Here is a 112,643-nt window from a genome sequence, read left to right as displayed (position 1 = left end):
CATTCCCGAGATCCGGGCCGAGCGACGGATGATGCTGGCCGGGTATGTGTTCAGTGCCTTCCGCATGAACAACCTGATCGACGGCATTGTGGGCCTGATTTCCCCGTTTCTGGACGTTCGCATCTACGATGCCGGTGTGGTCGCCCGGCAAAACCTGATGTACGGCTCCAACCTGGGCTCACTCGACAACGAGTTCAGCTTCGAGATGAGCCAGACAATCAGCCACGGGGGGCGGGAGTGGCTGTTGCAGACCCGTTCCACCCCCGCATTCGATTTCCTCGCCTCGGATCCTCGGCCGCCCATTGTGCTGGGGAGTGGGCTGGTGATCAGTGTTCTTCTGTGCCTGTTCGTGCTGGCGCTCATTCGTTCACGGCTGATGGCGCAGGTGAGCGCCGGGCGGTACCGGGCCATCACCGAAGGCGCCGCCAATGTCACCCTGGTGATGGACCGGGATGGGCAGCCCCTCTACGCCAGCCCGTCCAGTCTCGACATTCTCGGTTTCGAGCCGGACGAGGTGCAGGCGCTGGACTTCGAGCAGTTGGTTCACGGAGACGACTGGTCGCAGCTGCAGAAGGGTTTCGATGAATCCCTGGCCGCCCCTGGCAAGCAGATGCCGGTGACTCGCACCCGGATAAGGGACGCGGAAGGGCATTGGCGGGATATGGAAGGCACCTTCACTGCCATGCTCTCGGTGCCCGGGGTAAACGGTGTGGTGCTGAGCTTGCGTGATCTCACCCAGCTCAAGGCGGCCCAGTCCGAGCTGCATCGCCTGGCCTTCTATGATCCCCTGACCGGGCTGGCCAACCGGCAGCTGTTCCGCGACCGTCTGGAGCATGTGGTCAGTCGCTGCCGGCGCAGCGGCGAGCCCGCGGCGCTGATGTTCCTGGATCTGGATGGTTTCAAGCGTATCAACGACACCCTCGGCCATGACGCCGGCGATGAGCTTCTGAAGCAGGTGGCCCAGTGGCTCGTTGGTTGTGTCAGGGAAGAGGACTCCGTGGCCCGCCTCGGCGGTGACGAGTTCGTGGTGCTGCTGTCCCGCATCAGCGGCTCTGACGCCGCCGGCAAAGTCGCCGAAAGTATTCTGCGCAGCCTGTGCCAACGGATCCGGCTGAACGATCACGAGGTTGGCATCACCGTCAGTATCGGCATCACCATGCTCCCCCACGACAGTGAAGATGCCGGCACCCTGATGAAGTTCGCCGACCTGGCGATGTATCGGGCAAAGGAGTTGGGACGCAATACCTTCCAGTTCTTCACGCCGGCCATGAATATCAAGGCAGCCCGCCGCCTTTTGCAGCAGGAGGAGCTTGCCAGCGCCCTCGACGGCGAGCGCTTCGTGCTTCATTACCAGCCCAAGGTGGATCTGGTGACCGAGCGTGTAATCGGGGTTGAAGCGTTCCTGCGCTGGCATCATCCGGAGAAGGGGCTGGTGTCGGCCCAACAGTTCATCGGCCTGGCCGAGGAAACCGGCCTGATAGTCCGGCTGGGTGAGCTGGCGCTGCGCCAGGCCTGCATCCAGGTGCAGGCGCTGGAGCGCGCGGGTTTCGAGTCCCTCAGGATGGCGGTGAATCTGTCGGTTCGTCAGCTCACCGATACCGGTTTCCTCGACATGATCCGGCAGGTGATCACTGAAACCGGGGTGGCCCCGGAGCGCCTGGAACTGGAGATGCCGGCCGAGCTGCTGAACGAAGACCCCCGGATGCTTCGGGAACTGCTGGTGTCCCTGCACGACTTGGGGGTGTGCCTGATTCTCGACGATTTTGGTACCGGTTCCTGTTCCCTGGTGGCGCTGCAACAGTTGCCCCTGGATGTGATCAAGATTGATCATCGGTTTATTCGCGATATTCCCTACAACGTCAGTGCCACCGACGTTGCCTCGGCGGTCATCGCCCTGGCCCGCAAGCTCCACCTCACCGTTGTCGCCGAGGGCGTGGAAACGCCGCAGCAGTTGAGCTTCCTCAAAACCCATGGTTGCGCCCAGTGCCAGGGCAATCTGTTCAGCTATCCGCTGGATGAAGATGCCCTCATTGGCTTCCTGATTCGCCAGTACGAGCGGCCGCTCATTTCCTGATCATGGCAATGGCGGCCGGTAACCGGTAAAATCACGCCGTCCCCGGACCGCGGTCGCGGCCCCTCCGGGCTCAATCCTTCGTCTTTTTATGAGTATTCATCGTCTGTGACTGAACTGAGCCGAATCCGTAACTTTTCCATCATTGCCCACATTGACCACGGTAAATCCACACTGGCAGACCGTTTTATCCAGGTCTGTGGCGGCCTGACCGACCGTGAAATGGCCGAGCAGGTGCTGGACTCCATGGATCTTGAGCGGGAGCGCGGGATTACCATCAAGGCCCAGAGTGTCACGTTGAACTACAAGGCCCGAGATGGCCAGGTCTATAAGCTGAACTTCATCGACACCCCGGGACACGTGGACTTCTCCTACGAGGTGTCCCGCTCCCTGTACGCCTGCGAGGGCGCGCTGCTGGTGGTGGATGCCGGTCAGGGCGTTGAAGCCCAGTCGGTGGCCAACTGCTACACGGCGATTGAACAGGGCCTGGAAGTGGTGCCGGTACTGAACAAGATGGACCTGCCCCAGGCCGAGCCGGAGCGCGTGGCCGCGGAGATTGAGGACATTATTGGCATTGAGGCGGGTGACGCGGTGCGCTGCAGTGCCAAGAGCGGCATGGGCGTTGAGGACGTGCTGGAGGACCTGATCCGGAAGATCCCGCCGCCCAAGGGCGATCGCAGTGCTCCGCTGCAGGCGCTGATCATTGATTCCTGGTTCGATAACTACCTGGGGGTAGTGTCTCTGGTTAGGGTTACTGAGGGCTCTCTGAAAAAAGGCGACAAGATTGTCATTAAATCCACCGGCAAGGCCTGGAACGCTGACAAGGTAGGTATCTTCAATCCCAAACCCACCGACACCGATGTCCTCGAAGCTGGCGATGTTGGGTTTGTGGTAGCCGGCATCAAGGACATCCACGGAGCGCCGGTGGGCGATACCATCGTGCACCAGAAATTTGCCGAACAGACGCCCATGCTGCCGGGTTTCAAGAAGGTCAAGCCACAGGTCTACGCCGGCCTGTTCCCGGTCAGTGCTGACGATTACAACGACTTCCGGGACGCCCTGGAAAAGCTGACACTCAACGACGCGTCCCTGTTCTTCGAGCCGGAAAACTCCGATGCCCTCGGATTTGGTTTTCGCTGCGGCTTCCTGGGCATGCTGCACATGGAAATCATCCAGGAGCGGCTGGAGCGGGAATACGACATTGATCTGATCACCACGGCACCGACGGTGATCTATGAGGTGGTTACCAGGCAGGGTGAGACACTGTCGGTGGACAACCCCTCACGGCTTCCCGATATTGGTTCCATTGAGGAAATGCGCGAGCCGATCGTGGAAGCCAACATCCTGGTGCCCCAGGAGCATATCGGGAACGTGATTGCCCTGTGCGAGGAGAAACGGGGCATCCAGAAGAACATGCACTTCATGTCGACCCAGGTCCAGCTCACCTACGAGCTGCCCATGGCCGAGGTGGTGATGGATTTCTTCGACCGGATCAAGTCGGCCAGTCGGGGTTTTGCCTCGCTCGATTACCACTTTACCCGGTTCCAGACCGCCAATCTGGTGCGGTTGGACGTGCTCATAAACGGCGAGCGGGTAGATGCCCTGGCGCTGATCGTCCACAAGGAACAGGCCCACCACAAGGGGCGTCAGCTGATCGAAAAAATGAAGGAGTTGATCCCCCGGCAGATGTTCGACATTGCGATCCAGGCTGCCATCGGCAACCAGGTGGTATCGCGGGTGACCGTCAAGGCGCTGCGCAAGAACGTGACCGCAAAGTGTTACGGCGGCGATGTCAGCCGCAAGAAGAAACTGCTGCAGAAGCAGAAAGAAGGTAAAAAGCGTATGAAGCAGCTGGGTAACGTTGAGGTGCCTCAGGAAGCGTTTCTTGCCGTATTGAAAGTAGACAAATAAAAGGCTTCCTCGATGGATATCGATTTTCCCCTGGTTCTGGTGGTACTGACCTTTGCAACGGGTCTGATCTGGCTGGCGGACAAGCTGTTTCTGCGTGAACGTCGGATGGCGGCCTACCGCGCCAGTGGTGGCACTGCCGTGGATGCGGGCGAAGGCGCGGAATCCGAGGAGCCCAGGGAACCCTATCTGGTGGATCTCAGCCGGTCATTCTTTCCGGTGCTGGCCATTGTTCTGGTATTGCGATCGTTCCTGGTGGAGCCCTTCCAGATTCCCTCCGGCTCCATGTTGCCGACCCTGGAGGTAGGCGACTTCATCCTGGTGAACAAATACGCCTACGGCCTGAGACTGCCGGTGGTGGGCACCAAGGTGGTTGAAGTTGGCGACCCACAGCGTGGCGACGTCATGGTGTTCAAGTTTCCGGAAGACGGCGAGACCAACTACATCAAGCGGGTCATCGGCCTGCCCGGTGACCGGATCCGCTACCGTGACAAAAAGTTGTATATCAACGGCGAGCTTGTGGAAACCCGGTTCATTGCCCGGTTGCCACCGGTGGAATTGCGCCGGGAAGACCTGGGCCGGGTGGAGCACGATATCTTCCTCACCCTCGGGCAGCCCGGTGGCAGTGGCGAGGGCGAGTGGGTCGTGCCCGAGAACCACTATTTCGTAATGGGTGATAACCGCGACAACAGTAACGACAGCCGCTACTGGGGCACCGTCCCGGACGAGATGGTTGTCGGCAAGGCGTTTGCTATCTGGATGCACTGGAAATCCCTTACCAGTCTGCCATCCTTTGATCGTGTGGGCGGAATCGAGTAACTCGGACTATTCGGAGCGCAGTTGTAATGAAGAAAAACAATCTTTCCGGCCTCGGCCGTCAGCGCGGTGCGTCGGCCCTGACCATGATGGTCATGGTGCTGTTTTTTGGCGGTCTGCTGACCCTGGTGATCAAGCTCGGCCCTGCCTACCTCGATGACATCACCATTCAGGAGGCGCTGGAAAGCCTCGATGGCACAGAGGGGCTCTCGCAGATGGGACCTGCCCAGGTACGCACCCTGATCAACAAACGCCTGAGCGTGAATAACGTGCGTGGCTTTGATGCCAAGAATATCTCCGTTGAGAAAAACGGTGAGTTTGTGGTGATCAAGGTGGACTATGAGGTGCGCAATAACCTGTTCAGCAACGTGGACACGGTGGTCCACTTCAAGCACGAATACGAGATGAAGGGCAAGTGAGTTCGCAACCGGATCTGGATCAGTTACAGCGCCGCATTGGCTATCAGTTCAAATCGCCGGAGCGGCTGCTGCTGGCGCTTACCCATCGCAGTTACGGCAACCAGAACAACGAGCGCCTGGAGTTCCTGGGCGATTCCATCGTAAACATGGTGATTGCCGAGTACCTCTTCCTGCACTTTGAAAAAGCCCGAGAGGGACAACTGAGCCGCCTGCGCGCCCGAATGGTGAAGGGGGTGACACTGGCGGAGATCGGGCGGGAGTTTCAGCTCGGCAATTACCTGCGACTGGGCTCCGGTGAGCTGAAGAGCGGCGGGTATCGCCGGGAATCCATACTGGCCGACGCCGTGGAATCCATCATCGGGGCCATCTACCTGGACAGCGACTTCCATACCTGCCGGGCGCAGGTGTTGCGCTGGTTCGAGCACCGCCTGGAGAAGCTGGATCTGCAGGATACCCAGAAAGACCCGAAAACCCGGCTGCAGGAATACCTTCAGTCCCGACAGTTTCCTCTGCCGCGCTACGATGTGATTTCCGTGGATGGCGAGGCCCACAACCAGACCTTTCACGTGTCCTGTGCGCTCCCGTCCCTGGATCGGAAAACCACCGGCACCGGCAGCAGTCGCCGCGTCGCTGAGCAGCAGGCAGCCCGAAACGCCCTGAAAGAACTGGGCGTGGAGAATCAGTAATGAACGATATCACCCGTCCGGAGAATCCAGACAGCCGCTGCGGTTTTGTGGCCATCGTGGGCCGCCCCAACGTGGGCAAGTCCACGCTGCTGAATCACATTCTCGGTCAGAAGCTCAGCATCACCTCCCGCAAGCCCCAGACCACGCGCCACCAGGTGCTCGGCATCAAGACCGTCGGACCGGTACAGGCCATCTATGTGGACACGCCGGGCATGCACGAGGAGGAGCCACGGGCCCTGAACCGTTATATGAATAAAGCCGCTACCTCGGCATTGATTGATGTGGACGTGGTGGTGTTCGTGGTGGATCAACTGGCCTGGACCACCGCCGATGAACTGGTGCTGGAGAAACTCAGCCGTCTGACCTGCCCGGTGATCCTGGCGGTCAACAAGGTCGACAAGATTGAAAAGCGGGAAAGCCTGCTGCCGCACCTGGACATGCTTTCGAGGAAGCGTGACTTTGCCGAGATCATCCCGCTATCGGCATTGAAAGAGACTAATCTCGAACCGCTGGAAGAAGCGGTGGGCCGCTATCTGCCCGAGAGCATCCACTTCTACCCGGACGATCAGATCACCGATCGAAGCGAACGTTTTCTGGCCTCGGAGATCGTGCGCGAGAAGATCACCCGCCAGTTGGGGGCCGAGTTGCCCTATTCAGTGGCCGTGGAGATCGAGGAATTCAAGCGCCAGGGCAAGACCCTGCACATCTCCGCGCTGATTCTGGTGGAGCGGGAAGGACAGAAGAAAATCATCATCGGTGACAAGGGCGAGCGTATGCGTCGTATTGGCCAGGAGGCGAGGACCGATATGGAGCGGCTGTTTGACAGCAAGGTCATGCTCCGGCTCTGGGTCAAGGTCAAGCGCGGCTGGGCCGACAGTGACCGGGCCCTCAAGAGCCTGGGCATGAACGACCTCTGAGTCGCTGATGGCGCGGATGAAGGAGCCGCCGTCCCAGGAGCCCGCCTATGTTCTGCATCGCCGTCCATGGCGTGAAACCAGTCTGCTGGTGGACGTGTTTACCCTCAACCATGGCCGGATGACGGTGATTGCCCGTGGTGCCAGCAGCGCGAAAAGCCCCCTGAAAGCCCAGTTGCAGCCTTTCCAGCCCCTGATGCTGGACTGGGCCGGTCGGGGCGATCTGAAAACCCTGACCCAGGTGGATGTTCGTCATGGGCCGACGCTGATCCGAACCGTCGCCCTGTACAGTGGCCTCTACCTGAACGAGCTGCTCCAGCGGGTGCTCCCCGTCGCCGATCCGCATCCGACCCTGTTTGCCGCCTACATCGAGGCACTTGAGCAGTTGTCCCAATCCACTGACGTGGAGCCGGTGCTCCGGCATTTCGAACGGGCCTTTGCCAGCGCCCTGGGCTATGACTTTGCCTGGGATCTGGCCACGGATACCGGTCGGCCCGTCGAGCCCGGCGGCCAGTACTGTTATGATCCGGAGCAGGGCATTCTCGCGAACCCTGCACCCGGTGTGCGCCTGCAGAACCTTTCCGGGCAGATGCTCCTGGACCTGGCCGGCGGAGATTTTCAGTCTGACCCCTGCAGACGCACGGCGAAGCGGGTTATGCGTGTTTTGGTGGACTATCTTCTACAGGGGCGGCCCCTTAACAGTCGCAGCCTGTTCATGCACCTTCGGGGAGAATCTGATGAATCCTAGAGTACTGCTTGGCGTCAATATCGATCACGTGGCCACCCTCCGTCAGGCCCGCGGGACCCGGTATCCGGATCCGGTGCAGGCAGCCCTGCTGGCTGAGGAAGCCGGCGCGGATGGCATTACGATCCACCCGAGAGAAGACCGCCGGCATATTCAGGATCGGGACGTCCTGCTGCTCAAGGAAGTGCTGCAGACCAAGATGAATCTGGAGATGGCTGTGACCGATGCCATGCTCGCTTTTGCAGAACAGGTGCGCCCGGAATGCGTATGTCTGGTGCCGGAAAAACGCGAGGAGCTGACCACCGAGGGTGGTCTGGATGTGGACGGCCAGGAATCCCGGGTGGCCAAGGCGTGTGAGCGTCTGGGACGCATTGGCGCCGAGGTGTCCCTGTTTATCGATCCGGACCCGCTGCAGATTGATGCTGCTGTGCGCTGCGGTGCCCCAGTGGTGGAGTTGCACACCGGCGAATACGCCGAGGCTGAAACTCCGGAAGCCGTGGACGCCGCCTTCCGGACCATTGCCGAGGCAGTGGCCTATGCCCGCAAGAAGGGGTTGGTGGTCAACGCCGGCCACGGTTTGCATTACCACAACACCGAACGGGTGGCCGCCATTGCCGGCATCAATGAACTCAATATCGGCCATGCCATCGTTGCCCGGGCGGTATTCACCGGGCTCAAGGATGCGGTCAGGGACATGAAGGCGATCTTGGATCAGGCCCGTAACAGGGCCTGACCGCGCCCGGGGAGGGTCAGCTGGTCTCGGCTGCCTGATGACGCTCGCGGAACAGTTGTTGCCAGTCGGTCTGGTCGCTCCAGATCTGCAGCCGTTCCATGGCGGATAGCAGCTGGTCCTTCTGGTGCTCGAGATCCGCAGCGGAACACTTGATGGCCGTTTCCAGCCGATTGGCCGAGGCCCGCAACTCCGGCACACCGCAGTAACGGGTAGCGCCATGAAGCTTGTGCACGCACTCGAGTAGTTCGTCCATCCGTTCAGCGCTCCATAATTCCGGAATCCGCTCCCGGTCGACGTGCACCTGCTCCAGCAGCATGCTGAACAGTTCCTCGGCCAGATCGGCCTTGCCCGCAGCCAGCTGGATGCTCTCGTCAACACTGACGCAATCCTGCTGAAGCTTTCGCGTGGATGGGCGCAAGGCCCGACGGGTGTCGCGAATTTCCGGTACCTGAATCCGGCCCGTGGTAGCGGCGCCGGGACATACGTAACCGGTGTACTCGTGAATGATGTCGTTCAACTGGCCGCTGCTAATGGGTTTGGCCATATAGCCGTCAAACCCTTGCCGGGTGAGCCGGTCCTGTTCTTCGGCCAGTGCGTGGGCGGTCAACGCGATAATCGGCGTGCGGTGATTGCCGGTGTCCATCTCGCGAAGTCGGGCGGTGGTTTCAACCCCGTCCATACCTGGCATCTGCAAATCCATGAACACCAGATCAAACGGTTTCTGTCGTGCCTTGCTGAGCGCCTCGAACCCACTCGACGCGCCCTCTGCCTCAAGCTGGCAGTCGGTAAGAAGGGTCATTACAAGCTTCAGGTTAGCTTCGTTGTCGTCGACGGCCAGAACCCGTGGCACCGGGCTGCCGGTCAGGCGTTTGCCTGGTACTTCCCGTTCCTCGGGTAGTCGCCCTCCCGTGTTGATGCCGTGCACCAGTAGCAGCAGCTCGTCGTACAGCGCGCCGCGACATACCGGCTTGGTGAGATGCCCACTGGCCAGCCCGGACAGCGGTGTGTCGTGGGTTTCCAGTGTCGGTGTCAGCAGCAGGGTACGGCAGTCTCGCTCGATTTCCAGGGTGCGCACCAGCCCACAGTATTGGCTTGAGTTCAGCAGGTGGCGGGTGATACCGATGATGGCCAGCGCATAGCCGGTCTGACTTTTCTGGGCTTCCTCTATCTGTTCCTGCAGCGCACCCGGTGAGGCTACGCGGTCCACCACCATGCCCCAGTCACGGAGCAGATGTTCCACCGCCAGCCCGGTGGTTTTCTGTTGTTCGAGGTAGATCACCCGTTCGCCCCGCAAGGCGTCTCTGGGGGCAACCGCCTCGCCCGTGCTGGTAAGCTCGGAAGTGAGTGTGAACCAGAACGTGGAGCCCTTGCCAAGTTCGCTTTCCAGACCGATCTTGCCCCCCATCTCTTCCACCAGGCGCTTGGAAATGGCCAGACCAAGACCGGTGCCACCGTATTGTCGGGCCGTGGACGCATCGGCCTGGCTGAAGGCGTTGAACAGCGACTGCTGCTGTGCCCTGGACAGACCGACGCCAGAATCCGAGATGCTCAATCGCAGAGTGACCTGGTTGGACTCGGTATCTTCTTCCTCCAGGCTGGCCCTCAGCACCACTTCGCCTGTCTGGGTGAACTTGATGGCGTTGTTGACCAGGTTGGTGATCACCTGTTTTACCCGAAGCGGGTCGCCCATGATGTTGTCTGGCACATCGTTGTAGACCAGCGGTACGAGATCCAGATTCTTGCTGTGGGCCGCCGGGGCCAGCATCACCATCACCTCCTCGACAATGTCCCGGAGCTGGAAGGGCACCCGATCGAGAATCAGCTTGCCCGCCTCGATCTTCGAGAAGTCGAGAATATCGTTGATGATGGTGAGCAGAATCTCCGACGATTTGCGGATGGTGCTCAGGTGGTCCCGCTGCTGCCGGGGCAGGGGGCTTTTGAGCAACAGCTCGGTGAACCCGATGATACCGTTCAGCGGGGTGCGGATTTCGTGGGACATGTTGGCCAGGAATTCGGATTTGATGCGGCTGGCCTCCAGCGCTTCCTTTCTGGCAAAGTCCAGCTCGATGTTCTGGATCTCGATGGTTTCCAGGGTTTCCCGGAGGTCCTCGGTGGCCTGATCGATGTTCTGCTGCATCTCGGCCTGGGCTTTGCTCAGCTCCTCGGCCATGGCATTGAGGCCGGATTCCAGCTGCTCGAATTCCGGGCCGGCCCCTGTGTAAACCCGGGTGTCCAGTTTACCTTCCTTGAACTTCGCCACTGCCGCGTTCAGTTCGAACACCGGGTTGGTGAACGCACGGCTCAGCCGCAGGGCGATCACCAGGCTGATGAGAACGCCGGCGAGCACCAGCAGCAGTGAGATCAGCAGGGCTTTGTAGGTTTCCTTTTCGGTCCGGATGTGGGACATCTCCACCACCACCCAGCCCAGGGGTTCGCGCAGGCCGGACATGGACTGGCGAGCATCCGGATCCAGCATGTTCTCAATCATCAGATCCTGGAGGAATACCGGCGTGACAAAACGGGTGCTGTCCTGGCGGGAAACCCGTGTGGCCTGTTCCGCGTTCAGTTCACTTGCCTGGATCGTGTCCGAACTGCCCGGGCCGGTGTGCAGCAGGCGCGAGCCATCGCTGCCAAAGAAGGTTATGGAGCGGACATCCTGTTCCTCGAGCAGGGCGTTGGAAAGGCTGCTTAGCAGACTCCGGTTGGCGGTGAACAGGCCGTATTCGGAGCCGGCCGCCAGTTGCCGGGAGAGAGATTCGCCCCGATCCCTGAGCAGGCTCTCGATGTTGTTGACCCAGCTGTAGGTAAAGAAAAGTCCCAGCATCAGCGTGGTCAGCAGGGTGGGAACCAGAGTTACCACCAGAACTTTCTTGCGAATGCCCCAACGTCGCATACGGTGTTCCTGAGTCAATACTTTGCCCCGCAACCGGTGCGGAGTACGTCCCTGTGAAGAATAGTTGATCCGGAGGCGGATAACTGTGGTATCAGTCCCGGCTGCGCCAGATAATGCCGGCGGTTATAGCCGTCGGTCATGGATATAGCGAGAAGCTGTATTGGGAGACCGGCGTCATTACGCGTATCATGCGAAGCCAAAAGTGTACCACAGGGTAATCCTATGCATTTTCCCACCATTGAAGATTTTGTTGGCCATACCCCTCTGGTTCGCCTGCAGCGTCTCCCGGGTGATACCAGCAATGTGATTCTGGCCAAGCTGGAGGGCAATAACCCGGCCGGCTCGGTGAAGGATCGGCCGGCCATCAGCATGATCCAGGAGGCCGAGCGCCGGGGTGAGATCAAGCCCGGCGACACTCTGATTGAAGCGACCAGCGGCAATACCGGTATCGCCCTGGCCATGGCTGCGGCGATCAAGGGTTACAGGATGGTTCTGATCATGCCCGCCAACATGAGCGAGGAGCGCCGGGCGTCCATGCGGGCCTACGGTGCGGAGATTGTCACGGTTACCAAAGAAGAGGGCATGGAGACAGCCCGTGACCTGGCCCTCAAAATGGAAGCCGAAGGTAAGGGCAAGGTACTCGACCAGTTCAGCAACCAGGACAACCCCCTGGCCCACTACCGCACAACGGGCCCGGAGATCTGGGAGCAGACCGGCGGCCGGGTCACCCATTTCGTCAGCTCCATGGGAACCACAGGCACCATCATGGGAGTGTCCAGGTACCTGAAGGAGCGCAATCCTGATATCCGGATTATCGGGCTGCAACCAAAGGAGGGCGCCTCCATCCCCGGCATCCGGCGCTGGCCCGAAGCCTACCTGCCGAAAATCTACGACGCTACCCGGGTCGATCAGGTGCTGGATATCGGCCAGGAAGAGGCTGAGAACACCATGCGCGCCCTGGCCTCTGAAGAGGGAATCTTCTGCGGCGTGTCTTCCGGCGGTTCCATTGCGGCCGCGCTGAAGCTTTCACAGCAGGTTGAAAACGCCATTATCGTGGCCATTATCTGTGACCGTGGCGACCGGTACCTGTCCACCGGCGTGTTCCCCGGCGCCTGAATTCTTTTCAAGAGAACCCAGTATGAGCAGACGACGCAGGAAGGTTCTTCCCAAAGAGCCCGTGCGCTGTGAGATTGAAACCCTGAGCCATGATGGCCGAGGTATCGCCCGCCAGGATGGCAAGACCCAGTTCGTTGACGGTGCCCTCCCCGGGGAAACTGTGATCGCGAAAGTGGTCTCCAGCCGCAGCAAATTTGACGAGCTGCGCACCCTGGAGGTGCTGGAGCCGGCCGCAGATCGCCAGACTCCGCCCTGTGAGTTCGCCGACCTGTGCGGTGGCTGCAGCCTGCAGCACATGAGTGGCGATGCCCAGATCCGGTTCAAGGAAAATACCCTGCGTGAGCATTTTGCCCATTTCGGGGGCATTGAGCCGGAGCAGTGGATTGAGCCGCTGCGTTCGGAAAACAGCCTTGGCTATCGCCGCAAGGCGCGTCTGGGTGTCCGCTACGTCAAGGCCCGTGAATCCGTGCTGGTGGGGTTCCGGGAAAAGCGCAACAGCTTCCTGACCGATATCGACCGCTGCGTGGTCCTGGATCCCCGGATCGGTGAGCGCATCCTGCCACTGCGCAATCTGCTTCATGACCTGGAGGCCTTCAGCCGAATCGCCCAGGTGGAAGTGGCCTGTGGTGACGATGTGGCGGTGATGGTGTTCCGTAATATGGACGAGCTGTCCGCGAGCGATCGCGAGAAGCTGATTGCCTTCGGTCAGGCCCATCAATTGCATATTTACCTGCAGCCGAAGGGCCCTGACACCGTCCACCGGATCTGGCCGGAGTCTGCCGGCCCGCAGGACGAGCGGCTGAGCTACCGGCTGGAGGAGTTCGACCTGACCCTCGCGTTTCATCCCATGGACTTTACCCAGGTCAATGCAGGCATCAACCGGGCCATGGTACACCGGGCTGTGGAATGGCTGGATGTGCAGCCTGATGACCGCGTGCTCGACCTGTTTTGCGGGCTGGGCAATTTCACACTGCCGCTGGCTCGCAAGGGTGGCCAGGTCGTAGGCGTTGAGGGTGACGAGACCATGGTGGTCCGGGGCCGTGAGAACGCGGAACTGAACGGTCTGGAGAATGTCACCTTCCACGGCGCTGACCTGCATGGGGATTTTACCGGGCAGAGCTGGGCGAGGGAGGGATTCGACAAGATCCTGATTGACCCCCCTCGTTCCGGCGCCGAGGACATCTGTAAATACCTGACCGCTTTCGGAGCCAGGCGGATTGTCTACGTTTCCTGCAATCCGGCAACCCTGGCCCGGGACGCTGGGGTTATGGTGCGCAACGGCTACCGGCTGAAACGGGCCGGTGTGATGGATATGTTCCCGCACACCACCCATGTGGAATCGATTGCACTGTTTGAGCGCGACGCTGTCTGACGGGCTTGCTGAGAGGATAACGGCCAGTCAGGGATGGCTGAGCAAATCATCAGGAACAACAAGACTGATATGGTAAAAGTTCGAGAAGACTACGCGATGACCGGCGATGGTCAGGTGGACATCGAGGGCTGGGTAAACCAGATTGCCTCTCAGACTCACCTGGACAACCCGGACCAGTTCCGGCGCGCCTGCGAGAAAGCCGCCGAAATTGACCTGCAGGCATTTCGGGAGGACCGCCTCTGGGCGCCAGGGTCCAGCAGCTTCCGCATTGGCATTGAAATGGCCCAGGTGCTGGCCGAGCTGCACCTTGATCAGGCCAGCCTGGTGGCTGCCATCCTTTACCGCGCCGTACGGGAAGAGCGGGTGTCCCTGGAGGAGATACGCAAGGCGTTCGGTGACGAGGTGGCCGGCCTGATCAACGGCGTTCAGCAGATGGCGGCGATCTCCTCCATCCACCATCCTCTCAAGGGCAACGTATTAGGGCAGAGCGAGGGCCAGCTGGACAACGTCCGCAAGATGCTCGTGACCATGATCGACGACGTCCGGGTTGCCCTGATCAAGCTTGCCGAACGTACCTGCGCCATCCGGGCGGTGAAAAATGCCCCTGAAGAAAAACGCATGCGCGTGGCCCGGGAAGTCTTCGACATCTATGCGCCACTGGCGCATCGCCTGGGCATCGGCCACATCAAGTGGGAACTGGAGGATCTCTCGTTCCGTTACCTGCACGACTCGGCCTACAAGAAGATTGCCAAGCTGCTTGATGAGAAGCGTCTTGACCGGGACAGCTACATCAAGCGCGTCATCGAGACCCTGCAGACTGAACTGAAGGCCTATGGCATTGAAAGTGAGCTTACCGGCCGGGCCAAACATATATACAGCATCTGGCGGAAGATGCGGCGCAAGGGCATCGACTTCTCCCAGGTATACGATGTGCGTGCCGTCCGCATTCTGGTACCGGAAGTGCGCGACTGCTACGCGGCCCTGGGTATCGTGCATACGCTCTGGCGTCATATCCCCAACGAGTTTGACGACTACATCGCCAACCCCAAGGAGAACGGTTACCAGTCCCTGCACACTGCCGTGATCGGGCCTGAGGGCAAGGTGATGGAGGTCCAGATCCGTACCCACAAGATGCACGAGGAAGCAGAGTTGGGGGTGTGTGCGCACTGGCTCTACAAGGGCACGGACAAGGGCAACAAGTCCACCGGTTACGACGCCAAGATCAATTGGCTGCGCCAGGTTCTGGAGTGGCAGGAAGAACTGGGGGATCTGTCCGGGCTGGCGGACCATCTCAAATCCGACGTGGCCTCCGACAGGGTCTATGTGTTCACCCCCGAGGGTCACGTGGTGGACCTGCCCCAGGGTGCCACCCCGGTGGATTTCGCCTACCGGGTACACACCGAAATTGGTCACGCCTGCCGTGGCGCGAGGGTGAACAGTCGCATCGTGCCGCTGACCTATCCCCTGAAAACCGGCGACCAGGTGTTCATCCTGACCTCCAACAACCCGGCGCCCAGCCGCGACTGGCTGAACCCGAGCCTGGGCTACATCCAGACCTCCCGGGCCCGGGCCAAGGTGACCCACTGGTTCAAACAACAGGATCGTGGCCGCAATATCTCTGACGGCCGGGCCATTCTGGAAGACGAGTTCAAGCGCCTGTCACTGTATGACGTGGATCTGGGCGAGCTGGCGGAGAAGGTGAACTATCACGGCGCCGAGGACATGTTTGCCGCGATTGGCGCCGGTGATCTTCGCCCCACCCACGTGGCCAATGTGGCCCAGCAGATGCTGGAGCCCAAGTCCGAGCAGTTGGATCTCAAGCTGACGACGGCGCGGCGTAAACCATACGATACCGAATCGGATATCCAGATTGTCGGTGTCGGCAAACTGAAAACCCAGGTGGCCAAGTGCTGCAAACCCCTGCCCGGTGATGCCATCGGTGGTTACATCACAGTGGGACGGGGAGTGACGGTGCACCGCCAGGACTGTCTCACTTTCCTGAATCTGCGCGAGTTCGAGCCCAATCGGATCATCGAGGTGAGCTGGGGTGGTCGGCCGGCTGCGGTCTATCCGGTGGATATCGAGATAGAAGCCTACGACCGGTCCGGCCTGCTGCGGGACATTACCCAGGTACTGTCGTCCTCCAAGAGTGACGTGCTGGCGTTGAATACCCTCAGCAACAAGGATGAGAACACCGCCACCATGACGGTCACCGTGGAGATTTCCAGTCTGGAACAACTGGCTCGGCTGCTGGCGCAGATCCGCAACCTGCCCAACATTATCGACGTAAGGCGAAAGCGGGGATGAGATACACCATCGAGGACCTGAAAACGCTGATGGCGCGCCTCCGGGATCCGGAGACCGGGTGCCCCTGGGACACCAAACAGTCCTATCGGACCATCATGCCTCATACGCTGGAGGAAGCCTACGAAGTGGCGGACGCCATTGAGCGGGAGGACTATCCGCACCTGAAGGACGAGCTGGGGGATCTGCTGTTCCAGGTGATTTTCTATGCCCAGCTGGGTCGTGAAGATGGCCACTTCGATTTCGATGGTGTGGTGGATCATCTGGTGCGCAAGCTGGTACGCCGGCACCCCCACGTTTTTCCAGAGGGAACCCTGGACAGTCGGATCGACCCGGATAACCGGCCCGATGAGGCCTGGATCAAGGAAAGCTGGGAAAGGATCAAGGCGGAGGAACGGGCCATGAAGCCGGCTCCGGATGCCGAAGCGGCTGCCAGTCGGCTGGATGGCATTGCCCGAACCCTGCCGGCCATGGCCCGGGCCGAGAAGCTCCAGAAGCGGGCTGCTCGCCACGGCTTTGACTGGCCCGAGATTGGCCCCGTGTTCGACAAGCTGCACGAGGAAATCGACGAGCTCAAGGAAGCGTGGCAGGCGGCGCAGGCCGGAAGCGGCGATCCGGATGCCGTTGAAGACGAATTGGGTGACCTGCTGTTTGTTTGCGTCAATCTGGCACGGTTCATGAAGGTGAATCCTGAGCAGGCCCTGAATCGCACCAATCACAAGTTCGATGCCCGCTTCCGGGCCATTGAACGTGTGCTGGAGCAGGAGGGGCGTGACATGGACGAAGAATCGCTCGAGGCGCTGGATGCCGTCTGGCAGGCGGTCAAGGGTGTCGAGCGGGAGGGCGGGGGCCGCCCGTGACGGGGGTCCGGTAAGTACAATCCGTTACCAATTTCCTTGCCCCCGAACCGACGGCTTCGTCTACACTTCCGGAAACGGATGCACAGATGCAGTGCGCCGTACGCCAGCGAAAAGATGCAGGAGTGAAGGCACCATGAAGATCAAAGATCTGGTCAACTACTGGGACAAGCATGCACGCGGTCGGCTTACCCGAGACGCCTATTTCATGGCGTTGTCTGACCAGCATCACAAACGTCTGGAAAAGCTTGCGGCACTCTACCCGATGAAATCGCCGCAGGATCTGATGCGCGACCTTATCTCTGCCGCACTGGATGAAATGGAAACCAGCTTTCCCTACGTTCAGGGCACCAAAGTGGTGGCCTACGACGAAGACGGATTCGAGATCTATGAGGACCAGGGGCTGACACCGAAGTTTGTCAGCCTGAGCCAGAAGCACATCCAGCGGCTCAAGGCCCGGCAGTTGGAGTCGGTGGCCTGACGGGCAGGGGGCTGCCCGTCACCGCTTACTTGTCTTTCCCTTCCAGTTTGTCCTTCAGCGGGCTCTGGCGAACGAGATCGTCCAGGGCCGCGCCAATCATATCGTTCAGAATGTCGCTTTCGCTGCGGTCGGGGTAGAGTTCGGCCAGCGCGGCAACCCGAGCGGCGTCCTCCAGAGGCAGGCGGAGATTGTAGTCGTGGGTGCGCTCCACAGGCTCTTTTTGCTTTTCCCAGTGCTTGGGCAGATCGGTTACCTTCATGTTGGCTCCTTACGGCTACTCGCGGCTACAGGCTTGAATCGCCAATAGACTTTCTCGTCGTTTCCTTAGTATCGTAAGTTTACTTTGCCTCCGTCAATTCAAAAGGACGTCAATGTGACTGAGCTACACCCCGATCTGCGAGAGAATGTCCGAATGCTGGGCGAGTTGCTCGGCCAGAGCATCCGCCGGTACCCCGGCCAGGACTGTTACGAACTGATCGAGGAGATCCGGGCCGCCGCCAAGGCAGACCGGCGCCAGGAGAGCGGCTCCGGTCAGCGGCTGGTCAATCTTCTGGGCAAGCTCAGCGACGACGAACTTCTCCCGGTTACCCGGGCCTTCAACCAGTTCCTGAACCTGGCCAACCTGGCTGAGCAATACCACGGCATCCGTCGCAAGCGCGGTCACCAGTCCGATCTGATGGTGGAATCCCTCAGTGAGGTGTTCGGCCGCCTGAAACACGGCGGTATCAGTGCCGAGGAGCTGCACCAACGGGTGTCCGATTTACGGATCGAGTTTGTCCTGACTGCGCACCCCACCGAAGTGGCCCGCCGAACCTTGATCATGAAGTACGACGAGATGTCCGATTGCCTGGCCAGGCTGGACCATGAGGATTTGATGCCGGCGGAGCGGGACGAGGTGGTCGACCGACTGGCCCAACTGGTCACCGAGGCCTGGCACACCGACGAGATCCGGCACGAACGGCCAACGGCGGTGGATGAAGCCAAATGGGGCTTTGCGGTGATTGAAAACAGCCTCTGGCAGGCCCTACCCCAGTTTCTGCGCAGTCTGGATCTCTCCCTTGAGGAAGCTACCGGCAGTGGGTTGCCCCTGGGGGTATCGCCCATCCGTATTGCCTCCTGGATGGGGGGCGACCGGGATGGTAACCCCAATGTGACCCATCAGGTGACCGAACGGGTGTTTCTGCTCGGCCGCTGGATGGCGGCGGACCTGTACCTGCGGGATATTCAGGCCCTGCGGGCTGAGCTTTCCATGTGGCAGGCCAGCGATGAACTCAGGGCGGTCGTTGGCGATGCCCGGGAGCCTTATCGCCAGGTGCTGGCGGACCTCCGCGAACGCCTGATGCGCACCCGGGACTGGGCTGAAGCCAGTGTCAATGGCGAATCCGCCGACGCCTCCGGCATTCTGTTCGAGAACGAGGACTTCACCGGTCCTCTGGAGCTCTGCTACCGCTCCCTCGTTGAGTGCGGCCTGGAGACCATTGCCAACGGTCCACTTCTGGACACCATTCGCCGGGCCCACACTTTCGGTCTGCCGCTGATACGCCTGGATATCCGTCAGGAGGCCTCCAGGCACGCGGAAGCAGTGGCGGAAATGGTGGATTACCTTGGGCTCGGGGATTACCTGTCCTGGTCGGAGGCGGAGCGCCAGGCCTTCCTGGTGAAGGAGCTTCAGGGTCGGCGGCCGCTTGTGCCGCGTAACTGGGAGCCTTCTGATCCGGTTCGGGAAGTACTGGCCACCTGCGAAGTGGTCGCCCGTCAGACCCCCGAAGCACTTGGCTCCTACGTGATCTCCATGGCCAGCAAGCCATCCGACGTGCTCAGCGTGATCCTGCTGCTGCGCGAATCGGGCATGAAATTTCCTATGCGGGTGGTGCCCCTGTTTGAAACCCTGGATGACCTGCGCGGTGCGCCGGACAGCATGGCCGCCCTGTACGAGGTTGAATGGTACCGGGAGTACTGCCAGGGGCGGCAGGAAGTGATGATTGGCTATTCGGATTCCTCCAAGGACGCCGGCCAGTTGATGGCCGCCTGGGCCCAGTATCAGGCTCAGGAACAACTGACCCGGGTGGCCAACGAATATGGCGTGCACCTGACCCTGTTCCACGGCCGCGGCGGTACCGTGGGTCGCGGAGGCGGTCCCGCCAACCGCGCCATCCTGTCCCAGCCGCCGGGGTCTGTGAACGGCAGTTTCCGGATCACCGAGCAGGGCGAGATGATCCGGTTCAAATTCGGTCTGCCCAGGCTGGCGGTCCAGAGTCTCACCCTCTACACCACGGCGGTTATTGAAGCCACCCTGGCGCCACCTCCGAAACCCGAGGACAACTGGCGGGAAACCATGGACTGGCTCACCGAGCGGTCCCTGAAAGCCTACCGGGATGTGGTTCGTGAAAATCCGGATTTCGTGCCCTATTTCCGGCAGGTAACACCGGAGCAGGCCCTGGGCAAACTGGCTCTGGGCAGCCGCCCGGCGCGCCGCAAGGCTGCCGGCGGCGTAGAGAGCCTGCGCGCGATCCCCTGGATCTTCGCCTGGACCCAGATGCGCCTGATGCTGCCCAGCTGGCTGGGTAGTGATGTGGCGCTGGAAGAAGCGGCGAGGGACAACCGGCTGCCGGTGCTGCGGCAAATGATGCAGGGCTGGCCGTTTTTCCGCACCTATGTCGATATGCTGGAAATGGTTCTGGCCAAGGCCGACCTGCGGATTGCCAGCTACTATGAACAGACACTGCTGGATGATGACCGGCTCAAGTCACTTGGTGAGAGCCTGAGGGTTCGCCTGCAGGGCTGCATTCAGCGGTTGCTGGAACTCAAGGAGCAGACCGAGCTGCTTGAGGATGAGCCTGTGTTCGCTCATTCCATGAAAGTGCGTAACCCCTACACGGACCCACTTCATTATCTGCAGGCGGAGCTGCTCCGCCGGGATCGCGATAGCGAGGGTAAAGGTGAGGTGCCCGAGCTGGTTGAGCGGGCCCTGAAGGTGACCATGGCCGGTATTGCCGCAGGCATGCGCAACACTGGCTGAGTATTGACAGCAGGGGCCGGAGGAACCGGCCATTGACCATTTTTGACAGGAGCAGGGTGTGGCACTGGCAGCGCGTTTGGATCATTTCTTTGCCCGAAAAGGGCTCAATTACCGGGAGCTGCCGATCGATCAGGTCACCAGCCTCGACGCTGCTGTTATTGCCTCCGGGCTGAGCCAGAAGCAGATCATCCGGGCAACCCTGCTGATCGACATCAGCGGCGTGGTGATGGCCGTGCACCGATTCGACAGTTCCCTGGATCCCGATGCGGTTCAGCAGCTGACCGGCCGACGCCTGCAACCCCTGACCGCCCGCCAGACCATGCGCCTGTTCGGGGACTGCGACCCGGGTTTCACGCCGCCGATCGGGCAGGCCTACGACCTGGCGGTTATTGTTGATGAAGATGTCATGCAGGCGGAAAACGTGGTGTTCACCGGGGGTACAGACCATTCCCTGGTGGAAATGACGGGCCGTGATTTCCGGCTGGCGCTGGCCGGCGCCAGGGAAGGCCACCTGGTTATTCGGGGCCCGGGCAATGGCGCCCGGGAAGCACTGACTCTGGAAGAGGTGGCCGACAAGCTACAACGGCTGTATCGCTTGCCCCCCATGCCGGCACTGGCCCTTCGTATCCTGAGGCTAACCGCCAATACCGATGCCACCGCGCGGGAGCTGGCCGAGCTGATCGAGTTCGACCCGAGCCTGACCGCCCAGATCATGCGCTACGCCCGCTCCGCGCTGTTCAACTATCCTGGCCAGATTCACTCGGTACAGGAAGCCGTTACCCGGGTTCTCGGATTTGACCGGGTGGCCCATATTGCCCTGGGTATTGCCTCCGTGCGCGCCTTCGATGTGCCCCGCAAGGGCATGTTGGGCATGGACAGTTTCTGGCGCCATTCCCTGTATTGTGCGTTCCTGTGCCAGAGTATTGCGCCGCGCTGTGGCGCCGACAAGGGGCTTGCCTACCTGTGTGGTCTGTTGCACAACTTCGGGTTGTTGCTGGTTGGCCACCTGTTCCCCGCCGAGTTCGACGAGCTCAATCAGCTCCGGGAGGCCAATCCGGAGGCCAGCATGCACTCTCTGGAGCAACAGGTGTTCGGTGCGGGTAACGGCCAGGAAATCCTGTCGGTGGGGCACGGAGCCATCGGCGGCATCCTGCACCGTCTCTGGCAGCTTCCCGATCCGGTGGTCAAGGCCGCGGGTGTCCACCAGCAGCCCGGCTATCACGGCGAGCACGAGCACTACGTGGTGATGGTGCAACTTGCCAACGCCCTGCTCAAGGAGCGTGGCATCGGTGACGAGTTCAATCCGGATGATGTTCCCTCCATGCTGGAGCAGCTGGGTCTCGCGCCGGAAATCATCGGTGATCTGACCGCAGATATGGACCGCGTGGCGCCCGACCTGGACGCACTGGCCAACTCCCTGTCATCCTGACGATCAGCGCTGATGCGCCTCCCAATGCGTCCTTTCGGTGCATGATACGGAGGTCGACTTTCTCTGTGGTGGCTGAGTTCGTATAATGCGCCTTCGCCGGTCCCGGCTGACACCTGTTCCGGGCAGGAGAGGCTGTCGCAAAGGCAGAGATTTTTGCCACAGCTTTTCAAACGATAATGACTACAACGGGAGCACAGCGTTATGCGAATCATCATGTTAGGCGCGCCGGGCGCAGGCAAGGGGACCCAGGCCCAGTTCATCACTGAACGGTTTGGCATTCCCCAGATCTCCACGGGAGACATGCTGAGGGCTGCAGTGAAGGCCGAGTCCGAGCTGGGCAAACAGGTGAAGGAAGTCATGGCGACCGGGGGACTGGTCTCTGACGACATCATCATTGCGCTGATTGAGGAGCGTATCCAGCAGCCGGATTGCAAAAACGGCTTTCTGCTGGATGGATTTCCCCGCACCATTCCCCAGGCCGAAGCCCTGAAAGAGCAAGGTATCGCCATTGATTACGTGGTTGAGATTGCCGTGGACGACGAGGAGATTGTCAGCCGTCTGTCCGGCCGTCGCGTGCATGAGGCCAGTGGTCGTATCTATCACGTGAAATACGATCCGCCGAAGGTTGAAGGCAAGGATGACGAAACCGGAGACCCGCTGGTTCAGCGGGAGGACGACAAGGAAGAGACCGTTCGTCGGCGTCTGAAGATCTACCACGACCAGACGGCTCCACTGGTTGGTTATTACCAGGATTGGGCCGCCAAGGACCCCTCCGCAGCGCCCAAATATGTCCGGGTAGAGGGCGTGGGTAGCCTGGAAAGCATTCGCGACCAGATCCTGTCTGAGCTCAAGTAATCCGACGTCGTCCTGACCTGAGGCTTTCACACCCGTGAAACTGCTGGCACTGGATACCTCCTCAGAGGGCTGCTCTGCGGCCCTTCTGACGGACGGTGAACTTTCCGAACGCTTCGAATTGGCGCCCAGGGGGCATACCCGCCTGTTGATGCCCATGGTGCGCGAACTGCTCGCGGAACGTGGCCTGGTGCCCGCCGATCTCGACGCCCTGGCGTTTGCCCGGGGCCCAGGTTCGTTCACCGGTGTTAGGATCGCCACGGGCGTTGTCCAGGGCCTGGCCTGGGGGCTGGAAATACCGGTGGTGCCGGTTTCCTCCCTGAGAGCAGTTGCCTTTGGAGCCATTGACACTTTCAACCTGGCGGACGGCCAGGGCATTGCCGTTGCCTTCGACGCCCGCATGGGTGAAGTCTACTGGGGCTGCTTTGCCGCCAGTGGCGGGTTGCCGGAACCCCTGCGGGATGAGCAGGTGTGCCCGCCCGACAGTGTGCTCCTGCCCGATGGTCACGACCCCTGGTTCGGAGTGGGTCCGGGCTGGCAGTACCGCTCGCAGATGCCCTCGGCGGTGTCTGACCGCGTTGCCACCGTAGACGAGACGCTGCTGCTTCGCGCCAGTTGGGTGGCAAGGCTGGCAGAGGTAGACCTGGCCCGGGGACAGTCCGTTCCGGCGGAGCAGGCACAGCCGGTTTACATCCGCGATGAGGTGACCTGGAAGAAACTTCCCGGTCGTTGACTTTCGCTGTTTGTTATCGGGATTCTGTGCAGAATTTGAGCAGCTGACTTTTTTTCCGCCGCAGAATCTTCCATACTTTGTCTCTGCATACAATCTCCATCCGGCCAGCGGTATCTGAACATGATTGGCGGCATTAATCCGGGCAACACCCTTGGTTTCCAGACTGGTAACAACAGTCCCCTGCGGGAACGCACTGACGTGGCCCGGGCGCCGGCGGCTGCTCCCGAGAAAGCGCCGGATCCAGCTCGCCGCGACCTGGCGGATCAGTCACAGGCTCCCACCCGTGAGCGCAGTGTTACCGAAAGCCTGGAGCGTCGGGTAGAAGCCCGGCGTGCCTCTGAGGATGCCCGCCTTGAGCGTTTTCGGGCCGATGAGGTTTCCCTGCCGGCGGCGCGGGCACTGTCAACCTTTGCTTCTGTTGCCGCGGCCGGCCAGGACGCCGGCGCAGATGTCGCCGGTATCGATATCCTGGTTTGATGTCTGTATCCGACGACCCGGTTCTTCCTTCCTGGCGAGACAGCATTGCCGTTGCCCGCAGCCCTCTCGGTGACAGTCAGCAGGCTGCGGCCCTGGCGCATTCCCTTGAACTGACGGATCTGGGCGTGGTTGCTCCAAAAGCCGTGCGTGACTTTCCCCTTTTGCTGTTTCTCGATGATCAGGGGCTTGGCCTTCAGATGACCGGCAAGGGTGCTCCCGGGCCGGTGCGCGCAGAGTTTGTCAGCGGCAAGATGGGTTATCGGCGCGAGCATGGTGGCGGCACCGGACAGCTTGTGGCAAAGGCGGTGGGGCTACAGAAAACCCGGGCCTGCCTGCATGTGGTTGATGCCACGGCCGGGCTGGGGCAGGACGCCTTCGTGCTGGCCAGCCTGGGCTGTCGGGTAACGCTGTTTGAGCGCCATCCGGTCATTCATGCCCTGCTGGCCGACGGTCTGGCGCGCGCTGCCCTGAACGTCGAATGCCGCGATATCATTGACCGTATGGAACTGCGCGGAGGCAGCAGCATCTCCTGGCTGGAACAGGCAGGCGGCGAGTTGGCGGACGTGGTCTACCTGGACCCGATGTTCCCGCACCGGGACAAATCCGCGCTGGTGAAAAAGGAAATGCAGGTATTTCGCCTACTGGTGGGTGACGACGACGATTCCGAACGGCTGCTTGCCGCGGCCCTGGCGCATGCGCGCTACCGGATCGTGGTAAAGCGACCCAGGAAGGCATCGGCCATTGCCGGCCCCGATCCCTCGACCCGGGTGGAGGGCAAGAGCAGTCGGTACGACGTCTATGCCCTCAGGGCCTTGCCCAGCCAATAGGTGGCAACCCGGGTCTGGAAGCGACCTCAGGCGCCCATCATGGTGACCTGCTGGATGGCCTGCCGTTTTTCCACGCTCAGCACCAGGCGGGCATCATCCGCCACTTCGTCCAGGCCCTCCCCATAACAGAGCAGACCGTCTTCATCGGTGGTGATAACGCCGTTGTTCTGCATGTTGGCAATAAAGTTGCGGAACAGGCTCTTGTCGAAGAACTCTGGCGCATTCAGGCCGAAAAGGATCGACATCCGTTCGGCCAGCAGGGTGCTCTGCTCTTCCAGCTCCGTCGCGCTGATCTTGCCAGAGCCGTATTTACGCAAGATGCCAAGGGCGATGTGATAGCGCTCCACTGTCTGGATAATAAAGCGTGACAGTACCCGAAGACGCAGCATTGGCTCGGTGCCTTCCTCAGGGCGCCCAATCCGGTTATCGGCCAGCGGTATCAGCAGTCCCTGCTCAATCAACACGTCAATCCACTGGTTGATAACGGTTTCTGCCTCCTCGGGCTGGTACTTCAGGAACAGCTCCGACTGCAGGTAGGGGTAGGCCACGCTGGCCAGGAAAACAATCTTGTCCCGGGCCAGGGAGTCCTTGTTCTCGAACAGACTGGCGACCAGGGAGGGCAGGGCAAACAGGTGCTGGATGTTGTTGCGGTAGTAGGTCATCAGAATGGCGTTGCTGCCCTCAAGGGCAATGATGTCGCCCAGCTTCTGGGGCTGGCGGGTAACCAGGCCCATGCCCTCGCAGTAGGCGACCCAGTCCTTGCCGCTGCCCTCCGGCAGGGTAACGGTCTCGGCATAGGGGAACGCTTTGAGCAGCGCGGCGTACTGGTCCATCAGCCGGATCAGCTGGCTCTCGTCCATGGCAAGACGCTCGGTGCCCAGCAGCACCGTTGCCGTCATGCCTATGGGGTTCACGGCAACCGAGGCGTTGATGTTCGAGGCCACCCGGAACGCCAGTTCCGAGACCGCCTGGTTCAGCCAGGCCGGCCGGTACTCGGAATCGTAGGCCTCGTCGCGCCAGCTGTCGTGGACATCATCGAGCACCTCGGCCAGGGGAATGGCTTCACCGAAATTCACCGCCACGCGGCCGAAGGAGTTACTGAGTTTGCGGACGGTCTTGGCGAGGCCGAAGATACTCTCCTTCTGTTTTTTCTTGCCGCGCAGCTCGCCGAGGTAAGAGCGACCTTCCATAACCTTCTCGTAGCCGATATAGACAGGCACGAATACGATCGGTTTGCGGTGATCCCGCAGAAAGCTGCGCACGGTCATGGCCAGCATCCCTGGGCGAGGTTGCAGCATGCGGCCGGTGCGACTGCGGCCACCTTCAACAAAATACTCCACGGAATAGCCGCGCGAGAACATCACGTGCATGTATTCGTTGAAAACCGTGGCATACAGGGGGTTGTCCTTGAAGCTCCGGCGCATGAAGAAAGCACCGCCACGGCGGAGGATCGGCCCCACGATGGGCATGTTGAGATTGATGCCCGCAGCGATATGGGGTGGCATCAGGCCGTTCTTGTAAAGCACGTAGGACAGCAGCAGATAATCGATGTGTGACCGGTGGCAGGGCACGTAGACCACGGCGTTGTCCTGGGCGACTTCCTTCACGACCCGGATGTTGTTGACGGCGATGCCGTTGTAGATGCGGTTCCACAGCCAGGCCAGCACCACCTCCAGAAAGCGGATGGTGACAATGGACATGCTGGCAGCAATCTCGTCGGCGTACTTGTAGGCCTTGGCCCGCACCTTTTCCGGCGGGATGTCATCTTTGGCCGACGTTTCCCGGATCGCTTCCTTGACGGCCTGGGTTCGCACCAGTCCGGCAACGAGGGTGCGGCGATGGGAAAGGTCCGGCCCCAACACCGCCTGGCGCACCCGGCGGAAGTGGGTTCGGAGGATTCGGGCGAGCTTGCGGTTGGCCCGCTCCTCGTTGTGGCGGTACTCGTCGATGACCTGCTTCAGGGACAGCGGCTGATTGAACTGCACGTAAGTATTACGACCGTGCACCATGATGATCAGGAATTTCTGCAGGCGGCCAGCGATGGACCAGGTGTCCGAGAGCAGCAGCTTAACGAGGGACTTTTCCTTGTCGGGCGAACGTCCCCAGAACAACGATACCGGCACGATCTGGACGTCCTGATCGGGGTGTTCCAGGCCATAGTGCACCAGAGCCCGGAACTCGTTGGTGGGTGCCGGAGCCTGACGGCCCCGGAAAAAGCCACCGATCCGGCGATACAGGAAGAAAAACGAATGGGACGGCCCGTTCTTCACCGGCAGTGCTTCGGTCGCCCCGGGCAGTCCGGCGCGGATGACTTCCTGTTCCAGTACGAGGCGGCTGGACAGCGAGCTGTACTGCAGCACGTAGCAGACCGGCTTGTCAGGATCCAGGGCGAGGGCCTCAACGCTGTTGCCGCTGACATCGGTCCTGACCCAGATAAACAGGATCTTTCGAAAAAGGGCCAGGATCAGGCTGCGAATGCCCTGGTAAAGACGCATAAAGTGCAACTCCGTTATAGAAACAGGAGCCAAGTTTACTTGGTTGAGTACGGGGCGGAAAGTCGCGCCTGCGTTCTTGGCCGGCATGGCAATGTGGTACATTTCAGCATGATCAATCAATCGCCCAGGCGCGCAAACAGATGGTGGTCTCGATGAGTCAGTGGAAACCCGGTTGGACAACGGCGCAGCCCGCCGGGGGCGACCTGGTCCTGGCGCTTCACGGTCAGGGAATTGTGAAGCCGGCGTCGGGCTGGTTGCACGAGGTGAACGGCGGTCTGTTTTTGCAGGGCATGCCGGAAGCCGTGTCGCTCGGAAGTCTGGGCGAGTGCGGCGTGTTCGTTACCGAAGTGCCGGAAGACGCTGCTGCCGGGCGGGAGGTGATTCCGCTACGCGACGCCTTGCTGATGATGGAGGATGCCCCCGCGGCAATGCTCAGCACGGGATTCCAGGTATGGCAATGGTGGCGGGATCACCGGTACTGCGGCCGATGCGGTGAGCAGACCGGGTTTCACGCTGTGGAGCGCGCCAAATGGTGTGATGCCTGTGGCATACCCTGGTACCCGCGGCTTGCGCCCTGTGTGATTGTTGTTATCCGCAGGGGCGATCGCCTTCTGCTGGCAAAATCGTCAAGGGTCAAGCGGCATTTCTACAGCCTGATTGCCGGGTTCGTGGAACCGGGTGAAAGCCTGGAGGAAGCGGTAAAGCGGGAAGTAAAGGAAGAGACTGGTCTGGACGTCAACAACATTCGTTACCACGCGTCCGAACCCTGGCCGTTTCCCCATCAGCTGATGGTGGGTTTCTTTGCCGACTACGCGGGTGGCGAGCTGGTGCTGCAGGAGGACGAACTGGCGGATGCGGACTGGTTCCTGCCTGGCGACACACCCCCAGTGCCGCCGCAAACCACCATTTCCGGCCGGCTTATCCGGGCCATGGAGAAAGAGATCGCCCAGGGAGGCCTTCCGCTTTGAAGACAACGCGCGGCCCCAGGATTCTGGTATTCGACTCCGGCGTGGGTGGCCTCAGCGTCGCCGACTGCATTCATCGGCAACTGCCGGGGCTGGATCTGGTGTACCTGGCCGATAACGCCGGTTTTCCCTACGGCGACAAGCCGGAGGCCGAGGTTGTCGAGCGCTGCACCCGCCTGATTGCGAGCGCACTCGGGGTTTACGCCCCCGATGTGATTGTGGTGGCCTGTAACACGGCCAGTACCGTGGTGTTGCCTCACCTGCGCGCGATGACCGGCGTTCCGGTAGTGGGCGTGGTGCCGGCCATCAAGCCGGCGGCCGCAAAAACCGTCAATCGCAGAATCGGGCTCCTGGCAACACCCGCCACGGTGCGTCGGCCCTACATTGATCGTTTGATCCAGGAATTTGCCAGCGACTGTGTCGTCGAGCGTATTGGTCACCCGGGGCTGGTGAGTTGGGCTGAGAGGCTGGTTTCCGGACACGCGGTTCCGGAAGAAGAGCTTTCCGAAGCCATGGCCCCTTTCCGGTCCGCGGCCGTGGACACGGTGGTGCTGGGCTGCACCCACTACCCGCTGTTGCTCGAGAGCCTGCGTAAAAGTTTGCCCGAGGTGCGCTTCTGGGTGGACTCCGGGGAGGCCATTGCCCGGCGTGTGGCCTGGCTGCTGGACGAGGCGGGGTTGGCGGTTCCTGCCCCGGACATCCTCCAGAAGGATTCTTTGGCTGGCGGGAAAGCGGCCGTGCTGTCAGCCCTGTTTTCCGGTGCCGCGCCGGAAGATATTGCCTCGTTCATGGCCGGGCTGGGCCTGTCGCCTGCGCAGGTCGCCGGTAACTGGCCGGCGGCATCTGGAGTCAGAGCAAGCGGGTCAGCTTGAACATGGCCAGGAACTCAACCACCGGCAGCGCCCGGCGGTGGCAGCAATAGGTTTTGAAATTCTCTCCGCGGAAGCGCGACTTGGTGAACTCCAGTCCCTTGAAGTTATACAGGAAGTTGCCTTTCTCATAGACTCCGTGCATCAGTCGCTTCAGAAGCCGGCTTTCCTGGTGCTCGGTAGCGGGATCCAGTGACAGCGGAATAAGGCCGAGGTCGAGGAAGGGCACCCCTTCGGACTTGAAGACATCCATGGCATGGGCCATGAGAGTGTAGAAAATACCCTGGCGAAAGTCGGCGTTGGCCCGGGAGATGTTCGGCACGTAGCTGATGATCTCGTTGTTCCGGTAGATCGGGTCAAAGTAGATGAAGCCGACGGCCTTGCCATCCTGGTACGCGTAGAAGTGCCGCTCATTTTCCCGATAGTCCATCTCCATGGGGCGGATCAGGAACCGGATTTCGTTGCTCTTGCACTTGCGGGTACGGATCCAGGCTTCGGAAATTTCCCGGGTATGGTCGTCGCTGAAACGCTCCTTGACCACAATTCCGTTTTTCTCGGCCTGGTTCAGGGCGGTCCGCAACACCTGCTTTTTCTTGCCGCTCAGGGACCAGCGGGCCAGGTCAATGCGTGACTCGCAGCCAAACTGGGTGCCGTAAAGGCCGAATCTCAGGTGCAGAAAGTCCACCACGGCCTTGGAAACCTGTATGTAGCAAGCGTTGGGGAACCGCTGGTGAAAGCTTTCCAGAAGGCTGCCGAAGTCTTCCGGCGCGCACACCGGATCGGACAGCACGAAGGTGCCGCCCCACTTGCGCATGTAGGCAATGTAGCCGACGCCCGGTACATCGAAATATTGCATGCCCGGCTGCAGGGTGGAGAAGGATTGGGAATGGATGCCGTATTTTTTCAGGTAGCCGACACGTTCACTGAAGGTGAATGAACCGCTTTCCAGTGCGCCGATCCTGTCCAGGGCAAGTATCTGATCCGTCATGTCTCTGCTCCCCGTGTCTTGTTATTGGTGGTTACGTGCCGGCGCTCAGGCCTGCTTGCGCCCGAGAATGGACCAGTAGCAGTTCATGTTCAGAAGTTTGAAATGCTTCTTGTCGGTAACCTGCAGGCCCAGTCGCTGCATGTGTTCGGGGTAGTTGTAGATCTTGTGAAAGGCGTTGTTGGCGAACAGCCAGAAGATGAAGACGGCCATGTACCAGTAGAGTTTCTTGAACAGACGCGAGAGGACGTTGCCGGTGGGATAGCAGAAATCGCCCACCACGACCCGAGCGTCGGCCTTGCCGAGGCGGATCAGGTGTTCAAGCACGCGCACCATCATGTCCTCGTCAAACACGTTCAGGAAGAAATTGGCCACCACCATGTCGTATTGCTCGAACTCTTCCACCGTCATGATGTCGCTGTGAATGCGGCGGATGGTCAGCTCGGGCGCTTCTTTTTCCTGAGCCTGGGCGAACTTGCGCAACATGGTTTCCGAGAGGTCCACCACGGTAACGTCGGCGCCGAGTTCGGCGGCGCGGATGGCATCACGGCCATGACCCACGCCGGCAAACAGGATGCGATCGCCGGGGCGGACCGTTTCCACGTCGAGCATGGCGGTTTTGCACCGGTGGATGTTCTTGCCGCTGTAGAGGTTGCTGAGGAAATCGTAAACCGGACCAATGTACTTGTACTTGTCGCGCATGATGACGGCTGCCTGTTCTTGTTCCCTGGATGCCACCACCTTTGTTGTCGTTCTCGGCCCGAGCGAGGGCAGGCCGTATCGGTGGTTGGCGCCTTGTGAAAATGAGCTTAGAGAACAGGGTGGGAGAAAGATGTGCAGCACTGCGCATTTCCGGATACATAAAGTAACGCGTTGCAATACTTTGCTAACCAGATCGCGCTTTTATATCGGAGTGTCCGACAATGGATAATTGGTATTCAGAAGGATGCGGCGCGGGCTTTGGTAACTCCCAGGCTTCGGGACACTTCAGCCGCTGGCCGCGCGGGGCCGTAGAAGAAGCCCTGCACCTGGTGGCAGCCCAGACTTCTCAGATACTCCAGTTGCTCGTCAGTCTCCACGCCTTCGGCGACAATTTCCAGCTTCAGGCCATGGGCCATGGCCACGATGGCGTTCACAATGCAGGCGCCGTCTTCACCGCTGCGGATGGCCTTGACGAATGACTGGTCCACTTTCAGCGTGTGGATGGGCAGTCTGTGGAGGTAATTCAGGGAGGAGTAGCCGGTGCCAAAATCATCAATGGCGATCCGGACGCCGAACGACGCCAGTTCCCGCAGTTTCTGACTGATCTGCTCGAGATCGTTCATGATCACATTCTCGGTGATCTCGATCTCCAGATTGCCGGGCGGGAAATCGTGGGCCTTGACCTGCTGCATGAGGGTTTCGACAAAGCGGGGATGCTCCACCTGGATCGGTGACAGGTTGACCGCCAGTCGGAGGTCCGGATGCCCAGAGCGTATCCAGTGGCCAACATCCTGGCACGCCTGGTCGAGCACACGCTCGCTCAGTTGCCCGATCAGCTTGGTTTCTTCCGCCAAGGGCAGGAAATCCCTCGGGTAGAGTAGCCCCCGCTCAGGATGCTGCCATCGCACCAGTGCTTCCAGGCCAACCACCCGGTTGGTGCGGGAACACACCTGGGGCTGATAGAACACGCGCAGCTCGTTCCGTTCCAGTGCCTGACGCAGGTCCCGTTCCAGGTTCAGCCGGTTGGCGGTGTCGATGCTCATACTTTGCGAGTAGAAACGATAACCGTCCTTGCCCTTGGCCTTCACGTGGTACATCGCAATATCGGCGTTCTGGATCAGTTGATCCATGCTTTCGCCGGCTTCCGGGAAAATGGTGATGCCGATACTGACGCCCACGAACACCTCGTGATCGCCCAGCTGGAAGGGCGCGCGGAGGGCGTCAATGAGTTTCTTGGCAATCTGTCTGGCGTCTTCGTGATTGTGGATGGACGGAAGCAGCAGGGTGAACTCATCACCGCCAAAGCGGGAGAGGGTATCGCCCTTGCGCAGACACTTTTCCAGCCGGTGCGTAACCGCCTGCAGCAACCGGTCACCCATGGCGTGCCCCAGGGTGTCGTTGATTACCTTGAACCGGTCGAGGTCCAGGAACATCACCGCCAGCTTCTGGCCGCCCCGTTTGGCATGGGTGATGGCCAGTTCCAGACGGTCCTTGAACAGGGCGCGGTTGGGTAAGCGGGTCAGCAGGTCGTGGTACGCCTGGAAATTGATGAAGGCTTCTGCCTCCTTTCTTTCCGTCACGTCACGGGCGGTTCCATAGTAACGGGCTCCATTGCCGTTACCGCCGCCCTGTGTCACACCGGAATGGGGCCAGGTCTGTGGATCAATGGGGAAAGCGGTGATTTCAAAGTGGCGTGTTGCCCGCCGGCTGCCCCGGGTTTTCAGGCGCAGTTCCAGGGTTCTCGGGTTGTCAGCGGTGATGTTCGGACCTTTAAGGGCCAGGGTTCCCCGGGTGACGTCACGATCGTCGAGAATGTGCCTGAAATGCTGCCCGCACAGCTCCTCCGGTCGGTAGCCCAGCAGGCTCTCCACCTTGCTGTTCACAAAACAGAAGCGCCCTTCCTGATCCAGCATGAACACGATATCGGGCGAGCTGTTGACGATGTACCGGTGCAGGGCCTCGGATTTCTCCAGGCGCATTTGAATGTGCTGGTGGGCTTCCAGAAGCGTCTTCTTGCCGATGACGCTTTCCACGGTGGCGAGCAGCTCTTCCGGGTCGAAGGGTTTGCGGATGTAATCGAGGGCGCCACGTCGGAGCGCGCGGCTGACGGAACTGAACGAGCTTTCTCCGCTGACCACAATAATCCCGCAGTCCGGCTGGCTTTCGGCAAGACGCGCCATCACGTCGAACCCGTTTACCTCCGGCATTCGAAGGTCCAGAAGCGCCAGATCAAAGGCCTGCTGGCTGATCAGGTCACAGGCTTTTTGCCCGCCGTGGGCTTCGAAGACATCGTAACCCCGGCTACGTAGCAGCGCGGCCAGCGTATTGAGCAGACGGGGTTCATCATCTGCCACCAGAATCCGTGCCGTTAACCCGTGACTGAAAGGCTGATCAGAGTGTTCAGGTGCCATCGGTCTGTGTCCATTGTTTCTGCGTCAGTCGTTCTCGTTCTTTTTGTGGCTGGCCGCCGGCAGCAAAATCCTGAAGGTGGTGCCCTCCTGCCCCGTGCGACAAGCGATGATGCCCTCCATGTCATCAACCAGCTGCTTCACAATACTCAGGCCCAAACCGCTGTGGCCCTCTCCTTTGGTGGTGCTTACCGGCGCGAACAGCTTGTCCCGGATCTCATCGGGTATCCCTGCGCCGGTATCTGAAATTTCGAGCTCGACCCAGGTTCGCTGATTCTGCCATACCGGGGAAGCTGTCTGCAGGGTAACGGTGCCGCCGGTCTCCGGCAGGCTTTCGGCGGCGTTGCGTACCAGATTGATCACCACCTGGCGTACGCCGGTGGGCCCGGCCGCCACCAGAGTGGGGCTGGCGCATAGCTTCAGGGCCAGTTGCCGGTTGCCCTCGCTGAACACACTATCTTCAAGGATCCGGGCCAGGCTTTCCAGTTCTGTGTTCAGTTCCACCCCGCCGCCGCCGTCACCAAGGGTGTCCGCGTGGCTCATCTGGAGCAGCAGGTTGCCCGCCCGGTCCAGTTCGTCCCGTATCACATCCAGCTCCTGCTGCACGTCGGCGTCGTCCATGCGGCTGCGCAGTTGATAGATGTACTGGCGAATGATAGTCAGCGGATTGCTGACTTCGTGAACCTGTCGGCGTAAACGTTCCCGGGCCATGTCCTGGTCCAGCTTTCTGGCATCCAGTCCACCCGCACCTGTATTCATGGGCCGGTTGGCAAGCACCGACGCAAGTTCGCTGGTGAAAATATGTGCCAGCTCGCGGGTGTTCTCGAGCGCGTCGTTGTCCGTGCCGAGCGCAAAGACCCCAGGGCAGTGCTCGCCGCTCTGAACCGGTATGGCCAGCAGGGAGGGAGTGTGAAGTAGTGACAGCAGCTGTCTGTCGAGCACTGTCGGGGCGCGGTCGCCAAGACCCACCGGCAGGCCTGAGATAAACGCCTCGGTGAGCACGCTGCCGCCGGCCTTGGCGGTAACCGCCAGTTCCGGTACCTCGCCGATGGTTCCGGAGAGGAGCACAAGGTTGTCGCCCGTGTGTCCGAAGCACAGGGCGGGGAGGCCGGTGACCAGGGTCAGGCTGTTGACGGTCTCGGCCAGGATATCATCCACCTCCCCGTTGATATCGGCCAGACCGATGGCCTGGCTGGCCATCGCCTGGCGCAGGATGGTCTGTTTGAGTTGGCGGGACGCACTTTCACCACAGTAGTCCTCATCCAGTGGAATCCCGAGCGAGGCCGCCATGCCTGACACCTCGTTACTGATTCGTCGGTTGATTTCCCGGGTAAGTTCTTCGTTCAGACCAAAAACGGTACCGGCCGCGGCAATACCCGCGGCATCCGAGAGTGCGAGTCGCGTTGCCAGGCTGATCAATTTCACCAGGTGGCCGGCGTCTCGCAGTTCCGTCGGCAAGGCCTGCTGATACCGCATGGCATCGGCGGCCATGGGCCCCAGTCCCCATGCGGTGACCAGGTCCGCGGCAATTTCCGCCTGGCGGTCAAGATAGTGTTGCTTCGCCTCGGCCGCTGGCGTTTTAATAGCAATCAATTCACCAATGTTGTGCAACATGCCCAGCATGAAGGCCTCGTCCGGCTCCCGGTACCGGGTGAGGGTGGCGAGGGCTCGAGCGGTCAACGCGGTGGTCAGTGAGTGACGCCAGAAATCCCTTAGCTGCTGCCACTCGTCACCGCCGAGCTCGAACAGAAGCTGGCGCAGCGCAGCGGTGAGCACCAGGGTGTGGAATCGGTGGGTACCGAGGCGCAACAGGGCCTGGTCCACCGAGCGGATCGGGGTTGATGGTCCGTACAGGGCTGAATTGGCAAGGGCCAGTATGCGGGCGACCAGGGCGGTGTCGGCTGAGACAATCTCGCTGATGGTCCTGTAGCTTTCGTCCTGATGACATGCATCGAGCGCCCGCAAGGTGACTTCCGGGAGGCTCGGTAGCTGTAGATCAGGCGCAATGTGCATAGGCTTACCTGCCGTGCAATGAAACAGTCTATATATGACGGAGTGTTCATTCTTATTGTCGAAAAGAGCTTAGACAATAATCCGTCGTTATTAAATACTTATTGCTCTTTTTTTAAGCAATATATTATCTAATCCGTGATATGTGTAGAATTTTTACAGATTAGACGATCCAGACCGTAAAATCAGGGACTCCGATTACCGGTGATGAACGCCAGAGAGCCTTCCAAGCATAATCCAAACCAGCCCCGGACGATCGCTGTCACCGGGGGTAAAGGTGGGGTGGGCAAAACGTCGGTGGCCCTGAACCTGGCGTTGACCCTGGCGCGGCAGGACAAGCGAGTACTGCTGCTTGATGGCGATACCGATCTGGCGAACGTGAGCATCATGGTGGGCTTGTACCCGCGCAGGACACTCGCCAATGTTATGGCCGGGGAGTGTCGCCTGGAAGACATCATTCTCGAATCCGACTACGGCCTTCACATCGTGCCTGGCGCCTCCGGGGTTCAGGACTGTATGGATATGGGGCAGGCCGAGAGTCTGCGCATACTCCGGGCGCTGAACAACCTCGAGAGCCGGTACGACTACGTGATCACCGACACCGCCGCCGGCCTCCAGGCTGCCGGCCTGCACATGATCGCCGCCGCTGAGCTGGCTTGTGTGGTTGTTACTCCCGATCCGGCGTCGCTCACGGATGCGTTTTCGCTGATCAAGGTGTTGCGGCGCCGGGGCTACACCCGGGTTCCCAGTATCCTGGTAAACATGGCCCAGGGCGCAAGCCAGGCCAGGTCGGTGTTCCAGCGCCTGGATTCCGCGGCGCAACGTCATCTGGGCATTTCCCTGCATTACATGGGCGGTATCTGGCGGGATGAGACTCTCCGCCAGTCCGTCCTCAACCAGAAGCCTGTGGCCCTGCTCCCGGTATCCGACCCTTCGTGCCGCCAGTTCCACACTCTCGCCGATATGCTGGATGTCCGATTGTCGCAATTACCCCCTCGCAAGGCGGGTTTTGCTGCCTACTGGCACCGGGTTTCCCGCCGGGATGCCCCGAAACCGGATGGCCAGCATGCGCAATCGAATGGTGAGCAGCCGGAAACCCGGCCGGTGCCCCGGAAAGAGGGTGTTCTCCAGTCGGTCGGTGAGCTGGAGGCGGTGTTCCGTCAGGGTGAGGTGGAGCCGTTGCTGCGTTATGAGGCGTTTACCCGTCTGTTTGCACTGTTGGGAAGCACGCTCGACAGCGATGCGGTGGAGATCATCCAGACCGGTCTTGGTTCGATGAACTGGGAAAACCTGGATATGGAACGCCGGAAACATCTGGCGGCCCATCTCCGGAATCTTGCGGACCAGGTGTTTCCTACAGCAGCACGAATTGCCCCGGAAAACCTGCGCGCTCCCGCGCAGAGCGAGCCAGTCTATGACCGAATCAGTTTTGGCGAGCAGGACCGCCTGGTGCGGGTCCTGCGGGAGCAGCCCGCCGATATCTCCCTTGATCAGCTACTGCGTTCCCTGTCTGGCAACAGCCGCGACGGGTCCTGACCCTGCCGCCGCATCTGACACTATTTTTGTCATTTTATTAGCACTTTTTGTAGCGTAACTTTGCTCTGTGTCACCGCCCTGTCACGAGAGTTGTGCAAGGATTGACCATATTTCGTGATCGTGGCCCGTAATATGCAACGGGTCTGTTGCAGTCGGTTCACCTATTTTTCACAGCCGGCAGGCCCTCGCCGGTGTAGCACAGTCATTGAGAAGGAGTTCTCCCATGGCAAAACAGCCGTTGAATCCCAACGCGTCTTCAAGAGTCCTCGAGCAGCTCCGGGGAAAGCATGTTCTGATCACCGGTACCACAGGATTCCTGGGGAAGGTAGTTCTGGAGAAGCTGATTCGGGCTGTTCCGGATATTGGTGGCATTCACCTGCTGATCCGAGGCAACAAGCGCCACCCCGACGCCCGCGAGCGATTCTTCGAGGAAATTGCCACCTCGTCGGTATTCGACCGCCTTCGCCAGGACGACCCTGACGGCTTCGAAACCTTCATTGATGAGCGCGTGTTCTGTGTGACGGGCGAGGTTACCGAACCACTGTTCGGTCTGCCTGCTGAGCGTTTCCGCAAGCTCGCAGCGAGCCTGGATATGGTGATCAACTCCGCGGCCAGCGTGAATTTCCGCGAAGAGCTGGACAAGGCCCTTGCCATCAACACCCGGTGCCTTGATAACGTTGCCGAACTGGCACGCCAGAATGCGTCCCTGGCTGTGCTCCAGGTCTCCACCTGTTACGTCAACGGGATGAATTCCGGCCAGATTACCGAATCGGTGATCAAACCCGCCGGCGAGGCCATTCCCCGGAGCACCGATGGATACTATGAAATTGACGAGCTGGTGCGACTACTGGACGACAAGATAGCGGATGTCCGCTCGCGCTATTCGGGTAAGCAGCTAGAGAAAAAGCTGGTGGACCTGGGTATTCGCGAGGCCAACCGTTATGGCTGGAGCGACACCTACACCTTCACCAAATGGCTCGGTGAGCAGCTGTTACTGAAGGCGCTCTCTGGCCGGGCGTTGACCATTGTACGTCCGTCCATTATCGAAAGTGCTCTGGAGGAGCCGGCGCCGGGCTGGATCGAGGGCGTGAAGGTGGCTGATGCGATCATCCTGGCCTACGCCCGGGAAAAGGTCACCCTGTTCCCGGGCAAGCGCTCGGGCACCATCGATGTGATTCCTGTGGATCTGGTGGCGAACGCCATTATCCTGGCAGCGGCCGAAGCCCTCGCCGAAGCGCCGAGGCACAGGATCTATCAGTGCTGCAGCGGCAGTTCCAATCCGGTGACGCTGGGTCAGTTCATTGACCACCTGATGGCCGAGTCGAAAGCCAACTATGCCGCCTACGACCAGCTCTTCTACCGTCAGCCGACCAAGCCCTTCATGGCGGTAAACCGCCGGCTGTTCGATGCGGTGGTGGGTGGCGTGCGCCTGCCCCTGACGCTGACCGGCAAGGTGCTGCGTATGCTCGGGCACGATCGAGAACTGAAGATCCTGCGCAACCTGGATACCACTCGCTCTCTGGCGACCATCTTCGGGTTCTACACCGCGCCGGACTATATCTTCCGCAACGATGAGCTGTTAGCTCTGGCGGCCCGCATGGGCGAGCTGGATACGATGCTGTTCCCGGTTGATGCCCGCCAGATCGATTGGGCAACCTACCTCCGCAAGATCCACCTTGCCGGTCTCAACCGGTACGCCCTGAAAGAGCGCAAGGTATACAGCCTGCGTTCGGCCAAGGCCCGGAAGAAGGCAGCCTGATGGCCTTGCCCCGGCCTCGGGTCTTCCCCGGGGTCGGGTCTGCTTGCTCCCTGTTATTGCTCCTGCCTCTCTCCATACCGCCCGCTCGGGTTTGCCATTCGTGGTGTTACAACTATCCTTAATAAAGCTTCTCGTTCGATGCACGATACCGCTGTTTTCGTGCGCTTTACCGACAGGATCTGTCTAAAAGTTGAGGCGGATTAGGACGTTAGTCTAATTCATTGTGTAGCGGTTCACATGGTGAACTACCTCTATCCGTCTTTAGGGCCGGAGAGGCCCGATTGCTCTGAATTCCAGAACCGATAATGACAACAGTCTCTAGACTAAGGGGGAGCACAATGACTGAGAAGCACCTGTATCCGGTGAGCCCGGAAGTGGCCAAGCAGGCCCTTCTGAACCGTGAACAATACGAGAAGATGTACCGCCAGTCGGTCGAAGACCCGGATGCCTTCTGGGCCGAACACGGCAAGCGGATCGACTGGATCAAGCCCTTCACCAAGGTCAAGAACACGACCTACGACTACAACAACCTGTCCATCAAGTGGTTTGAGGACGGCCAGCTGAACGCAGCCGCCAACTGCCTGGACCGCCACCTGGAAAAGCGCGGTGACCAGACCGCCATCATCTTTGAAGGCGATGACCCAGCCGATTCCCACCATGTGACCTACCGCGAGCTACACGAGGAAACCAGCAAGTTCGCCAACGTGCTCAAGGATCTGGGCGTCAAGAAAGGCGATGTGGTAACCATCTACATGCCGATGATCGTCGAGACCGCCGTGGCCATGCTGGCCTGTGCCCGTATCGGCGCCATTCACTCGGTGGTGTTCGGTGGCTTCTCGCCAGAAGCTCTGGGTGCGCGGATTGTGAACGGCAAGTCCCGCTTTGTGGTAACGGCCGATGAGGGCGTGCGCGGCGGGCGGAAGATCCCGCTCAAGAAGAACGTGGATGCGGCCCTGAAGAATGAAAACACCGCCAACGTCGAGAAAGTGGTGGTGGTGACCCGCACCGGCAACTCCGAGGTGCCCTGGAACGACGCTCGCGATGCCCGGTATGAAGACCTGATGAAGTCGGCCTCCGCCGACTGCCCGCCGGAGCCCATGAACGCCGAAGACCCGCTGTTCATGCTGTACACCTCCGGCTCTACGGGTGCCCCTAAGGGTGTGTTGCACACCACAGGTGGCTACATGGTCTATGCCTCTATGACTCACCAGTACGTGTTCGATTACCACGACGGCGATGTCTACTGGTGTACCGCAGACTTTGGCTGGGTTACCGGTCACAGCTACATCCTGTACGGCCCGCTGGCCAACGGCGCCATTACGGTTCTGTTCGAGGGTGTGCCCAACTATCCGGACACTTCCCGTATGGGGCAGGTGGTCGACAAGCACAAGGTCAACATCCTGTATACCGCACCGACCGCCATCCGCGCTCTCATGGCTGAAGGCGAGTCCTGCATGAACGGCACCACCCGCGAGAGCCTGAAGCTGCTGGGTTCCGTTGGCGAGCCGATCAACCCCGAGGCCTGGGAGTGGTACTACCGTGTCATCGGCAACAGCAAGTGCCCGATCGTGGATACCTGGTGGCAGACCGAAACCGGCGGCATCCTGATTTCTCCGCTGCCTGGCGCCATTGATCTCAAGCCTGGTTCTGCCACTGTGCCGTTCTTTGGTGTTCAGCCTGCGTTGGTAGACAACGACGGCAACATTCTGGAAGGCAAGACCGAGGGTAACCTGGTGATCCTGGACAGCTGGCCTGGCCAGATGCGCACCATTTACGGCGATCACGAGCGTTTCGCCCAGACCTACTTCAGCACCTACAAGGGTATGTACTTCACCGGTGACGGTGCCCGTCGCGACGAGGACGGTTACTATTGGATCACTGGCCGGGTGGACGATGTCCTGAACGTGTCCGGCCACCGCCTGGGCACGGCCGAAGTGGAAAGTGCCCTGGTTGCCCACGACAAGGTCGCCGAGGCTGCCGTGGTTGGCTACCCCCACGAGATCAAGGGGCAGGGCATCTACGTCTATGTCACCCTGGTGCACGGCGAGGAGCCCACCGACGAGCTCAAGAAGGAGCTGGTTCAGTGGGTGCGCAAGGAGATCGGCCCGATTGCCTCTCCGGATGTGATCCAGTGGGCGCCGGGACTGCCAAAAACCCGTTCGGGCAAGATTATGCGTCGGATTTTGCGTAAGATTGCTTCCAACGAACACGACCAGTTGGGCGATACCTCCACCCTGGCCGATCCGGGTGTGGTGGATGACCTGATCAGCGGTCGTGCGAACCAGTAACGCCTGAGTGTTACCAGGCCTTGTACCTGTAAGGAACCTTTGAATGGCACAAACAATTATCGTCGCTGATGATCACCCGCTGTTCCGTGCAGCATTGAAGCAGGCGGTCAGTCAGGCGGTGCCGGATGCCGAGACGGTGGAAGTCGACAGCATCAAGGCATTGCAGGCGGCGGTAGAGTCGCATCCGGATGCGGATCTGGTCCTGCTGGATCTCAATATGCCGGGTGCCCACGGCTTTTCGGGGCTCGTGTTCATGCGCGGGCAGTACCCGGGGCTGCCGGTGGTGGTTGTGTCAGGATCCGAGGAATTACAGGTGATGCGTCGCTCGATCGACTACGGCGCCTCCGGCTTCATCCCGAAGTCGGCGCCGTTGCCTACCATCACCGAGGCGATTCAGGCGGTGCTGGAAGGTGACGTTTGGCTGCCGGAGGGCGTTGCCGAGAAGATCGAGCGGATGCATTCGGATGCCACGGATTTTTCCGAGAAGCTGGCGTCGCTGACGCCGCAGCAGTTCCGGGTGCTGGGTATGCTGGCCGAGGGGCTTCTGAACAAGCAGATCGCCTATGATCTGGATGTGTCGGAGGCGACCATCAAGGCGCATATTACGGCGGTGTTCCGGAAGCTTGGGGTTCGGAACCGGACTCAGGCGGTGATTGCGATTCAGCAGATGGAGATCGATCCTTCGGATCAGTCCTTGTCTGGTAGTTGATCTGGTTTTTCTGGTTTTAATAGATAGTGAACGGGAGCCTTTGGGCTCCCGTTTTTTTTTGCTTTTGGTTTTGGTCCGTTGCCATGCGAGTGGTGCGGGGTGCGGAAGGGCCCCCGCAGGAACGCTACGAGCACATCCATGTGCGCTTGGCTTTGGCCATCCATGGCCAAAGACATCCTGCGGGGGCCCTTCCGCACCCCGCACTTCAGCTTCCGTGAACGACTTTCCTGCTTAATAAAAACGGTACAGCTGTTCCAGTCTATTTCGTGTTCCTCTCATTTTCTGATTTTTGGTGTTGCGATAATGGCATTTGTAAGTTAAATTCAGCGCACAGTTGTACTCTGAAATAAGATTCCGTGACTGGATTTAACCGAATAATCAAAGGTGACAGATGAACGCTGCCGTACAACCCGAATCTCTCGGTCATACCGTTTTTGGTAAGCCGGATGAGCGGGAACTCAGGGACAGGATGAAGAAGGAGCTGCCGGCGGATACGTTCAGGCCGCAAACCTGGCGGGTTGTCTGGTTTCTGCCGCTGCAGTTAATGATTTGGGGAGGTATCGCCGCCATCTTGCTGGCGGGGTTGCCCTGGTATGCGAATCTGGGGCTTGGTTTACTGGTGGGGCATACCATCGGTTGCCAGGCGTTGCTGGCCCATGAGGTATTGCACGGGGCGCTGGGCATGAGCCGGCGGTGGCAGAACTTCTTTGGCTGGCTCGGGTTCGGGCCGTTGATCGTGCCGCCCGAGTTCTGGCGTCGGTGGCACAACGTGGTGCATCACGGCAATACCAACGCCGGCGACGTGGACCCGGACAGTTTCGGGACGTTGCGGCGCTACAAAACGGACCCGAAGCAGAAGAAGTTCACCAGGCTGGCACCCGGTTCCGGTACCTGGTACAGCTATCTGTTCCTGACCTATTCGTTCACCTTCCACGCCCAGATGGTGCTCTGGTTCCAGGCGAAGCGGCGGAAGCAGTTCAAGGGGTTTGACCGCCGCAAGGCCATCCGGCAGTCCTTCGCCTGCGTGGCAGTCTGGGTGGTTCTGGCGATCGTTTCAGGGCCGCTGGCGGTGTTTACGGTGCTGGTTCCGTTCATGGCGGCCAATGCGCTGGGGCAGGGGTACATTCTCACCAACCACTTCCTGCGGCCGCAAACGGCGACTAACAACCCGCTGGACAATTCCATGAGCCTGCGCAGCCACCCGCTGCTGGATCGGCTGCATTTCCGGTTCAGTCATCACGTGGAGCACCATTTCTTCCCGAAAATGGGCCACAACATGGCACCGCGTGTGCGCCGTTGGCTGGAGGAGAATCATGGTGAGCGGTATGTGGCCATGCCGCACAGTACGGCGCTGAAGCTGCTGTACAGCACCCCCCGGGTTTACAAGTCACCGACAGAGCTGGTGGATCCGAACAACCCGGAGAGGGTGTTTGATTTGTTGCCGTTGCAGCAGAGGTATTCCGCCAGTGGTCGGGTTTAGCGAAGAGTTGTCGGATTACGCCTTTGGCTAATCCGACCTACGTTCTGATTCGGGACTGACTCGTAGGAGCCATGGGTGGGCCGGCCTCCGGAAACCGTGCGGAGCCATGGATGGCGGAGCCGAGCGTACAGGGATGTATTCACAGCGTGTTTCCGGAGGCCGGCCCACCCATGGCTCCGGACTAAGCGGTCAATTAATCACTTGCTCCCAGCGTAACCCAGCTCCTTGTCCACCAGGTTGAACAATTCCTCGCCCTTGTGCCAGCGGTCAAAGTTCTCCAGGAACTGATCGGTAAGCGCCCGCTTCCAGCCGATGAAATCACCGGCCATGTGGGCAGTCATGGTGACGTTTTCCATGTCCCAGAGCGGGTGATTCTCCGGCAGCGGTTCTTCCTCGAAGACATCCAGGCCGGCGCCGGCAATCTCGCCGCTCTGGAGGGCGGCGATCAGGTCGTCGGTCTTTACGATGGGGCCACGGCCAATGTTGATCAGGCGGGCGGACTTCTTCATGGCCTTGAATGCCTTCTCATCGAACAGGCCTTCGGTCTGGGGTGTCAGGGGGGCTGCGATAACCACGAAATCGGCGTGCCCCAGCTGTTCGTAAAGATCGTCATTGCCGTGGACCGCCACAAAATCCGGATCCTCCTTGCGGCGCTTGCGAGCAATGCCGTGGGCCTGCAGTCCCGCCGCTCCAACCAGACGGCCGATCTGGCGGCCGATGGAGCCGGCGCCCACCACCAATACTTGCTTACCTTCCGCCCGCTCGGTATCCCGATGCTTCCACTCGTGTTTCATCTGCAGGCGGATGGAGTTCGGAAAATCCTTGGCAAACATCAGGATGGTGCAGAGCACATACTCGGCAATGGTGCGGTCGAAGATGCCCCGGGCGTTGGTGACAATGACGTCGCCCTTGATCAGATCCGGAAACATCAGCGCATCCACGCCCGCGCTGGTGGCGTGGATCCATTTCAGCCTGTCGGCAGTGTGCCAGGCAGCTGCCAGTGCTTCCGTCCGGAAATCGGTGACCATCATGATGTCGGTCCCCGGCAGGGTATCCCGAAGGGTTTGCTCATCGCAGGCGAATCGCACATCGGCCCGGGCCCGGACTGCGTCCATTCCCGGCGGTTCCTGCTCGCCCGGCGCGGTGAGAACGGTTACAACGGGTTTGTTGTGCTGGGTCATTGGGCCTCCGCCTTGTCCGATGAGTGAACGTGCGCCCGGTGCTTTCAAGGGCACATAAACAGTCTGGTCGGCGGGTCTCGTCGGGTCAACTTCGCTGGCCCATGAATTTGACCTGAAAGCGCCCATGACCGTACTTTCACGTACCGCATCTTTCTGCCGTTTTGTCTTGTAGAGGCCTCCTATACTGACTAACCTGCAAGAGACGATGAAACAAGCCCTGTCTGCAGGAGGTGTTTATGGCAGAAGCCGCCAATAAAGATACTGGCCAGTCCAAACCGCGTCGTGTGAAATACCGCAAGACCAAGGCCAGCTGGAACCCTGCCATGCAGGCCATTCCGGTGCCGGGCATCCGGCGCATGGTGAACATGGCGGCCACCATGAAGGATGTGATTCACCTGTCAATTGGCCAGCCGGATCTGCCAACCCCAAAGCACGTGATTGATGCCTACATTGATGCACTCAACGCCGGGCAAACGGGCTATACCATGGATGCTGGCCTGCCGGAGCTTTTGGTCGCCCTGCGGGACTATTACGGCAAGCGCTACAACCGAAAGCTGACGCGGGACAACATTCTCATTACCAGTGGCGCCACCGAAGCGATGTATCTGGCGATTTCCGCCACCTCCGCGCCCGGCCGGCAGTTCATTGTCACGGACCCGTCGTTCCTCCTGTACGCACCGCTGATCCGCATGAATGGCGGTGAGGTGAAGTTCGTACCGACCAGGGCCGAGAATAACCACCAGCTGGATCCGGATGAGGTCATCCGGGCCATGGGTTCCCGCACCTTCGCGCTGATCCTGAACAACCCGAACAACCCGACCGGTGCCGTCTATCCGCGCAGCACTGTCGAGACCATCCTGGAGGAGTGTGCTTACCGGGGCATCCAGGTCTACGCTGATGAGGTTTATGATCACCTGATCTTCGATGACGATGACTTCGCCAGCGTGCTGAACTGCTCGATGGACCTGGACAACATCATGTGCATCAGCAGCTTTTCGAAGACCTACAGCATGGCAGGACTGAGGGTTGGCTGGGTGATTTCCAGTCAGGCCGCCATCAAATCCCTGCGTCGGTACCACATGTTTACCACCTCCGTTGCCAACACGCCTTCCCAGTTTGCGGGTGTGGCGGCTTTGACTGGCGATCAGCAGTGTGTGCGGGATATGGTCGACATTTACCGGGAGCGCCGTGACAAGGTGGTCGAGTTGATCGACCAGACACCGTATATGACCGGCTATAAACCCGGTGGTGCTTTCTTCGCATTTCCCGACCTGCCGCCTCACGTGGATGGTTCGGATCTCGCTCTGAGAATGCTGAAGGAAACGGGCGTCTGTATGGTGCCGGGCGATGCCTTCGGGGAACATTGTACCAATGCGGTCCGCATCAGCTTCTCCACCACCTGTGAAAAGCTGGAAGAGGCCTTTGATCGCGTCATCCCCTGGATGGCGAAGCAGCAGTTCTGAGGGACCGCCATGTCCGCCCTCGACTCCGTGCTGGTCCAGTGCCCCTACTGCTGGGAGACACTGGATATCAGCATTGATCCGTCGGTGGCCGAGCAGGAGTATGTCGAGGACTGCCAGGTATGCTGCCAGCCGATTCTGTTACGGGTTGTCATTGACGACAACCTGACCCCACACGTAGAGGCCAGAGCCGAGAATGAATAGAACACCCTGGAGAACCCTGTGTTCTTCGCTTTTACTAGTGACGCTGGCACTGGCCAGTGGCTGTGCCAGCATGTCGCCCTATTCGATCTCCGAGGGTGAACTGGAGCGCCACCTGAAGGATGTGGTGAGCGAGTACGACCGTAAACAGCTCAATAGCGGATCACCCCTGAGCCTCAGTCTCGACGACGCTGACATTACCCTGGGTCCCGACGGGCGGGACGTAGCCGTGATTGATGTGCGGGGGCAGGTGGCACTGAATGCGTTGCTGACAAAGCTGCCGGTCGATATTGCCCTGAAGGTGGAGGGTGCGCCTGTTTACGACAGTGCTGAGAAAGCGATCTTCATTCGGCGGCTGCAGTTGCTGGAGAGCAGCATCGATTCGCCCCTGTTCAAGGGCGACCTGAAGCCGGTAACCGATACCGTGATGCGGGTGGTGGCCCAGATGCTGGAAACCATGCCCGTCTACCGGCTGGATGAGGCCAATTTCGCGGAACGGATGTTCGGCATGATGCCGGTCGATGTGCGCGTTGCCCCTGGCCGGCTCGAGTTCGTGATGGCCGACCAGTAGGGCTGTTGCCTTATGCCTGCAGGCGTTGACACACGGCGGAGCCAATCTCGTGGGTGCCGCGTCTGGCGCCGGCGTTCTCCGCCAGGTCCGCCGCCACCGCATCGAACAGCTCCTTGCCAGCCGCTGCAATGGCGGGATCCTTGCGTCCCAGCCACTCCAGCATGCGGGCGGTGGTAAACAGCATCGCGGTGGGGTCCGCGAGGCCCTGGCCGGCGATGTCTGGAGCGCTGCCATGGGTCGGCTCGAACATCGACGGCATGTCTGCATCAGTGGGATTCAGGTTGCACGAGGGTGCTACCCCCATGCCACCGGACAACACCGCGGCCAGGTCGGTCAGGATGTCACCCTGCAGGTTGCTGGCCACCACCACGTCGAACGCCCAGGGGCTCTGCACGAACTTCATGCAGGCGGCGTCTACCAGTTCATGGTGGGTGGCGACATCCGGGTATTCCCGGCTGATCTCCTCAAAAGCTTCTGTGTACATGTCGCCCCAGTAACGGAGGGCATTGCGCTTGGTGATCAGGCACACCTGGCTTTCGCAGGTACGGCCGTCCAGCGTTCTGAAGGTTCGGGTGCGGCCTTCGTTCACCCGGTCTGCCGCGCGGTTGCGGGCCTGTTCGAACCCGTAACGTATAATGCGGTCGGTTGCCTTGCGGGTGAATACCTCCATCTGCGTGGCGACCTCGTCTGGCTTGCCCTTTCGCAGGCGGCCACCCTGGCCAACGTACTCTCCCTCGGAATTCTCCCGGATAACGAGCATATCAATGTCTTTGGCCCGCTCATCGGCCAGGTACTGCCGGGCCCCGGGCAGGAGCCGGGCGGGGCGCTCGCACACCCATTGGTCAAAGCCCTTGCGCATGTCGAGCAAGGGTGCGAGGGAAATGCTATCGGGCAGCAGATAGCGGTCAGGGTCGTCCACCGGGCCCGGATCGCCCAGCGCACCTAGCAGGATCGCATCGTACTTCTGGAGTTGCGACAGGGCATCGGCCGGCATCGATTCTCCGTGCTCTTCATGCCAGGCGTGGGAGGGCCACGGAAACCGTGTCCACTCCAGGTCAAGGCCATGTTTGGCTCGAAGGCACTCGAGGCAACGGACCGCCTCGGCCACCACTTCGGGGCCAATGCCATCGCCCGGGGTGACGGCGATTCGGGTAGATTGGGCCATCAGAAAACTCCTTCTGGGGACAGACACGTATAAAGGTATGTCCCAGTTTAGTCATGTGAACGTGGGATGCCACCGGAAACTGAAAACGGTTTTACCGATGTCCGGTTGACAGCTATAGTGAATCGAAAATACGTATTAAAGATCCGAAAATACCGCCAGCAGTAGAGTGCAGGAGTTTCCGTGAACCAGCCCGCCGTGTTGTTTGATGAGTCTCATTGCGAGCAGTGTGCCTGTGGTGAGGGGTTGGATTTTTCCTTCACTTTCGCCTTTCAGCCGATCGTCGATGTTCTTAACAAGAGCGTTTACGCCTATGAGGCCCTGGTCCGGGGTACCGAGGGTCAGGGTGCCATGAGCGTGTTGTCTCAGGTAAACGACCGCAACCGGTACGCCTTTGATCAGGTTTGCCGGGTGAAGGCTGTCAAGCTGGCTGCGAAATTGGGCATGGAAACCATGCTCAGTATCAACTTCATGCCCAATGCTGTGTATCGAGCCGAGTACTGCATTCGTACCACGCTTGCCGCCGCCAAGACGTACGACTTTGATACCCGTAAGATCATTTTCGAGCTGACCGAGGACGAGAACCTGACCTCCACGTCTGTAGACCATCTCGTGTCGATTATTGAGGCGTATCATGAGATGGGGTTCAGCACGGCCATCGATGATTTCGGTGCGGGATTCTCCCGGTACAACATCATGATGGCCAGCCCGCCCAACCTTCTTAAGCTGGACATGGCACTGGTGCGTGATATTCACGATACGCCCAACAAGCAGGCTGTCGTGGCAGGGATCATCACCATGATGAAACAGCTGGGCGGTCAGATCATTGCCGAAGGCGTGGAAACAAAGGAAGAATACTTCTGGCTGAGATCCCAGGGCATCAACCTCTACCAGGGTTATCTTTTCGCGAAGCCCGGGTTCGAGTGCCTCCCCGAGCCGGAGTTTCCGGCTTGATCCGGGTCTGAACACACAGGAAACATACCTTGCTCTATCGAATCATTACTGTCGTTGGCGGGCTGGTGTTCGTCATCATCCTGTTCGGGCTGGTCTGGTTTTTTTGCCGGAAGTTCCTTGAGCACCATGGGGTGACCGATCAGGTCAAGGACCGCGCCACGGTTCTGGCCACCTGGACGTTTGCGGGTATCAGCGTGGGTCTGGTTTTCGCCGTGGTGGGAGCCCTGGTGTTGGGCCCCTGGGCGTTCTACCGAACTCTCAGTGGACATGGTGTCGACATTTCAGGCGGAGCCGCAGTCTGGTGGGGGTTTGCCATTGTTCTGGCGTCACTGGTGATCACGGCGCTGGGCTTTTTCGGTTTTCTGATGCTGGTCGGCGCCTACTGACCCTTCTTCGCCCTCCCTTTCGGGGTTCTTATGATAATTCCTGGTCGGGATTCCCTGCCCCGGGAGACCCGCTGACAGCCCGCAGTTGCTCACGAAACCAGATCAGCGCGGGCTCCCGTTCGTAGGCTTTGTGCCAGTAGAGGTGCACGTCGATGGAAGGCAGGTCCGCTGGCGGATCCATGATCCGGATACGGGCGCGCTCGGCAATGATACGGGCGTAGGCTTCCGGCATGGTCAGCAGCAGGTCGGTTTCCTCGACTACCCGACAGGCCGCGTAGTAATGCTGGCACCTCAGGCGGATATTGCGCTGCACCCCGAGTCGGGAAAGCTCGAAATCCTCAATCCCCGGCCCCTCGGCCCGTGAGGACACCAGTACGTGCCTGGCGGAAAGATAGCCGTTCATGTCCAGCATGCCCGAAGCCAGCGGGTGTCCCTCCCGGGCCAGCACCACCAGCCGGTCACGGCGCAGAAGCTCATGGGCCGTCTGGTTGCTCACCGGCAGCAAAACATCCACGGCGAAATCCAGCTTGCCCGCCGCCAGCTGCGTCTCCATCTCCCGCCGTGCGACGCGCTGGCTGGCGATTTCCAGTTCCGGATAGGCGTTGAGGCGCTTCATCAAGCGGGGCAGGAAGGTGGATTCAAGAATATCCCGCAGGCCCAGGGAATAGGTTTTGCGCTGGGTGGCCGGGTCGAATGCGTGAAACTGGTTGACCGCGCCCTGGATCTGGGTGAGACCCGGGCGCATGGATTCCAGGAAGCGGCGGGCGAGTGGTGTTGGCACCATCTGGTTGCCCTGGCGGGTGAACAGTGGGTCATTGAAGTGATCCCGCAGCCTCGACAGCGAATGGCTCACCGCTGGCTGTGTCAGGTGCAGGGCCCTGGCGGCCCGGGTCAGGCTCCCCTCCCGATAGATGGTGTCGAAAACATGGAGCAGATTCAGGTCGAGGCGATTGAGGGCCATGATCGGAGTCCGTTAATCAGGTCGCTATGAATAAGTCATGCTTATGATAAACGATAAGAAAAATTCAGTCGCGTAATACTTTGTCCATCCCCTAGACTGTTTTCAACGTGAACTTTCGTGCACCCCAGGTGCAACCGTCAGCGAGGATACGGCGATGGATTTCAATATTTCCGAAAAAGGCCAGGATTATCTGAACCGTGTTAAGCGCTTCATGAAGGAGGAGATTTATCCGATTGAAGCGCAGTATCACAAGGAGCTGGCCTCTCTGGACAACCGCTGGGTCGTACTGCCCATCATCCGGGAGCTGAAGGAAAAGGCCAGAGCCCAGGGCCTGTGGAACATGTTTTTCCCCGACGAGAAATACGGATGTGGCCTGCTGAACTCCGATTACGCACTGATTGCCGAAGAAACCGGCCGCAGCTTCATCGCTCCGGAAATCTTCAACTGTAACGCGCCGGACACCGGCAACATGGAAGTGCTGATCCACTACGGTTCGGAAGAGCAGAAAGCCGAGTGGCTGCCGCGACTGCTCAGTGGCGAAATCCGCTCCGCCTTCTGCATGACGGAACCGGGAGTTGCCTCCTCCGATGCCACCAATATGGAAGCGACCGCCGTAGTGGAGGGTGACGAAGTGGTGCTGAACGGTCGCAAGTGGTGGAGTACCGGGATCGGCCACCCGGACTGCAAGGTCGCCATCTTCATGGGTCTCACTGACCCGGACGCCCACAAGCACCGCCGCCACTCCATGGTGTTGGTGCCGCTGGATACCCCGGGCGTGAAAGTTGAGCGCATGCTGCCGGTGTTCGGCGCCTACGATGAGCCCTATGGCCACGGGGAAGTAGTGTTCGACAACGTGCGCCTGCCCAAGAGCGCTTTCATTGCCGGCCCTGGCCGAGGTTTCGAAATTGCCCAGGGCCGCCTCGGCCCGGGCCGGGTGCACCACTGCATGCGCGCCATCGGTGCCGCCGAGCGTACCCTGGAAATCCTGATCAAGCGGGCGGTGAGTCGCGAGGCCTTTGGCCGGCCCATCGCCAAGCTGGGTGGTAACCCTGACATCATCGCCAACGCCCGCATGGCGATTGAGCAAGCCCGGCTTTTGACCCTGAAGTGCGCCTGGGCCCTGGATACCAAGGGCATTATGGGGGCGCTGCAGGAGGTCTCGATGATCAAGGCGGTGATTCCGAACATGCTGCAGACCATTGTCGATCAGGCCATTCAGATCCATGGCGGTGCCGGGGTCAGTGATGATGACTTCCCGCTGACCCAGTTGTTTGCCTATGCTCGGGTATTGCGCCTGGCCGACGGGCCCGACGAGGTTCATCGAGCCATGGTTGCCCGGCTGGAGCTTCGCAAGTACAAATCCTGATCAGATATTTGATCCTGGGCGCCGGGACCGGGTGGGGACAGCGTGTTTTGGAAAGCTCTAACCGGTAGCAGCTCTTCCCCCGAACGTGACAAAAACAGAGCGCGAACTTGAACGGAGAGAACCACACATGACACAGCGAGTATTCATCACCGGCGGGGCCAGCGGTCTTGGTCGGGCGATTGCACTGCGGTATGCCAAAGAAGGCGCCAGGGTTTGCATCGGCGACATCAATCCGGAGCAGGGCGTGGCGGTTGAGCAGGAAATCAAGGCTGCCGGCGGCGAGGGCTACTACGTGGAGTGCGACGTGCGGCGCCTCACTGACTTCGAGAAAGTCCGGGATGACCTGGTCAAGAAATGGGGCGGTGTTGACGTTGTGGTGAACAACGCCGGCGTGGCCTCCGCCGGTTCCATTGAAGACACCACCATGGCCGACTGGGAGTGGATTCTTGATATCAACGTGCTGGGTGTGGTGCGCGGCTGTAAGGCGTTTACGCCACAGTTCAAGCAGCAGGGTTCCGGGGCGTTTGTGAACGTGGCGTCCATGGCCGGGCTGATGCTGGCGCCGTTGATGGATAGCTACAATGTCACCAAGGCCGGGGTGATTGCCCTGTCGGAGACCCTGAGCCAGGAGCTGCGGGATGCGGGTATTCACGTGAGCTGCGTGTGCCCGGCGTTTTTCCAGACCAATCTGACCAGCAGCATGCGCTCGGACATTCCCGGCATCCAGCAGAACGTGAACAAACTGATGAAGCGGTCGTCGGTAACCGCGGAAGACGTCGCCGAAGATGTGTTCCGGTCGGTGAAAGACAAGAGCTTCTGGGTGCTGCCCCATGCCAAGGAGCGCCGCATGTGGATGCTCAAGCGCCACGCCCCCTGGGCGTTCGACTGGCTGATGCACCAGGAGAGCAAGCGCTGGATGAGCAAGATGGGCGGCAGCAAGGCCTGAAGGCGGCTGCCTGAGATCGACGTTTGAAGAGGAGAGTCCTGAATGACCCAGATCGACCAGGCCGTGGACATCCGCGAGGGCGAGGAACTGGACACCACGGCGGTGGACCGGTTCATGAAGCAGGCCATTCCGGATTTGCAGGGTGAGCCAGAGATTCGCCAGTACCCCGGTGGCGCCTCCAACCTGACCTATCAGGTGGACTACGGCGACCGTTCCTTTGTGCTGCGCCGGCCGCCTTTTGGCAAGATCGCTAAATCGGCCCACGATATGCTGCGCGAGGCACGGGTGATGCAGGCCCTGAAACCGGTCTATCCCTACGTGCCCGATATCATCGCCATCTGTGACGATCACGACGTGCTGGGCTGTGATTTCTACGTGATGGAGCGGCTGAAGGGCATCATCCTGCGCCAGGATTTCCCCAAAGGGTTTGAGCTGAGCGAAGCCGACACCCGCAAGCTGTGCCTGAACGTGATCGACAAGCTGGTGGACCTGCACCGGGTGGATGCCAAAGCGGCCGGCCTGGACAAGCTGGGCAAGGGCGAGGGTTACGTGCAGCGCCAGATTGGCGGCTGGAGCGATCGCTTCCGCAAGGCCCGCACCGATGACGTCGGCGACTTCGAGCAGGTGATGGCGTGGCTCAACGACAAGATGCCGACTGACATGGCACAGGTGGTGATCCACAACGATTTCCGCTTCGACAACGTGGTGCTCAACCCGGACAACCCGTTCGAGGTGGTGGGCGTGCTGGACTGGGAAATGGCTACCATCGGCGACCCGCTGATGGATCTGGGCAACAGTCTGGCCTACTGGATCGAGGCTGACGACGAGGGCCCGTTCCAGATGCTGCGCAGGCAGCCCACTCACCGGCCGGGCATGCTTACCCGCAAGGAGGTGGTGGAGTACTACATGGAGCAGTCCGGCTTCCGGGTCGATAATTTCGATTTCTACGAGATCTATGGTCTGTTCCGCTTGGCGGTGATCATCCAGCAGATCTACTACCGCTATTACCATGGCCAGACCAAAGACAAGCGCTTCGCAGCCTTCGGTCACGCCGCCAATTACCTGGAAAAGCGTTGCCAGCGCCTGATCGCAGAGAGCAGCCTGTAATGGCCACGATCTACCTCGTGCGCCATGGTCAGGCCAGTTTTGGCAAGGAGAACTACGATCAGCTCTCGCCGAAGGGCTGGGAGCAGGGTCGGGTGCTGGGCCGCTGGTTTGCCGGCAAAGTGGAGCCGGCGGCGGTGTTTGGCGGTGATCTGGAGCGGCACCGAGAAACCGTGGAGGCGATTGCCACCGGCTACGGCAGCGCGTTGCCGGACATGCAGGTGGTCCCTGGCTTCAACGAGTTCGACCACACAGCCGTGGTGGAAAGGTACCGGCCGGAGTGGAGCGATCGCGCAGTGATGGCTCGGGATCTTCAGGCATTTCCGAAGCCGGCCAGGGCCTTTCAGGAGGCCTTTGTGCACGCCGTCCAGCGCTGGGCTTCCGGCGAGTACGACCACGATTACGACGAGAGCTGGCCCGAGTTCAAAGCCCGGGTTCTGGCCGCGTTCGACGAGATGATCGAGTACGCCGATGGCGGCGATGTACTGGTGGCCACGTCCGGTGGACCGATTTCGGTCATCGCCCAGTCCCTGCTCGGGCTCACCGACAGCAAGGCCCTGGCCCTGAATGAAGTCATTGCCAACACCAGTGTGTCCCGGGTTCTGTACTCAGGCGCCCGGCGCAACCTGGCCGTTTTCAACAATTACAGCCACCTGGAGGCGGAAGACCCCGCCCTGGTGACATTCCGATAGTGAATCGAGGTGAACGAATGAGCAGCAAGAACCTGTTTGATCTGAATGGCAAGGTTGCCCTGATTACCGGCGCCAGCCGTGGTATCGGCGAGAGCATCGCCCGCACCCTGGCCGAGTACGGTGCCCACGTGATTGTCAGCAGCCGCAAGATCGACGGCTGTGAAGCCGTGGCCAGCAGCATCCGTGATGCCGGCGGCAGCGCCGAAGCCTTTGCCTGCCATATCGGTGAAATGGATCAGATCGACAGCATCTGGGCCCATATCGAACAAACCCACGGCAAGCTGGACATCCTGGTGAACAACGCAGCGGCCAACCCCTACTTCGGCCCGGTGGAAGACACTGACCTGGGCGCGTTCAACAAGACCGTGGACGTGAACATTCGAGGCTACTTCTTCATGTGCGCCCGCGGTGCTCAGATGATGAAGAAGGCCGGTGGTGGCGCCATCGTGAACGTGGCGTCTGTAAACGGGGTCAACCCTGGCCACTATCAGGGTATCTATTCGGTGACCAAGGCCGCGGTGATCTCCATGACCAAGTCCTTCGCCATGGAGCTGGGCCAGCAGAAGATCCGTGTCAATGCGCTGTTGCCTGGCCTCACCGACACCAAGTTCGCCAGTGCCCTGACCACCAACGACGCCATCAAGAAGCAGGCCATGGCCCATATCCCCATGAAGCGGGTGGCGGACCCGAGTGAAATGGCCGGTACCGTGCTGTACCTGGTGTCTGACGCGTCCAGCTACACCACCGGCGCCTGCATCAACGCCGACGGCGGTTACCTGACAGTTTGACCGCCCCTGGCCGCGGCCCCGTCGGTTTTCCCTGGGGGCCGGGGCCATTCCCGGTCAGGCTGGCTCGCACGCCAGAACAGCGAAGTCGTTCTTCAGCTCCCCGGCCCGGTCCTGCAGGTGGGCCAGTGTGGTGGTGTCGCTGGCACGAAGCAGATCGTGCATCAGACCGGCCATGGACACCCGGCTTTCCGCCATCATTGCCTGGTAAGCCTGGCCTCTGGCCTGCTCGTAGTTCACGATGAGCTGCCGGAGGCGCTCGCGAAAATCCGGCTGCTCCCGTTCCTCGAGGAGGGTCAGCAGCGCCTGTTGCCAATTCCTCCGTCCCTCAAGCCAGATCTCGGTCTGGGCGCCGCGGTCCTCGGACCAGTCCTCGACGATCTGATGCTGCTCGGCATTCAGGCTGCCCAGCCAGCGTTCAACGCGTTCCGTGGTTCGCTCGGCCCGGGCCTCGGCGGTAGCGGAGTGGGTGTCGGCAAGGTACTCCTCCTCCCGTTCCCGCTGGCCACGTTCCATGTTCTCCGCCAGTTGCCGGACCTGCTCATCGCTCAGGCTCTCCAGAAGGTTGGCGGCCACCGGTGTGGCACGTTCAAGCAGGGGCGGGAAAAAGCCGAACAGTTGCTGTTGGTGTCCGGCGACGGCAGAACGACTTGGCACGCCGTCGTCGATGTCGGCTTGTAGCTCGTCGAGCCAGTCCTGGTAGCGCGGTAATTCAGCGCTGCAATGCCACTGGCGCAGAGTCTCCAGATCGTCGTTAAGCCGCTGCTTTTGCTGTTCGGTCAGGGAGATGTAGTCCTCCACCCACCACACGATGCCCCAGTCAGCGTAACGGTAGGCGAGCTTGGTGGAGCTGCAGCCGGCGGCTAAACCCACCACGAGGACAAGCAGCAGACAGGTTCTGGCGTGGCGGCTTCGTTGATCATTGTGGAAATCCATATCGCACCTGGCTTGGCAAAAAGGCGTATCGATAAAAGATCGCAAGCTCATTATCATAAAGAGCCTGCCCATTCACTATACGCCACAGGCAGAACGTCAGATCCAGCCTTCCGCTTTGCCTTGAGACCAGGAGACGCCATGAGCCGAATCAAACTTTCACGTATACGTCCGTTGGTCTTCGGTTTCTACATGTCCGGCATCATGTCGCTTTTGATGTCCGGTGTGATCACCTTCATCAACACCGGTCTGGAGGGCAGCTTCGTTGCTCGTTGGATGGCTGCCTTCCTGGTGGCCTGGATCGTGGCGTTTCCGTTGGTCACGTTCATTGCACCGCTTGCCGGCAAGCTCACGGTACTGACATTGCGCCGGTTCGACGACGAACAGCCGCCCGCAAACTGATTGGCAGAAAATGGTTGCTGATGGGTTGGTGCCCCGACTGTCCGCAGCGGGGCACTGGCGTTGACTATTGGATACTGGTCTTCGAATCGCCGCCGGGCGCCCGGGAGATTGCGGTACCCGTAGGCGGCCGGAAGTGCAGAGAGTAGAGAATTCGGTCGAGTACGGCCTGGCCGTTCCAGGCCGGATCGTTGTTGACCATGCCTACCACCGCCCAGGTGGTGTGGTTGGCGTCGCGGGTAAAACCGGCAATGGAGCGCACGTTCTCCAGGTAGCCGGTTTTGATGCGTCCCTCGCCGTCCATGCCGGTGTTGCGAAGGCGGCGGGCCATGGTTCCATCGGTGGCAATGATGGGCATGGAGGCCATCAGATCTGCTGAGTACCGGCTGTTCCAGGCGTGCTGCAGTATTCGGGCGCCCTGGCGCGCGGTAATCCGGCCGTGGCGGGTGAGGCCGGCGCCGTTGTCGATAACCATGCCTGCGGTGTCGATGCCTTTCTTTTCAAGCCAGTCGTAGATCACCCGGATACCGGCCACCCGGTCGTCGTCTTCGTCTTCCTGGCGGTTCTCCGCCCCTATTGTGAGCAGCAACTGGCGGGCCATGACGTTGCTGCTCCATTTATTGATGTCCCGCACCATGGTGACCAGATCCGGTGACGTGGTTTTCATGACCAGTCGCGCGTCCTCCGGTGTCTCCGCGTTCACGTGGGAGCCCGAGAGGGTAACGCCGACATCTGCCAGCACGGAGCGGATCAGCGAGGCGCTGTATCGATCCTGGGGCAGCAGCGACAGGTATGTGGTGGACCGGCATCCGCGAGGCAGTTCACCGGTCACCCTCACGGTCACCCGATTGTCATCGTGGAAGATGGGCTGCCACTCGAAGCTCCTTCGAGCGGGGCAGGGGCCTTCCGCAGTGGCGATTACCCGGTTGTCGATCACAACGTCGTCCAGGGCTGGCGTGCTCCAGGCCTGGGTGCCACGCTCGTCGGCCCGAACCTGGAAGTGCAGGAGGTTCAGGTTGGTCAGGTACGCTGACGGCTCCACCAGGAAGGGCGCGTGGGGATTGTCGCCGTTGTCCTCGAATTCCGGGAAGCCCCCATCAATTTCGAAGTAGCTGCCGTCCAGTACCAGGTCGCCTTCGATACGGGTAATGCCCATGCTGCGCAGTTCGCTGAGGGTGCTCCACAGCCGTTCGATCGTGAGCTTGGGATCGCCCCCGAAGCGCACGTAAAGGTTGCCCTCAAGTGTGTCGCCCACCATCACACCGTCAGTCAGGAAGTCCGTGTCCCAGTGGTGGTTCGGGCCCAGTATTTCCAGGGCGGCGTAGGTGGTGATGAGTTTCATGATGGAGCCGGGGCTCATCAGCGCATCGGCGTTGATGTATTGCTCAATGCCCGGACCGTTGAGGGGAATGGCCGCCACGCTCATGGCTTCGTCACTCTGGAGGGACTCAAGAGCGTACGACCGCACCTGGTTGCTCCAAAGGCTCTTGCCGGAGTAGCCGGAGTCGGCATCGTCGGCCGTCGCTGCCGCCGGCAGCACCAGCATGGCAACGGCTGCGCTCAGGGCAATCGCAAAGCGTCCCCGTCCGCTGGCTGGTTTTCCTGCACTGCCAGAGTGTCGCAACCCCGGAATTATCATAGCCGTCATCCGATGAAATCGTTATGCCTGAACAATAGCCTATCCTGGCGGTTTGTACTATGCAGAAAACCTCTACATGACGTTAAAAAATGGCAGTAGTGTCGTTGTTTGTATTGGATTTTTGTGACGCACTGTAAGCACCCTTAGGAATCATGGGCTTAGGTGGACAAAGTGTAACGTTTCGGATGTCAATGACTTTGGCGGGCGGATTTTTGCCCGATTTTCCGGCATTTGAGTCATGGATTCTGATGGCAAATCAGCGTTTCCTTGCAAGGAGGGTCATCGGCAATCACAACAACAAAGGAACTGCAGCATGATCGGTATACCGTTGGGTCTTTTTACTGCCAATGCAGTGGAATGGGTGTTTCACAAGCATGTGTTGCACAATAGGGGACGGAACCGCGAGAGCTTCTGGTCGTTCCACTGGCATGATCACCATCGCAACGTGCGCCGTAACGGGTTCCTGGATGAGGATTACCGGGATGCCCCTCTTGCCTGGAATGCGCAGACCAAGGAAGTGGCCGCCCTGGTAGCCGGTGCCGCGGCGGTCACGCCACTGTTACCCGTAGCGCCATTTTTCGTGGGCACGCTCTATTACAGCGCGTGGAATTATTACCGCGTACACAAGCGCTCCCATCTGGATCCGGAGTGGGCCAGGCAACATCTGCCCTGGCACTACGATCACCATATGGGGCCGAACCCGAATGCCAACTGGTGTGTCACCCGGCCCTGGTTTGACCATATCATGGGCACCCGCGAACCCATGGAAAACCGACAGATTGCGTGAACTCGACGCAATCCCCAATAGAAGGTCGTTCAATGTCCAACATGCTTTCTCATAACGTACAGGTTCTCGGCTCGGTCGCCACGTCGTCGCTTACCGCGTGGCGTGGGTGCCTGGTGGTCAGGCCGGTGCCTCAGCCGGACAAGCCGATCGTGCTCTACGACATGGAGGGTTGCCCGTACTGCCGCCGGGTCCGTGAAGCGCTTACCGCCCTGAATCTGGATGTGGAGATCCGCCCGTGCCCGAAGGGCGGCTCGGTGTTTCGGGCCCAGGCCGAGGCCCTGGGTGGTCGCCAGCAGTTCCCCTTGCTGGCGGATCAGAATACCGGCACCGTAATGTACGAATCGGAGGAGATCATTGAATATCTGTTCCAGCAATATGCCGGGCGGCCTGTGCCAACCTACTATCGTCGCCGGGTCTGGCAGCCGGTTCTGGGGTCTTTTGCGTCGGTAGCCAGCGCCATGCGGGGCCTACGGGTCAGTCAGGGCAAGCGGCCGGAGCAGCCACTGCATCTGTGGAGCTTCGAGGGCAGCCCATTTTCCCGTCTGGTCCGGGAGCGGCTGTGTGAGCTGGAGATTCCCTACACCCTGCACAATCTGGGCAAGGAGCACTGGACGGAGATCGGGCCGGCCAGGCAGCGCATCAAACCCGGGCCCTACAGGCCGATTCCTGGCGGCAAACGGGATGCGTTCTTCAAAAAGCATCAGCGGGTTCAGGTGCCGTATCTGGAAGACCCCAATACCGGGCAGGGCCTGTTTGAGTCATCCCGGATTCTCAGGTATCTGGATTCTGAGTACGGGAACTGATCTTCGCTGAGGATTGTCACCCTCGGGGAGTCGTCCGTGCGGGTCATCCCTTTGACAGACACGCCGTAAATACATCCATGTAGGCTCGGTCGGGCCATCCCTGGCCCTCCACGGTCTGTCAAAGGGATGACCCGCACGGACTTGTCGCACCTTGTGCTATTCGCACTGCAATCGTCGCAAGTGGGAGGAGACACGGTATGTCGCACCGCATCAGTCGAAGGATGTTCCTTATCGGTTCCAGCGTGGCTGGGCTGGCCCTCAAATCACCCGTGTTGTTTGCGAACCCACCGAAGACTCCCTCGTCTTCTCCCATCACCCGCCAGATTCCGGGCACCTCCGAAGCCATTCCCGCCATTGGCATGGGCACCTGGATCACCTTCAACGTTGGCGGTGATCAGCAGTTGATTGCGCAGCGTACCGAGGTTCTGAAAACCTTTTTCGAGCTGGGTGGTACCGTGGTGGACAGCTCGCCCATGTACGGCAGCTCTCCGGATGTGCTGGGTAAGGCGCTGGATGCCCTCGATGCCCATGACCGTGTGTTTTCGGCCACCAAGATCTGGACCGGTGATGAATCGGAAACCCGGGCGGAGGCCGCCCGATCGGAACGGCGCTGGGGTGTCGACCGGTTCGATCTGTTGCAGGTGCACAACCTGCTGGGCTGGCAAGGGCATCTGGAAACCCTGAAGCAGATGAAGGCGGAGGGCGAGGTACGCTACATCGGCATCACCACCTCTCATGGTCGGCGGCACCGGGAATTTGAGCAGATCATGGAGCGCGAGCCACTGGATTTCGTGCAGTTGACCTACAACGTGCTGGACCGTGAGGCCGAGGAGCGGTTGCTGCCGCTGGCGGCGGAGCGTGGTATCGGGGTGATTGTGAACCGGCCCTTCCAGGGCGGGTCGCTGTTTCGCCGGTTTCAGTCGGAGCCGTTGCCGGATTGGGCAGAGGAAGTTGGAGCGCGTAACTGGGCGGAGTTTTTCCTCAAGTTCATCATTGCGCATCCGGCGGTCACCTGCGCCATTCCCGCCACCAGCCAGGTGGAGCACATGCGCGAGAATATGGGCGCTCTCTACGGTATTTTGCCCGACAGCCGGCAGCGCCAGCGCATGGCGGATTACGTGAGGTCGCTGTGAGCGGTGCAGACTGGCTCAGTTACTCCCTGCAGGATTTCGTGATGTTCGGGCCGCAGGTTTTCCTGCGGCTGTTTGTCCGTATCAACGACGATCTCTGGCCCTGGCAGCTCCTGGGCCTGGCGGCCTCGCTGCTAATTCCGTTTCTGGTGGTCAGCAACCATTTACTTCGCCGGAAGCTCGGTCTTTTCCTGATCGGGCTGGCCTGGATGAGCAGCGGCTTCGGTTTTCTGGTGGGCTATTTTGGCCCCATTAACTGGCCGGCTAACTGGTTCGGGTGGGCGTTTGTGGGGCAGGGCGCTTTTCTGCTGTTAGCTGTTTTGCGTGGTGCGCTACCTTCCCGACCGGTATCGCGGCCGCCTTTGCTGATACTTTGGTTCCTGGCGGTTCTGGCTTTGCCCTGGCTGGTAGTGGGGGAGTCGGGAAGCTGGCAGTCGGTCGCGGTTTTCGGCGTAGGCCCCTGGGTAACGGCTGCCGCGGGTGCCTTGGCAGTCCCGCTGCTTGCCAGCGCCTGGCGCAGGCTGTACCTGATCATTCCCCTGGTCTGGGCGCTGGCCAGTGGCGCCATGTTCTGGGCGCTCGCCACGTCCTGGCTGTTGGCGCTGCCAGCGGCAACCCTGATGCTGCTGGCAGCGGGCCTATGGCTCAGTCCCAGGCCGGCGCAAAGTCAGGGTTAGCGATCCTGTCATTGCGGTCCAGGGCGTCAATCGCCTCGATTTCCTCGTCGCTCAGTTTGATTTTCAGGGCATCCAGGTTGGCTTTCTGGTGTTCTGATCGGGTTGACGAGGGGATGGGCACCACACCCCGGGACACCACCCAGGCAATGGCAATCTGAGCCGGTGTGGCGTTTCGCTCCCGGGCAATCCGCTGGAGGGTTTCGTCTTCCATCACCTTGCCAACGGCCAGCGGCATGTAACCGGTCACCTTGATGCCCAGTTTGCGGGCGTGCTCAACCACCTGGCGATTGGCCAGAAACGGATGTACTTCCACCTGGTTGGTGAAGATAGGCGTGTCGCCCAGAATCTCCCGGGCCTGATCCATCTGGGCGCAGGTGAAGTTGGATATGCCGATGTGGTCGGTCAGGCCTTCCCGCTGGGCGTCTCGCAGAGCATTGAGATATTCGGCCATGGGCACTTCGTCGCCCGGCGAGGGCCAGTGGATAAGTGCCAGGTCCACGTGGTCGGTCTTCAGTCTGGCCAGGCTGTCGTGCAGGCTGTTGATCAGATCGCTGGCGTGCAGCTGGTCAAACCAGATCTTGGTGGTGAGGAAGATTTCGCGTCGGGGTATGCCGCTGGAGGTGATGCCATCACCCACTTCCGCTTCGTTCTCATACATCTGGGCAGTGTCTATGTGACGATAACCCAGAGACAGAGCGCTTTTTACGGCGTCACGGGCGTCGTTCCCCTTGAGACGGAACGTGCCCATTCCTATTTTGGGAAGGTCGCTGAATGACATTCTGTCCTCCTTTGCAAAGAATGGCGAGTCGGCCATGTGGACTGAGTGTAAAGTGGTGCCACTGCTCTGGTTCTTCAAGTGCCCGGCCGGTATCATCGGCGCCGGACTTTCACAACCGCGAGTACGAGAGGGCTTCCATGTATACCGGCGAATGCCTTTGTGGCGATATCCGTTTCGAATACGACGGTCCCCTGGGCCCCGTGGCACTCTGCCATTGCAGTCAGTGTCGGCGAGCCCATGGCAGTGCCTTCTCTGCCAGTGCCCCGGTGCAGAAGGTACGGTTCCGCTTTGTTTCCGGTGAGGATCGGCTATCTGAGTTCGAATCGCGGCCCGGAAAATATCGCGGTTTCTGCAGCCGTTGTGGCAGCCAGCTGTACAGCCGGGTCGACGCCATTCCCGGCATTCTGCGGCTGCGGGTCGGCTGCATTAATGAGCCCCTCGAACGGGGCCCTGCACAGCATGTGTATGTCGGTTCGAAAGCCGAGTGGTTCGAGATCACCGACAACCTGCCACAGTTTGAAAAAACCGAGCGAACCAACGACCCTCACTGAACCGGCAGCATCCGGTATACCTTGCCTCTGGGCGAATCCGTCAGCAGCCACAGGGCACCGTCTGGTCCCATGCGAACATCCCGTATCCGCTCGCCAAGGTCGGTCAGTAGATCCTCTTCCTCGACCACCTGGCCGTCCCGGATACTCAGTCGCACCAGCTTTCGCATCTTGAGCGCGCCGACAAACAGATCCCCGCGCCACTGGGGGAACAGGTCGCCGGTATAGAATGCCATTCCTGAAGGGGCAATCGATGGGTCCCAGTAGTGCAGTGGCTGGGCCATTCCGGGCCTGGCGGTGTCATCGGTGATCGGCAGGCCGGAATAGTCGATGCCGTAGGTAATTTCCGGCCAGCCGAAGTTGGTACCCGCCTTCAGGATATTGATCTCGTCGCCACCTCTGGGACCGTGCTCGTGGGTCCAGATAGTGCCGGTTTGCGGATGGATGGTCATGCCCTGAATATTGCGGTTGCCGTAGGTGAACAGTGTGTCCTGCGCGCCCGCCTTGTCCAGGAACGGATTGCCCGGGGCAGGCGCGCCGTTGGTGGTGATGCGATGCACACCACCGGCGTCATCGCTCAGGTCCTGGGCGCGGTCCATGTCGCCCCGGTCGCCCACGGACACGTAAAGGTTGCCGTCTCGGTCGAACTCCATGCGCCCGGCGAAGTGCCGGCTTGTTCCGGAGCGCGGCAGAGCCTCGAAAATAACCTCAACGTCGTTCAGCCGGTTGCCGTCCAGCGTGGCACGGGCCACCCGGGTGGTCATGCCCTCCCGGGTGCGGTGGGCATAGCTGAGAAACAGGGTGTTGTTGCGCTCGAATTGCGGATGGAGCAGCACGTCCAGCAGGCCGCCCTGGCCGGAGACGACCAGTTCCGGCAAGCCCTCAATCGGAGCTTCCAGCAGCGACCCGTCGCGAATAAGCCTCAATCGGCCCTCACGCTCGGTAACCAGCTTGTCGCCGTTCGGTAGGAAAGCGAGGCTCCAGGGGTGCGCCAGGTTGTCGGCCACAGTCTCCAGCCTGAAATCGGCCTTTTCAGACGAAAACTGCATGTCTGCCCTGACTGCCATGGTTGCGAGAATCAGGAGGCTGGCAAACAGTACATTGGGGATAGCGCGCATGGGACCTCCGTTTCTGGGGTTTCCGGACATCGGAATGATATCTGAGGATAGCAGCTGAAAATGACTCTGCCGCTCGTCAACCGCACCGAATATATAGGTGGGAGAGGTCAGCCCGGATCATTGCCTTTATGTTGCAAATGAGAATCAATGCTATTAAAGTGTTGGCATTGTCCACGTCAGGGAGAAAACGGAATGGTGCCAGAGCAGGAGCTTATTGAGGGACTGAAACTTGCTGCCAGCGCCGGCGCGATGATCGGGGTTCTGGTTATCGGTGCCGTACTTGCGTCGACGATTGGCGGTTGAGTTCGACAAGTCGCTGTTTGCGGTAAATACCGCAGGTGCCGCAATAACCTCCGCCCGGTAGCAGGTACTTCAGGCAGCAGCCTTTACGCTGGGGAATGGCCGTTTGCTGATCGCCGAAGACGGCCGGAATCCAGTCAATAAAACGGTTGGCGTCGTTCCCGAATATGGCCAGCCAGGCCTGGGCCAGTGCGCACAGGGATTCCGGCTCGGCCAGGTTCCACACCGCTGAGAAAGGCGCCCCCAGCCCCAGCCCGATACTGCTCCAGTAAGCGCCGGGACTTACACCGAGGTCTTGTCGGAATACCGGATACCAATCCGCGGTCATCCTGCCAACAGAGCGTACGTACTCCGCCTCATCAACGATTGGTTCCCCCGGCACTTGAAACCAGCGCCCGGTCGCACTCTCGTTGGCGCTATCGATCGGCGCCAGGAAAATTCGGTCTGGATTTGGAAGTGGCGCAGCCCCGTTCCGGAACAGTCTCAGGCTAAGGGGCGCAATCACGCTCAGAGCGAGGTCCTGCTGTAGTACCGAAGCATGAGCTCGCAGGGCCTGGCGTGTGTTGTTCGGGTAGTCGTGAATGACCTGATGGGTCAGGATGTCGGGTTGTTCCAGGCACTGGGCCAGAGAAAACAGGCCCCGTCGTTCGCCCGGGGCCTGCTGGAGGGCGCCACTGAGAATGGTCCGGGCGTCTAGCCCTGACTCGGCCAGAAACACCTCGTAGCGCTGCGACCAGCGGCCGTCCACTGAGATCGGTTCAGGCACGGCCATGACGGCTCAGCCCCCACAGGAAATAGAGCCCGCCGACCAGAGCCGCCAGCAGGCCCGCCGGCAACTGGTTCGGGTAGATGACGGTTCGGGCCAGGTAGTCGGCGACACCAAGAAGCAACCCTCCGGCCAGCGCCGCGACAATCAGCTGCCGACCTACGGTCTGCTGGCCCAGAACCCGGGCCAGGTGGGGCGCGATCAGTCCCACAAAGCTAAGTGGACCGATCACCACGGTGGCCGCGCCAGTCAGCAGCGCGGCCAGCAGCAACAGCGCAAGGCGCGCCCTGGGAACCGGCAGCCCGAGTGAGGAAGCAGATGTCTCTCCCAGGGGTAGCAACGTCAGTGGCCGGATGATCAGCAGGAGCAGGGCGGCGATCAGAAGGATCAGTACCATTAGGCCCAGGGCCTCGGATTCCGAGATCAGCCAGGTGGAACCGTACATCCAGTTCAGCAGCCGGGAGGCCACTGTGCCGCCGGACGCCATGACCAGGCGCAGACCGGCATCCATGAACACGTACAGTGCCAGCCCCCCCAGCAACAGCTGGTTGCCGGCAAACCGGTGCTTGCGGGCGAGCAGCAACAGCAGTGCCAGAGCACCGGCGGCGCCAGCGGTCGCTGCACCAATCTGGCCGGCGCGGCCAATATCGGCCCCGATAAGCACCGTAATCACCATCACCACGGCGGCCCCGCCGCTGATGCCGAGCATTTCCGGGCTCGCCATGGGATTGCCGGTCATGCGCTGGATCAGGGTGCCGGCCAGGCCCAGGGCGACACCGGCCAGTACCGCGGCCAGCAGGCGCGGACCCCGCCAGACCCAGGCCTCTCCCCATTGTGCCGGGGTGGTCCAGTTCCAGCCTTCCAGGCCCGGCGACCAGGCCATGGAAATGGCCATGGTCAGCAGCAGAAACGAGGCAAGCAGCCCGCCGACTACCAGGGTCGAACGGCGGGCGGGCAGAAAGCCAGCGGGTCCGTCTGCCTGCCCGGGCATGTGGTGGGTGTTCTTGAAATTCTGCAGGGCCAGAAGAATGATCGGGCCGCCAATAAGAGCGGTGGCGGTGCCAGTGGGCACGAGCGAGCCATTGCCCCAGGTGGAGGCCCAGTGCGCCAGGGTGTCGGCGAGTAACAGCAGGCCCGCGCCCAGGACGCTACTCCAGGCCAGTCGGGCCGTCAGTGTACGGGCGCCCAGCAGTCTGGCCAGAACCGGCGCTGCCAGGCCCACGAACGCCACAACGCCGACCCGGCTGACTACGGTGGCACTCATCAGCACCACCAGCAACAGGGCCAGCAAACGGATCATGCCAACCCGGGCGCCCAGCGAACTCGCGGAGCTCTGGCCCAGCTGCAGGATCTGGAGCGGGCGCATCAGGGCGATCATCAGGGCCCCCAATACCAGCACCCTGGGCCAGAGGTCCATGAACGGTTGCCAGTTGTTCTGTACCAGGGAACCGGCACCCCAGATGAACAGGTTGCCCAGCCATTCGCCCTTGAGCAGCAGGAACGCCATGTTCACGGCGCCCAGGAAAAACGTGATGACCAGCCCCGCGAGAATCACTGACACCGGCGAGAATCCAAGCCGCCAGGTGAGGGCGATCACCAGACCGATGGCCAGGAGTCCGCCAGCCACCGCTACAAGGTCTGGACTGAAGGCAAGCAGCCCGGGAAAGAACAGGGTGGCCACCGTAACCCCGAACTGGCCGCCCGCTTCTACCCCCAGTGTTGTGGGCGAGGCCAGGGGATTGCCAAGAATCTGCTGCGTTACTGCGCCGGCCAGCCCCAGGCCCAAGCCGATCAGAATGGAAATAGCCACTCGCGGGGCCCAGCTGTAATGAGCCAGTACCGAGGGGTAGTAATCAACGTCGAAGGTCCAGAAAGCAGCCACAAGGGCGGCCGGGTCCAGATCCCCGAACCAGGGGGCAGCGCTCGCCAGGAGGGCGCAGAGCCAGATCAGGGCGGCGGCGACCGGCAATCTCGCAGGCAGTGCCGGAGCGTGGGCCGGGGTTGCCGTGCAGTCAGCGTACATTGCCAGAACCTCCCTTCAGCAGGCTGTCGGCGAGCATGACTGCCAGTCGTTTTACCGGATACACGCCACCAAAGGGCCACACTGCATCAAGCTGATAGACCTGTTCGCGCTCCACCGCCGGCAGGTAAGTCCAGAACGGGCTTCCGGCCAACGTAGCCGACAGGCCTGGCGGGGTGGGGGAAATGGCGACGATTCGGCTTTGCTCATAGGGCGCGAGTGCCTCCAGACCAATCACTGAAAAGCCCCAGTAGTTGCCTTCGTTCGGCCAGGCATTTTCCAGGCCCAGGGCGTTCAGCGTGCTCTGGTACAGTCCGTTGGACGTGTAGATCCGAACGTGCCGGGCATCCAGGAAATTCACCAGTGCCACGGGCCGCTCGGTCAGGCCGGCTTGTTCCAGCCGGGCGCGCTGGGTAGCCAGGGTCTGTTCGATATCTGCCAGTACCGCCCGGGCCCGGTCTTCCCGGTCCAGCATGTCGGCGAGCGTTGTCAGCATGTCCCGGGCCTTGGCGAACGGGCGGGAGCCGGGTTTGTAAACGCTCACCACGTAGGTCGGGGCAATCCGCTCCAGCAGGTTGGCGGCCGGCGCCATTTCCGAGCTGGTCACGATCAGGTCCGGTTCAAGTTGGGCAATGGCCTCCAGGCTTGGTGCCACACGGGTACCCACGTTGGCCACCCCGTCCGGCAGTTCCGGTTTGCCCACCCATACCTTGTAGCCATCTCGGTCGGCGACCCCTACCGGCGTTACGCCAAGCAGTAACAGGGCCTCGGTGGCAGCCCAGTTGAGGGCAACAATCCGCTTGGGGGGCTCCTCCAGGGTGAGGCTGCCCTGTTCGTGTTGCCAGGTGGCCGCACCTGCCGCCAAGGGTAAAGCGCTGAGCAGCAGAGCGATCCAGAGCTGTAGAAGCCGTTCATGCCTAGTGCACATAGGATACCCACTGCCCGGGAGCACGCTCCATGACCCCCATGGGCACGCCGTAGATGGATTCGAGCACGCCCGAATCCATGATCTCACTTGGGGTGCCGTCGGCCACCAGCTGGCCGGATCTCAGGGCCACCAGGCGGTCGCAGAACCGTGCTGCCAGGTCCACGTCGTGGAGTACCACAATCACCGTCAACTCCCGGTCTTCGGCAAGCCGATGCACCAGGCGGAGGGTTTCCACCTGATGTTTTACATCCAGCGCGGAGATGGGTTCGTCCAGCAGCAGGCATCTGGTTTGCTGCGCCAGCAGCATGGCAATCCACGCGCGCTGGCGTTCGCCGCCGGAAAGGGTATCCACGGAACGATGCCGGAATGCTCGCAGGCCGGTGTCGTCGATGGCCTGATCAATCAGCCCATGATCTTCATCGGTGTAGCGCCCAAGGGGGCCGCGCCAGGGGTAGCGCCCAAGGGCCACCAGTTCGCGAACCGTCAGTCCATCGGTGGCGGGCGGATGCTGGGGCAGGTAACCCATATGGCGGGCGAACTCCCGGGCACCGGTGTCGGTATAGGGGCGGCCCAGCAACTGTACGGTGCCGGCACTGGGTGAGAGCTGGCGCGCCAGCACTTTCAGCAACGTGGATTTGCCCGAACCGTTGTGGCCCAGCAGCGCCGTTACCTCGCCCTCCAGAAAGCCCAGGCTGAGTTGGCGCAGAATGGCCGTGCCGCCAATGTGGACATCAAGGTTGGAAACGTCGAGAAAGACAGACATGCAGGCTCCCGAAAGTACGACAGAGGGCCTGCAGGATAGTTTAAATGCGAATCACTATCAATATTTATAGTGTTTAGGCCAGTGCCTGAAGCTGCCCGGTCTGTACCTGCCACTGTCTGGCGTAGGCGCCGTCTTTCTCCAGCAACTCTCTATGAGTACCCAATTCCAGGACCTTACCGCCTTCAATGACAGCGATGGCGTCGGCCTCCACAATTGTGGACAGGCGATGGGCAATCATGATCACCGTACGGTTGTGGCCGATGCGCTTGAGTGAGCGCTGGATGGCCGCCTCGGTTTCGTTATCGACTGCGCTGGTGGCCTCGTCAAGCACCAGAATGGGTGGATCTTTCAGAAGCGCACGGGCCAGGGAAAGCCGCTGGCGCTGGCCGCCGGAGAGGCGCACACCCCGTTCCCCGACCGGAGTGTCGAGCCCCTCGGGCAGGGACTCGATGAACGACCAGGCCTCGGCGGTTCGCGCTGCTTCGATGATCTCGGCCTCGGTAGCCTGGTGGTTGCCGTAGGCCAGGTTCTCGCGAATGCTGCCTTCAAACAGGTACACGTCCTGGCTGACCAGCCCTATGGCCCCGCGCAGCGAGTTCAGGCTGAGCTCGCGCACGGGCTGGCCGTCGATGCGTATCTCGCCGTTGCTGGGGTCGTAGAATCGCAGAAGCAGCTTGACCAGCGTGGATTTGCCGGAACCCGTGGCGCCCACCAGAGCGAGGGTGTTGCCCGCCGGTACCTTGAGGCTGATGTCCCGGATGCCAGCGCCGCTGGCGGGATAGTGAAAGCTCACGTTGTCGAAGGTCACGTCGCCTTTCACCGGCGTTTGCAGCGGCTTGCCACCCTCATCCCGCACATGCACCGGCTCGGCCAGCAGGTCCAGAATCCGGCGGGTGCTGGCCATGGCGCGTTCGAACAGGTCGATCACCTCAGCAAGGCCGGTCAGGGGCCACAACAAGCGCTGGGTGAGGAACACCAGAACCCCGTAGGCGCCCACATTCAGGCTACCCTCCAGGGCCATCATGCCGCCCACGGTAAAGGTGGCCAGAAAGCCGGCCAGGATGGCCATCCGGATCACCGGAATGAACGCGGAGCTGATGCGGATGGCCTTGCGGTTAGCCTCTACGTACGCTTCGCTGCTTTGCTTGAGTCGCGCGGCTTCTCTCTGCTCGGCGGTAAAACTCTTGATGGTGGCAATGCCGCCCAGGTTGTTGGCCAGCCGGCTGGACAGGTCGCCGACCTTCTCCCGTACATCGGCGTACAGCGGCCCGGCCTTGCGCTGGAAGTAGAACGCGCCCCAGATGATGAGCGGAATGGGGGTGAATGCCAGCAGGGCAATCAGGGGCGACAGTACGAAGAACACCGCACCCACGGCAATCACGGTAACCAGCACCTGGATCATGGCGTTGGCACCGCCATCCAGGAAGCGCTCCAGCTGGTTAACGTCGTCGTTCATGGTCGCCACCAGCTGGCCGGAGCTGCGCGCCTCGAAGAAGCTCATATCCAGTCGTTGGGCATGCTCGTAGGCGTCCTGGCGCAGATCGGATTGCAGGCGCTGGGCCAGGTTGCGCCACAGGATCTGAAACAGGTACTCGAACAGCGATTCGCCAGCCCAGATAAAGAAGGTAAGCACCGCCAGTATGGTGATTTGTTCCTGGGCGGTTTCAAAGCCAAGACCGGCCACGAAACTCTCTTCCTGGTTGACCACCACATCAATGGCCACACCGATGAGAATTTCCGGTGCAATATCAAACAGTTTGTTGATGATGGAACAGGTGGTGGCCGCAATGATCTGCCGGCGGTAGCCCCGGGCATATCGAAGCAGGCGGGCCAGGGCGGCGAAACTGCTGGTTGCTTTGGTGTGGGACGTGGACATGGAGCGCTCGTTCCGGAATTGTGGCTGGAAAAGCGCAAAGCGTACCCGCTTGGGGTATCAATTAAAAGAGAATCATTATCAAAAAAAAGCCCCGCGGTGTGCGGGGCTTCGACCTCTGTGGTTATCAGGAATCGACGCTATCGTCTTCCAGAGTGACGACCGTGTCTGCGAGGAGTTCGGATTCCTCGAAGGTGTCGTCCTCAATATCGCCGGTTACGGACACCAGGTCGCCGACTTCGAGCTGCTGGAAGCCCTCATCATCCATGGGATCATAAGGCATCAGAGCGGTGTCGACGGTCATTTCCTGAACGCCCGAGTCAATGGTGAACTCGGAGCCCGAGACACTGGTTATCGTTCCGGTCACGATCATCTGGCCAATATCGATGGTGGGTGCCACGTCCAGATCGTTGAACGATTCCTCGTCAGCGGCGTTGGCGTAGAAGTAGGTTCCCAGGCTCTCCACGTACACACTGCTGGCCTCGACTTTTGCACCCTCGAAGGTGTCGTCGTCGACTTCGCCATAGACAGTGACGTTATCGCCTGGAAGGACTTCGCCGTTCTCTTCGAACCAGTCCCAATCGTCCATCTCGACCGTAACCAGGCCTCTGCCATAGTCCAGCATGAAGGTGTCGGCGGTGGTGCTGGTCACTTTGCCGCTTAATGTGATCCAGGAGCCATCCGCCGCAAGGTAGGGGCTCTCGTTCTCCGCGCCTTTGTCGGCCGCCAGGGCAGCCACCGGAGTTGCGATCAGGGTTGAGGCAATCGAAAGTGAAAGCAGTGAACGTTTCATACTTAGATCTCCTTTGTGTCTTTTCTTAGACTTGGATCTCGAAATGTCCGAATACGGCCAATCGCTTTTTGCGCCGTATTCACCGCCTCAGTCATTTCAATTGCTGTCAGGTTCACGAAAACAAAGGATTCTGAATGTTTCTTAATGGCGTGGAAAGGGCGCCGGCGACGCGAGGATGCGTGGGCGGGCCGCCCATGCCGGCATGTTCAGAGTATTTCCACACCTTCGCATTTGTACCGGCCTATTAATGTATCCTCCTGCAAAACATTGCCTTGAAGGTCAAAACAGAACAGGTAGGTTTCGGTGTGGTCACCGATTTCAACGCTTTTCAGCCCGATGCATTCGTCTGGGCGTCCGGGGATGAGTTTGAAGGACGACACACCGCGCTCCGGGGTTATCGGGCCCACCTCCAGGGTTTTGATTTGGGTGAAATCGGCGCTGGCCATGATCAGGGTGTTGCCGCCTCGCTCGCGCTCGTCCACGGCTTCATCGAACGGAGTCCTGGATATCTTGCGGGGGAAGAACAGCCAGCAGTTGCGGTAGGGGTGCCATTCGGCGGCCTCGTGGGTCACATACCCTTGCTCCCCTATGCCCAGTGCCTCCCGCATGCGCTGGTAGTTCCGGTGCCAGTTTCGGCTGCGCAGGCCGTAGTTGCGATCCAGAATCTTGATCCACTCTTCCCTGGCATTCTTGCCGTGGCTGCCCACCACCATTTCGTCCCCCTTCAGGGTCGCCCATTCACTCTTGAAGCCCTTGAAGACTTCATCGCCGCTGCCTGTCATCAGGATATGCCTGGGAACCAACTGGTTCTGGTTCCGGATTTCACAGACCAGTCCGGTTCTGTCATCGAAGGTGATCAGGCGTTGCCCGAAGAGCACAAGCTCCGAGAACTCGGCGCCCCGGCCTCCCTCTGCAATCAGGCTGATCAGCTGATGTTCGCCGCCTTCCTCGGGCGGTATTTCCTCCATCCGATAGCGAATCTTGCCGGTGGTGGAGTCCTGCTCCCGATAGAGGCGGTCGTAGCGCAGGGTGGACTGCCAGGCAATCTGCCCGTCCTCCAGCTCAACCTGGGATGCGTGGTCTTCGTCGGTGATGATGGCAAGGGTGTATTCACGGGTTTCGGGCCCGTACCGTTCAAGCCGGGCCAGGTCTGCCTGCGAGTGGCTCATGGTCATCCTCCGTTTGGGCTTCGGTTGACGTTCCTACCCTGAACCACTGCGGCGGCGAATGCCAGAGGCGGGTTTCAGCTCCGGTGGTTTCGCTGCAACCAGCGGTCGAGCTTGTCGGCGAATTCCTTCCGGTCGGTCTGGCTGAACGGTGCCGGGCCGCCGGTAACCTGGCCGGCGTTACGCATTTCTTCCATGAAGTTGCGCATGGCCAGGCGCTGGCGGATGTTCTCTTTGGTAAAGGCCTGGCCACGGGGATTGAAGACGTCCGCACCTTTTTCTATGGCTTCGGCGGCCAGCGGTATGTCCTGCGTGATCACCAGGTCGCCGGGTTGCATCTGGTCCATGATTTCGTTGTCGGCAACATCAAAACCGTGAGGCACCTGGCGGCGCTTTATGTAGGGGCTTGGCGGCAGGCTGATGGCGTGGTTGGCGATGAAGGTGGTGGTGATTTGCCAGCGGGTAGCGGCGCGGCAGAGGATCTCCCGAATGGGAACGGGGCAGGCGTCGGCGTCGACCCAGATTGGCATGATGGTCCCTTCAGTTGGTTTGCTTTGAAGGAGTTTACCGTTTGTTGTGGTGAGCCTGGTAGTTTGGTTCCGCGTATTCATTGTTGAAGTCAGCTCTGGCGGGGGGAGACATTGTGGGCGTCCTTCCAAAAACCGCTCCGAGCACGTCCATGTGGCTTGTTTCCGGCCATCCATGGCCTCCAACATTTTTGGAAGGACGCCCACAATGCCTCCGCCAGACACAGGTGGTGTTTCCGCGGCCCTTAGGGTATCCGCTCTGACTATAGATGAGGTCCTGATGATGAGAACCTGGAAGATCCTGGGTGTTGTCTTCGCAACCTTTCTGTCGGCAACGGCAGTAGGTTCTGAAAGCCATCAACAAGCCTGGGAGGCCCTGAAAGACGGCCGGGCGGTGCTAATGCTCCGCCACGCACTGGCGCCGGGTACCGGCGACCCAGCCAATTTTGATCTTGACGACTGCAGTACCCAGAGAAACCTCAACGATACCGGGCGCGAACAGGCTCGGGCCTGGAAGCCGTTTCTGGCGGAGCATGGCATTACCGAAGCCCGGGTGTTCAGCAGCCAGTGGTGCCGTTGTATGGATACTGCAAGGGAGATGGCCATGGGAGAGGTGACCGAGTGGCCATCGCTCAATTCATTTTTCAGTAACCGCGGTGATGGTCCGGCCCAAACACGGCAGACCATAGCTCTGGTGAATCAACTGGGCAGCGGGGCGCCGGTGATCCTGGTGTCGCACCAGGTGAATATAACGGCGCTGGCCGGGATTTTTCCCTCCTCTAATGAAGGGGTGATCATCAGCCTGCCGTTGGCGGAGGAGCCGACCATACTGGCCCGGGTCTCTCCCGGGCGGTAGCGCGGTGGTTCAGGGCGAAAATCGGGTGTTACAACATGGCGGGCTTGGAAGGAGCGCGCGAGGGCATTATGCTTTCGCACATTCTCTTCCGATGAGGACACCTCTGCATGAAGTTTCGCCTGAGTCTGCCGATGTTGCTGATGTTGCTCGCTCTCCCGGCAGTCGCCCATGACTATCGCCAGGGTATCCTGAGCATTGATCACCCCTGGAGTCGCCCCACACCTCCGGGAACCTCCATGGGTGTGGGTTACATGGCCATTTCAAACACCGGTGACACCACTGTTACGCTGGTGGGTGCCCGGTCAACCAGGGCGGCACATGTGTCGATTCACGAATCCCGCACCCAGGACGGTGTCATGCGCATGGAGCGGTTATCGGCAGGGCTGGAGATCCCCGCTGGAGAAACCGTGACGCTCAAACCCCACGGCTACCACCTGATGCTGGAAAAGCTGACCCGCCCTTTGCAGGAAGGGGAGAGCATTCCATTGACCCTGGAGTTCGAGGGTGCCGACGACATAGCCGTTGAGCTCAAGGTGGAGTCTCTGGACGGGCCGGCAATGCCGGCAAAGGATGGCGATATGCAGGGCGGCAAAGAAATGGACCATTCCGGACAGGGTATGAACCACAGCGGCGATTGAGCTGGCTCGCCCGGCATGGCAGGCGTTACTGCCGGGCTACCATTCCTTGTCTTCTGCGCTTTCCTCCGCCTCGATCTCGGCTTTCCGTGCCTGGATCTTTTTCATTTTTTCATCCGAGATCTTCATGCTGTGGGCACTGTCGCGCAGCAGCATCAGGCTGCCAACGATCAGGGCAAGCGCTACCAGCAGGATAATCCATCCAATCAGGGGCATGATTCACCTCTCACACGGGTCTTTACCTCCCATGATGGACCTGCCACGGCCCGCCGACAACCGTCAGGTTTGCTGGCCGAAGGAGGTCGGGTCCAGCCGGTAATAATCTTTCAGGGCCCCGAAAACCGCCGGCTGCGAGGCCTTGAGGGAGTCCGGTGTCTGGAAAAAGGCTTCGGTGAGCACGGCGAAGAATTCCGCAGGCTCGGAAGCGCCGTAAGGATCGAGCCATGGCTGGTCGTGGTGTTCAAGGGTGTTTAGCAGGTGCTCGTAGGCGTCGGTCATGGTGTTTTGCCAGCGGCGGGCCTGTTCTCCGCTCAGCGGCGGAGCCCCGTCGGCGCTGCCATCCAGATAGTCCAGTTGATGGGCAAACTCGTGGAGGATGACGTTGTGGGGGCTGTCGGGGTTGCTGGCGGCTTCTTCGCATTCCGTCCAGGCCAGTACAACCTGTCCGTGGGTTGACGCCTCGCCCGCCCGTATCTCGCTGGTCTCGCTCACCACATAACCATCGCTCTCCGTACCGGTGGCGTGATAGGCGTCGGGATAAACCAGAATGCTGCGTATGTCATCGAAATCGGAGTAAGCGCGGGCGAGTATCAGCAGACAGGCATGGCCGGCAATGGTTATCTTCACGGCATCGTTTACTTTAAAGCCGTCGCAGCCGTAGAAAGTTTTCTCGGCGAGGAAAAGCTGAACCCGTTGCTCCAGGTCCCTCCGGCGACCGGCGTCAAGCGCCCGGTAGAGAGGGACTCGGGCTGCCAGTTCTCTTTGCCACGACGCTGGAAACGGCTCCTGCAGCTCACGGTTCCGACGCCAGCTACGGTAGAAGAACAGATAGAACACGGTTCCTGCGATCAGGAACACCGAGAAAAGTCCGAAGGTTACCGCTGCCGACATACTGCTCCCGCCGGGGATTGGTCAAATCAATCTCTATCTTACAGAAAAACTGCACAGGAAAGGTAAAGCTGGCGGCTTTGGCCAATGAACGTCAGCCAGATTCGGTTAACGAAAATTTTCACTTGTTTGCAATTCAGTGAGGCAAGTCTCGGAATTTCGGCGTAGTCTTTGTTAACGATTGAGGAACTGCGTCGCAAATGGAAAGCCCTGACAACCGAGCATTTTACGAGCCAGCCCGGGATCGCCGCCCACAGTTCTGGCGATTGGCCATGCGTTGCGCGCAGATCGCGGCAGCGGTGGATGTTGCCTTTTTCGTCCTGTTCCACCTGCTCGGCTCGCCGATACTTGCCTGGGTCAATGTGGCCAGCGTTGCCATGTATGCTGGCGCCTACTACGCACTCAAGTATCGATTGAACAAGACAGCGGTTGTTCTTATCTGGTCAGAGGTGCTGATTCACGCGGCGCTCGGCATCGTGCTGATTGGCTGGGACAGCGGGTTCCACTATTACCTGCTGATGTTCATCCCGGCCATCTGCGTCTCCGCGCCGCGCCGGTGGGCCGTCGTTGCGCTGCTGTCACTCTGGGGCTACTATGTCGCGCTGGATGTGCTGATGTGGTTCATCGAACCCTTGCAGCCTATTCCCCAGAGCGCCCTGTATGTTGTGCACCTGTTCAATCTGAGTGTTGTGTTCGCAATGTTCAGTTATCTGGCCTCCTACTACCTGCGAATGGTGGTTCTGGCCCAGCGAAAATTGCGGCAAATGGCAACGACCGATTCCCTGACCGGCCTGTTCAACCGTCGACACATGGCCTACCTTGCCGAGAAAGAGCTCGCCCGCTTTCAGCGCAGCGGCCACAAAGTAGGTTTCCTCCTGCTGGATGTTGATCACTTCAAGTCGATCAATGATCGTTACGGGCATGAAGTCGGAGATCGGGTTCTGGCCTCTGTGGCCGACCTGATTCGTCGTGAGCTGCGAACGCAGGATCTGATCGGACGCTGGGGTGGCGAGGAGTTCCTCGCTATCCTGCCGGACACGGATGCTGCCAACGCGCAGGCGAGCGCGGAGCGGGTCCGCAATGCCTTCCTCGCCAGGAACTGGCATGCCATCACTGGTGCTGCGCTTGACGTTACAATCAGCATTGGCGTCAGTGAACTTCGTGCCGGAGACGATCTTAGTGCTGCGGTCAGTCGGGCTGACCAGGCGCTCTACCGGGGCAAGACCAGCGGGCGCAACCGGGTGGAGTTGGAAACCGCCTGATCACGGGGCAGATCGTTTCGGGAGCATCAAAAGGGTAGTCCACACATGTCTGAAATTCGGAGAAAAACCGTCGCCGGTCTGAACGTCGGGGATTCGTTCAGCCTTGTGCGGACATTTACCGAGGAGCAGACGGTTGCCTTTGGCGAGATTAGCCGCGACCAGAACCCTGTCCACTTCAGCGACGACTTCGCAAGGGCGAAGAACCTTTCAGGCAAGATCTGCCACGGGCTTCTGGTTGGCGGGATGATAACCGAAGTGGGTGGACAGATCGGCTGGCTGGCATCCGGCATGAATTTCCGTTTCCTCCGTCCCGTGTATTTTGGCGATACCATCACCTGCGTGCTCACCATTACCGATATCGATGAACGCAGCCGCGCGCGCGCCGAAGCGGTTCTCTCCAATCAGCATGGCGAGCCGGTAATAGAGGCCTGGTTAACGGGCGTCCTGCCTGGTCCGAAGGAGAGAGAAATCCTCAGAGGCAAGCAGGAGGTTGGGAGGTAGCCAGCCGGGAGGCTAGTCCTCGTCCGCATCCCTGATGCGTTCCTGGCGCTCCCGTTCTTCTGCTTTTGCAGCGTCGATAATGTCCATCAGTTCACCGACGTTGGCCAGGGTGTCGTCATGCTCGAAGCACCCGGTAAGTTTGCTGTGCGGATGAAGGTTGCCTGATTCGTAAAGTGCCCAGATTTCCTTGCCGTAATCGGTATTGAGCAAGTCAGGCGCAAACCGGCCAAAGTACCGCCGCATATTGTCGACATCCCGCTCCAGCATCCGCTGTGCGTTGTTATTGCCGGATGCATTCACCGCCTGGGGCAGATCAATGATGACCGGACCGGCGGCATCGACCAACACATTGAACTCAGACAGATCCCCGTGGATCAACCCGGCCGCGAGCATGCGCACGACCTCGCGAATCACACGGTGGTGGTAGTCACGGGCCTGCTCCGGCGAGAGGGTGACATCGCCCAGACGCGGTGCTGCTTTGCCCTCGTCGTCCGCCACCAGTTCCATCAGTAGAACGCCGTCCACGAAGCCCAGGGGTTCCGGTACCCGGACACCGGCAGCCGCAAGCCGATACAAGGCATCCACCTCGGCGTTGAGCCAGGCCTCTTCCTGTTCCTTCTGGCCGTATCGGGTCTTCTTGCTCATGGCCCTGGCGCGCCGGCTGTTGCGGACCTTTCTGCCTTCCTGGTATTCCACAGCCTGCTTGAAACTCCGTTTCGAGGCCTCCTTGAATACCTTGGCGCAGCGGGTATGGCCGGCGCAGCGAACCACATAGACCTGGGCTTCCTTGCCGCTCATCAACTGATAGAGCACTTCGTCGACCATGCCGTCATCAACGAGCGGTTGTAATCTCTTCGGTACTTTCATAAAACCTTTCAGCTAGGCAGCGAGCCGGCCAGCCAGGTTTGCTTATCTGGAAAGAGGCCGAAGTCGGGCAGGGCGGGGTAAACAACTGCAACGGAGCATAGCCTAAATGGAAATCTTTTGCCCGCGCCCGTTGATGCTCCCGGTTGCGTTCATCGCACCACAAATACCGAAATCGTACTGTGTTTGACGATATTGGCACCATTGGAATGAAGGATATGGAGCCGGTCACCGATACCCGGCGGATGCGATGCCATCACCACCAGGTCTGCATGGGTCTCCTTAATGGCCTCCAGCAGCTTGTCGTCCAGCTCTACGGCGGTGTCTGCCGATTCCATGACCAGGCTGTCGGTGCTGATACCGTGTGATTTTCCCTGCTCTTCCGCGAATTCGCGCAGCCGTGTTGCCAGCTCTTTTGGGTTGTGGGCGGCTGCACCCGGAGTGCTGTTCGTCACGGTTACGTAGCTGAGGGTGGCATTGTAGTGCTTCGCCATATCAATGGAGGTGTCGAGTGCCTTCACCAGTTTGTCGGTGTGGGCGAGGTCAACCGGAACCAGGATCTTTCTGTACATGAGAGGTCTCCTTTTCCGAGGCAGGAAGCTGACGCCTTCCTTTACTCAAAGGGTGGCAGCACCTTGTTGCATCTGTCAAAGAAACCCTGACATGGCCGGGGCTTTGGTCCCGGGCATAAAAAAAGGCAACCGAAGTTGCCTTTTCTGAACGTTGCTCTGCTACTCGCAGTGCCTCTCTTCAATAATCAGAGAGCGACAACGTTTTCCGCCTGGGGGCCTTTCTGGCCCTGAGTAACAGTGAATTCCACCTGCTGGCCTTCGGCCAGAGTCTTGAATCCACCGCCTTGAATAGCGCTGTAGTGAACAAAGACGTCGGGGCCGCTTTCGCGAGTGATAAAACCAAAACCTTTCGATTCGTTGAAAAACTTAACGTTGCCGGTAACTGTAGACATAATAAAAATTCCTGAATTCAATCTTTTATGAGGCTGCCAGACGATCGTTTTGAAGGCTGGTCAGCGGTGTGCGGGAAACAAAAAAACTGGCGTGATCAAAAACAGGACGTACGACTAGCTACAGCACAGAGGCGTCTTATTGATGAAATGCTTGGCTCTATCTTTCCAACGAAATCTACGGTACGCCTGTTTCAGGAAAAAACAAAGCTATTTCTTGTAAGGATAATCCGATGGGCAGATCTGTCTCAGTTTGCCCGCCACCTACCTGAACATGATGTTCTCTCCCCTCTGGAGTCGTCCCGACGTTTGCAATGACCTTCTACGAAGGTAGCATTAAGCGGGTTAAGCGCCGAGGCGTCGTTATCATCATCTACCGGGAGCATCCACTTGTCTGACTTGTCCAACTACGAAAGCTTTTCGATCGAGGTCAACGACCACATCGCCCATGTCCGGTTCAGTCGGCCAGAGGCCCTGAACACCATGAACAAGGCCTTCTGGCTGGAGCTGCCTCGCTGCATGCAGGACATCGAAGCCAACACGGATGCCCGGGTGATCGTGATCTCCTCCACCGGCAAGCACTTTTCCGCCGGCATGGATCTGGGCGTGTTCAGCGATCCGAAGGCGGTGCCGATGAATGGCGACCCGGGGCGCATGGCCGAGAACCTGCGTCGGGTGGTGCTGCAACTGCAAGACACCCTGACCTCGCTGGAAAAGATCCGCCTGCCGGTGCTGGCGGCCATCCATGGTGGCTGTATTGGCGGCGCCCTGGATCTGGTGTGTGCAGCCGATAGTCGCTATTGCACCGAAGACGCCTACTTCACCATCAAGGAAACCGAGTTGGGCATGACAGCCGATGTGGGCACCTTGCAGCGCCTGCCCAAGTTGATGCCTGAAGGTGTGGTTCGCGAACTGGCCTACACCGGGCGTAAGTTCTCCGCCACCGAAGCCCACAGGCTTGGCTTTGTGAATGCCGTCTACGCCGACCAGGAATCCCTGTTGGCGGCGGTACTGGACATTGCTGGCCAGATTGCCGCCAATTCGCCCCTGGCAGTGACCGGTTGCAAGGAAATGCTCAACTACAGTCGCGATCACAGCGTGGAAGATAGCCTGAAGTACATGGCTACCTGGCAGGCCGGCATGTTCCGCCCCACGGATATGATGAAATCCTTCCAGGCAAAGGCTCAGAAGCAGGCACCGAAGTACGATGCGCTGTTTCCGGTAAAGCCGCTGTTCGATCAGTAGATGGCATCGGGCACACGGCGTAAAACCGGCTTTTCCTCTTCTGCCGCCCTCCTGTTCCAGGGTGGCATTGGCGTTCTCGGGCTGTTGGCCATTCTGCTGTTCGGAATCCCGGTGCATCTGGCCAGCGTCGGCGTCTGGTCCAGTCTCATCTATGGCCTTTTTGGTGCCGCTGCCACCTACGGCCTGCTGCTCCTGCTGACCCGCGTGCCCGGGCTGTTCCCCGAGAACCTGGAGCGGCAGATGCAGGGGCTGTACAACTTCGCATCAAGCTATTCGCCGGCGGTGCTGGTGTTGCTGTCGGTATTGGCCGGGGTGGGTGAGGAACTGCTGTTCCGGGGCGCGGTGCAGGGCTGGCTGATGACCCAGACCGGCCCGTTGACGGCATTGCTGGCAGCGTCAGTGTTGTTCGGGCTGGTTCACTACGTGTCGTTTACCTATTTCCTGGTTGCCACCGGCCTGGGATTGATACTGGGTGCGGCCTACCTGCTCTCTGAGAGCCTGCTGCTGGTCATGGTCTGGCACGCCATTTACGACATGATTGCCCTGTTCTGCCTGCTCAGGTTTCCCCGCTGGTTTGGCGTGCGGCCGGTTGATCAGGACAACAGCCCGCTTCAGGAGTAATCCATGTCTTCCCTGTCCGCACTCTTGCGGGCCTCGAAACTGGAAAGCTCCACATTGATGGCGTTGGTGGAGATCTGTATTTCGTAGAGAGAATAGAGCAGCGAGAAAGACAGCAGCACCAGGCTGGCGCCGAAGGCGACCACCCCTGGCAAGCTTGCACCCAGAAACAGCAGAAACATCGACACCGTGCACAGGAAGAAACTGAGCACGCCGAAGGCCTGCATGCGTTTGGTCAGTACGATCCGCTTGCGCAGCATGCCGATTTGCCGGGCAATCAGCGCGTGGTCCTCTTCGGTGTCCATCTGCTTGAGCTGGCGGATCAACTGCGCCAGAACCAGGAACCGGTTGGTGTAGGCCAGAAGCAGCAGCGAAATGGCCGGGAAGAGCAGGGCGGGGGTTGTCAGGTCCAAGGGGCGTCCTTTTTCTGCAATGGTGTGGGCGGCTTACCAGCTCCCGGAGTTGAGTCGCTGAATGGTCTTGACCGGTCGATTGTAAATATACACCCAGGCCGGCCCGTGGCGGGTATCCATGGTTCGCCGAATGTAGAGGCTGCTTCCGGGACGCTCCGGGAAAAAGTCCTCCAGTTCGTCCAGGGCCTCGAGCGTTGGTTTGGTTACGGCGTAAACCTCAACGTGCACGTTAAAGGACGGCTCCTCAACCACCCCCGGATAGGCTCCCAGGTGGTAAAGGGCCAGGCCGGGCAGGGTGTCCGTACCGATAAAACGGCTGCCTTGCAGAACCCGGCTGTTGGAGCGTCCCCGTTTCAGGGTGCCGTATACCGCGACTCGCTGTGTCCGTCTGATTGCCTTTCTCCTCAGTTCAGCCTGTGGAATGAAGGATAGCGGCGGAGCGCAAGGCATTGGTCAATCGCTCCATCACGCCGCCGCCGTGGCGCCAGAAGTGCCAGTACAAGGACACCTCCAGCGTGTGTTCCGGCGCCACGCTCACCAGTCGGCCGGCCTGGATTTCCGCGTGTGCCTGCAGTTCCGGGATCATGCCATAGCCCATGCCCGCCAGTGCCAGTTTTACAAAACCTTCCGAGGAAGGGCAAAGGTGGTGGGGAAAGGTGCCATGGTAGCCGCACTGGGCGAGAAACCGGTGCTGCAGCTGATCGTTGGGTCCAAATACAATAGCCGGTGCCGTTTGCAGGCTCAATTCGTTCAGGCCCTTGCCGAAATACCGCCGCACATAGTCCGGCCTGGCCAGGGGGCTGTAGGTCATGGTGCCAATGTGCACGCATCGCGCGCCGGCCACCGATTGCGGGCTACTGCATAAGCAAGCGGCTACGTCCCCTTCGCGCATGCGGCGCAGTCCGATGTCCTGGTCTTCCACCACCAGGTCGAGCAACAGACCTTCCCGGGTTGAAACCTCACCTACCGCGGCCGCCCACCAGGTTGCCAGACTATCGGCATTCAGAGCGATGCGCAGGCGCGCGGCTGGCTCGGAAAGGGCGGGGATGGATTTTGCCAGGTCCCGCTCCAGTAACTGCACCTGTTGGACGTGGTTGAGCAGTCGTTGTCCGGCCGGTGTGGCCCTGAGCACGGGGCTGCGCACCAGTACCGGCTGGCCGAGCCGTATTTCCAGGGTTCGTATGCGCTGGGACACCGCCGACTGGCTCAGCCCCAGCGCCAGGCCAGCGCGCTCGAATCCACCAGTCTCAACCACCGTTGCAAGCGCTTCCAGCAGTTTGTAATCAATCATAAGTAAAACTGATGCAGCATTATGAGTATGAATTTCAAGTATAGAAGGAAAACGGTAACCTTGCCTCGTTGATTAAGGAGACACCGACGTGCTTGAGAGTTACCTGACCGGACTGATTGTTTGCGGCGGCATTATCGTGGCTATAGGAGCGCAAAATGCCTATCTGCTGAGCCAGGCCATTCGCCGCGAACACCACTGGTGGTCAGCCGGGTTGTGCATGGTGGCGGATGTCACACTGTTTACTCTGGGTATGTTTGGCATCAGCGCCGCACTGATGGCAATGCCCGAAGCCCTGGAGATCCTGCGCTGGCTTGGGGTGGCGTTCCTTGGCTGGCTCGCAATTCAGTCGTTCGTGCGGGCCGGTCGTGGCCGGGCTGCGCTGGAGGCGGGTGAGGTGACCAAACGGAGCCTCAGGGCGGTAGTGTTTACCACGCTGGCGGTTACCCTGCTCAACCCTCAGGTGTACCTGGATACACTGCTCCTGATTCCCGCGGTTGGTGCCCAGCAGGAAGACGCGACCACCTTCGTTGCCGGTGCCAGCAGTGCCTCCATTCTCTGGTTTGGCTTGCTGGCCTGGGGTGGCTCGGCGCTGGCACCCATCCTCGCCCGCCCAATGGCCTGGCGAATTATTGATGGCGTGATTGGCGTGATGATGGCGGCGATTGCTCTGCATCTCACGGTCAGTGGTCTCTAGTATTCAAACGATCGTATGAATTTCTTGCATTGGTCCGCCGTCAGGCGGACGATAGGGTGCTATCCAAATCTGAAATTCTGATTGCGATCGGGGAGTTGAATGAACGCCACCATACGTCGCTGGTTCGCCAGCGCCGCCGCCATGCGCCGAGTCCTGACCACCTTTGGCCCCTACGTCGGGGCGGGTGTCAAGGTGACCCACATTGCCGATGATTTCGCCTCTGCCACCGTCGAGATGAGGCAGCACTGGTACAACACCAACTACGTGGGCACCCACTTTGGCGGCTCTCTCTACAGCATGGTAGACCCCATGTACATGCTGCTGTTGATGCGGCGACTGGGCAACGACTACATCGTGTGGGATAAATCCGCGAGCATCGAGTTTATCCGCCCCGGCAAGGGCAAGGTGACAGCGAGGTTCGAGCTGACCGATGAGCGGGTGGAGGAAATACGAACGGCGACGGTCGGAGGTGAAAAAATGCTGCCGGAGTGGGATGTCGATATTGTCGACGAATCCGGCGAAACGGTGGCCAGGGTGCACAAGGTACTCTACGTACGCCGCAAACAGCGCTGATATCGCGCCAGCCTTTGTATCAGTCGAACCGTCGCGCCTCGGTCAGGCGGCCTTGCCAGTAATAGCCGCTGATGGACGATTGGATAACGCCGGAGGAGGTCGAGGCATGGACAAACCGATCCCCACCCATGTAGATGCCGGCGTGCTGCTCCTTGCCGCCGATCTGGAAGAACACCACATCCCCCGGCTGGATCTGGCCGGGATGGACGACATCGCCCAGGGCCAGCATTTGCGAAGTGGTACGCGGCAGTTGCTGCCCCAGCCCTTCCCGGAACGCCGTAACAATAAACCCCGAACAATCAAAGCCCTGGGCCGATGTGCCACCATACTCATAGGGCGTGCCGCGGTAACGTTCGAACACTTGCCAGAGCTTCTGCGCCTTGCCGGAACGTTGGGCTTCAGCGGGCATAGTCTGCGCCTGAGGCGACGGCTCCGGCGACATACCACCGGTGCTTGCACATCCGCCAAGGACAAGGGTTATTGCGGCGAGTAACGCCACGCTCTGCAGGGACCTGGGCATGTTTTTCCTTCCGAAATCGAGCACTCTCTCCCAATGTACTTCCCGGCCCACGGAATGTCAGGTTACGGATAGTGAGGATTTGTTGAACTGGTCGCATCACTGTCGCTAGCCTGCAATCACACTGCCCTGATCAGCGCTGGCGAATCGTGCCTTGGATTGTTCACCTCCGGGGAAACGGGAATGGCATGTAGCCGCGCAGGATCAAGGCGGTGGGTTACCGACCGTACGTGTCCCCGTTCGGTAATGTCAGGATTCAGCCAGTCCCTGAGGCACTCTGGATCGAGCACCACCGGCTGGCGGTCGTGAATGTGTTTCAGGTGTTCACTGGCGGGTTCGGTGATGATGGCGCAAGCCGTGGTTTCGTCCCCCTCGTGGGGCGTCCAGAGTCCGGCCAGGAAAATCGCGGGATCCTGTTCTGGATTCGCTGGCGTAATGTAATGAGGGGTCTTGCCCTGCTCGTTCTGCTGCCATTCGTACCAGCCGTTGGCCGGAATCAGGCAGCGGTGGTGGGTGAAGGCGTCCCGGAAGTATTTCGATGTGGCCGCAGTTTCTGCCCGGGCATTGATCGGCGCCGGAGCTTTGTCGCCGGCCCAGGAAGGTCGAAATCCCCAGTGGGAATGAGCCATGATCAGGCTTCCGGTCATGCCCATTCGTATCATCGGGATGCCGGTTCCCGGAGGAATGTTGTAGCTGGGCTCAAAGGTCCCGTCTACCTCCATGCCTTCCGGGAAGAATTGCAGGATGAGAGTGTCCGGCGGTGTGTAGAAGGTGAATCGTCCGCACATGGTGGGTCTGGGTTCCCTCGCCTCTGAATAAGGCACAACTGGTCTGCAATAAGCCGACTGCCCCGTATTTTGTTAACCTTAGCAGATGCTGAAACTATCCAACGCTGTTGAACTTGCCGATTGGGAAATCGACATGACCCAGATCCGGGCCCAGGGCGCCGGTGGCCAGAACGTGAACAAGGTGGCATCCGCCGTGCACCTGCGCTTCGACATTCTCCATTCCACTCTCCCGCCCTTCTACAAGGAACGGTTGATGGCGCTCAACGATCACCGCATCAGCAAGGAAGGTGTGCTGATTATCAAGGCGCAGTCCTTCCGCACCCTGGAACTTAACAAGGAGGACGCCCTGCAGCGGCTGAAGGAGCTGATCCAGGAAGCGGTGAAGCCGCGCAAGGCCCGTCGCCCCACCAAACCAAGCCGGTCCTCCCAGCGCAAGCGGGTGGACAAGAAAACCCAGAGGGGCAAGACCAAGGCCCTCCGGGGCAAGGTGTCGCTCTAGCCGGTGGACGATTCCCGGGGGGCTGCCCCAAAACGCCCGGACTCGACATCGGAGAGAAAATCCCGGATGTCGTCAAAGGCCTCTTCGGCTTCGGGCAACAGGGGGACGAAAATCTGCCACACATGCACCATGCCTGGCCAGGTGTGCAGGGCCACGGGAGAGCCGGCCGCCGTGGCTCGTGCCGCATAGCGCCGGGCGTTATCGAGCAGCATTTCGGTATCGCTCGCCTGAATCAGCGTTGGCGGCAGGTTTTCCAGGTTGCCCCGCAGCGGCGAGGCGACCGGGCTGGTGGGAGAAACCCGGAAGGCTGCCAGGGTCGCCCACCAGATCACCGGTAATGGTATTTTCGACAGGCCACCGAATACCGGCCCGAGCAGCGGATCGGTACCGATGTTGTCGCGGTTGCTGGGTGCCGTCAGGGTCAGGTCGGTAGACGGTGACAGGGCAATGGCGGCGTCGGCCTGGCGCAGGCCATTGTCCCTGGCCCAGGCGATGAGCCCGAGGGTGTGACTGCCACCGGCGGAATCCCCCGCAACCACCAGAAAATCGGCTGGCTCGGCGCCCTCGGGGCCGTGTTTCACCAGCCAGATGTAGGCATCACGGCAATCTCGCACACCGTCCATGAACCGGTGCTCAGGCATCAAGCGGTAATCCACGGCAAACACTGCCGCCCGGGTGATCGTGGACAGCCTGTCGGTGATGGCCCGATGGCTGCGTGGGCTGCCCGCGGCCCAGGCGCCCCCATGGATGTACAGAATGCGCCGCCGTGTGTCGCATCCCGGGGCCAGTGCCCACTCACCTCGGGGTTCCTCGCAAAACCGGAACTCCGAGGCCAGTTCCAGGCCCTCGCTCAGGCCATCCATATGCTTGCGCAGCGCCATCAGTCGCGCTTTGCCACGTAGGCCCCGGGAGGCCTCGCCCATCTCCCGTATGCGCCCGAGGACCTCCCGGTTGGCCGGGCTTGGCGTGCCCTCCCGCACTGGGTGTTGCTGTCGGTCCAGGTGCGAGAGATCCTCAAGACGAAACAGGGTCAGAGTGGCCGCAACCACTAGGGCAATGACGGCAAGCAGTATCCAGAGCATGGGCGATCCGTTTGTTGGTGGCTCCCCGGGATGGAGCCAACTATCCTTTGGGTAATAGTCGCAGATTTGTCCCGGTTCTGCCCGGAACGGTTACAGAAGGAGTCGCGCCTTGCAAATTGCCTATCGGGCCAGAGACCTCACCGAAGCCCACATTGTCGCGGGCCTGCTGAAAGCCAATGGCATAGAGGCCCATGTTGGCGGCCACTACCTCCAGGGCGCCATGGGTGAAATCGGCGCCTCCGGCTTCACCAACGTGCATGTGGAGGACGAAGATCTTTACCAGGCGCGCCAACTTGTCTCGGAGTATGAAGCCAGCGCAGGCAACGGTGCCAGCCGCGTTGCCAATGGCGAGGACGACCGCACCGATCACTACGCGCGTTGGTTTTTGCTGGCCCTGGCCTTGATTGCGCTGATCCTGTTACAGGTGTACTGACTGATCGATCCGGCGCGGGCCGGCGTAGGCCTGTACACATGCTCAAACCACAGGAGACCAATCGTATGGCAGACCAACCGGTAATGCTGATCACCGGCGCTTCCTCGGGGATTGGCGCTGAAACCGCGAAAGCCGCCGCAGAGCAGGGCTACCGCCTGGTGCTGGCGGCACGCTCCGAAGATAAACTCAAGGGCCTGCAACAGTCGTTGGGCGGTGAGGAAAAGGTATTAACCGTTCAGTGCGATGTGCAAAGCAGCGATGACCAGAAAAACATGGTGGACCGGGCGTTGCAGACCTTCGGACGCATTGATGCTGTGTTCGCCAACGCCGGCCGGGGCGGCGAACCGGGCGGATTCAGCGGGGCCGATCCCGAGGTCTGGAAGGACATGATCCTCACCAATATCTACGGTGTTGGGCTTACGTTACAGCACTGCCTGCCGGCGCTGCGGGAGAGCAGGGGCCACCTGTTGCTGACCGGCTCTGCCGCCGGGCGTGTGACCATCCCCGGTTCCATGTACAGTGCCACTAAATGGGCGGTATCGGCCATTGGCTACGGCGTGCGGGAAGAGCTCCGTGGCTCCGGCATCCGCGTAACCCTGATTGAACCGGGCATGGTTGATACACCGTTCTTCGACGAGCGGCCAGAGCATGCCCTGAAACCGGAAGACATTGCCAACGCCGTGATGTATGCGGTGGCGCAGCCGGCCCATGTGGATGTGAACGAAATTCTGGTCCGGCCCACACCCAAAGTTGAGTAAGGGAGAAACTTCTGCACTATGGAGCCCCATGTGACGTCATCGGATCGAGTTGCGCTGGTTACCGGCGGCGCCAAAGGTATAGGCCGGGCCATTGTGCAGGACCTGTCCCAGTCCGGCTGGCTGGTGGCGTTCTGTGATACTGATCGGGAGGCCGGTGAGCAGCTGGCGGCCACCGACCGGCGTCACATCCGCTTCTTCCAGGGAGATGTGGCCTCTGAGACGGACGTGGAGCGCGTGGTCGCGGCCACTATCGAATGGGCAGGCCGCCTGGATGCGCTGGTCAATAACGCCGGTATCGCCAACCCGGAGACCGGGCCAGTCGAACAGCTCAGCCTTGCGCAATGGCAGCGGCGGCTGGATGTGAACCTTACAGGTCCTTTCCTGGTCACCAAACACGCCGTTCCGACGCTTCGTGAGAGCCGTGGTGCCATAGTGAACATGGCCTCCACCCGTGCGCTTCAGTCGGAGCCGCACACGGAGGCCTACGCCGCCACCAAAGGTGGTATTGTTGCCCTGACCCATGCCCTGGCCATGAGTCTGGGCCCGGACATTCGCGTGAATTGTATCAGCCCCGGCTGGATCGACACCCGGGCCTGGCAGGGTGGCAAGGATCCGGTGGCTCCGCTCGATGCCGACGACCATGGCCAGCACCCGGCTGGCCGGGTGGGGGAGCCTGAGGATATAGCCGGCCTGGTAGCGTATCTGATCTCGCCGGCTGCTTCGTTCATTACCGGCCAGAACTTCGTCGCTGATGGTGGCATGGTTCGAAAGATGATTTACCGGGAATGATTCCGTGCCACGACTGTTCTTCGGAGTGGAAATCCCGCCGGCTATCAAAGAGCGCCTGCTGAACGTCCAGGCGCCCGTTGACGGCGCCAAATGGCAGAATGCCGAGCAACTGCACCTTACTTTGCTTTTTCTGGGGACCTTGGATGATGACCAGGTATCGACGGTGTGTGCGTCGGCCCGGGGCATTCAGCAGGCGCAATTCTGGCTGGCCGTTTCCGGGCTGGGGTGCTTCGGCCAACCGCAGAAGCCCCGTAACCTCTGGGCGGCCGTGGCACCCACGGAGCCTCTGAGCCTGCTTCATGACGCTCTTATGAGTCGGATACAAGGCCCGGCCCGGCCATCTGAGAGCAGGGCCTTCCGCCCCCACATCACTCTGGCCCGCTTCAAGCGTCAGGCCGGTTCTGTGGAAGCGCTGCTGGACGAGCACGGTAACGCCGCTTTTGGCCATTTCCCAGTGGATGAATTCTGCCTGTTCGAGAGCAGCCAGGGGCCATCCGGCTCCGTGTACAGCGCGCTCGAACGCTTTCCGCTGGGAACTGGTGACTGACCGCTCCGGCTTGACGAAACGCCTCTGGCACGCCAAAGATGGAGGCAAATCAACGCCTTTTCCGAGGTGTCTATGTGCCCGCCGTTTTCCGATCCTGATCAACGCCTTTACGTTCGTAACGCCACCCTTGCGGATATTCCCGGCATTATTCAGCTCAGCCGCCGGGTGTACGAAGGCACCGGCATGTACGGCTACACCAGAGGCCCGCTTACCGGTCAGATCAACACGTTTCCGGAGGGCCAGTTTGTTGCCATGCTCGGCGAGACGGTGGTGGGCTACTGTGCCACCTTCCGGATTGCCGGCGACATCGCCCTGCAGGCCCACGACTGGACATCCATAACCGGTAACGGCTACGCCTCCCGGCATGACCCGGAGGGTGACTGGCTGTACGGCATGGAGGTGTGTGTAGACCCGGACTGCCGCGGCTATCGCATCGGCGAGCGGCTCTACAACGAACGCAAACAGCTGTGCCAGGCCCTGAACCTGCAGGGCGTGGTGTTCGCCGGCCGCCTGCCGAGCCTGCGACAGCGCCTGAAAAAGTTTGGCAGCGTTGAAGCCTACGTGGACGCAATCAAGGGCAAAGAGCAGAAGGACCCGGTGCTGTCGTTCCAATTGCACCAGGGGTTCGAGGTGCACGGCATCATTCCTCACTACCTGGATGCCGACCATGACTCCATGGGGTACGGTATTCACCTGATCTGGCGTAATCCCAAGGTACCTCGCAATGGCCACGCAGAACCGCGCAAGCGCTATGGCCACCGCATGCGCGACACCGTGCGCATTGGCACCGTTCAGTACCAGCAGCGCCCGGTGGCTTCGTTTGACGAGTTCAGCGAGATCGTCCGCTATTTCGTGGATGTGGTCTCCACCTACAAGGGCGACTTCGTGGTGTTTCCGGAGCTGTTTACCCTGCAGTTACTGTCCATCGAGGCGCGCAAGGGCACTCCGGCGGAAACCTTTGCCGCAGTGGCCCTCTACGCCGAGCGCTACCGGGAACTGATGCGGGACCTGGCGTTGCGTTACAACATCAACATCGTGGGCGGCTCCACACCGGTACGGGAGGAGGACGGTGCCATCCGCAACATGGCGTACGTGTTCCTGCGCGACGGTCAGGTATTCAGCCAGCCCAAGATCCACCCGACCCCCAACGAGGCCTTCTGGTGGAACGTGCAGGGCGGCAACCGGGTGAGCGCCATTGAGACGGATTGCGGAACCGTCGGGGTGCTGGTGTGTTACGACGCCGAGTTCCCGGAACTGACGCGACACCTGGTGGACCAGGGCGTACAGATCGTTTTCGTGCCCTTCTGCACGGACGAGCGCCAGAGCTATCTGCGGGTGCGCTACTGTTGCCAGGCCCGGGCCGTGGAGAACCAGGTCTATGTGGTGATGTCGGGGAATGTGGGTAACCTGCCCAACGTGCCGAACATGGAAATCCAGTACGGACAGAGTTGCATCCTGACCCCCTGTGACTTTCCTTTTGCCCGGGACGGCATCGCCGCCGATACCGAACCCAACGTGGAAACCGTGGCCTTCGCCGATCTGCGGCCGGAAGTGCTGATCACCGCCCGCAACAGTGGTACCGTGAAAAACCTCCAGGACCGCCGCCACGACCTGTACAGCGTAAGCTGGCGCGGCGAGTGAAACCGAACCGACAGGAGCGTCGTTTTGCCGCGGAAAGGATGTGCACGAGCGCGAAGTTTCGCCCGGGGGCTCCTCTGGGCCGCCGGTCTGACAGCCGTGGCCGCGCCCCTGGCGGTCCGGGGCTGGTCTCTGGCGATTGAGCAAAGTTCGGTGGGGGTGGTCTTGCCGGATATCCGGTCCGGGGGTTGGGAGATCACCGGTAATCGCGCCGACATCCGGCCGACCGTGACTGCAGACGGCGATTCTGCCTCCTTTGATTTTGCGCCCACCTCGCAGATCCAGACCGACCGCCTGGCATTCGCCCAGGGCGGACAATCCCTGGCGCTCAGTAACCTTCTTACAGACCTCAGTCAGACAAAGGTCCAGCTCGATTATGGCGCAACAGGCCCGTGGTCAGAGCGGATTGCCATCCATGGCGAACTTCGAATGGACGCTGAGCGGATAGACCATCCTCGCCTGGTCCCACAGGCCTGGCACTTCGAGGGCTCGGTCGGCGGTCGGCTGGCGGCGCTTCGGATTGACGGCACACTCACATCGGCGGCCGGTCTGGCGGCGGACCTCGAAGTGCAACTTGACCCCGATGGAGCTGTGACCGTTACCGCCGAGGCGGTTCTTGACGGGCCGGAAGATATCCGGGCCCTGGCCGCCACCTTCACCGATTGGCCGGCTCTGCTCACCGTGGAATCCGGCGCCGTCCACCTGTCCGTCGATGCCTGGGTGAGCCCGCAGGATGGCCTTGAGATCAACGGTCGAGCAGAACTGGAGAAGGTGACGGGGGTCGTCAATCGAACGGCGGTGTCCGGATTGAGTGGCGAGGTGAGGGGAGCCCTGAGGCAGGGCCAGTTAACCGCCGGTTTACGGGACATGACGATTGCCAGCATCAACCCGGGCATACCGATCAGCGAGGTTCGTTTCAGCGGGGATTACACGGCGTCGACGTCGAGTCCCCTGGAGGGAACCCTGGATATCCAGCAAGCCAGGGCAGCGTTCCTGGATGGCCGGTTGCGGATTCCGCCCGGGACCTACGCGCTGGCGAATGGCTCTTGGCAGATCCCTGTCGAATTGCAGGAGGTTTCCCTCGGCCGGTTGATGGAGGTGTACCCCGCGGAAGGTCTCTCTGGCAACGGCAGGCTCCAGGGACGGATTCCTCTGGAAATTACCAGCAGCGGCGAGGTGCGGGTGAGAGAAGGGCGTGTGTCAGCGGTGGACCCCGGTGGGCGCCTGCAACTGCCCGCCGACAAGCTCCAGGCCATGCTCGGCGGCAATCAGGCTATGAACCTCGTGGTTCAGGCGTTGCAAAATTTTCACTATTCCGTGCTTAACAGCACGATAGACTACGATGAACAGGGTAAGTTAACCCTCGGCCTTCGACTCGAAGGCCGGAACCCGGAACTCAGGGGCGGGCAGCCGGTGGTGCTCAACGTCAATCTTGAAGAAGACATTCCGGCACTGCTCACCAGTTTGCAACTCAGTGGCCGGGTGAACGAAGCCGTTACCCGGCGCGTCCGGGAGATGCTGCAGGAATCCGGTAAGGAGACAGCACCATGAAAAAATCCGAACAGCCGAGGTGGCCCGGCGGGCCATCAATCAACGCCGTGTTGATGGGCGTGATACTGCCGCTTGCCACAGTTGCCTGTACGCCAACGGTCCAGATGGCGGCACCCAAGGAGCCGATTACGGTAAACCTGAACGTTAAGATCCAGCACGAAATCTACGTGAAAGTGGATAAGGAAGTGGATGAACTGTTCAGCGAACAGGGCCTGTTCTGAACCGACGCACAAAGTTTGAGGGGTTGACGATGAAACGACTGATGCAGATGTTCGCGATGGTGCTGGCCCTGGGTTTGGCGGCTTCCACGCTGGCCATGGGGCTGGACGAAGCCAAGCAAAAGCTGGACTCGGTCAAGCAGCAGGGTCTGGTTGGGGAAACGCCCACAGGTTACCTCGAAGTGGTGCGGCCTGAAGGCCAGGCCAGAGAGGTGGTGCAGGCCATCAACAGTGCCCGGCGCGACGAGTACAAGCGCATTGCCGAGAAGCACAACATTCCGGTAACCCAGGTGGAGACGGTGGCCGGAAAGAAGGCTATCGAGAAAACGCCTGCCGGCCAGTACGTGCAGATCGGTGGCGAGTGGGTGAAAAAATAGGCCCCGGCGACAGGCTACCGCTTGACGCTCTTCTGCCTGGGTTTGCCAGCCTTGGGTCGCTTGCCTGGGGCAGGTTTTCCGCCCGCAGGTGGTTTGCCTTTGCCGGCCGGTCGCCGTGGGCTGCCGGGTTTGCCGGGCTTCGCTGAAAGGCCTGGCTTGCCGCCGGCGCGGGCCTTGCCGCCCAGCTTCTTTTTCACCGCCTTGCCCGAATTCGGTGGCGCTTCCGACGAGGAATTCCGGATGGCATCGAACAGCCCGGCCAGCTCCTGTTCCGTGAGGTCCCGCCACTGCCCGGGAGCCAGGCCTTTCAGGCTCACGTTCATGATCCGGATTCGCTCGAGCCTGGTCACCTGATAGCCGAAGTGCTCGCACATACGGCGGATTTGGCGGTTCAGGCCCTGCACCAGGGTAATCCGGAACACAAACCGTGATTCCCTGGATACCTTGCACTTTTTCGTGACCGTGCCAAGAATCGGCACGCCGCCGGCCATGCCCTCGACGAATTCCCGGGTCACCGGCTTGTCCACCGTCACCAGGTATTCTTTCTCGTGATTGTTGCCGGCTCGCAGGATCTTGTTGACCAGGTCGCCGTTGCTGGTCATGAAAATCAGGCCCTGGGAGTCCTTGTCCAGGCGGCCGATCGGAAAAATGCGTTCACTGTGGCCGACGAATCGCTGGATGTTGTCCTTTTCGGCGCTGTCCGTGGTGCTGACGATGCCCACAGGTTTGTTGAGGGCGATGAACACCAGATCCTCTTCCGCGCGTGGTTCGATTACCTGGCCGTTGACCTTCACCGTGTCGCCTGGCAGCACCTGATCGCCGATAATCGCCCGTTTGCCATTGATGAAAACGTTGCCCTGCTCGATGTAGCGGTCAGCCTCCCGGCGGGAGCAAAGGCCGCTTTCGCTGATGTACTTGTTCAGGCGCGTGGAGTTGCCAGTGGTCATCGGTTGTCCGGTTGCCAGTGAGAATGTCGGGCATGATAGCAGTCTGGACCCCGGGTCGCAGCAGGGCTGGTTCTTTGAGAGCGTCTCTGCCATTCTTGGCGGCGCGTTCCACTAACCTCACAAAAACAGACCATCATGGAAAAGACCCGCATCACCATAGTTGCTGTCACCTGCATCGCCCTGTTCTTCCTGACCAACTACCTGTTCCGGTACCTGATCGGCTTCAGCGGATTGTTGGCGTCGCTGGTGATAGCTGCCCTGATCGCCGTCTACATGAGTTTCTCGGTGGCCCGGGCCCTGCAACGCCTGCCCTTGCCCGAGGAGAGGTCGCGGGCGCTTTGGATCTACGGTGGCTTTCTCGGTGCCCTGTTTGCGGCCTTCGGCGCCTGGATGTTCCTGGATGGCGCCATGGATTCGGTCACCCTGGCCGCCCTGTTCCTGCATTACCTGCCATACCCGGCTCTGGCCCATGCGCTCATGTCAGACCGGGTGGTTGGCAAGTTCCTCAAAGGTGAAGGGCCATGAAACAGCCCATACCTACCAGCCTTATTCTTGGATTCCTGGGCGTCGGTAAAACCACTGCGATCCTCGACCTCCTGAAGCGCAAACCGGATAACGAAGTGTGGGCGGTTCTGGTGAACGAGTTCGGCGAGGTGGGCATTGATGGTGCCCTGTTGCAGACCGAGGGCGCCTTCATCAAGGAAATTCCCGGTGGCTGTATGTGTTGTGTCGCCGGCCTGCCCATGCAGATCGGGCTCAACCAATTGATACACAAGGCGAAGCCGGACAGGCTGCTGATTGAGCCAACAGGTCTGGGGCATCCCTCACAGATCCTGGAAACCCTGACCAGCGAGCACTACCACGACGTGCTCGCCATGGGCCCGGTGATCTGCCTGGTGGACCCGCGCAGGCTTGAGGAGCCGAAGGTGCTGGGCAATGTCCAGTTCCGGGACCAGGTGGCGGCCGCCGATATTCTGGTGGCCAACAAGACCGATCTGTGCACTTCAGAGCAACTTGCCCGTTTCGATGAATGGGCGGCCGAACTCGAGCCTGCGAAGCGGACGATCCATCACACCCGGTTCGGGCAACTGGCCCTGGGCTGGCTCAATGGCCATTCCGATGAACGGCCGGTCAGCGATCCGGGTGCCCATCATCACCACCACCACAAAAGCGAGTCGCCGGCACCCTCCATCGAGGAGCGACCCTGGCAACAGGTTACCAACCAGGGGCAGGGGCATTTCAGCGTTGGCTGGCGTATTCACCCCGACCGAGTGCTTGATGAGAATGCACTGCTGGTCATGGCGATGGATTCGGCGTTTGTGCGTTTCAAGGCTGTTGTTCACACGGCGGAAGGCTGGCGGGCCATCAACGTGGTGGATGGTGCGCTCACGGTTATCGGCGCCGAGCCCCAGGAATGCAGCCGGGCCGAGGTGATTGCCTCAGATCAGATCGATGCCCTCGAGCTCGATGCTCGCATGAGGGCAGCGGCAGGGCTGTCCCCGAGGTAACGTCATGACCCTGTGTCCAGTGTGCGAAACGTCGGCATTAGCCGAGTTTCGGGTGGTGAACGATCAGCGTTATCTCCGCTGTGCTGTCTGCCAGGCCACGGTGATGGACGAGAAGTGCCGGCTCTCACCCGAGCAGGAGCGGCAGATCTACGAGCTGCACGACAATGACCCATCCGATCCTGGCTACCGGAAATTTCTTTCGAAGTTGACCGAACCCTTGCTCCAGCGGCTTCCGCCTGAGGCTGCCGGCCTGGATTTCGGCTGCGGTCCCGGCCCGGCTCTGGCGACCATGCTTGAGTCCCGGGGCCTGTCAGTGAGCCTGTACGACCCGTTTTTCCACCCTGCGCCGGAGGTGTTGTCAGAAACCTATGATTTCATCACATGCACCGAGGTGGTGGAGCATCTCTACGCACCCGCCGAGGTGTTCCGGGAACTGGACCGCATGCTCAGGCCCGGCGGCTGGTTGGCGGTGATGACCTGTTTCCAGACCGACGACGATCGGTTTGATAACTGGCATTATCGCCGCGACCCCACGCACGTGGTGTTCTACCGGGCTGCCACTTTCGAGTGGCTTGCGGCGAAGTACGAATGGGTCCTGGAGATACCGGTAAAGGATGTGGCCCTGTTCAGGAAACCGTCCTAGACACTCAGCGAGCGCAGGCGGGCACTACCGGGCAGTTCTCCGGTTGCCCTGATGTGGTGTTCTCGGACCCTCGGAGCAGGTCCGAATCCCCAAAGCGCTCCGGTGCCAGCGTTGCGGCGCAGCGAGCGGCCCGGGTGGCTGAGGCTTTGCACTGCCTTGCCTCCAGCGCGTAGGCCAGATTGTTCCAACCTTCCGGAAACTCGGGAAACTGCCTGGTGGTGCGCAGGAAATGTTCGATGGCCTCCTCACGTTGTCCCAGTTGCCAGGCCAGATTGCCCCTGGCCATGGGAACAGCGGGCTGGTTCGGCCAGGTGGCCTCGGCGGTCCTGTAGGCAATGCCCGCCGCGGTTGTCCGCCCGGTGGTCTCGAGATCGTGGGCAGACTTCAGGAACCGCAGTGGTTCGGCCGTTGCCGGAACCTGATCCGGCGGGAGGATGGTCACGGCCCATTGATTGGCCCGTCCCCAGGTGTTGCTGAATACCTCCAGGTCGACGGGTTGCTGCTCGCGGGTATCGGTGTGCAGAATGAGGTCGCGTTGCCCGGCGTCGTAGCCGATAACCACGGCAAAGTGCCATTGCGGCCACCAATCGAACCTCAGGTTCTGCATAACCAGCACCGGGTTGCCAGCAGCCACCTCGGTCAGCAGGCTCTCCAGCGTTCCGTCCAGGGGATAGACCAGCATCCCATGGGCCCGGGCGCCAGCCACCATCTCTACCTGCAGGGTACCCTCACGGCCGGGAATATAAACCAGCTCCTTGAGTACCTCCGGTTGCGTCTCCAGTCCCTGACTGTTGAGCATCATGGCCAGGGATGCAGGGCCGCACTGGTAGCGCTCTTGGGGATAGAAGGGCACGTCCGACAGAATCACCCGTTCCGGCAGCGAGGGCTGCTCCGGTGCTTGCGAAGATGGCCACTTTGGCGCGCTGGCACATCCAGCCAGCAGGCTGACCACGATGACCATGGTCAGCCTGAGGCGGGCGGCCTTTTGGAAGATGGAAGGAAAGGCCACCTTTTGCCGTTATCGGATGCAGTTGATGAAGGGGAAGATATTTGTGGCGCAGAGCATATCGGTAATGATGAACACCAGCAGGAACAGCACGATTATGCCTACCACATCCTGCCCGGCGGGCGCTTCGGCCAATTGTTGCTCAAAATCCGCCAGCTCGGTGGGGGTGAGGTTCTGGATGCGTTCTTTGACCTGGTCCTGACTGACGCCCAGATCTGCCAGCTTGTCCTGCACATCCTGTCTTTCGAGCATGCTCAGCAACTGCTGTCGATCCAGCTGAACCTGTTGCTGCCCGATCATCTCGCCGGTTCCTACCATTCCGGCGGTCGCGGTGGCGGACCAGACGGAGCCAAGGGCCATCATCATGGCCATGAAAAACGAGACGTACCTCAGGTGCTTACGAATTCCAGACATGGTTCACTCCTCGTTGTTGGCTGCGCTACACGCAGCGGTTATTTCCTTTCGGTTGCCCAGAAAGGACGGTAGATCCGCGTGTTCGGTTCCCAAAGTATAGGATACGTGACCCTGCTCCCACGTAAACAAACACTTACAAAAAAAACCCTGCTTGCAGTATCGAACTGCCGCTGTGCTTTCTAAACTTGCTGGATTCAACCGCCATAACAAAGATGCCTGTGAACGCTATTACCGCTCTTATTCCTCGCCTGTTCAGCCTGCGGGTCGTTGTTCTCGTTATGGCTGTGGTGTTCGCCCTGGCCGGTGATCATTTTGCCCTTGTGGGTTGGGCAGACAGGGCGCTGTTCAGCATACTTGGAGTGCCCGAGGGTGACACACCGGCAGCGATACTGGCACCGGAGGCTTTGGGCCCTGCGATGGCCGACCGGGGGCTATCTCAGCCGCCCTGGTCGGACATGGCGGTCAGGGCAGGGCTGGCTATTACGGCACTGTACCTGGTGCTGGCAGTGCCGCTGATGGGTGCCGCTGTCTCCCTGCCGGTAACCCTGCTGTTTGGCGGTTCGCTGGTGGTTATCCAGGCCGCGTTGATGTTCTACCACAGTGCCTGGGTTCCCCTTGGCGTTGTACTGACCCTCCTGGTAGCGGGCTTTGTGATGATGCTGTTCTGGCTGCAACCCCAGAAGCACATCCGTGCGCTCACAGATAACGTGCGTGAGGCGCGGTTGCGGTTGTCGAGGCTGTTCCTGAAACAGGGCCACATCGACGAGGCCCTTGAGGCTCTTAACGGCTGCCCCACCTGTGCGGACGAACTGGATCTGCGCTACGACATCGCCATCCAGCAGGAACGTAAACGTCAGTACGACAGGGCAGCGGATACTTACCGCAGTATCCTGGAACGCCGGAGGGGCTTTCGCGACACGCCTGCACGCCTGGCCGCGCTCGAGAAACTGGCACCGGAGAACACAACTCTGTCCCCGGGCAGTTTCGACAGCACTCGCACCTTGTTGATGCCCGAACCTTCGGTCAGCCGACCGACGCTTGGGCGTTATGAAATCGAGCGGGAAATAGGTCGCGGCGCGATGGGCGTGGTCTACCTGGGCAAGGACCCGAAGATTGCCCGCACCGTTGCCATCAAGACCCTGAGCTACCAGGCCTTCGATGACGGGCAGATTGGGGATCTCAAGGAGCGATTTTTCCGGGAGGCCGAAGCCGCCGGGCGCCTGAATCATCCGGCGATTGTGACCGTCTATGATGTCGGTGAGGAGGCAGACCTCGCCTACATTGCCATGGATTACGCCAAGGGGCGGCCCCTCAGTGACTTTGGAAGGCCCGGTCGGTTGTTGCCTCTGCATCAGGTGCTGGACATTATTGCCCGGACGGCGGACGCCCTGGCCTATGCCCACAGCCAGAAGATCGTGCACCGCGATATCAAGCCCGGCAACATCATCTTCAATCCGGACACCGGCGATATCAAGATCACCGATTTTGGCATCGCCAAGATTTCCGATGATTCCCGTACCCGCACCGGTGCGGTCATGGGCAGTCCCCTGTATATGTCGCCGGAACAGTTGAAAGGCCAGAAAGTGACCGGGGCCTCTGATATCTACAGCCTGGGCGTCACCCTCTACAAGCTGGTCAGCGGCGAGACTCCCTACCAGGGCGACACCCTGGCCAATCTGACCTACCAGATTCTGAACAAACGCCCCCGCAGCGTCCGGGAGTTTAACGCGGAGCTGCCCAACGGAGTGGTTCGCCTGATCAACAAGGCCATCCAGCGAGAGCCGGACAAGCGCTTTGCCAGCGCCGCCACCATGGCGGAGGCCGTTCGTCGGCTGGCCGTGCGCGAAGCGCGCCAGGAGGTGTCCTGATGGGACTTGAGGTAGCCGGTCAGAGCCACGTGGGTGCTATCCGAAAATCGAATCAGGACGTTGTGGAGTGGCAGCTTTCCGAAGCCGCTGACCGGGCCTTGCTTGTGGTGGCTGATGGCATGGGCGGCCATCAGGGCGGCGAGGTTGCCAGCCGGTTGGCGGTCGATGCGGTTATGGACGCCGCTGGCCAGGCGCTCGCCTGCACGCCCCCGGATGCGCCGGATCATGAGATAAGGAAGATTCTGGATCGCAGCTTCGTGCTGGCCAACGACCGGATCAAGGCCCGAAGGGCAGAGGAGCCCGGGCTGGAAAAAATGGGCACGACCTTGGTGCTTGCCTGGGTGAGTGGCAGTCGGGCGCATATTGCCCACATTGGCGATTCCCGTTGTTACCGCCTGCGCAAGCAGCAGGCCGTGTGCCTGACCCGGGACGACACCGTGGTTCAGAACATGCTTGAGGACGGCAGCATCACCCTGGCCGATGTGCCCCATGTGCCGTTCCGGAACGTGCTGACCCGGGCGGTGGGGTCTGTGGATGAGGCGGCGCCCAGCCACCGCACGGAAATCCTGGAGCCAGGCGATGCGCTGTTACTGTGTTCCGATGGACTGACCGACTCGGTATCCGAAGAGCGGTGGCCCGGGATTGTTCATTCTCACGACGGGCCTGCGTCCGCCGTCCAAGCCCTGATCGAGGCCGGTCTTGCCAACGGCGCCGGTGACAATGTGTCTGTGGTACTACTGACTCTGGAGTAACGAGGAAACTGACATGGCTTCATTTTCGCAACTGGTCGATAACGTTGTGGTGAACACTTTTGAGCTGAGCCAGCCGGAAACCCGTATCGGGCGGCGCCCGGACAACGACATCCAGATTGATGAAATCTCGGTAAGTGGCCAGCACGCGTTGATTGAGGCCGTCCCCAATGCCTATCTCGACGGTACCGTGGATTACTACATTACCGACAGCAACAGCACCAACGGCACCTTCGTGAACGAGCTGAGAATCAGCGGCCGACAGCGGCTGAACAGCAACGACGTGGTGCGTATTGGCTGGAATGAATTCCGCTTTATTGATGAAGAGGAGCAGGCACTGGAGAAAACCGCCTACATTCTCGACTGACCAGAGGAAAGGGATCGCCCTACCGGAGGCGGTCCTTCACTAACTGGCTGAATCGGGGCAGCAGGGAGGACGCATCGGGAGCTGGCTTCACGCCCGACATCAGCGCCTCTGCGTCCAGCCCTTCACGGGTCAGATCCGGGGCCTGAACCCTCAGGTAAGCGCTCATGACCGCATCGGTGAACTCGGGGTGAAACTGCACGCCCCAGGCACAAGGGCCCACCCGGAAAGCCTGATGAGGCTCGAACCGGTTGCGGCCCAGCAGCACCGCGCCTTCGGGCAGTCGCAGCACTGATTGCCGATGTGTCAACTGGGCCGGAAACCGTGTGGGAAGGTCCCGGAACAGGGCGTCCGAGGCAGCTGCTGGCAGCAGCTCCACCTCGTGAGTGCCGGTCTCTCGACCTTTCGGGTGGTACCCGGCTTCGCCCCCCAGAGCATGGGCCAGCAGCTGATGCCCGTAGCACACGCCCAATACCGGTACCTCGCTTTCAACCGCCCGGACCAGCCAGCGGCCGGCATTTTCGCTCCACTCCGCGCGGTCGCTCACCATGGCGGGTGAGCCAGTAACAACAATACCGTCCCAGTCTTCAGGGTTGCCGGGCAGCTCCCCGGCTTCGGCGTTGGCAACGGTAATGTCCAGCTCGTCAGACAGCCCCCGCAGGAACCATTGATCAAAATCGCCAAACCGCGCCTTGAGGTCCGGATAGGTGGAGCCGGTTTTCAACACGACCACCCTGGCTTTGCGGATTCCTGAGGCGTTGCTTTGCATTCTGTTGTTGTCCTGCGTGGCTGGGCTAGAAGTTTACTGGTCGGGAAGTTCTGCGTTGTGGAACACGTTCTGAACGTCGTCCAGTTCATTCAGCATGTCGAGGAATTTCTCGAACATGGGAATGTCGTCGCCTTCCACCGGGGTGGTGGTCTTGGGCAGGAACTGGATCTCGTCCACCTCGAAATCGATGCCCTCGATGGCATCCACCAGGGCCTGACGCGCCTTGGCATACTCGGTGTTCGGAGTGAACACGGTGATCAGACCGTCTTCATTCTCGATATCGGTAACATCGACATCGGCTTCCATCAGCGCTTCCAGCACGGCCTCTTCATCGTCACCCTTGAACGCAAAGATAGCCGAGTGGTCGAACATATGAGCGACGGCGCCGGGGGTGCCAATCTTGCACTTGGTTTTGGTGAACGCCAGGCGCACATCGCCAAAGGTGCGGTTCGGGTTATCGGTCAGACAGTCCACGATCACCATGCAGTTGCCCGGTCCGTAGCCCTCGTAACGGGCCGGAGAGTAGTCTTCTCCAGCGCCGCCTTTGGCCTTGTCGATGGCCTTCTCGATCACATGGGAAGGCACCTGGTCTTTCTTCGCCCGGTCGATCAGACCACGCAGGGACAGGTTGGCCTGCGGGTCGGTGCCGCCGGACTTGGCGGCCATGTAGATCTCGCGGCCGTACTTGCTGTAGACCTTGGTTTTCGCCGCGGCCGTCTTGGCCATGGATTCTTTGCGGTTCTGGTAGGCTCTGCCCATTTGCGCTGCCTCTTGATGCTCGGGAAAGGGCCGGATTTTACTCAACATTGCCCGTTTGGGACAGGCTTATTTGGCCCCTTGTTCCAGCGCTTCTGGCGAGCGCCCGGCCTTACGACACATAGTCCACCGGACGCCGGTAGTTCTCCTGTGTCATCAGGTCTATTCCGCACTCCATCTCGCTGACCCAGGTCAGGAAGCGATCGACCATCAGGGGCCCTTCAAACCGTTTCCCATGCTGGGGAACAATCATCGCCACGTCCATCCCCCGAATCATATCCGCCCAGAGGGCGCAGACTTTCCGTGAGCCAATGTAGCGCCGGTGAAAGCCCACCATGTTCGGGATATGCTGGTCGAAGTCGGCCACCGGCAGGTGATCATCCGAACTGCCCATGGAGGCACCCAGGTCTCCGGAGAACAGAATCTTAGAGACCGGATCGTAGAACTGCAGGTTGCCTACCGAGTGCATGAAATGGGCCGGGAGGCACTGCAGGTAGCTATCGCCAAACCGCACGTTGGCCCCGGCATCCGGCACACCGATAATCCGGTCGTATACGCTGCCGCTGAGCTGATTGGTCACGTAGCCGGAAACAAGATGCGGCAGGAACCGTGCCCAGAGCCGGGATGTCACGATTTTGGCCCGGGTGTGGACAATCCAGCGGTCGATGGCGCCAATGATATCCGGGTCCTGGTGCGAGGCGAACACATAGTCCATATCCCGCAGATTCATGTAGCGCGAGGCCGCGACCGAGAGCGGGGTGTAGGTGAGGTCGCCGCCCGGGTCGATCAGCGCTTCGTGTTTTCCGTCCACAATCAGGAACTGGTTGGACTGAACGCCCTCACCGGTTACCAGGGAATCGAACATGAGGCATTTGTGGTGCCCGTTGTCGAACAGAACGATGGGATCGTTGGCCATTCAGGTCTCCCGCAGAAATCAGATAAAACCGGCCACGGGGCCGGTTGGTGCAAGCTGCGCGGAGATTACAGAATTGACAAAAGCCAACAATTGCCTCAGGTCAATTACCTGATATTCCTCAAGTAACGTTTTGTTGATACCGGCGTTCAGGCCAGCTTCGGTACACGTTTTATGCCCCGGCGAAGGCCTTGCTCGAGCGCCGTGCTCACCACCTTGCCAGTGAGCGGTACGATGTCCTCGAAGGTGATGGTGTACTTCAGCCGTGTGCCGCCATCGGGGGTTTCGTCGAACCGGATGCGCCCGTGATGATTGCGGATCGGGCTGAGGCTGGTAATGGCGTATTCGATCAGGGAGTCCGGTTCGAAATTCAGCACGGTCTCCTCAAGGCCGATCGGACCGATACCGATCTTGCGAACCGAGCCGATGCCGTTGGGGTCGGCCTGGTCGCTGTCCTTGATCCGCTTTACCGGCGCACCGAGCAGCTTGCCGAAACGGTGGTGATCGGCGAACAGGGCAAAGACTTTTCGTCGCGGCACATCAAAGGTTTCATCAATTTCAATGGTGTACATGGCCATGGGCTCACTCTTTTCGTTAGCGGATAATCCAAGCCTAACCGCTTGGCTCCTACAACAAAAGTCGTAGCAGGCGGCACATGCCAGTCTGGCCCGCTGCGCCCTGTCAGTGTCTTGCAGTGTGGCGATAGTCGCGCGGCGACTGGCCCATCACCTTCTTGAAAAGCCGGGAAAAATAATAGGCGTCGTCGTAGCCCAGGCGCCGGCTGATATCGGCGAAACTCGAGCTGGTGGTGTCGAGCAGCTGGCAGGCGCGCTCCACCTTCAGGTGCAGAAAATGCTGAATGGGGGAGGTGCCGGTCTGCTCCCGGTAGCGGGTGGCGAAATGCGCCGGAGACAAGCCGGCCAGATCCGCCAGTTCCTCGAGACTGATGCGTTCGTCCAGGTGCTCCCGCATGTAGTTGTGAATGGTGTCCAGCTCTGCCTGGCGTTCATGCCCGGTTTCGTCCGCGTTGATCGGCACCGCCGCCAGTAGCTGGCGAAGGCGGTTTGCCGCGTGGATCAGGCCCCGGGCCCGGAAACCGGTCTGGCGTACCGACAGCAGCCCGTTGAAATCCACCAGCAGGCGTGGCTGTCGGCCGAGGTGGCGTATGCGTGTGGGGCCGTCAAAACCCATGTAGTTCCGGAAATCCTCCGCCAGGGGGCCGGTGTAGTGCACCCAGTGGATGGTCCAGGGATTGTCCGGGTCGGCGGTGTAGCGGTGGTTGGCACCGGCCGGCAACAGGAGCAGGTCTCCGGCTTCCACGGTGTAGGGTTCGCCCAGCACGTTCAGGAACGCCTTGCCCTCGGTGCAGTAGATCAAAAGATTGTCGTGGTGATGCTCCCGGTGCATATGGTGTCCCGTCGCCCGGCGATAATGGCCAAAGGCCAGCGGGTACAGGTCCCGCGTCAGCGGGTGGCTCGCCAACAGGCGAATAATTGGCTCCGGAACCACGTAACGGATGCTGTCCTTCGGCACTGGCCACTGGGAGGTCTGGGTCATGGATTGCCCCGTTGGTTGTCTCGCTATCGAAAAATAGTCCATCATGGGCGAAATTTAGTCAATCACCCATCCGGCGAACCCATGCTAGCCTTTTGGAAATCGTGGCTGCTCCCTCAGAGTTAAAGGGTGCGGCCGGCCCCACGCACAACAACAAACAGGGATATCAACATGAAAAATGTTCCGCTGTATCTCGCCGGCGAATTCGTCGACAGCCAGACCAGTGAATGGATCGACGTTACTAACCCCGCCACCAACGAAGTGATCGCCAAGGCGCCGTGCACCACCGACGCCGAGATGCGCCGCGCCATCGAAAGCGCCGGAGAGGTGTTCAAAACCTGGAAAGAAGTACCGGTGTCCGAGCGCGCCCGTGTGATGCTGCGCTACCAGGCTCTGTTGAAAGAGCACCACGACGAGATTGCCGAAATCCTCTCCCAGGAAACCGGCAAGACGTTTGATGACGCCAAGGGCGACGTATGGCGCGGTATCGAGGTTGTTGAACACGCCGCCAACGTGGCTTCCATGATGATGGGCGAGACCGTCGAGAACGTGGCACGCGAGGTGGATACCCACTCCTGGATCCAGCCGCTGGGCGTGTGTGCGGGTATTACCCCGTTCAACTTTCCGGCCATGATTCCGTTGTGGATGTTCCCGATGGCCATCGCCTGCGGTAACACCTTTATCCTCAAGCCTTCCGAGCAGGATCCGCTGACACCGATGCGCCTTGCCGAGCTGTTCGAACAGGCCGGTGCGCCCAAGGGCGTTCTTCAGGTGGTACATGGCGGCAAGGAGCAGGTGGATGTACTGCTGACTGATCCTGCCATCAAGGCGGTGTCATTCGTGGGCTCTGTGCCTGTCGGCCGTTATATCTACGAAACCGGCACCCGCCACATGAAGCGTGTACAGAGCTTCGCCGGCGCCAAGAACCATATGGTGATCATGCCGGATGCCGACAAGCAGCAGGTGCTCAACGCCCTGGTAGGCGCCTCCGTAGGTGCCGCCGGCCAGCGCTGCATGGCGATCTCCGTGGCCGTATTCGTGGGCGAGGCCCAGCAGTGGATTCCGGAGTTGAAGGAAGCCATGGCGAAAGTGCGCCCGGGTGCCTGGAACGACTCCGGTGCCAGCTACGGCCCGATCATCTCCGCCAAGGCCAAGGACCGTATCGAGTCCCTGATCGCCACCGGTGAGGCCCAGGGCGCGAAACTGCTGCTCGACGGCCGCGGTTGCACCGTAGACGGTCTGCCCGATGGCAACTGGGTGGGCCCGACCCTGTTCTCCGGTGTGACCACCGAGATGGACATCTACAACGAGGAAATCTTCGGCCCGGTACTGTCCTGTGTCGAGCTGGACAGCCTGGGTGAGGCCATCGAGCTGATCAACAAGAGCCCGTACGGCAATGGTGTGTCTATCTTCACCAGCTCCGGTGGTGCGGCCCGTCGCTTCCAGCACGAGATTGATGTGGGCCAGGTGGGCGTGAACATTCCCATTCCGGTGCCCCTGCCGTTCTTCTCGTTCACCGGCTGGAAGGGCTCCTTCTACGGTGACCAGCACGCTTACGGCAAGCAGGCGGTGCGCTTCTACACCGAAACCAAGACGGTTACTTCCCGCTGGTTCTCCAGTGAAGCGACCAGCTCGGAAGCCAACTTCTCGATCCAGTTGCGTTAATTGCGTTGAAGGTGGGGTGTTTGGGCCGGAACTCGTTTCCGGCCCCTTCTTTTCCCCTCTGAGCCAGGTTCTCTTTATTCTGGAGCGTAACGATGGACTTTAACCTGACCGAAGACCAACTGGCGTTTCGCGAGGCGGCACGGGCGTTTGCGGAAAAATCCATGGCGCCCCACGCGGCCAAGTGGGACGACGAGCACATTTTCCCGGTGGATGTGATGAAGGAAGCCGGCGAGATGGGCTTCATGGGCATGTACACCCCGGAAGCCCTGGGTGGTATGGGCCTGTCCCGGCTTGATACCTCGGTGATTGTGGAAGAGCTGGCCGCTGCCTGCCCTTCAACAGCGGCCTTTATCACCATTCACAACATGGCCACCTGGATGGTCGCCAGTTTTGCCTCCGACGACCTCAAGCAGGAAATCGTGCCCAAGCTGGCCAGCGGTGAGTGGCTGGCGTCCTACTGCCTGACCGAGCCCGGCGCCGGTTCCGACGCGGCCAGCCTGCGGACCAAGGCCGTGCGCGATGGCGACAGCTACGTGATCAATGGCAGTAAAGTATTCATTTCCGGCGCCGGTGCCACCGACATACTGGTGCTGATGGCCCGTACCGGGGCGCCGGATTCCGGCTACAAGGGCATTTCTACCTTTGTGGTTCCGGCGGACGCCGACGGCATTTCCTATGGCAAGAACGAGGAAAAGCTGGGCTGGCACAGCCAGCCGACCCGGATGATCAGCCTGGAGAACGTGCGTATTCCCGCCAGCAACCGCGTGGGCGAGGAGGGCGACGGTTTCGCCATCGCCATGAAGGGCCTCGATGGTGGCCGGCTGAATATTGCTACCTGTTCCCTTGGTGGTGCCCAGGCGGCGCTGGTTCGTGCCCGCAATTACATGCACGAACGTGAACAGTTCGGCAAACCACTGGCGGCGTTCCAGGCGTTGCAGTTCAAACTGGCCGACATGGCCACCAACCTGGTGGCGGCGCGGCAGATGGTTCGCCTCGGCGCCTTCAAGCTCGACAACGCCGACCCGGAAGCCACGTTGCACTGTGCCATGGCCAAACGGTTTGCCACTGATGCCTGTTTTGAGGTGGTCAACGACGCGCTGCAACTGCACGGTGGCTACGGTTACATCCGCGAGTATCCGCTGGAGCGTTACCTGCGGGATTTGCGGGTGCACCAGATCCTGGAAGGCACCAACGAAATCATGCGCCTGATTGTGGCCCGTCGTCTGCTTGATGACGGCGTGGCGGAAGCGATTCAATAACAAGGAGAACCCCATGAGCGATCTTATCCAGCTCGAAAAGCGCGGGCACATCGCGATCCTCACCATTAATAATCCTCCGGCCAACACCTGGACCAGGGATTCCCTGATTGCCCTGATCGACATCGTCCGGGAACTGAACGAAGACCGGAACATCTTTGCCCTGGTGATGACCGGGCAGGGCGAGAAGTTTTACTCCGCCGGCGCCGACCTGAAAACCTTCGCCGACGGCGACAAGGCCCGTGCCAACGAGATGGCCCAGCTGTTCGGCGAGGCCTTCTCCACTCTGGGACGTTTCCGTGGCGTTTCCATCGCCGCAGTGAACGGCTATGCCATGGGTGGCGGCCTGGAATGCGCCATGGCCTGTGACATCCGCATTGCCGAGGAACACGCCCAGATGGCTCTGCCCGAGGCCGGCGTGGGCCTGCTGCCCTGCGCGGGCGGCACCCAGAATCTGCCCTGGCTGGTAGGCGAGGGCTGGGCCAAGCGCATGATCCTGTGCGGCGAACGTGTAAAGGCAGACAAAGCCCTGCAGATTGGTCTCGTGGAAGAGGTGGTCCCCTCCGGCAAGAGCCTGGAGAAAGCCCTGGAACTGGCGGAAATGGCTTGCAAGCAGAGCCCGTCCTCCACCGCCCGCTGCAAGACCCTGGTGATGAGCGCCCGCGACGGCCGCAGCCATGATGACGGCTGGCGTATGGAGCGGGAACTGTTCGTGGAACTGTTCTCCACCGAAGACCAGAAAGAAGGCGTGAATGCGTTTCTCGACAAGCGCAAGCCGGAATGGAAAAACCGCTGAAGCCGGCGCCCGAACCCGCTGGCCCAAGGACCTGTTATGAGTGATCAACCGATTATCTTTGAAGAGTGGAAAACCGGCGATGGCGCACTGATTGCCGTTGCCCGGCTGAACACGCCCAAGGCGCTCAACTCCCTGTCCCTGGAGATGATCCGGCTGCTGACACCGCAACTGAAGCGGTGGGCGGACGACCCGGCGATCCAGGCCGTGTGGCTGGAAGCCGAGGGCGACAAGGCCTTTTGCGCCGGCGGTGACATCGTCGCCCTGTATCGCAGCATGACCGAGCCACAAGGCGCCAGCGAGGGTGAGGCCTTCTTCACCGAGGAATACGAGCTGGATTATCTGATCCACACCTTTGCCAAGCCCATTGTGTGCTGGGGCCATGGCATTGTGATGGGCGGCGGCATGGGCATTATGGAAGGCGCTTCCCATCGGGTGGTCACCGAAAGCTCGAAGCTGGCCATGCCCGAAATCACCATCGGTCTTTACCCGGATGTTGGTGCCGGCTGGTTCCTGAACCGGACGCCGGGTCGCACCGGCCTGTTCCTGGGACTGACCGGTGCTCGCCTGAACGGTGCCGATGCCATCTTCACAGGCCTGGCCGACCGCTTTATCCGGCACGACCTCAAGGCCGACGTGGTGGCCGAGCTGTGCAAACGCAACTGGCAGGGTGAAGATGCCCATGCGGTGGTTGGCAGCGTATTGCGCCAGTACGAGGGCGAAAGCGCAGACGCCATGCCAGAATCGCCGGTGCGCACTCATTTTGATGAGATCAACCGGGTAACAGATGCCGACACCCTGGAAGCCACCGTGGACCAGCTCAAGGAGCTGTCCGGCGGCGACGGCTGGGTCGCCAAGGCCACCCGTTCGCTGGCAGGGGCCTCGCCCACGTCTCTTGCCCTGGTGTGGCGCCACCTTCATGGCTGCAAGCACAACAGCCTCAAGGAGGTGCTCGACAAGGAGCTGGTGCTGTCCACCAAGTGCCTGAGCAAAGGCGAGTTCGCAGAAGGCATCCGCGCACTGCTGATCGACAAGGACCAGCAGCCCCGCTGGCGCTACGCGTCCCTGGCCGAAATGGACAGCGCCTGGATCGAAGACTTTTTCAAAGCGTAATCCGACCAACATTCAGACTATAAGAACAAGGGGAATGAACATGGCAAACATTACCTTCATCGGCCTCGGTAACATGGGCGGCCCCATGGCCAGCAATCTGGTGAAAGCCGGCCACGAAGTGACGGTCTTCGACCTGTCCAAGGACGCGGTTGCCGCACTGGTATCCGAAGGCGCGAAAACCGCGGATACCGCTCACCAGGCCGCAGATGGCGCCGAGTGTGTGATCACCATGCTGCCGGCAGGGCAGCATGTGGAAGCGGTGTACCTGGGCGACGACGGCCTGCTGGCGAAACTGCCAGCCGGTACCCTGGTGATTGATTCCTCCACCATTGCGCCGGAGACTGCCCGGGGCGTTGCCGAAGTGGCCCGTGCCAAGGACATTCCGTTCCTTGATGCGCCCGTGTCCGGCGGCGTCGGCGGTGCCAAGGCGGGTACTCTGACGTTTATCTGCGGCGGTGCCGAAGAGGCGTTCAACCAGGCCAAGCCGATTCTGGACGCCATGGGCAAGAACATCTTCCACGCCGGTGACCACGGCTCGGGCCAGGTAGCCAAGATCTGCAACAACATGCTGCTGGCCATCCTGATGGCCGGTACCAGCGAGGCCCTGGCACTGGGCGTGAAGAACGGCCTGGATCCGGCGGTGCTCTCGGAAATCATGAAGCAGAGCTCCGGCGGCAACTGGGCGCTGAACGTCTACAACCCGTGGCCGGGAGTGATGGAAGGCGTGCCCGCCTCACGCAACTATGAGGGCGGCTTCCTGGTGAACCTGATGACCAAGGATCTGGGGCTGGCCTTCGACAACGCAGTGAAGAACCAGGCGTCCATCCCCATGGGCTCGCTGGCCCGCAACCTGTTCCAGCTTCATGCCGGGCAGGGTAATGGCACCCTGGACTTCTCCAGCATCCAGCGGCTCTACAAGCCGGAATAAATCAGCGCCAGAGAAAGCAGGGGCAGGGTGAAGCGTTCACCCGCCCCTGTTTTCGTTTGAGCCTCAGGTTGAGGCCCTGTCACTGGATTTTCTCAGCCAGTGCTGGTACTTTTCCGGCCAGTTGTTATCCGGTATCGCGACCACGGATCTGGTTGCTCTGATGATGCCGGGAGCAGGACATAACCATACCTTCAGGGATTGAAGATATGCCCCAGGCAAGTGGATTGCAGTTTACCGCCCGCGTTGGCGATCTCCCTTCTGATCTTTTCTCAGTGGTTGGCTTCACGCTCACCGAGCGCCTGTCCGAGGTGTTTTCCGGTCGGCTGGAGCTGGCAAGTTTTGATCCTTCGATCCAGGCCTCCGAGATTCTGGAACAGCCGGTGGATCTGGTGGTCTGGCAGCACGGCGAACCGTTGCGGCGCTTCACCGGTGTGGTCAACGAATTCGCCCGGGGCGACAGCGGCCACCGGCGCACCCGCTACGAACTGGTCATCCATCCGCCCCTGTGGCGCCTGGGGTTGATGCACAACAGCCGGATCTTCCAGACCCGAAGCACCGACGCCATCGTGCGCACCCTGCTCGAAGAGCGGGGCCTGATCGACACCGTGTTCGATCTCAAGCGCCCACCGGAAGAGCGCGAGTACTGCGTGCAGCACCGGGAAAGCGACCTGGCTTTCCTGGACCGCCTGGCCGCCGAGGAAGGCTGGCACTACCGCTACGAACACGGCAGCGTGGACGGCGACACCCAGCCCGCCCTTATCATCGCTGACCACCACGGCGATGCCCCGGTGCTGGAGCCGGTTCAGTACAACGCCAAAGCCGGTGGCAGCACCCGGCAGTTGGCCGTCTTCCGCTTCCGGTATGAAGAACGGGTACGCGTGGCCTCTGTGGCCATGAAGGACTACACCTTCAAGAACCCGGCCTACGCCCTGATGCATGAGCAGGCTGCCGGCGATGTGAGCCATCGCGAAGACTACCAGCACTACGACTACCCCGGCCGCTTCAAGGGCGACGCCAGCGGCCAGCCCTTCACCGAAGCCCGCCTGCAGTCTCTGCGCAACGACGCCAGCACCGCCGCCGGTGACAGCAACCGACCGGACTTCCGCGCCGGTGCCAAAGTGGCTCTCACCGACCACGACAGCGAGGCCCTGAACCGGGACTGGCTGCTGACGGCGGTGACCCACACCGGCACCCAGCCCCAGGCCCTGGAAGAAGAGGGCGGCAGCGAACCCACGAGCTACCACAACCGGTTCACGGCCATCCCCGCCGACCGGACCTGGCGCCCGCAAAGCCCACATCGCCCGCTGATGGACGGCCCGCAGATGGCCATCGTGACCGGCCCGGAAGGCGAGGAAATTCACTGCGATGAGCACGGGCGAGTGAAAGTCCGGTTCCCGTGGGATCGATACTCGAAAAATGACGAACACAGCAGCGCCTGGCTGCGGGTCAGCCAGGGCTGGGCCGGTGGCCAGTATGGCTTCATGGCCCTGCCGCGCATCGGCCACGAAGTGATTGTCTCATTCCTCGACGGCGACCCGGACCAGCCCATCATTACCGGAAGAACCCACCACGCCACCAACACGCCGCCCTACGCGTTGCCGGAACACAAAACCCGCACCACCCTGAAAACCAAAACCCACAAGGGTGAGGGCAGCAACGAGCTGCGCTTCGAGGACGAAGCAGACCAGGAACAGATCTACATCCACGCCCAGAAGGACCTGGACCTGCTCACGGAAAACAACCGCACCGAGGTGATCAAAAACGACAGCCACCTGACCGTGGAGAACCACCGGTTCAGCCACATCAAGGGCAACGATCACGGCACGGTGGACGGTGAACAGCGCGAGCGAATCGGCGGCGACTACAGCCTGACGGTAAACGGCAGCCACCACAGCAAACAGGGCAAGAACCAGCTCATCGAGGCGGGCAGCGAGATTCACCACAAGGCGGGCATGAAAATTGTGATCGAAGCCGGTGCTGAAGTGACCCTCAAAGCGGGTGGCAGCTTTGTGAAGGTGGACCCCAGTGGCGTGACCGTGTCCGGGCCGCTGGTGAGGATGAACTCCGGCGGTGGGCCGGGCAATGGGAGTGGGGTGGCGGCTCAGATGCCGGATCAGCCTAACGGTCTAGATGAGGCCTTGGGTAGCACGCCGCCGCCAGCGCTTGCGCAAACCGAGACGCGGTCAGATTTCGGTCCTTCACCGAGCTCCGTCGAGGCATTGAAGACAGCAGCCTCCAGGGATGTCGCCCTGATCAAACAGTGCGGTCGGCAACCCGATGGCCGCTGCGCCCTGGCCGCTTGCGCCTGTGACGAAGGGGTGACCGCATGACGGAACTGGGCATTGATCTGCGGTCCCGGGCCTTCCTCCTGCTGGACGGTGCGGCATTTGATGCGCCCCGATTTGTTTACGAGAACGACGACCAGCCTGAGATTGACTACCTGTTTCTGGGTACCTGTCATGAGACGGCGTTGAAGGTCAGTCCCTGTCTGGTGAAGCCCTCGGCAACGAGTCGTCTCTGGCAGAAACAGGACGATTGGCAGCACAAGGCCATCGTTGTGCTCGCAGAGGAAGAGCTTCCGGTTATTGCCGGGCACCTGCGAAGC

The 112,643-nt window shown here is 60.5% G+C and carries 113 protein-coding genes (2 of these 113 only partly in view); 72 read left to right on the top strand and 41 right to left on the bottom strand.

Annotation, left to right across the window (positions count from 1 at the left end):
* From BM344_RS13885 to pdxJ, 8 genes are all read left to right on the top strand, one after another.
* Positions 1–2,074, top strand: the 3' portion of a protein-coding gene (locus BM344_RS13885) for a bifunctional diguanylate cyclase/phosphodiesterase (RefSeq protein ID WP_091991900.1). The gene continues 653 nt to the left of window position 1, outside the view; only the last 2,074 of its 2,727 coding nucleotides appear in the window; the start codon falls outside the window, past its left edge; its stop codon occupies positions 2,072–2,074.
* 105 nt (positions 2,075–2,179) lie between these two features.
* The gene (lepA, locus tag BM344_RS13880) at positions 2,180–3,982 is read left to right on the top strand and encodes a translation elongation factor 4 (RefSeq protein ID WP_091991529.1); all 1,803 of its coding nucleotides are present in this window, start codon (positions 2,180–2,182) and stop codon (positions 3,980–3,982) included.
* A gap of 12 nt (positions 3,983–3,994) precedes the next feature.
* Complete coding sequence (gene lepB / locus BM344_RS13875; protein WP_091991527.1) at positions 3,995–4,798, top strand: signal peptidase I; 804 nt, start codon at positions 3,995–3,997, stop codon at positions 4,796–4,798.
* 26 nt (positions 4,799–4,824) lie between these two features.
* Positions 4,825–5,214: a DUF4845 domain-containing protein gene (locus BM344_RS13870; RefSeq protein ID WP_091991525.1), complete on the top strand. Its 390-nt coding sequence runs from the start codon at positions 4,825–4,827 to the stop codon at positions 5,212–5,214.
* Positions 5,211–5,900 (top strand): ribonuclease III, encoded by a 690-nt coding sequence (gene rnc, locus BM344_RS13865; protein ID WP_091991523.1) that lies wholly within the window; start codon positions 5,211–5,213, stop codon positions 5,898–5,900. The genes BM344_RS13870 and rnc overlap by 4 nt, the downstream gene beginning before the upstream one ends.
* Positions 5,900–6,817: a GTPase Era gene (era, locus tag BM344_RS13860; protein WP_091991520.1), complete on the top strand. Its 918-nt coding sequence runs from the start codon at positions 5,900–5,902 to the stop codon at positions 6,815–6,817. The genes rnc and era overlap by 1 nt, the downstream gene beginning before the upstream one ends.
* A 16-nt stretch (positions 6,818–6,833) precedes the next feature.
* The gene (gene recO / locus BM344_RS13855) at positions 6,834–7,562 is read left to right on the top strand and encodes a DNA repair protein RecO (protein ID WP_091991898.1); all 729 of its coding nucleotides are present in this window, start codon (positions 6,834–6,836) and stop codon (positions 7,560–7,562) included.
* Positions 7,552–8,292, top strand: coding sequence for a pyridoxine 5'-phosphate synthase (gene pdxJ, locus BM344_RS13850; protein WP_091991518.1), 741 nt, complete (start codon positions 7,552–7,554; stop codon positions 8,290–8,292). The genes recO and pdxJ overlap by 11 nt, the downstream gene beginning before the upstream one ends.
* A 16-nt stretch (positions 8,293–8,308) precedes the next feature.
* Here the strand turns inward: pdxJ and BM344_RS13845 are convergent, their stop codons facing one another.
* Positions 8,309–11,185, bottom strand: coding sequence for an ATP-binding protein (locus tag BM344_RS13845; protein ID WP_091991516.1), 2,877 nt, complete (start codon positions 11,183–11,185; stop codon positions 8,309–8,311).
* Between the two features lie 222 nt (positions 11,186–11,407).
* Here BM344_RS13845 and cysM point away from each other — a divergent pair, with 222 nt between their 5' ends.
* The 5 genes from cysM (at position 11,408) to BM344_RS13820 (ending at position 17,315) form a co-directional block, all read left to right on the top strand.
* Positions 11,408–12,301: a cysteine synthase CysM gene (gene cysM / locus BM344_RS13840; RefSeq protein WP_091991514.1), complete on the top strand. Its 894-nt coding sequence runs from the start codon at positions 11,408–11,410 to the stop codon at positions 12,299–12,301.
* Positions 12,302–12,323: 22 nt separating this feature from the next.
* The gene (rlmD, locus tag BM344_RS13835; protein WP_091991512.1) at positions 12,324–13,673 is read left to right on the top strand and encodes a 23S rRNA (uracil(1939)-C(5))-methyltransferase RlmD; all 1,350 of its coding nucleotides are present in this window, start codon (positions 12,324–12,326) and stop codon (positions 13,671–13,673) included.
* Positions 13,674–13,742: 69 nt separating this feature from the next.
* Complete coding sequence (relA, locus tag BM344_RS13830; RefSeq protein WP_091991896.1) at positions 13,743–15,980, top strand: GTP diphosphokinase; 2,238 nt, start codon at positions 13,743–13,745, stop codon at positions 15,978–15,980.
* On the top strand, positions 15,977–16,837 hold the full coding sequence (mazG, locus tag BM344_RS13825) for a nucleoside triphosphate pyrophosphohydrolase (protein ID WP_091991510.1): 861 nt from the start codon (positions 15,977–15,979) through the stop codon (positions 16,835–16,837). The genes relA and mazG overlap by 4 nt, the downstream gene beginning before the upstream one ends.
* A 133-nt stretch (positions 16,838–16,970) precedes the next feature.
* Positions 16,971–17,315, top strand: coding sequence for a hypothetical protein (locus BM344_RS13820; protein WP_008176163.1), 345 nt, complete (start codon positions 16,971–16,973; stop codon positions 17,313–17,315).
* A gap of 25 nt (positions 17,316–17,340) precedes the next feature.
* Here BM344_RS13820 and BM344_RS13815 read toward each other — a convergent pair whose 3' ends face one another.
* On the bottom strand, positions 17,341–17,574 hold the full coding sequence (locus tag BM344_RS13815) for a hypothetical protein (protein ID WP_091991508.1): 234 nt from the start codon (positions 17,572–17,574) through the stop codon (positions 17,341–17,343).
* Positions 17,575–17,688: 114 nt separating this feature from the next.
* Here BM344_RS13815 and ppc point away from each other — a divergent pair, with 114 nt between their 5' ends.
* From ppc to BM344_RS13785, 6 genes are all read left to right on the top strand, one after another.
* On the top strand, positions 17,689–20,334 hold the full coding sequence (gene ppc, locus BM344_RS13810) for a phosphoenolpyruvate carboxylase (protein WP_091991506.1): 2,646 nt from the start codon (positions 17,689–17,691) through the stop codon (positions 20,332–20,334).
* A 58-nt stretch (positions 20,335–20,392) separates the two neighbouring features.
* Positions 20,393–21,763: an HDOD domain-containing protein gene (locus BM344_RS13805; RefSeq protein ID WP_091991504.1), complete on the top strand. Its 1,371-nt coding sequence runs from the start codon at positions 20,393–20,395 to the stop codon at positions 21,761–21,763.
* A gap of 201 nt (positions 21,764–21,964) precedes the next feature.
* Positions 21,965–22,618 (top strand): adenylate kinase, encoded by a 654-nt coding sequence (adk, locus tag BM344_RS13800; protein WP_091991502.1) that lies wholly within the window; start codon positions 21,965–21,967, stop codon positions 22,616–22,618.
* Between the two features lie 34 nt (positions 22,619–22,652).
* Positions 22,653–23,348 carry a tRNA (adenosine(37)-N6)-threonylcarbamoyltransferase complex dimerization subunit type 1 TsaB gene (tsaB, locus tag BM344_RS13795; RefSeq protein ID WP_091991500.1) on the top strand — a complete coding sequence of 232 codons (696 nt, stop codon included), beginning with the start codon at positions 22,653–22,655 and terminating at the stop codon, positions 23,346–23,348.
* A gap of 120 nt (positions 23,349–23,468) precedes the next feature.
* The gene (locus BM344_RS13790; RefSeq protein ID WP_091991498.1) at positions 23,469–23,825 is read left to right on the top strand and encodes a UDP pyrophosphate phosphatase; all 357 of its coding nucleotides are present in this window, start codon (positions 23,469–23,471) and stop codon (positions 23,823–23,825) included.
* Positions 23,825–24,652: a class I SAM-dependent methyltransferase gene (locus BM344_RS13785; RefSeq protein WP_091991496.1), complete on the top strand. Its 828-nt coding sequence runs from the start codon at positions 23,825–23,827 to the stop codon at positions 24,650–24,652. Before BM344_RS13790 ends, BM344_RS13785 begins: the two co-directional genes overlap by 1 nt.
* Before the next feature lie 26 nt (positions 24,653–24,678).
* Here BM344_RS13785 and plsB read toward each other — a convergent pair whose 3' ends face one another.
* Positions 24,679–27,147, bottom strand: coding sequence for a glycerol-3-phosphate 1-O-acyltransferase PlsB (plsB, locus tag BM344_RS13780; RefSeq protein ID WP_091991494.1), 2,469 nt, complete (start codon positions 27,145–27,147; stop codon positions 24,679–24,681).
* Between the two features lie 152 nt (positions 27,148–27,299).
* Between plsB and nudC the strand changes: the two genes are divergently transcribed.
* Both nudC and murI read left to right on the top strand, forming a co-directional pair.
* Positions 27,300–28,115, top strand: coding sequence for an NAD(+) diphosphatase (nudC, locus tag BM344_RS13775; protein WP_091991894.1), 816 nt, complete (start codon positions 27,300–27,302; stop codon positions 28,113–28,115).
* Complete coding sequence (gene murI, locus BM344_RS13770) at positions 28,112–28,984, top strand: glutamate racemase (protein ID WP_091991492.1); 873 nt, start codon at positions 28,112–28,114, stop codon at positions 28,982–28,984. Before nudC ends, murI begins: the two co-directional genes overlap by 4 nt.
* Here murI and BM344_RS13765 read toward each other — a convergent pair.
* From BM344_RS13765 to BM344_RS13750, 4 genes are all read right to left on the bottom strand, one after another.
* Positions 28,962–29,969, bottom strand: a complete 1,008-nt coding sequence (locus tag BM344_RS13765; protein WP_091991489.1) for a DUF2156 domain-containing protein — start codon at positions 29,967–29,969, stop codon at positions 28,962–28,964. The genes murI and BM344_RS13765 overlap by 23 nt on opposite strands.
* Positions 29,970–30,014: 45 nt before the next feature.
* On the bottom strand, positions 30,015–30,668 hold the full coding sequence (locus BM344_RS13760) for a class I SAM-dependent methyltransferase (protein WP_091991487.1): 654 nt from the start codon (positions 30,666–30,668) through the stop codon (positions 30,015–30,017).
* A 236-nt stretch (positions 30,669–30,904) separates the two neighbouring features.
* Positions 30,905–33,079 carry a GGDEF/EAL domain-containing response regulator gene (locus tag BM344_RS13755; RefSeq protein WP_091991485.1) on the bottom strand — a complete coding sequence of 725 codons (2,175 nt, stop codon included), beginning with the start codon at positions 33,077–33,079 and terminating at the stop codon, positions 30,905–30,907.
* A 24-nt stretch (positions 33,080–33,103) separates the two neighbouring features.
* Entirely contained in the window at positions 33,104–35,089 is a 1,986-nt protein-coding gene (locus BM344_RS13750; RefSeq protein WP_091991483.1) for an HDOD domain-containing protein, read from the bottom strand.
* A gap of 204 nt (positions 35,090–35,293) precedes the next feature.
* Here BM344_RS13750 and BM344_RS13745 point away from each other — a divergent pair, with 204 nt between their 5' ends.
* The 5 genes from BM344_RS13745 (at position 35,294) to BM344_RS13725 (ending at position 42,858) form a co-directional block, all read left to right on the top strand.
* The gene (locus BM344_RS13745) at positions 35,294–36,622 is read left to right on the top strand and encodes a MinD/ParA family ATP-binding protein (RefSeq protein ID WP_091991481.1); all 1,329 of its coding nucleotides are present in this window, start codon (positions 35,294–35,296) and stop codon (positions 36,620–36,622) included.
* Between the two features lie 223 nt (positions 36,623–36,845).
* Positions 36,846–38,381 carry a fatty acyl-CoA reductase gene (locus BM344_RS13740; protein ID WP_091991479.1) on the top strand — a complete coding sequence of 512 codons (1,536 nt, stop codon included), beginning with the start codon at positions 36,846–36,848 and terminating at the stop codon, positions 38,379–38,381.
* Positions 38,382–38,719: 338 nt separating this feature from the next.
* Positions 38,720–40,669 carry an acetate--CoA ligase gene (gene acs, locus BM344_RS13735; RefSeq protein WP_091991477.1) on the top strand — a complete coding sequence of 650 codons (1,950 nt, stop codon included), beginning with the start codon at positions 38,720–38,722 and terminating at the stop codon, positions 40,667–40,669.
* 43 nt (positions 40,670–40,712) lie between these two features.
* Positions 40,713–41,378 (top strand): LuxR C-terminal-related transcriptional regulator, encoded by a 666-nt coding sequence (locus BM344_RS13730; RefSeq protein WP_091991475.1) that lies wholly within the window; start codon positions 40,713–40,715, stop codon positions 41,376–41,378.
* A 391-nt stretch (positions 41,379–41,769) separates the two neighbouring features.
* Complete coding sequence (locus BM344_RS13725) at positions 41,770–42,858, top strand: fatty acid desaturase family protein (protein ID WP_091991473.1); 1,089 nt, start codon at positions 41,770–41,772, stop codon at positions 42,856–42,858.
* Positions 42,859–43,055: 197 nt separating this feature from the next.
* On the opposite strand, the gene BM344_RS13720 is transcribed toward BM344_RS13725, so the two are convergent.
* Positions 43,056–44,039 (bottom strand): D-2-hydroxyacid dehydrogenase, encoded by a 984-nt coding sequence (locus BM344_RS13720; RefSeq protein WP_208603437.1) that lies wholly within the window; start codon positions 44,037–44,039, stop codon positions 43,056–43,058.
* Positions 44,040–44,275: 236 nt separating this feature from the next.
* On the opposite strand from BM344_RS13720, the gene BM344_RS13715 reads away from it, so the two are divergent.
* The 3 genes from BM344_RS13715 to BM344_RS13705 are packed head-to-tail and all read left to right on the top strand — an operon-like array spanning position 44,276 to position 46,271.
* Positions 44,276–45,502: a pyridoxal phosphate-dependent aminotransferase gene (locus tag BM344_RS13715; protein ID WP_091991468.1), complete on the top strand. Its 1,227-nt coding sequence runs from the start codon at positions 44,276–44,278 to the stop codon at positions 45,500–45,502.
* Between the two features lie 9 nt (positions 45,503–45,511).
* Positions 45,512–45,703, top strand: a complete 192-nt coding sequence (locus BM344_RS13710; protein WP_091991466.1) for a CPXCG motif-containing cysteine-rich protein — start codon at positions 45,512–45,514, stop codon at positions 45,701–45,703.
* Positions 45,696–46,271 carry a DUF1439 domain-containing protein gene (locus BM344_RS13705; protein ID WP_091991464.1) on the top strand — a complete coding sequence of 192 codons (576 nt, stop codon included), beginning with the start codon at positions 45,696–45,698 and terminating at the stop codon, positions 46,269–46,271. Before BM344_RS13710 ends, BM344_RS13705 begins: the two co-directional genes overlap by 8 nt.
* A 10-nt stretch (positions 46,272–46,281) precedes the next feature.
* On the opposite strand, the gene BM344_RS13700 is transcribed toward BM344_RS13705, so the two are convergent.
* Complete coding sequence (locus BM344_RS13700; RefSeq protein ID WP_091991461.1) at positions 46,282–47,436, bottom strand: isocitrate/isopropylmalate dehydrogenase family protein; 1,155 nt, start codon at positions 47,434–47,436, stop codon at positions 46,282–46,284.
* Positions 47,437–47,616: 180 nt separating this feature from the next.
* Between BM344_RS13700 and BM344_RS13695 the strand changes: the two genes are divergently transcribed.
* Together BM344_RS13695 and BM344_RS13690 are read left to right on the top strand one after the other, a co-directional pair.
* The gene (locus tag BM344_RS13695; protein ID WP_208603436.1) at positions 47,617–48,387 is read left to right on the top strand and encodes an EAL domain-containing protein; all 771 of its coding nucleotides are present in this window, start codon (positions 47,617–47,619) and stop codon (positions 48,385–48,387) included.
* 29 nt (positions 48,388–48,416) lie between these two features.
* On the top strand, positions 48,417–48,773 hold the full coding sequence (locus BM344_RS13690) for a hypothetical protein (RefSeq protein ID WP_208603435.1): 357 nt from the start codon (positions 48,417–48,419) through the stop codon (positions 48,771–48,773).
* 28 nt (positions 48,774–48,801) lie between these two features.
* Here BM344_RS13690 and BM344_RS13685 read toward each other — a convergent pair whose 3' ends face one another.
* Positions 48,802–49,734, bottom strand: coding sequence for a LysR family transcriptional regulator (locus BM344_RS13685; protein ID WP_091991458.1), 933 nt, complete (start codon positions 49,732–49,734; stop codon positions 48,802–48,804).
* A 154-nt stretch (positions 49,735–49,888) separates the two neighbouring features.
* Here BM344_RS13685 and BM344_RS13680 point away from each other — a divergent pair, with 154 nt between their 5' ends.
* The 5 genes from BM344_RS13680 to BM344_RS13660 all read left to right on the top strand — a co-directional run bounded on the left by BM344_RS13680 (position 49,889) and on the right by BM344_RS13660 (position 54,630).
* The gene (locus tag BM344_RS13680) at positions 49,889–51,100 is read left to right on the top strand and encodes an acyl-CoA dehydrogenase family protein (RefSeq protein WP_091991455.1); all 1,212 of its coding nucleotides are present in this window, start codon (positions 49,889–49,891) and stop codon (positions 51,098–51,100) included.
* A gap of 127 nt (positions 51,101–51,227) precedes the next feature.
* Positions 51,228–52,046: an SDR family oxidoreductase gene (locus tag BM344_RS13675; RefSeq protein ID WP_091991453.1), complete on the top strand. Its 819-nt coding sequence runs from the start codon at positions 51,228–51,230 to the stop codon at positions 52,044–52,046.
* A gap of 42 nt (positions 52,047–52,088) precedes the next feature.
* Entirely contained in the window at positions 52,089–53,153 is a 1,065-nt protein-coding gene (locus BM344_RS13670) for a phosphotransferase family protein (RefSeq protein ID WP_091991450.1), read from the top strand.
* Complete coding sequence (locus tag BM344_RS13665; RefSeq protein WP_091991447.1) at positions 53,153–53,842, top strand: histidine phosphatase family protein; 690 nt, start codon at positions 53,153–53,155, stop codon at positions 53,840–53,842. The genes BM344_RS13670 and BM344_RS13665 overlap by 1 nt, the downstream gene beginning before the upstream one ends.
* 17 nt (positions 53,843–53,859) lie before the next feature.
* Positions 53,860–54,630 carry an SDR family oxidoreductase gene (locus BM344_RS13660; protein WP_091991445.1) on the top strand — a complete coding sequence of 257 codons (771 nt, stop codon included), beginning with the start codon at positions 53,860–53,862 and terminating at the stop codon, positions 54,628–54,630.
* Between the two features lie 54 nt (positions 54,631–54,684).
* On the opposite strand, the gene BM344_RS13655 is transcribed toward BM344_RS13660, so the two are convergent.
* Positions 54,685–55,563, bottom strand: a complete 879-nt coding sequence (locus BM344_RS13655; RefSeq protein ID WP_091991442.1) for a DUF6279 family lipoprotein — start codon at positions 55,561–55,563, stop codon at positions 54,685–54,687.
* A gap of 138 nt (positions 55,564–55,701) precedes the next feature.
* Between BM344_RS13655 and BM344_RS13650 the strand changes: the two genes are divergently transcribed.
* Positions 55,702–55,962, top strand: coding sequence for a DUF2798 domain-containing protein (locus tag BM344_RS13650; protein ID WP_091991440.1), 261 nt, complete (start codon positions 55,702–55,704; stop codon positions 55,960–55,962).
* Between the two features lie 64 nt (positions 55,963–56,026).
* Here BM344_RS13650 and dacB read toward each other — a convergent pair whose 3' ends face one another.
* Positions 56,027–57,598, bottom strand: coding sequence for a D-alanyl-D-alanine carboxypeptidase/D-alanyl-D-alanine endopeptidase (gene dacB, locus BM344_RS13645; RefSeq protein WP_091991888.1), 1,572 nt, complete (start codon positions 57,596–57,598; stop codon positions 56,027–56,029).
* A 313-nt stretch (positions 57,599–57,911) separates the two neighbouring features.
* Here dacB and BM344_RS13640 point away from each other — a divergent pair, with 313 nt between their 5' ends.
* The 4 genes from BM344_RS13640 to BM344_RS13625 all read left to right on the top strand — a co-directional run bounded on the left by BM344_RS13640 (position 57,912) and on the right by BM344_RS13625 (position 60,995).
* A complete protein-coding gene (locus BM344_RS13640; RefSeq protein ID WP_091991437.1) occupies positions 57,912–58,385 on the top strand; it encodes a hypothetical protein in 474 nt (157 codons plus the stop codon).
* 32 nt (positions 58,386–58,417) lie between these two features.
* A complete protein-coding gene (locus BM344_RS13635) occupies positions 58,418–59,188 on the top strand; it encodes a glutathione S-transferase N-terminal domain-containing protein (protein WP_091991434.1) in 771 nt (256 codons plus the stop codon).
* Between the two features lie 197 nt (positions 59,189–59,385).
* Entirely contained in the window at positions 59,386–60,321 is a 936-nt protein-coding gene (locus BM344_RS13630; protein ID WP_091991432.1) for an aldo/keto reductase, read from the top strand.
* Positions 60,318–60,995, top strand: coding sequence for a diguanylate cyclase family protein (locus BM344_RS13625; RefSeq protein ID WP_091991430.1), 678 nt, complete (start codon positions 60,318–60,320; stop codon positions 60,993–60,995). The genes BM344_RS13630 and BM344_RS13625 overlap by 4 nt, the downstream gene beginning before the upstream one ends.
* Here the strand turns inward: BM344_RS13625 and dkgB are convergent.
* Entirely contained in the window at positions 60,964–61,773 is an 810-nt protein-coding gene (dkgB, locus tag BM344_RS13620) for a 2,5-didehydrogluconate reductase DkgB (RefSeq protein ID WP_091991427.1), read from the bottom strand. The genes BM344_RS13625 and dkgB overlap by 32 nt on opposite strands.
* 137 nt (positions 61,774–61,910) lie before the next feature.
* On the opposite strand from dkgB, the gene BM344_RS13615 reads away from it, so the two are divergent.
* Positions 61,911–62,324 (top strand): GFA family protein, encoded by a 414-nt coding sequence (locus BM344_RS13615; RefSeq protein ID WP_091991425.1) that lies wholly within the window; start codon positions 61,911–61,913, stop codon positions 62,322–62,324.
* On the opposite strand, the gene BM344_RS13610 is transcribed toward BM344_RS13615, so the two are convergent.
* The 9 genes from BM344_RS13610 to BM344_RS13570 all read right to left on the bottom strand — a co-directional run bounded on the left by BM344_RS13610 (position 62,318) and on the right by BM344_RS13570 (position 72,578).
* On the bottom strand, positions 62,318–63,439 hold the full coding sequence (locus BM344_RS13610) for a PQQ-dependent sugar dehydrogenase (protein WP_091991422.1): 1,122 nt from the start codon (positions 63,437–63,439) through the stop codon (positions 62,318–62,320). The two genes, BM344_RS13615 and BM344_RS13610, sit on opposite strands and share 7 nt — an antisense overlap.
* Positions 63,440–63,704: 265 nt before the next feature.
* Entirely contained in the window at positions 63,705–64,511 is an 807-nt protein-coding gene (locus BM344_RS13605; RefSeq protein WP_091991420.1) for a (2Fe-2S)-binding protein, read from the bottom strand.
* On the bottom strand, positions 64,498–66,528 hold the full coding sequence (fhuB, locus tag BM344_RS13600) for a Fe(3+)-hydroxamate ABC transporter permease FhuB (RefSeq protein WP_091991417.1): 2,031 nt from the start codon (positions 66,526–66,528) through the stop codon (positions 64,498–64,500). The genes BM344_RS13605 and fhuB overlap by 14 nt, the downstream gene beginning before the upstream one ends.
* Positions 66,518–67,453, bottom strand: a complete 936-nt coding sequence (locus BM344_RS13595) for an ABC transporter substrate-binding protein (protein ID WP_091991414.1) — start codon at positions 67,451–67,453, stop codon at positions 66,518–66,520. Before BM344_RS13595 ends, fhuB begins: the two co-directional genes overlap by 11 nt.
* Positions 67,443–68,216, bottom strand: coding sequence for an ABC transporter ATP-binding protein (locus BM344_RS13590; RefSeq protein ID WP_091991411.1), 774 nt, complete (start codon positions 68,214–68,216; stop codon positions 67,443–67,445). The genes BM344_RS13595 and BM344_RS13590 overlap by 11 nt, the downstream gene beginning before the upstream one ends.
* Before the next feature lie 73 nt (positions 68,217–68,289).
* The gene (locus BM344_RS13585) at positions 68,290–70,092 is read right to left on the bottom strand and encodes an ABC transporter ATP-binding protein (RefSeq protein ID WP_091991408.1); all 1,803 of its coding nucleotides are present in this window, start codon (positions 70,090–70,092) and stop codon (positions 68,290–68,292) included.
* A gap of 124 nt (positions 70,093–70,216) precedes the next feature.
* Positions 70,217–70,882 carry a NirD/YgiW/YdeI family stress tolerance protein gene (locus BM344_RS13580; RefSeq protein WP_091991405.1) on the bottom strand — a complete coding sequence of 222 codons (666 nt, stop codon included), beginning with the start codon at positions 70,880–70,882 and terminating at the stop codon, positions 70,217–70,219.
* A 206-nt stretch (positions 70,883–71,088) separates the two neighbouring features.
* Positions 71,089–72,051 carry a hypothetical protein gene (locus tag BM344_RS13575; protein ID WP_091991403.1) on the bottom strand — a complete coding sequence of 321 codons (963 nt, stop codon included), beginning with the start codon at positions 72,049–72,051 and terminating at the stop codon, positions 71,089–71,091.
* Between the two features lie 74 nt (positions 72,052–72,125).
* On the bottom strand, positions 72,126–72,578 hold the full coding sequence (locus tag BM344_RS13570; RefSeq protein WP_091991400.1) for a YaiI/YqxD family protein: 453 nt from the start codon (positions 72,576–72,578) through the stop codon (positions 72,126–72,128).
* 277 nt (positions 72,579–72,855) lie between these two features.
* On the opposite strand from BM344_RS13570, the gene BM344_RS13565 reads away from it, so the two are divergent.
* On the top strand, positions 72,856–73,431 hold the full coding sequence (locus tag BM344_RS13565; protein WP_167363249.1) for a histidine phosphatase family protein: 576 nt from the start codon (positions 72,856–72,858) through the stop codon (positions 73,429–73,431).
* Between the two features lie 107 nt (positions 73,432–73,538).
* Positions 73,539–74,069 (top strand): copper chaperone PCu(A)C, encoded by a 531-nt coding sequence (locus BM344_RS13560; protein ID WP_091991397.1) that lies wholly within the window; start codon positions 73,539–73,541, stop codon positions 74,067–74,069.
* A 36-nt stretch (positions 74,070–74,105) separates the two neighbouring features.
* Here BM344_RS13560 and BM344_RS13555 read toward each other — a convergent pair whose 3' ends face one another.
* A complete protein-coding gene (locus tag BM344_RS13555) occupies positions 74,106–74,282 on the bottom strand; it encodes a DUF2897 family protein (protein WP_091991395.1) in 177 nt (58 codons plus the stop codon).
* Positions 74,283–74,345: 63 nt separating this feature from the next.
* Positions 74,346–75,176 carry a M90 family metallopeptidase gene (locus BM344_RS13550; RefSeq protein WP_091991392.1) on the bottom strand — a complete coding sequence of 277 codons (831 nt, stop codon included), beginning with the start codon at positions 75,174–75,176 and terminating at the stop codon, positions 74,346–74,348.
* Between the two features lie 197 nt (positions 75,177–75,373).
* On the opposite strand from BM344_RS13550, the gene BM344_RS13545 reads away from it, so the two are divergent.
* Positions 75,374–76,435, top strand: coding sequence for a diguanylate cyclase (locus BM344_RS13545; protein ID WP_091991389.1), 1,062 nt, complete (start codon positions 75,374–75,376; stop codon positions 76,433–76,435).
* A 45-nt stretch (positions 76,436–76,480) separates the two neighbouring features.
* Entirely contained in the window at positions 76,481–76,936 is a 456-nt protein-coding gene (locus BM344_RS13540) for a MaoC family dehydratase (protein WP_091991387.1), read from the top strand.
* A 12-nt stretch (positions 76,937–76,948) separates the two neighbouring features.
* Here the strand turns inward: BM344_RS13540 and BM344_RS13535 are convergent, their stop codons facing one another.
* The 3 genes from BM344_RS13535 to BM344_RS13525 all read right to left on the bottom strand — a co-directional run bounded on the left by BM344_RS13535 (position 76,949) and on the right by BM344_RS13525 (position 78,764).
* Positions 76,949–77,803: a PA4780 family RIO1-like protein kinase gene (locus tag BM344_RS13535; RefSeq protein ID WP_091991384.1), complete on the bottom strand. Its 855-nt coding sequence runs from the start codon at positions 77,801–77,803 to the stop codon at positions 76,949–76,951.
* Positions 77,804–77,952: 149 nt separating this feature from the next.
* Positions 77,953–78,372 (bottom strand): universal stress protein, encoded by a 420-nt coding sequence (locus BM344_RS13530; RefSeq protein WP_091991381.1) that lies wholly within the window; start codon positions 78,370–78,372, stop codon positions 77,953–77,955.
* A 185-nt stretch (positions 78,373–78,557) separates the two neighbouring features.
* On the bottom strand, positions 78,558–78,764 hold the full coding sequence (locus BM344_RS13525; RefSeq protein ID WP_091991377.1) for a cold-shock protein: 207 nt from the start codon (positions 78,762–78,764) through the stop codon (positions 78,558–78,560).
* 396 nt (positions 78,765–79,160) lie between these two features.
* On the opposite strand from BM344_RS13525, the gene BM344_RS13520 reads away from it, so the two are divergent.
* Both BM344_RS13520 and BM344_RS13515 read left to right on the top strand, forming a co-directional pair.
* Positions 79,161–80,006 carry a crotonase/enoyl-CoA hydratase family protein gene (locus BM344_RS13520; protein WP_228143655.1) on the top strand — a complete coding sequence of 282 codons (846 nt, stop codon included), beginning with the start codon at positions 79,161–79,163 and terminating at the stop codon, positions 80,004–80,006.
* Positions 80,007–80,627 carry a CPBP family intramembrane glutamic endopeptidase gene (locus BM344_RS13515; protein WP_091991372.1) on the top strand — a complete coding sequence of 207 codons (621 nt, stop codon included), beginning with the start codon at positions 80,007–80,009 and terminating at the stop codon, positions 80,625–80,627.
* Here BM344_RS13515 and BM344_RS13510 read toward each other — a convergent pair.
* The 3 genes from BM344_RS13510 to BM344_RS13500 are packed head-to-tail and all read right to left on the bottom strand — an operon-like array spanning position 80,618 to position 82,328.
* The gene (locus tag BM344_RS13510) at positions 80,618–81,037 is read right to left on the bottom strand and encodes a DUF2721 domain-containing protein (protein ID WP_091991369.1); all 420 of its coding nucleotides are present in this window, start codon (positions 81,035–81,037) and stop codon (positions 80,618–80,620) included. The genes BM344_RS13515 and BM344_RS13510 overlap by 10 nt on opposite strands.
* Before the next feature lie 33 nt (positions 81,038–81,070).
* Positions 81,071–81,487, bottom strand: coding sequence for a gamma-glutamylcyclotransferase family protein (locus BM344_RS13505; protein WP_091991366.1), 417 nt, complete (start codon positions 81,485–81,487; stop codon positions 81,071–81,073).
* A complete protein-coding gene (locus BM344_RS13500) occupies positions 81,447–82,328 on the bottom strand; it encodes a LysR family transcriptional regulator ArgP (RefSeq protein ID WP_091991363.1) in 882 nt (293 codons plus the stop codon). The genes BM344_RS13505 and BM344_RS13500 overlap by 41 nt, the downstream gene beginning before the upstream one ends.
* 88 nt (positions 82,329–82,416) lie before the next feature.
* Between BM344_RS13500 and BM344_RS13495 the strand changes: the two genes are divergently transcribed.
* Together BM344_RS13495 and BM344_RS13490 are read left to right on the top strand one after the other, a co-directional pair.
* Positions 82,417–83,022: a LysE/ArgO family amino acid transporter gene (locus BM344_RS13495; RefSeq protein WP_091991360.1), complete on the top strand. Its 606-nt coding sequence runs from the start codon at positions 82,417–82,419 to the stop codon at positions 83,020–83,022.
* A 99-nt stretch (positions 83,023–83,121) separates the two neighbouring features.
* Positions 83,122–83,595: a DUF4442 domain-containing protein gene (locus BM344_RS13490; protein WP_091991358.1), complete on the top strand. Its 474-nt coding sequence runs from the start codon at positions 83,122–83,124 to the stop codon at positions 83,593–83,595.
* A 19-nt stretch (positions 83,596–83,614) separates the two neighbouring features.
* On the opposite strand, the gene BM344_RS13485 is transcribed toward BM344_RS13490, so the two are convergent.
* Both BM344_RS13485 and BM344_RS13480 read right to left on the bottom strand, forming a co-directional pair.
* A complete protein-coding gene (locus tag BM344_RS13485) occupies positions 83,615–84,115 on the bottom strand; it encodes a C40 family peptidase (protein ID WP_091991354.1) in 501 nt (166 codons plus the stop codon).
* A gap of 116 nt (positions 84,116–84,231) precedes the next feature.
* Complete coding sequence (locus BM344_RS13480) at positions 84,232–84,900, bottom strand: SOS response-associated peptidase (protein ID WP_091991351.1); 669 nt, start codon at positions 84,898–84,900, stop codon at positions 84,232–84,234.
* Between the two features lie 85 nt (positions 84,901–84,985).
* Between BM344_RS13480 and arfB the strand changes: the two genes are divergently transcribed.
* Positions 84,986–85,399: an alternative ribosome rescue aminoacyl-tRNA hydrolase ArfB gene (gene arfB / locus BM344_RS13475; RefSeq protein ID WP_091991348.1), complete on the top strand. Its 414-nt coding sequence runs from the start codon at positions 84,986–84,988 to the stop codon at positions 85,397–85,399.
* Here the strand turns inward: arfB and BM344_RS13470 are convergent.
* Complete coding sequence (locus BM344_RS13470; RefSeq protein WP_091991345.1) at positions 85,396–86,481, bottom strand: alpha/beta hydrolase; 1,086 nt, start codon at positions 86,479–86,481, stop codon at positions 85,396–85,398. The genes arfB and BM344_RS13470 overlap by 4 nt on opposite strands.
* Positions 86,482–86,590: 109 nt before the next feature.
* On the opposite strand from BM344_RS13470, the gene BM344_RS13465 reads away from it, so the two are divergent.
* The 8 genes from BM344_RS13465 (at position 86,591) to BM344_RS13430 (ending at position 92,792) form a co-directional block, all read left to right on the top strand.
* Positions 86,591–86,914 carry a putative signal transducing protein gene (locus BM344_RS13465; protein WP_091991342.1) on the top strand — a complete coding sequence of 108 codons (324 nt, stop codon included), beginning with the start codon at positions 86,591–86,593 and terminating at the stop codon, positions 86,912–86,914.
* Positions 86,915–86,979: 65 nt separating this feature from the next.
* Positions 86,980–87,672: an SDR family oxidoreductase gene (locus BM344_RS13460; protein ID WP_091991338.1), complete on the top strand. Its 693-nt coding sequence runs from the start codon at positions 86,980–86,982 to the stop codon at positions 87,670–87,672.
* A gap of 18 nt (positions 87,673–87,690) precedes the next feature.
* Positions 87,691–88,461, top strand: coding sequence for an SDR family oxidoreductase (locus BM344_RS13455; protein ID WP_091991335.1), 771 nt, complete (start codon positions 87,691–87,693; stop codon positions 88,459–88,461).
* Between the two features lie 4 nt (positions 88,462–88,465).
* Positions 88,466–89,008 (top strand): RNA 2',3'-cyclic phosphodiesterase, encoded by a 543-nt coding sequence (gene thpR / locus BM344_RS13450; RefSeq protein WP_091991332.1) that lies wholly within the window; start codon positions 88,466–88,468, stop codon positions 89,006–89,008.
* Positions 89,009–89,080: 72 nt separating this feature from the next.
* Positions 89,081–90,649, top strand: coding sequence for a bifunctional GNAT family N-acetyltransferase/carbon-nitrogen hydrolase family protein (locus BM344_RS13445; RefSeq protein ID WP_091991329.1), 1,569 nt, complete (start codon positions 89,081–89,083; stop codon positions 90,647–90,649).
* A gap of 24 nt (positions 90,650–90,673) precedes the next feature.
* Entirely contained in the window at positions 90,674–92,197 is a 1,524-nt protein-coding gene (locus BM344_RS13440; RefSeq protein WP_228143649.1) for a YdbH domain-containing protein, read from the top strand.
* A 53-nt stretch (positions 92,198–92,250) separates the two neighbouring features.
* Complete coding sequence (locus tag BM344_RS13435; RefSeq protein ID WP_208603442.1) at positions 92,251–92,418, top strand: YnbE family lipoprotein; 168 nt, start codon at positions 92,251–92,253, stop codon at positions 92,416–92,418.
* A 29-nt stretch (positions 92,419–92,447) separates the two neighbouring features.
* Positions 92,448–92,792, top strand: coding sequence for a YdbL family protein (locus BM344_RS13430; RefSeq protein ID WP_091991327.1), 345 nt, complete (start codon positions 92,448–92,450; stop codon positions 92,790–92,792).
* A 14-nt stretch (positions 92,793–92,806) separates the two neighbouring features.
* Here the strand turns inward: BM344_RS13430 and rluF are convergent, their stop codons facing one another.
* Complete coding sequence (rluF, locus tag BM344_RS13425) at positions 92,807–93,739, bottom strand: 23S rRNA pseudouridine(2604) synthase RluF (protein WP_091991324.1); 933 nt, start codon at positions 93,737–93,739, stop codon at positions 92,807–92,809.
* Between the two features lie 135 nt (positions 93,740–93,874).
* On the opposite strand from rluF, the gene BM344_RS13420 reads away from it, so the two are divergent.
* The 3 genes from BM344_RS13420 to BM344_RS13410 are packed head-to-tail and all read left to right on the top strand — an operon-like array spanning position 93,875 to position 95,890.
* Positions 93,875–94,264: a hypothetical protein gene (locus tag BM344_RS13420; RefSeq protein WP_091991322.1), complete on the top strand. Its 390-nt coding sequence runs from the start codon at positions 93,875–93,877 to the stop codon at positions 94,262–94,264.
* The gene (locus BM344_RS13415) at positions 94,261–95,247 is read left to right on the top strand and encodes a CobW family GTP-binding protein (protein ID WP_091991319.1); all 987 of its coding nucleotides are present in this window, start codon (positions 94,261–94,263) and stop codon (positions 95,245–95,247) included. The genes BM344_RS13420 and BM344_RS13415 overlap by 4 nt, the downstream gene beginning before the upstream one ends.
* Positions 95,248–95,251: 4 nt before the next feature.
* A complete protein-coding gene (locus tag BM344_RS13410; protein ID WP_091991316.1) occupies positions 95,252–95,890 on the top strand; it encodes a class I SAM-dependent methyltransferase in 639 nt (212 codons plus the stop codon).
* Positions 95,891–95,894: 4 nt separating this feature from the next.
* Here the strand turns inward: BM344_RS13410 and BM344_RS13405 are convergent, their stop codons facing one another.
* The gene (locus tag BM344_RS13405) at positions 95,895–96,851 is read right to left on the bottom strand and encodes a PA2778 family cysteine peptidase (protein ID WP_091991880.1); all 957 of its coding nucleotides are present in this window, start codon (positions 96,849–96,851) and stop codon (positions 95,895–95,897) included.
* Positions 96,852–96,908: 57 nt separating this feature from the next.
* Positions 96,909–97,310 carry a PA2779 family protein gene (locus BM344_RS13400; RefSeq protein ID WP_091991313.1) on the bottom strand — a complete coding sequence of 134 codons (402 nt, stop codon included), beginning with the start codon at positions 97,308–97,310 and terminating at the stop codon, positions 96,909–96,911.
* 212 nt (positions 97,311–97,522) lie between these two features.
* Here BM344_RS13400 and BM344_RS13395 point away from each other — a divergent pair, with 212 nt between their 5' ends.
* The 3 genes from BM344_RS13395 to BM344_RS13385 are packed head-to-tail and all read left to right on the top strand — an operon-like array spanning position 97,523 to position 100,294.
* Positions 97,523–99,178, top strand: a complete 1,656-nt coding sequence (locus BM344_RS13395) for a serine/threonine-protein kinase (RefSeq protein WP_228143647.1) — start codon at positions 97,523–97,525, stop codon at positions 99,176–99,178.
* Positions 99,178–99,930: a PP2C family protein-serine/threonine phosphatase gene (locus tag BM344_RS13390; protein WP_091991310.1), complete on the top strand. Its 753-nt coding sequence runs from the start codon at positions 99,178–99,180 to the stop codon at positions 99,928–99,930. Before BM344_RS13395 ends, BM344_RS13390 begins: the two co-directional genes overlap by 1 nt.
* Positions 99,931–99,943: 13 nt before the next feature.
* A complete protein-coding gene (locus BM344_RS13385; protein ID WP_091991307.1) occupies positions 99,944–100,294 on the top strand; it encodes an FHA domain-containing protein in 351 nt (116 codons plus the stop codon).
* Positions 100,295–100,313: 19 nt separating this feature from the next.
* Here the strand turns inward: BM344_RS13385 and BM344_RS13380 are convergent, their stop codons facing one another.
* The 5 genes from BM344_RS13380 to BM344_RS13360 form a co-directional block, all read right to left on the bottom strand.
* On the bottom strand, positions 100,314–101,060 hold the full coding sequence (locus BM344_RS13380; protein WP_091991303.1) for a glutamine amidotransferase: 747 nt from the start codon (positions 101,058–101,060) through the stop codon (positions 100,314–100,316).
* A gap of 33 nt (positions 101,061–101,093) precedes the next feature.
* Entirely contained in the window at positions 101,094–101,819 is a 726-nt protein-coding gene (locus BM344_RS13375) for a YebC/PmpR family DNA-binding transcriptional regulator (protein WP_091991300.1), read from the bottom strand.
* A 109-nt stretch (positions 101,820–101,928) separates the two neighbouring features.
* Positions 101,929–102,732, bottom strand: a complete 804-nt coding sequence (locus tag BM344_RS13370; RefSeq protein WP_091991297.1) for an oxygen-binding di-iron domain-containing protein — start codon at positions 102,730–102,732, stop codon at positions 101,929–101,931.
* A gap of 146 nt (positions 102,733–102,878) precedes the next feature.
* Entirely contained in the window at positions 102,879–103,307 is a 429-nt protein-coding gene (locus BM344_RS13365; RefSeq protein ID WP_091991294.1) for an SRPBCC family protein, read from the bottom strand.
* A gap of 103 nt (positions 103,308–103,410) precedes the next feature.
* The gene (locus BM344_RS13360; protein WP_091991291.1) at positions 103,411–104,286 is read right to left on the bottom strand and encodes an AraC family transcriptional regulator; all 876 of its coding nucleotides are present in this window, start codon (positions 104,284–104,286) and stop codon (positions 103,411–103,413) included.
* Positions 104,287–104,454: 168 nt separating this feature from the next.
* On the opposite strand from BM344_RS13360, the gene BM344_RS13355 reads away from it, so the two are divergent.
* The 7 genes from BM344_RS13355 to BM344_RS13325 all read left to right on the top strand — a co-directional run.
* On the top strand, positions 104,455–105,948 hold the full coding sequence (locus tag BM344_RS13355; RefSeq protein ID WP_091991288.1) for a CoA-acylating methylmalonate-semialdehyde dehydrogenase: 1,494 nt from the start codon (positions 104,455–104,457) through the stop codon (positions 105,946–105,948).
* A gap of 92 nt (positions 105,949–106,040) precedes the next feature.
* The gene (locus BM344_RS13350; protein ID WP_091991285.1) at positions 106,041–107,207 is read left to right on the top strand and encodes an acyl-CoA dehydrogenase family protein; all 1,167 of its coding nucleotides are present in this window, start codon (positions 106,041–106,043) and stop codon (positions 107,205–107,207) included.
* A gap of 13 nt (positions 107,208–107,220) precedes the next feature.
* Positions 107,221–108,000 (top strand): enoyl-CoA hydratase, encoded by a 780-nt coding sequence (locus BM344_RS13345; protein ID WP_091991283.1) that lies wholly within the window; start codon positions 107,221–107,223, stop codon positions 107,998–108,000.
* Positions 108,001–108,036: 36 nt separating this feature from the next.
* The gene (locus BM344_RS13340; protein WP_091991280.1) at positions 108,037–109,110 is read left to right on the top strand and encodes an enoyl-CoA hydratase/isomerase family protein; all 1,074 of its coding nucleotides are present in this window, start codon (positions 108,037–108,039) and stop codon (positions 109,108–109,110) included.
* A gap of 40 nt (positions 109,111–109,150) precedes the next feature.
* Positions 109,151–110,038: a 3-hydroxyisobutyrate dehydrogenase gene (gene mmsB, locus BM344_RS13335; RefSeq protein ID WP_091991876.1), complete on the top strand. Its 888-nt coding sequence runs from the start codon at positions 109,151–109,153 to the stop codon at positions 110,036–110,038.
* A 206-nt stretch (positions 110,039–110,244) separates the two neighbouring features.
* Positions 110,245–112,368 (top strand): type VI secretion system Vgr family protein, encoded by a 2,124-nt coding sequence (locus tag BM344_RS13330; protein ID WP_091991277.1) that lies wholly within the window; start codon positions 110,245–110,247, stop codon positions 112,366–112,368.
* Positions 112,365–112,643, top strand: the 5' end (the start) of a protein-coding gene (locus BM344_RS13325) for a DUF4123 domain-containing protein (protein ID WP_091991274.1). The gene runs 528 nt beyond the window's last position; only the first 279 of its 807 coding nucleotides appear in the window; the start codon lies at positions 112,365–112,367; the stop codon falls past the right edge of the window. Before BM344_RS13330 ends, BM344_RS13325 begins: the two co-directional genes overlap by 4 nt.

This window comes from Marinobacter gudaonensis (assembly GCF_900115175.1).
In the GTDB taxonomy this organism is placed as follows: Bacteria; Pseudomonadota; Gammaproteobacteria; order Pseudomonadales; family Oleiphilaceae; genus Marinobacter; species Marinobacter gudaonensis.
The sequence above is the reverse complement of the archived record's forward strand: the minus strand, read 5'-3'. Positions and strand labels throughout refer to the sequence as shown.

Coding starts and splice junctions, on each gene's coding strand:
- lepB (WP_091991527.1), top strand. CDS start 3,995: ATGGATATCGATTTTCCCCTGGTTCTGGTGGTACTGACCTTTGCAACG.
- BM344_RS13870 (WP_091991525.1), top strand. CDS start 4,825: ATGAAGAAAAACAATCTTTCCGGCCTCGGCCGTCAGCGCGGTGCGTCG.
- era (WP_091991520.1), top strand. CDS start 5,900: ATGAACGATATCACCCGTCCGGAGAATCCAGACAGCCGCTGCGGTTTT.
- recO (WP_091991898.1), top strand. CDS start 6,834: ATGAAGGAGCCGCCGTCCCAGGAGCCCGCCTATGTTCTGCATCGCCGT.
- pdxJ (WP_091991518.1), top strand. CDS start 7,552: ATGAATCCTAGAGTACTGCTTGGCGTCAATATCGATCACGTGGCCACC.
- BM344_RS13845 (WP_091991516.1), bottom strand. CDS start 11,185: ATGCGACGTTGGGGCATTCGCAAGAAAGTTCTGGTGGTAACTCTGGTT.
- cysM (WP_091991514.1), top strand. CDS start 11,408: ATGCATTTTCCCACCATTGAAGATTTTGTTGGCCATACCCCTCTGGTT.
- rlmD (WP_091991512.1), top strand. CDS start 12,324: ATGAGCAGACGACGCAGGAAGGTTCTTCCCAAAGAGCCCGTGCGCTGT.
- relA (WP_091991896.1), top strand. CDS start 13,743: ATGGTAAAAGTTCGAGAAGACTACGCGATGACCGGCGATGGTCAGGTG.
- mazG (WP_091991510.1), top strand. CDS start 15,977: ATGAGATACACCATCGAGGACCTGAAAACGCTGATGGCGCGCCTCCGG.
- BM344_RS13820 (WP_008176163.1), top strand. CDS start 16,971: ATGAAGATCAAAGATCTGGTCAACTACTGGGACAAGCATGCACGCGGT.
- BM344_RS13815 (WP_091991508.1), bottom strand. CDS start 17,574: ATGAAGGTAACCGATCTGCCCAAGCACTGGGAAAAGCAAAAAGAGCCT.
- adk (WP_091991502.1), top strand. CDS start 21,965: ATGCGAATCATCATGTTAGGCGCGCCGGGCGCAGGCAAGGGGACCCAG.
- BM344_RS13790 (WP_091991498.1), top strand. CDS start 23,469: ATGATTGGCGGCATTAATCCGGGCAACACCCTTGGTTTCCAGACTGGT.
- BM344_RS13785 (WP_091991496.1), top strand. CDS start 23,825: ATGTCTGTATCCGACGACCCGGTTCTTCCTTCCTGGCGAGACAGCATT.
- plsB (WP_091991494.1), bottom strand. CDS start 27,147: ATGCGTCTTTACCAGGGCATTCGCAGCCTGATCCTGGCCCTTTTTCGA.
- nudC (WP_091991894.1), top strand. CDS start 27,300: ATGAGTCAGTGGAAACCCGGTTGGACAACGGCGCAGCCCGCCGGGGGC.
- BM344_RS13765 (WP_091991489.1), bottom strand. CDS start 29,969: ATGACGGATCAGATACTTGCCCTGGACAGGATCGGCGCACTGGAAAGC.
- BM344_RS13760 (WP_091991487.1), bottom strand. CDS start 30,668: ATGCGCGACAAGTACAAGTACATTGGTCCGGTTTACGATTTCCTCAGC.
- BM344_RS13755 (WP_091991485.1), bottom strand. CDS start 33,079: ATGGCACCTGAACACTCTGATCAGCCTTTCAGTCACGGGTTAACGGCA.
- BM344_RS13750 (WP_091991483.1), bottom strand. CDS start 35,089: ATGCACATTGCGCCTGATCTACAGCTACCGAGCCTCCCGGAAGTCACC.
- BM344_RS13745 (WP_091991481.1), top strand. CDS start 35,294: ATGAACGCCAGAGAGCCTTCCAAGCATAATCCAAACCAGCCCCGGACG.
- BM344_RS13740 (WP_091991479.1), top strand. CDS start 36,846: ATGGCAAAACAGCCGTTGAATCCCAACGCGTCTTCAAGAGTCCTCGAG.
- acs (WP_091991477.1), top strand. CDS start 38,720: ATGACTGAGAAGCACCTGTATCCGGTGAGCCCGGAAGTGGCCAAGCAG.
- BM344_RS13730 (WP_091991475.1), top strand. CDS start 40,713: ATGGCACAAACAATTATCGTCGCTGATGATCACCCGCTGTTCCGTGCA.
- BM344_RS13725 (WP_091991473.1), top strand. CDS start 41,770: ATGAACGCTGCCGTACAACCCGAATCTCTCGGTCATACCGTTTTTGGT.
- BM344_RS13720 (WP_208603437.1), bottom strand. CDS start 44,039: ATGACCCAGCACAACAAACCCGTTGTAACCGTTCTCACCGCGCCGGGC.
- BM344_RS13715 (WP_091991468.1), top strand. CDS start 44,276: ATGGCAGAAGCCGCCAATAAAGATACTGGCCAGTCCAAACCGCGTCGT.
- BM344_RS13710 (WP_091991466.1), top strand. CDS start 45,512: ATGTCCGCCCTCGACTCCGTGCTGGTCCAGTGCCCCTACTGCTGGGAG.
- BM344_RS13705 (WP_091991464.1), top strand. CDS start 45,696: ATGAATAGAACACCCTGGAGAACCCTGTGTTCTTCGCTTTTACTAGTG.
- BM344_RS13700 (WP_091991461.1), bottom strand. CDS start 47,436: ATGGCCCAATCTACCCGAATCGCCGTCACCCCGGGCGATGGCATTGGC.
- BM344_RS13685 (WP_091991458.1), bottom strand. CDS start 49,734: ATGGCCCTCAATCGCCTCGACCTGAATCTGCTCCATGTTTTCGACACC.
- BM344_RS13680 (WP_091991455.1), top strand. CDS start 49,889: ATGGATTTCAATATTTCCGAAAAAGGCCAGGATTATCTGAACCGTGTT.
- BM344_RS13675 (WP_091991453.1), top strand. CDS start 51,228: ATGACACAGCGAGTATTCATCACCGGCGGGGCCAGCGGTCTTGGTCGG.
- BM344_RS13670 (WP_091991450.1), top strand. CDS start 52,089: ATGACCCAGATCGACCAGGCCGTGGACATCCGCGAGGGCGAGGAACTG.
- BM344_RS13665 (WP_091991447.1), top strand. CDS start 53,153: ATGGCCACGATCTACCTCGTGCGCCATGGTCAGGCCAGTTTTGGCAAG.
- BM344_RS13660 (WP_091991445.1), top strand. CDS start 53,860: ATGAGCAGCAAGAACCTGTTTGATCTGAATGGCAAGGTTGCCCTGATT.
- BM344_RS13655 (WP_091991442.1), bottom strand. CDS start 55,563: ATGGATTTCCACAATGATCAACGAAGCCGCCACGCCAGAACCTGTCTG.
- BM344_RS13650 (WP_091991440.1), top strand. CDS start 55,702: ATGAGCCGAATCAAACTTTCACGTATACGTCCGTTGGTCTTCGGTTTC.
- dacB (WP_091991888.1), bottom strand. CDS start 57,598: ATGATAATTCCGGGGTTGCGACACTCTGGCAGTGCAGGAAAACCAGCC.
- BM344_RS13640 (WP_091991437.1), top strand. CDS start 57,912: ATGATCGGTATACCGTTGGGTCTTTTTACTGCCAATGCAGTGGAATGG.
- BM344_RS13635 (WP_091991434.1), top strand. CDS start 58,418: ATGTCCAACATGCTTTCTCATAACGTACAGGTTCTCGGCTCGGTCGCC.
- BM344_RS13630 (WP_091991432.1), top strand. CDS start 59,386: ATGTCGCACCGCATCAGTCGAAGGATGTTCCTTATCGGTTCCAGCGTG.
- dkgB (WP_091991427.1), bottom strand. CDS start 61,773: ATGTCATTCAGCGACCTTCCCAAAATAGGAATGGGCACGTTCCGTCTC.
- BM344_RS13615 (WP_091991425.1), top strand. CDS start 61,911: ATGTATACCGGCGAATGCCTTTGTGGCGATATCCGTTTCGAATACGAC.
- BM344_RS13610 (WP_091991422.1), bottom strand. CDS start 63,439: ATGCGCGCTATCCCCAATGTACTGTTTGCCAGCCTCCTGATTCTCGCA.
- BM344_RS13605 (WP_091991420.1), bottom strand. CDS start 64,511: ATGGCCGTGCCTGAACCGATCTCAGTGGACGGCCGCTGGTCGCAGCGC.
- fhuB (WP_091991417.1), bottom strand. CDS start 66,528: ATGTACGCTGACTGCACGGCAACCCCGGCCCACGCTCCGGCACTGCCT.
- BM344_RS13595 (WP_091991414.1), bottom strand. CDS start 67,453: ATGTGCACTAGGCATGAACGGCTTCTACAGCTCTGGATCGCTCTGCTG.
- BM344_RS13590 (WP_091991411.1), bottom strand. CDS start 68,216: ATGTCTGTCTTTCTCGACGTTTCCAACCTTGATGTCCACATTGGCGGC.
- BM344_RS13585 (WP_091991408.1), bottom strand. CDS start 70,092: ATGTCCACGTCCCACACCAAAGCAACCAGCAGTTTCGCCGCCCTGGCC.
- BM344_RS13580 (WP_091991405.1), bottom strand. CDS start 70,882: ATGAAACGTTCACTGCTTTCACTTTCGATTGCCTCAACCCTGATCGCA.
- BM344_RS13575 (WP_091991403.1), bottom strand. CDS start 72,051: ATGAGCCACTCGCAGGCAGACCTGGCCCGGCTTGAACGGTACGGGCCC.
- BM344_RS13570 (WP_091991400.1), bottom strand. CDS start 72,578: ATGCCAATCTGGGTCGACGCCGACGCCTGCCCCGTTCCCATTCGGGAG.
- BM344_RS13565 (WP_167363249.1), top strand. CDS start 72,856: ATGATGAGAACCTGGAAGATCCTGGGTGTTGTCTTCGCAACCTTTCTG.
- BM344_RS13560 (WP_091991397.1), top strand. CDS start 73,539: ATGAAGTTTCGCCTGAGTCTGCCGATGTTGCTGATGTTGCTCGCTCTC.
- BM344_RS13555 (WP_091991395.1), bottom strand. CDS start 74,282: ATGCCCCTGATTGGATGGATTATCCTGCTGGTAGCGCTTGCCCTGATC.
- BM344_RS13550 (WP_091991392.1), bottom strand. CDS start 75,176: ATGTCGGCAGCGGTAACCTTCGGACTTTTCTCGGTGTTCCTGATCGCA.
- BM344_RS13545 (WP_091991389.1), top strand. CDS start 75,374: ATGGAAAGCCCTGACAACCGAGCATTTTACGAGCCAGCCCGGGATCGC.
- BM344_RS13540 (WP_091991387.1), top strand. CDS start 76,481: ATGTCTGAAATTCGGAGAAAAACCGTCGCCGGTCTGAACGTCGGGGAT.
- BM344_RS13535 (WP_091991384.1), bottom strand. CDS start 77,803: ATGAAAGTACCGAAGAGATTACAACCGCTCGTTGATGACGGCATGGTC.
- BM344_RS13530 (WP_091991381.1), bottom strand. CDS start 78,372: ATGTACAGAAAGATCCTGGTTCCGGTTGACCTCGCCCACACCGACAAA.
- BM344_RS13525 (WP_091991377.1), bottom strand. CDS start 78,764: ATGTCTACAGTTACCGGCAACGTTAAGTTTTTCAACGAATCGAAAGGT.
- BM344_RS13515 (WP_091991372.1), top strand. CDS start 80,007: ATGGCATCGGGCACACGGCGTAAAACCGGCTTTTCCTCTTCTGCCGCC.
- BM344_RS13505 (WP_091991366.1), bottom strand. CDS start 81,487: ATGCCTTGCGCTCCGCCGCTATCCTTCATTCCACAGGCTGAACTGAGG.
- BM344_RS13500 (WP_091991363.1), bottom strand. CDS start 82,328: ATGATTGATTACAAACTGCTGGAAGCGCTTGCAACGGTGGTTGAGACT.
- BM344_RS13490 (WP_091991358.1), top strand. CDS start 83,122: ATGAACGCCACCATACGTCGCTGGTTCGCCAGCGCCGCCGCCATGCGC.
- BM344_RS13485 (WP_091991354.1), bottom strand. CDS start 84,115: ATGCCCAGGTCCCTGCAGAGCGTGGCGTTACTCGCCGCAATAACCCTT.
- BM344_RS13480 (WP_091991351.1), bottom strand. CDS start 84,900: ATGTGCGGACGATTCACCTTCTACACACCGCCGGACACTCTCATCCTG.
- arfB (WP_091991348.1), top strand. CDS start 84,986: ATGCTGAAACTATCCAACGCTGTTGAACTTGCCGATTGGGAAATCGAC.
- BM344_RS13470 (WP_091991345.1), bottom strand. CDS start 86,481: ATGCTCTGGATACTGCTTGCCGTCATTGCCCTAGTGGTTGCGGCCACT.
- BM344_RS13460 (WP_091991338.1), top strand. CDS start 86,980: ATGGCAGACCAACCGGTAATGCTGATCACCGGCGCTTCCTCGGGGATT.
- BM344_RS13455 (WP_091991335.1), top strand. CDS start 87,691: ATGGAGCCCCATGTGACGTCATCGGATCGAGTTGCGCTGGTTACCGGC.
- BM344_RS13445 (WP_091991329.1), top strand. CDS start 89,081: ATGTGCCCGCCGTTTTCCGATCCTGATCAACGCCTTTACGTTCGTAAC.
- BM344_RS13435 (WP_208603442.1), top strand. CDS start 92,251: ATGGGCGTGATACTGCCGCTTGCCACAGTTGCCTGTACGCCAACGGTC.
- BM344_RS13430 (WP_091991327.1), top strand. CDS start 92,448: ATGAAACGACTGATGCAGATGTTCGCGATGGTGCTGGCCCTGGGTTTG.
- rluF (WP_091991324.1), bottom strand. CDS start 93,739: ATGACCACTGGCAACTCCACGCGCCTGAACAAGTACATCAGCGAAAGC.
- BM344_RS13420 (WP_091991322.1), top strand. CDS start 93,875: ATGGAAAAGACCCGCATCACCATAGTTGCTGTCACCTGCATCGCCCTG.
- BM344_RS13415 (WP_091991319.1), top strand. CDS start 94,261: ATGAAACAGCCCATACCTACCAGCCTTATTCTTGGATTCCTGGGCGTC.
- BM344_RS13410 (WP_091991316.1), top strand. CDS start 95,252: ATGACCCTGTGTCCAGTGTGCGAAACGTCGGCATTAGCCGAGTTTCGG.
- BM344_RS13405 (WP_091991880.1), bottom strand. CDS start 96,851: ATGGTCATCGTGGTCAGCCTGCTGGCTGGATGTGCCAGCGCGCCAAAG.
- BM344_RS13400 (WP_091991313.1), bottom strand. CDS start 97,310: ATGTCTGGAATTCGTAAGCACCTGAGGTACGTCTCGTTTTTCATGGCC.
- BM344_RS13395 (WP_228143647.1), top strand. CDS start 97,523: ATGCCTGTGAACGCTATTACCGCTCTTATTCCTCGCCTGTTCAGCCTG.
- BM344_RS13390 (WP_091991310.1), top strand. CDS start 99,178: ATGGGACTTGAGGTAGCCGGTCAGAGCCACGTGGGTGCTATCCGAAAA.
- BM344_RS13385 (WP_091991307.1), top strand. CDS start 99,944: ATGGCTTCATTTTCGCAACTGGTCGATAACGTTGTGGTGAACACTTTT.
- BM344_RS13380 (WP_091991303.1), bottom strand. CDS start 101,060: ATGCAAAGCAACGCCTCAGGAATCCGCAAAGCCAGGGTGGTCGTGTTG.
- BM344_RS13375 (WP_091991300.1), bottom strand. CDS start 101,819: ATGGGCAGAGCCTACCAGAACCGCAAAGAATCCATGGCCAAGACGGCC.
- BM344_RS13370 (WP_091991297.1), bottom strand. CDS start 102,732: ATGGCCAACGATCCCATCGTTCTGTTCGACAACGGGCACCACAAATGC.
- BM344_RS13365 (WP_091991294.1), bottom strand. CDS start 103,307: ATGGCCATGTACACCATTGAAATTGATGAAACCTTTGATGTGCCGCGA.
- BM344_RS13360 (WP_091991291.1), bottom strand. CDS start 104,286: ATGACCCAGACCTCCCAGTGGCCAGTGCCGAAGGACAGCATCCGTTAC.
- BM344_RS13355 (WP_091991288.1), top strand. CDS start 104,455: ATGAAAAATGTTCCGCTGTATCTCGCCGGCGAATTCGTCGACAGCCAG.
- BM344_RS13350 (WP_091991285.1), top strand. CDS start 106,041: ATGGACTTTAACCTGACCGAAGACCAACTGGCGTTTCGCGAGGCGGCA.
- BM344_RS13345 (WP_091991283.1), top strand. CDS start 107,221: ATGAGCGATCTTATCCAGCTCGAAAAGCGCGGGCACATCGCGATCCTC.
- BM344_RS13340 (WP_091991280.1), top strand. CDS start 108,037: ATGAGTGATCAACCGATTATCTTTGAAGAGTGGAAAACCGGCGATGGC.
- mmsB (WP_091991876.1), top strand. CDS start 109,151: ATGGCAAACATTACCTTCATCGGCCTCGGTAACATGGGCGGCCCCATG.
- BM344_RS13330 (WP_091991277.1), top strand. CDS start 110,245: ATGCCCCAGGCAAGTGGATTGCAGTTTACCGCCCGCGTTGGCGATCTC.